Annotated in this window: 103 protein-coding genes and 3 pseudogenes (2 of these 106 cut by a window edge); 63 read left to right on the forward strand and 43 right to left on the reverse strand. The window is 37.2% G+C overall.

Translation table 11 applies throughout. The features are described 5' to 3' along the window. Positions 1-1,023: the 5' portion of an exosporium glycoprotein BclB-related protein gene (locus ABC361_RS20955; protein ID WP_413075884.1), read on the reverse strand. It extends 114 nt beyond the left edge of the window; the window shows 1,023 of its 1,137 coding nt (coding positions 1-1,023); the start codon lies at positions 1,021-1,023; its stop codon lies off the left edge, out of view. Positions 1,024-1,440: 417 nt separating this feature from the next. Next, the gene (locus ABC361_RS20960; protein WP_459565485.1) at positions 1,441-1,692 is read right to left on the reverse strand and encodes an MATE family efflux transporter; all 252 of its coding nucleotides are present in this window, start codon (positions 1,690-1,692) and stop codon (positions 1,441-1,443) included. 21 nt (positions 1,693-1,713) lie between these two features. Here ABC361_RS20960 and ABC361_RS20965 point away from each other — a divergent pair. Both ABC361_RS20965 and ABC361_RS20970 read left to right on the forward strand, forming a co-directional pair. Beyond that, positions 1,714-1,902 (forward strand): annotated as a pseudogene (locus tag ABC361_RS20965) (MATE family efflux transporter); the annotation flags it as partial. A 493-nt stretch (positions 1,903-2,395) separates the two neighbouring features. Beyond that, the gene (locus tag ABC361_RS20970) at positions 2,396-4,531 is read left to right on the forward strand and encodes a DUF4832 domain-containing protein (protein WP_413075886.1); all 2,136 of its coding nucleotides are present in this window, start codon (positions 2,396-2,398) and stop codon (positions 4,529-4,531) included. 130 nt (positions 4,532-4,661) lie between these two features. On the opposite strand, the gene ABC361_RS20975 is transcribed toward ABC361_RS20970, so the two are convergent. Further along, the gene (locus tag ABC361_RS20975) at positions 4,662-4,919 is read right to left on the reverse strand and encodes a hypothetical protein (protein WP_413075887.1); all 258 of its coding nucleotides are present in this window, start codon (positions 4,917-4,919) and stop codon (positions 4,662-4,664) included. Between the two features lie 308 nt (positions 4,920-5,227). Between ABC361_RS20975 and ABC361_RS20980 the strand changes: the two genes are divergently transcribed. The 6 genes from ABC361_RS20980 (at position 5,228) to ABC361_RS21005 (ending at position 10,001) form a co-directional block, all read left to right on the forward strand. Further along, positions 5,228-5,389 (forward strand): hypothetical protein, encoded by a 162-nt coding sequence (locus ABC361_RS20980; RefSeq protein ID WP_413075888.1) that lies wholly within the window; start codon positions 5,228-5,230, stop codon positions 5,387-5,389. Between the two features lie 426 nt (positions 5,390-5,815). Continuing rightward, complete coding sequence (locus tag ABC361_RS20985; RefSeq protein ID WP_413075889.1) at positions 5,816-6,676, forward strand: MurR/RpiR family transcriptional regulator; 861 nt, start codon at positions 5,816-5,818, stop codon at positions 6,674-6,676. 161 nt (positions 6,677-6,837) lie between these two features. Continuing rightward, positions 6,838-7,515, forward strand: coding sequence for an RraA family protein (locus tag ABC361_RS20990; RefSeq protein ID WP_413075890.1), 678 nt, complete (start codon positions 6,838-6,840; stop codon positions 7,513-7,515). A 12-nt stretch (positions 7,516-7,527) separates the two neighbouring features. Next, positions 7,528-8,397, forward strand: coding sequence for a DUF1932 domain-containing protein (locus ABC361_RS20995; RefSeq protein ID WP_413075891.1), 870 nt, complete (start codon positions 7,528-7,530; stop codon positions 8,395-8,397). An 18-nt stretch (positions 8,398-8,415) separates the two neighbouring features. Then, positions 8,416-9,765 carry a TRAP transporter large permease subunit gene (locus ABC361_RS21000; protein ID WP_413075892.1) on the forward strand — a complete coding sequence of 450 codons (1,350 nt, stop codon included), beginning with the start codon at positions 8,416-8,418 and terminating at the stop codon, positions 9,763-9,765. A 5-nt stretch (positions 9,766-9,770) separates the two neighbouring features. Next, on the forward strand, positions 9,771-10,001 hold the full coding sequence (locus ABC361_RS21005) for a hypothetical protein (protein WP_413075893.1): 231 nt from the start codon (positions 9,771-9,773) through the stop codon (positions 9,999-10,001). Between the two features lie 135 nt (positions 10,002-10,136). Here the strand turns inward: ABC361_RS21005 and ABC361_RS21010 are convergent. After that, positions 10,137-10,563, reverse strand: a pseudogene (locus ABC361_RS21010) (helix-turn-helix transcriptional regulator); the annotation flags it as partial. Here ABC361_RS21010 and ABC361_RS21015 point away from each other — a divergent pair. The 3 genes and pseudogenes from ABC361_RS21015 to ABC361_RS21025 form a co-directional block, all read left to right on the forward strand. Next, positions 10,555-10,668: pseudogene (locus ABC361_RS21015) on the forward strand (DUF4158 domain-containing protein); the annotation flags it as partial. The pseudogenes ABC361_RS21010 and ABC361_RS21015 overlap by 9 nt on opposite strands. A gap of 290 nt (positions 10,669-10,958) precedes the next feature. Beyond that, on the forward strand, positions 10,959-11,597 hold the full coding sequence (locus ABC361_RS21020; protein WP_413075894.1) for a sugar O-acetyltransferase: 639 nt from the start codon (positions 10,959-10,961) through the stop codon (positions 11,595-11,597). A 279-nt stretch (positions 11,598-11,876) separates the two neighbouring features. Continuing rightward, a complete protein-coding gene (locus ABC361_RS21025; protein ID WP_413075895.1) occupies positions 11,877-12,083 on the forward strand; it encodes a hypothetical protein in 207 nt (68 codons plus the stop codon). Between the two features lie 462 nt (positions 12,084-12,545). On the opposite strand, the gene ABC361_RS21030 is transcribed toward ABC361_RS21025, so the two are convergent. Then, positions 12,546-13,403 carry a hypothetical protein gene (locus tag ABC361_RS21030; RefSeq protein WP_413075896.1) on the reverse strand — a complete coding sequence of 286 codons (858 nt, stop codon included), beginning with the start codon at positions 13,401-13,403 and terminating at the stop codon, positions 12,546-12,548. Between the two features lie 446 nt (positions 13,404-13,849). Between ABC361_RS21030 and ABC361_RS21035 the strand changes: the two genes are divergently transcribed. Beyond that, positions 13,850-14,848: an alpha/beta fold hydrolase gene (locus tag ABC361_RS21035; RefSeq protein WP_413075897.1), complete on the forward strand. Its 999-nt coding sequence runs from the start codon at positions 13,850-13,852 to the stop codon at positions 14,846-14,848. A 900-nt stretch (positions 14,849-15,748) separates the two neighbouring features. On the opposite strand, the gene ABC361_RS21040 is transcribed toward ABC361_RS21035, so the two are convergent. Together ABC361_RS21040 and ABC361_RS21045 are read right to left on the reverse strand one after the other, a co-directional pair. After that, a complete protein-coding gene (locus tag ABC361_RS21040; RefSeq protein ID WP_413075898.1) occupies positions 15,749-15,982 on the reverse strand; it encodes a hypothetical protein in 234 nt (77 codons plus the stop codon). Further along, positions 15,979-17,061, reverse strand: a complete 1,083-nt coding sequence (locus ABC361_RS21045) for a response regulator aspartate phosphatase (protein WP_413075899.1) — start codon at positions 17,059-17,061, stop codon at positions 15,979-15,981. The genes ABC361_RS21040 and ABC361_RS21045 overlap by 4 nt, the downstream gene beginning before the upstream one ends. A 1,070-nt stretch (positions 17,062-18,131) precedes the next feature. On the opposite strand from ABC361_RS21045, the gene ABC361_RS21050 reads away from it, so the two are divergent. The 13 genes from ABC361_RS21050 to ABC361_RS21110 all read left to right on the forward strand — a co-directional run bounded on the left by ABC361_RS21050 (position 18,132) and on the right by ABC361_RS21110 (position 32,981). After that, entirely contained in the window at positions 18,132-18,857 is a 726-nt protein-coding gene (locus ABC361_RS21050; protein WP_413075900.1) for a 4'-phosphopantetheinyl transferase family protein, read from the forward strand. A gap of 202 nt (positions 18,858-19,059) precedes the next feature. After that, the gene (locus ABC361_RS21055; protein WP_413075901.1) at positions 19,060-22,059 is read left to right on the forward strand and encodes an amino acid adenylation domain-containing protein; all 3,000 of its coding nucleotides are present in this window, start codon (positions 19,060-19,062) and stop codon (positions 22,057-22,059) included. Between the two features lie 551 nt (positions 22,060-22,610). Then, positions 22,611-23,696 (forward strand): pyridoxal-phosphate dependent enzyme, encoded by a 1,086-nt coding sequence (locus ABC361_RS21060; RefSeq protein WP_413075902.1) that lies wholly within the window; start codon positions 22,611-22,613, stop codon positions 23,694-23,696. 39 nt (positions 23,697-23,735) lie between these two features. Further along, positions 23,736-24,788, forward strand: a complete 1,053-nt coding sequence (locus tag ABC361_RS21065) for a cysteine synthase family protein (RefSeq protein WP_413075903.1) — start codon at positions 23,736-23,738, stop codon at positions 24,786-24,788. After that, positions 24,775-25,671: a GHMP family kinase ATP-binding protein gene (locus tag ABC361_RS21070; RefSeq protein WP_413075904.1), complete on the forward strand. Its 897-nt coding sequence runs from the start codon at positions 24,775-24,777 to the stop codon at positions 25,669-25,671. Before ABC361_RS21065 ends, ABC361_RS21070 begins: the two co-directional genes overlap by 14 nt. 15 nt (positions 25,672-25,686) lie before the next feature. Further along, complete coding sequence (locus tag ABC361_RS21075) at positions 25,687-26,904, forward strand: ATP-grasp domain-containing protein (RefSeq protein ID WP_413075905.1); 1,218 nt, start codon at positions 25,687-25,689, stop codon at positions 26,902-26,904. Positions 26,905-26,921: 17 nt separating this feature from the next. Next, positions 26,922-27,749, forward strand: a complete 828-nt coding sequence (locus ABC361_RS21080) for a precorrin-3B C(17)-methyltransferase (protein ID WP_413075906.1) — start codon at positions 26,922-26,924, stop codon at positions 27,747-27,749. Positions 27,750-27,762: 13 nt separating this feature from the next. Then, on the forward strand, positions 27,763-28,962 hold the full coding sequence (locus ABC361_RS21085; RefSeq protein ID WP_413075907.1) for an ATP-grasp domain-containing protein: 1,200 nt from the start codon (positions 27,763-27,765) through the stop codon (positions 28,960-28,962). 17 nt (positions 28,963-28,979) lie between these two features. After that, on the forward strand, positions 28,980-30,188 hold the full coding sequence (locus ABC361_RS21090; RefSeq protein WP_413075908.1) for an MFS transporter: 1,209 nt from the start codon (positions 28,980-28,982) through the stop codon (positions 30,186-30,188). Positions 30,189-31,100: 912 nt separating this feature from the next. Beyond that, entirely contained in the window at positions 31,101-32,204 is a 1,104-nt protein-coding gene (locus ABC361_RS21095) for a Fic family protein (RefSeq protein ID WP_413075909.1), read from the forward strand. 165 nt (positions 32,205-32,369) lie between these two features. Continuing rightward, the gene (locus ABC361_RS21100; protein WP_413075910.1) at positions 32,370-32,537 is read left to right on the forward strand and encodes a hypothetical protein; all 168 of its coding nucleotides are present in this window, start codon (positions 32,370-32,372) and stop codon (positions 32,535-32,537) included. A gap of 56 nt (positions 32,538-32,593) precedes the next feature. Beyond that, positions 32,594-32,785: a hypothetical protein gene (locus ABC361_RS21105; protein ID WP_413075911.1), complete on the forward strand. Its 192-nt coding sequence runs from the start codon at positions 32,594-32,596 to the stop codon at positions 32,783-32,785. A gap of 1 nt (position 32,786) precedes the next feature. Further along, positions 32,787-32,981: a hypothetical protein gene (locus tag ABC361_RS21110; RefSeq protein ID WP_413075912.1), complete on the forward strand. Its 195-nt coding sequence runs from the start codon at positions 32,787-32,789 to the stop codon at positions 32,979-32,981. A gap of 549 nt (positions 32,982-33,530) precedes the next feature. Here the strand turns inward: ABC361_RS21110 and ABC361_RS21115 are convergent. Then, complete coding sequence (locus tag ABC361_RS21115; protein WP_413075913.1) at positions 33,531-34,076, reverse strand: RNA 2'-phosphotransferase; 546 nt, start codon at positions 34,074-34,076, stop codon at positions 33,531-33,533. A 663-nt stretch (positions 34,077-34,739) separates the two neighbouring features. Here ABC361_RS21115 and ABC361_RS21120 point away from each other — a divergent pair. Next, complete coding sequence (locus ABC361_RS21120) at positions 34,740-34,970, forward strand: hypothetical protein (RefSeq protein ID WP_413075914.1); 231 nt, start codon at positions 34,740-34,742, stop codon at positions 34,968-34,970. Positions 34,971-35,120: 150 nt separating this feature from the next. Here ABC361_RS21120 and ABC361_RS21125 read toward each other — a convergent pair whose 3' ends face one another. The 4 genes from ABC361_RS21125 to ABC361_RS21140 form a co-directional block, all read right to left on the reverse strand. Then, positions 35,121-36,428 carry a peptidoglycan-binding domain-containing protein gene (locus tag ABC361_RS21125; RefSeq protein WP_413075915.1) on the reverse strand — a complete coding sequence of 436 codons (1,308 nt, stop codon included), beginning with the start codon at positions 36,426-36,428 and terminating at the stop codon, positions 35,121-35,123. A gap of 159 nt (positions 36,429-36,587) precedes the next feature. After that, a complete protein-coding gene (locus ABC361_RS21130) occupies positions 36,588-36,833 on the reverse strand; it encodes a glutaredoxin family protein (RefSeq protein WP_413075916.1) in 246 nt (81 codons plus the stop codon). A 359-nt stretch (positions 36,834-37,192) separates the two neighbouring features. Next, positions 37,193-37,516, reverse strand: coding sequence for an N-acetylmuramoyl-L-alanine amidase (locus ABC361_RS21135; RefSeq protein WP_413075917.1), 324 nt, complete (start codon positions 37,514-37,516; stop codon positions 37,193-37,195). Further along, positions 37,488-37,649, reverse strand: coding sequence for a YvrJ family protein (locus tag ABC361_RS21140; RefSeq protein WP_413075918.1), 162 nt, complete (start codon positions 37,647-37,649; stop codon positions 37,488-37,490). The genes ABC361_RS21135 and ABC361_RS21140 overlap by 29 nt, the downstream gene beginning before the upstream one ends. A gap of 183 nt (positions 37,650-37,832) precedes the next feature. Here ABC361_RS21140 and ABC361_RS21145 point away from each other — a divergent pair, with 183 nt between their 5' ends. After that, entirely contained in the window at positions 37,833-38,372 is a 540-nt protein-coding gene (locus tag ABC361_RS21145; protein ID WP_413075919.1) for an RNA polymerase sigma factor, read from the forward strand. After that, a complete protein-coding gene (locus ABC361_RS21150; protein ID WP_413075920.1) occupies positions 38,359-38,574 on the forward strand; it encodes a hypothetical protein in 216 nt (71 codons plus the stop codon). The genes ABC361_RS21145 and ABC361_RS21150 overlap by 14 nt, the downstream gene beginning before the upstream one ends. Positions 38,575-39,236: 662 nt before the next feature. Here ABC361_RS21150 and ABC361_RS21155 read toward each other — a convergent pair. Genes ABC361_RS21155 through ABC361_RS21170 form a run of 4 tightly spaced genes read right to left on the reverse strand, consistent with a single transcriptional unit; the run spans position 39,237 to position 41,604 of the window. Beyond that, positions 39,237-39,551, reverse strand: coding sequence for a hypothetical protein (locus ABC361_RS21155; protein WP_413075921.1), 315 nt, complete (start codon positions 39,549-39,551; stop codon positions 39,237-39,239). A 41-nt stretch (positions 39,552-39,592) separates the two neighbouring features. Then, positions 39,593-40,243: a Fic/DOC family protein gene (locus ABC361_RS21160; protein WP_413075922.1), complete on the reverse strand. Its 651-nt coding sequence runs from the start codon at positions 40,241-40,243 to the stop codon at positions 39,593-39,595. A gap of 1 nt (position 40,244) precedes the next feature. After that, a complete protein-coding gene (locus tag ABC361_RS21165; protein ID WP_413075990.1) occupies positions 40,245-40,409 on the reverse strand; it encodes an antitoxin VbhA family protein in 165 nt (54 codons plus the stop codon). 34 nt (positions 40,410-40,443) lie between these two features. Then, positions 40,444-41,604 carry a tyrosine-type recombinase/integrase gene (locus tag ABC361_RS21170; protein ID WP_413075923.1) on the reverse strand — a complete coding sequence of 387 codons (1,161 nt, stop codon included), beginning with the start codon at positions 41,602-41,604 and terminating at the stop codon, positions 40,444-40,446. 325 nt (positions 41,605-41,929) lie between these two features. Between ABC361_RS21170 and ABC361_RS21175 the strand changes: the two genes are divergently transcribed. Beyond that, on the forward strand, positions 41,930-42,895 hold the full coding sequence (locus ABC361_RS21175; protein WP_413075924.1) for a MerR family transcriptional regulator: 966 nt from the start codon (positions 41,930-41,932) through the stop codon (positions 42,893-42,895). Between the two features lie 139 nt (positions 42,896-43,034). Here ABC361_RS21175 and ABC361_RS21180 read toward each other — a convergent pair whose 3' ends face one another. The 5 genes from ABC361_RS21180 to ABC361_RS21200 form a co-directional block, all read right to left on the reverse strand. Next, complete coding sequence (locus ABC361_RS21180; RefSeq protein ID WP_413075925.1) at positions 43,035-44,048, reverse strand: DUF3307 domain-containing protein; 1,014 nt, start codon at positions 44,046-44,048, stop codon at positions 43,035-43,037. Between the two features lie 2 nt (positions 44,049-44,050). Continuing rightward, the gene (locus ABC361_RS21185) at positions 44,051-44,509 is read right to left on the reverse strand and encodes an MPN domain-containing protein (RefSeq protein WP_413075926.1); all 459 of its coding nucleotides are present in this window, start codon (positions 44,507-44,509) and stop codon (positions 44,051-44,053) included. A 12-nt stretch (positions 44,510-44,521) separates the two neighbouring features. Beyond that, positions 44,522-46,174, reverse strand: coding sequence for a ubiquitin-activating E1 family protein (locus ABC361_RS21190; RefSeq protein ID WP_413075927.1), 1,653 nt, complete (start codon positions 46,172-46,174; stop codon positions 44,522-44,524). Beyond that, the gene (locus ABC361_RS21195; protein WP_413075928.1) at positions 46,167-47,234 is read right to left on the reverse strand and encodes a hypothetical protein; all 1,068 of its coding nucleotides are present in this window, start codon (positions 47,232-47,234) and stop codon (positions 46,167-46,169) included. Before ABC361_RS21195 ends, ABC361_RS21190 begins: the two co-directional genes overlap by 8 nt. 286 nt (positions 47,235-47,520) lie before the next feature. Then, positions 47,521-48,798, reverse strand: coding sequence for a hypothetical protein (locus ABC361_RS21200; RefSeq protein ID WP_413075929.1), 1,278 nt, complete (start codon positions 48,796-48,798; stop codon positions 47,521-47,523). A 2,786-nt stretch (positions 48,799-51,584) separates the two neighbouring features. On the opposite strand from ABC361_RS21200, the gene ABC361_RS21205 reads away from it, so the two are divergent. After that, positions 51,585-52,160, forward strand: a complete 576-nt coding sequence (locus ABC361_RS21205) for a hypothetical protein (protein ID WP_413075930.1) — start codon at positions 51,585-51,587, stop codon at positions 52,158-52,160. Positions 52,161-52,952: 792 nt separating this feature from the next. After that, the gene (locus ABC361_RS21210; protein ID WP_413075931.1) at positions 52,953-54,026 is read left to right on the forward strand and encodes a GAF domain-containing protein; all 1,074 of its coding nucleotides are present in this window, start codon (positions 52,953-52,955) and stop codon (positions 54,024-54,026) included. A 60-nt stretch (positions 54,027-54,086) separates the two neighbouring features. Here ABC361_RS21210 and ABC361_RS21215 read toward each other — a convergent pair whose 3' ends face one another. Then, positions 54,087-57,038, reverse strand: coding sequence for a Tn3 family transposase (locus tag ABC361_RS21215; protein ID WP_413075932.1), 2,952 nt, complete (start codon positions 57,036-57,038; stop codon positions 54,087-54,089). Position 57,039: 1 nt separating this feature from the next. Continuing rightward, a complete protein-coding gene (locus ABC361_RS21220; protein ID WP_413075991.1) occupies positions 57,040-57,609 on the reverse strand; it encodes a recombinase family protein in 570 nt (189 codons plus the stop codon). A 288-nt stretch (positions 57,610-57,897) separates the two neighbouring features. Between ABC361_RS21220 and ABC361_RS21225 the strand changes: the two genes are divergently transcribed. From ABC361_RS21225 to ABC361_RS21270, 10 genes are all read left to right on the forward strand, one after another. Beyond that, positions 57,898-58,272 (forward strand): ArsR/SmtB family transcription factor, encoded by a 375-nt coding sequence (locus ABC361_RS21225; protein ID WP_413075933.1) that lies wholly within the window; start codon positions 57,898-57,900, stop codon positions 58,270-58,272. A gap of 1 nt (position 58,273) precedes the next feature. After that, entirely contained in the window at positions 58,274-60,436 is a 2,163-nt protein-coding gene (locus tag ABC361_RS21230; protein ID WP_413075934.1) for a heavy metal translocating P-type ATPase, read from the forward strand. 69 nt (positions 60,437-60,505) lie between these two features. After that, complete coding sequence (locus tag ABC361_RS21235; protein ID WP_413075935.1) at positions 60,506-61,117, forward strand: CadD family cadmium resistance transporter; 612 nt, start codon at positions 60,506-60,508, stop codon at positions 61,115-61,117. 19 nt (positions 61,118-61,136) lie between these two features. Further along, on the forward strand, positions 61,137-62,156 hold the full coding sequence (locus ABC361_RS21240) for a flavin-containing monooxygenase (RefSeq protein WP_413075936.1): 1,020 nt from the start codon (positions 61,137-61,139) through the stop codon (positions 62,154-62,156). Positions 62,157-62,490: 334 nt separating this feature from the next. Continuing rightward, positions 62,491-62,886, forward strand: coding sequence for a PucR family transcriptional regulator (locus ABC361_RS21245; RefSeq protein ID WP_413075937.1), 396 nt, complete (start codon positions 62,491-62,493; stop codon positions 62,884-62,886). 135 nt (positions 62,887-63,021) lie between these two features. Then, positions 63,022-64,473 (forward strand): aldehyde dehydrogenase family protein, encoded by a 1,452-nt coding sequence (locus tag ABC361_RS21250; RefSeq protein ID WP_413075938.1) that lies wholly within the window; start codon positions 63,022-63,024, stop codon positions 64,471-64,473. 14 nt (positions 64,474-64,487) lie between these two features. Beyond that, complete coding sequence (locus ABC361_RS21255; RefSeq protein ID WP_413075939.1) at positions 64,488-65,366, forward strand: NAD(P)-dependent oxidoreductase; 879 nt, start codon at positions 64,488-64,490, stop codon at positions 65,364-65,366. 10 nt (positions 65,367-65,376) lie between these two features. Further along, on the forward strand, positions 65,377-66,183 hold the full coding sequence (locus ABC361_RS21260; RefSeq protein WP_413075940.1) for a DUF3100 domain-containing protein: 807 nt from the start codon (positions 65,377-65,379) through the stop codon (positions 66,181-66,183). Next, entirely contained in the window at positions 66,167-66,616 is a 450-nt protein-coding gene (locus ABC361_RS21265) for a hypothetical protein (RefSeq protein WP_413075941.1), read from the forward strand. The genes ABC361_RS21260 and ABC361_RS21265 overlap by 17 nt, the downstream gene beginning before the upstream one ends. 276 nt (positions 66,617-66,892) lie before the next feature. Beyond that, positions 66,893-67,180, forward strand: coding sequence for a hypothetical protein (locus ABC361_RS21270; RefSeq protein ID WP_413075942.1), 288 nt, complete (start codon positions 66,893-66,895; stop codon positions 67,178-67,180). Positions 67,181-67,523: 343 nt separating this feature from the next. Here ABC361_RS21270 and ABC361_RS21275 read toward each other — a convergent pair whose 3' ends face one another. After that, positions 67,524-68,663, reverse strand: a complete 1,140-nt coding sequence (locus ABC361_RS21275) for an ROK family transcriptional regulator (RefSeq protein WP_413075943.1) — start codon at positions 68,661-68,663, stop codon at positions 67,524-67,526. 290 nt (positions 68,664-68,953) lie between these two features. On the opposite strand from ABC361_RS21275, the gene ABC361_RS21280 reads away from it, so the two are divergent. From ABC361_RS21280 to ABC361_RS21330, 11 genes are all read left to right on the forward strand, one after another. Next, complete coding sequence (locus ABC361_RS21280) at positions 68,954-70,438, forward strand: MFS transporter (protein ID WP_413075944.1); 1,485 nt, start codon at positions 68,954-68,956, stop codon at positions 70,436-70,438. 19 nt (positions 70,439-70,457) lie between these two features. Beyond that, complete coding sequence (gene uxaC / locus ABC361_RS21285; RefSeq protein WP_413075992.1) at positions 70,458-71,852, forward strand: glucuronate isomerase; 1,395 nt, start codon at positions 70,458-70,460, stop codon at positions 71,850-71,852. A gap of 21 nt (positions 71,853-71,873) precedes the next feature. Continuing rightward, positions 71,874-72,917: a mannonate dehydratase gene (gene uxuA, locus ABC361_RS21290; RefSeq protein ID WP_413075945.1), complete on the forward strand. Its 1,044-nt coding sequence runs from the start codon at positions 71,874-71,876 to the stop codon at positions 72,915-72,917. Beyond that, on the forward strand, positions 72,914-73,759 hold the full coding sequence (locus tag ABC361_RS21295) for an SDR family oxidoreductase (RefSeq protein WP_413075946.1): 846 nt from the start codon (positions 72,914-72,916) through the stop codon (positions 73,757-73,759). The genes uxuA and ABC361_RS21295 overlap by 4 nt, the downstream gene beginning before the upstream one ends. A gap of 31 nt (positions 73,760-73,790) precedes the next feature. Beyond that, entirely contained in the window at positions 73,791-74,945 is a 1,155-nt protein-coding gene (locus ABC361_RS21300) for a Gfo/Idh/MocA family protein (RefSeq protein WP_413075947.1), read from the forward strand. Positions 74,946-74,984: 39 nt separating this feature from the next. Beyond that, positions 74,985-75,998, forward strand: coding sequence for a Gfo/Idh/MocA family protein (locus tag ABC361_RS21305; RefSeq protein WP_413075948.1), 1,014 nt, complete (start codon positions 74,985-74,987; stop codon positions 75,996-75,998). Continuing rightward, positions 75,995-76,852, forward strand: coding sequence for a sugar phosphate isomerase/epimerase family protein (locus ABC361_RS21310; protein WP_413075949.1), 858 nt, complete (start codon positions 75,995-75,997; stop codon positions 76,850-76,852). The genes ABC361_RS21305 and ABC361_RS21310 overlap by 4 nt, the downstream gene beginning before the upstream one ends. 36 nt (positions 76,853-76,888) lie before the next feature. After that, entirely contained in the window at positions 76,889-77,968 is a 1,080-nt protein-coding gene (locus ABC361_RS21315) for a Gfo/Idh/MocA family protein (protein WP_413075993.1), read from the forward strand. Further along, positions 77,958-78,605, forward strand: coding sequence for a bifunctional 2-keto-4-hydroxyglutarate aldolase/2-keto-3-deoxy-6-phosphogluconate aldolase (locus ABC361_RS21320; protein WP_413075950.1), 648 nt, complete (start codon positions 77,958-77,960; stop codon positions 78,603-78,605). Before ABC361_RS21315 ends, ABC361_RS21320 begins: the two co-directional genes overlap by 11 nt. Beyond that, positions 78,602-79,612 carry a sugar kinase gene (locus ABC361_RS21325; protein WP_413075951.1) on the forward strand — a complete coding sequence of 337 codons (1,011 nt, stop codon included), beginning with the start codon at positions 78,602-78,604 and terminating at the stop codon, positions 79,610-79,612. The genes ABC361_RS21320 and ABC361_RS21325 overlap by 4 nt, the downstream gene beginning before the upstream one ends. A 910-nt stretch (positions 79,613-80,522) precedes the next feature. After that, complete coding sequence (locus ABC361_RS21330; RefSeq protein WP_413075952.1) at positions 80,523-80,717, forward strand: hypothetical protein; 195 nt, start codon at positions 80,523-80,525, stop codon at positions 80,715-80,717. 93 nt (positions 80,718-80,810) lie between these two features. Here the strand turns inward: ABC361_RS21330 and ABC361_RS21335 are convergent, their stop codons facing one another. Genes ABC361_RS21335 through ABC361_RS21345 form a run of 3 tightly spaced genes read right to left on the reverse strand, consistent with a single transcriptional unit; the run spans position 80,811 to position 82,824 of the window. Beyond that, the gene (locus ABC361_RS21335; RefSeq protein ID WP_413075953.1) at positions 80,811-81,677 is read right to left on the reverse strand and encodes a hypothetical protein; all 867 of its coding nucleotides are present in this window, start codon (positions 81,675-81,677) and stop codon (positions 80,811-80,813) included. After that, positions 81,667-82,458: an ImmA/IrrE family metallo-endopeptidase gene (locus ABC361_RS21340; protein WP_413075954.1), complete on the reverse strand. Its 792-nt coding sequence runs from the start codon at positions 82,456-82,458 to the stop codon at positions 81,667-81,669. The genes ABC361_RS21335 and ABC361_RS21340 overlap by 11 nt, the downstream gene beginning before the upstream one ends. Before the next feature lie 15 nt (positions 82,459-82,473). Then, positions 82,474-82,824 carry a hypothetical protein gene (locus tag ABC361_RS21345; protein WP_413075955.1) on the reverse strand — a complete coding sequence of 117 codons (351 nt, stop codon included), beginning with the start codon at positions 82,822-82,824 and terminating at the stop codon, positions 82,474-82,476. Between the two features lie 599 nt (positions 82,825-83,423). Here ABC361_RS21345 and ABC361_RS21350 point away from each other — a divergent pair. The 6 genes from ABC361_RS21350 to ABC361_RS21375 all read left to right on the forward strand — a co-directional run bounded on the left by ABC361_RS21350 (position 83,424) and on the right by ABC361_RS21375 (position 88,216). Beyond that, positions 83,424-83,795, forward strand: a complete 372-nt coding sequence (locus ABC361_RS21350; RefSeq protein WP_413075956.1) for a MepB family protein — start codon at positions 83,424-83,426, stop codon at positions 83,793-83,795. Between the two features lie 230 nt (positions 83,796-84,025). Then, complete coding sequence (locus ABC361_RS21355) at positions 84,026-84,208, forward strand: hypothetical protein (protein ID WP_413075957.1); 183 nt, start codon at positions 84,026-84,028, stop codon at positions 84,206-84,208. 231 nt (positions 84,209-84,439) lie between these two features. After that, entirely contained in the window at positions 84,440-84,769 is a 330-nt protein-coding gene (locus ABC361_RS21360; protein WP_413075958.1) for a hypothetical protein, read from the forward strand. Between the two features lie 93 nt (positions 84,770-84,862). Continuing rightward, positions 84,863-85,198 (forward strand): hypothetical protein, encoded by a 336-nt coding sequence (locus ABC361_RS21365; protein WP_413075959.1) that lies wholly within the window; start codon positions 84,863-84,865, stop codon positions 85,196-85,198. A gap of 909 nt (positions 85,199-86,107) precedes the next feature. Further along, on the forward strand, positions 86,108-86,575 hold the full coding sequence (locus tag ABC361_RS21370) for a hypothetical protein (protein ID WP_413075960.1): 468 nt from the start codon (positions 86,108-86,110) through the stop codon (positions 86,573-86,575). 543 nt (positions 86,576-87,118) lie between these two features. Further along, entirely contained in the window at positions 87,119-88,216 is a 1,098-nt protein-coding gene (locus ABC361_RS21375) for a DUF4236 domain-containing protein (RefSeq protein WP_413075994.1), read from the forward strand. Positions 88,217-88,485: 269 nt separating this feature from the next. On the opposite strand, the gene ABC361_RS21380 is transcribed toward ABC361_RS21375, so the two are convergent. The 3 genes from ABC361_RS21380 to ABC361_RS21390 form a co-directional block, all read right to left on the reverse strand. Further along, positions 88,486-89,436 (reverse strand): aldo/keto reductase, encoded by a 951-nt coding sequence (locus ABC361_RS21380; protein ID WP_413075961.1) that lies wholly within the window; start codon positions 89,434-89,436, stop codon positions 88,486-88,488. Continuing rightward, positions 89,433-90,428: a Gfo/Idh/MocA family protein gene (locus ABC361_RS21385; protein WP_413075962.1), complete on the reverse strand. Its 996-nt coding sequence runs from the start codon at positions 90,426-90,428 to the stop codon at positions 89,433-89,435. Before ABC361_RS21385 ends, ABC361_RS21380 begins: the two co-directional genes overlap by 4 nt. Before the next feature lie 137 nt (positions 90,429-90,565). Next, positions 90,566-91,606, reverse strand: coding sequence for a LacI family DNA-binding transcriptional regulator (locus ABC361_RS21390; RefSeq protein WP_413075963.1), 1,041 nt, complete (start codon positions 91,604-91,606; stop codon positions 90,566-90,568). Positions 91,607-91,877: 271 nt separating this feature from the next. On the opposite strand from ABC361_RS21390, the gene ABC361_RS21395 reads away from it, so the two are divergent. From ABC361_RS21395 to ABC361_RS21410, 4 genes are all read left to right on the forward strand, one after another. Next, positions 91,878-93,146 carry an ABC transporter substrate-binding protein gene (locus tag ABC361_RS21395; protein WP_413075964.1) on the forward strand — a complete coding sequence of 423 codons (1,269 nt, stop codon included), beginning with the start codon at positions 91,878-91,880 and terminating at the stop codon, positions 93,144-93,146. Positions 93,147-93,221: 75 nt separating this feature from the next. Beyond that, positions 93,222-94,076, forward strand: coding sequence for a carbohydrate ABC transporter permease (locus tag ABC361_RS21400; RefSeq protein ID WP_413075965.1), 855 nt, complete (start codon positions 93,222-93,224; stop codon positions 94,074-94,076). Next, positions 94,073-94,909 carry a carbohydrate ABC transporter permease gene (locus ABC361_RS21405; protein ID WP_413075966.1) on the forward strand — a complete coding sequence of 279 codons (837 nt, stop codon included), beginning with the start codon at positions 94,073-94,075 and terminating at the stop codon, positions 94,907-94,909. Before ABC361_RS21400 ends, ABC361_RS21405 begins: the two co-directional genes overlap by 4 nt. 383 nt (positions 94,910-95,292) lie before the next feature. After that, positions 95,293-100,266 carry a beta strand repeat-containing protein gene (locus ABC361_RS21410; protein ID WP_413075967.1) on the forward strand — a complete coding sequence of 1,658 codons (4,974 nt, stop codon included), beginning with the start codon at positions 95,293-95,295 and terminating at the stop codon, positions 100,264-100,266. A 258-nt stretch (positions 100,267-100,524) separates the two neighbouring features. Here the strand turns inward: ABC361_RS21410 and ABC361_RS21415 are convergent, their stop codons facing one another. Beyond that, a complete protein-coding gene (locus ABC361_RS21415; protein WP_413075968.1) occupies positions 100,525-100,797 on the reverse strand; it encodes a hypothetical protein in 273 nt (90 codons plus the stop codon). A 28-nt stretch (positions 100,798-100,825) separates the two neighbouring features. Continuing rightward, positions 100,826-101,008, reverse strand: coding sequence for a hypothetical protein (locus tag ABC361_RS21420; protein WP_413075969.1), 183 nt, complete (start codon positions 101,006-101,008; stop codon positions 100,826-100,828). Positions 101,009-101,547: 539 nt separating this feature from the next. Here ABC361_RS21420 and ABC361_RS21425 point away from each other — a divergent pair. Next, positions 101,548-102,090 carry a YcxB family protein gene (locus ABC361_RS21425; RefSeq protein WP_413075970.1) on the forward strand — a complete coding sequence of 181 codons (543 nt, stop codon included), beginning with the start codon at positions 101,548-101,550 and terminating at the stop codon, positions 102,088-102,090. Between the two features lie 196 nt (positions 102,091-102,286). Here the strand turns inward: ABC361_RS21425 and ABC361_RS21430 are convergent, their stop codons facing one another. The 11 genes from ABC361_RS21430 to ABC361_RS21480 all read right to left on the reverse strand — a co-directional run. Beyond that, entirely contained in the window at positions 102,287-102,730 is a 444-nt protein-coding gene (locus ABC361_RS21430) for a JAB domain-containing protein (RefSeq protein WP_413075971.1), read from the reverse strand. A gap of 915 nt (positions 102,731-103,645) precedes the next feature. After that, positions 103,646-104,446, reverse strand: coding sequence for a hypothetical protein (locus ABC361_RS21435; RefSeq protein ID WP_413075972.1), 801 nt, complete (start codon positions 104,444-104,446; stop codon positions 103,646-103,648). Positions 104,447-104,456: 10 nt separating this feature from the next. Beyond that, complete coding sequence (locus tag ABC361_RS21440; protein WP_413075973.1) at positions 104,457-105,188, reverse strand: nitroreductase family protein; 732 nt, start codon at positions 105,186-105,188, stop codon at positions 104,457-104,459. Beyond that, positions 105,185-106,072 carry a thiopeptide-type bacteriocin biosynthesis protein gene (locus ABC361_RS21445; protein ID WP_413075974.1) on the reverse strand — a complete coding sequence of 296 codons (888 nt, stop codon included), beginning with the start codon at positions 106,070-106,072 and terminating at the stop codon, positions 105,185-105,187. The genes ABC361_RS21440 and ABC361_RS21445 overlap by 4 nt, the downstream gene beginning before the upstream one ends. A 9-nt stretch (positions 106,073-106,081) precedes the next feature. Beyond that, the gene (locus ABC361_RS21450) at positions 106,082-108,031 is read right to left on the reverse strand and encodes a YcaO-like family protein (RefSeq protein ID WP_413075975.1); all 1,950 of its coding nucleotides are present in this window, start codon (positions 108,029-108,031) and stop codon (positions 106,082-106,084) included. Beyond that, entirely contained in the window at positions 108,006-109,505 is a 1,500-nt protein-coding gene (locus ABC361_RS21455; protein ID WP_413075976.1) for a hypothetical protein, read from the reverse strand. Before ABC361_RS21455 ends, ABC361_RS21450 begins: the two co-directional genes overlap by 26 nt. After that, a complete protein-coding gene (locus ABC361_RS21460; protein ID WP_413075977.1) occupies positions 109,502-110,644 on the reverse strand; it encodes a hypothetical protein in 1,143 nt (380 codons plus the stop codon). Before ABC361_RS21460 ends, ABC361_RS21455 begins: the two co-directional genes overlap by 4 nt. Next, positions 110,645-113,266: a lantibiotic dehydratase gene (locus ABC361_RS21465; RefSeq protein ID WP_413075978.1), complete on the reverse strand. Its 2,622-nt coding sequence runs from the start codon at positions 113,264-113,266 to the stop codon at positions 110,645-110,647. After that, entirely contained in the window at positions 113,263-114,009 is a 747-nt protein-coding gene (locus ABC361_RS21470; RefSeq protein ID WP_413075979.1) for an SDR family NAD(P)-dependent oxidoreductase, read from the reverse strand. The genes ABC361_RS21465 and ABC361_RS21470 overlap by 4 nt, the downstream gene beginning before the upstream one ends. After that, positions 114,006-115,310, reverse strand: coding sequence for an aminotransferase family protein (locus ABC361_RS21475; protein ID WP_413075980.1), 1,305 nt, complete (start codon positions 115,308-115,310; stop codon positions 114,006-114,008). Before ABC361_RS21475 ends, ABC361_RS21470 begins: the two co-directional genes overlap by 4 nt. A gap of 4 nt (positions 115,311-115,314) precedes the next feature. Beyond that, positions 115,315-115,343, reverse strand: partial view of a hypothetical protein gene (locus ABC361_RS21480; RefSeq protein WP_413075981.1) — the end only. The gene runs 1,303 nt beyond the window's last position; 29 of the gene's 1,332 nt are visible here — the last part of the coding sequence; its start codon lies beyond the right edge, outside the window; its stop codon occupies positions 115,315-115,317.

Consider the following 115,343-nt stretch of genomic DNA (forward strand, 5'->3'; position numbering starts at 1 on the left):
ATTTAAGCCGGTCGCTAAACCACTAGAAATCGTTCCTATACTTAGAACTCCTGTCAAATCTGGTGATAAAGTTACGCTTGCACCAGGAATCGCTGTAAGCACATTTGTAGGCGCTGGACCCGGAGAACGAAAAATTTGTCCAGTAATCGAAACACTAGAGCCAACTAATGTGAGCGCAGCAGTTGTACTGAAGAAGCCGGATAAGGATGTAATAACGCCATCTCTAGGTACGACAAAAGCAAAATTAAGAAGTGTTCCAGCCGCTCCTGTAAGATCTATTGTACCCCCACCAAGTAAACTCACTCCTACAAGTGATGTGCCGAAACCCACTAAGCTCGTCGTACCAACTAATCCACCAGCTATTGTCGTCAATGCCGTTGGTAATCCAGATGCAAAAGGAATGATTGCTCCTGCTCCTGGTAGCCCCGTAACGCCTGTTACGCCCGGTAACCCGGTAGCTCCCGTAACGCCTGTTACGCCTGGTAACCCGGTAGCCCCCGTAACGCCTGTTACGCCTGGTAACCCGGTAGCCCCCGTAACGCCTGTCACGCCCGGTAACCCGGTAGCCCCCGTAACGCCTGTTACGCCTGGTAACCCGGTAGCCCCCGTAACGCCTGTTACGCCCGGTAACCCGATAGCTCCCGTAACGCCTGTTACGCCCGGTAACCCGGTAGCCCCCGTAACGCCTGTTACGCCCGGTAACCCGGTAGCCCCCGTAACGCCTGTTACGCCCGGTAACCCGGTAGCTCCGGTAGCTCCGGTAGCTCCCGTAACGCCTGTTACGCCTGGTAACCCGGTAGCTCCCGTAACGCCTGTTACGCCCGTTGGCCCTGGTATCGGAATAATTATACCGGTTATACCTGTAATGCCCGTTATACCTTCACCAGGTGGTCCCGTTGGCCCTGTTGGTCCTGGCGGCCCGGTGATACCAACAATTGGAGGGCAATTTGGGACACCCCCATTATTAGGGGTACGATTAAACCTTTGAATATTATTAAAACATTCATCCCCTTGACTATACATTTATAAATTACCTCCTCAACAAATTTTTAACGGCAATATTAGGTTATGAAATTTCTATTAAATGTGTGGACTACTTAGCCTATTAGTAATATATTTTCTTATCATTTTAATTATTTCAACACTAGAGAACATCCTTTACGTTCAACCGTCATTGTGATTGAAAAATTGATAAATCCTCAGTTCAGAATATATAATAATTGTGCTTTCAAGCGTTTCAGTGTATTTTGCAGTATTAACAACAATTGTTAGCAGTAATTCTTTTTTACTTATTCTAGTTAGGGTTTCTTTTTTGCATAATAGATAAAAATAGAGCTACCAGACTGACCTATAAAGAGCTTTTATAAATAACTGTTTGTATATTAATTAAAGGGTATTCAAAATAACCATGACTACGTAAAATCGCTGATATTGTCATAATTAGTGCTTGAAAAAAAGAAACCCTCCAACAATTCTTAAATAAAGAGAAGTCTCATCCATTAGTTCAAGTGGTGAGTCCATAAATTGTAGTAAACATGAACCAAAGAAATATATAAACATACTTATGATAGTTCCAGAAATTAAATTTAGACTTATTGCTGTAACAGCAATGGTTCGAGCCGATTTATAACGATTTGCACCTAGATGCTGGCTGATTAAAATAGCTTCTCCTGTTGCAACAAAACTGAACATTACAATAGAAAAAGAGACCAATATGTAGGAACCGCATCAATGTGGGGGATTAGTGTGACGTTTGCATGGTTTTTTGGACTCTACCTTGGTTTAGGCTTGATTGGGGTATGGATTGGTTTTATCGCTGACGAATGGTTAAGAGGAATTATCATGCTAAGAAGGTGGCGCTCTAAAATTTGGATGACTAAATCATTTATTAAGGAAGATTAAGAAGCAAATTAGGATAAAATAGTAATCTCATAAAAAGTTTTTATAGCAAAAGTTTTTAGATTAAAGAGGTTAAACTTGAACGCTCATTGAAACGTTTTATGCATGATAGAGGAGGGAACACATACGTCAAAGGAGTGTCACTTATGAAACAATCTAGAGCAAAGAAAAAGCCAAATTCATCTTGGAAGATCTTTCTTTTAAGTGCATTGGGAGCAGCTGTTGGTGTGACAATCTCGGCGCTCCTTCGTTAAAGGGTACCTGAAGGTACTCTTTTTTACTGCTATTTGTAGGTATTGTTGTATATGTTTAAAAGGAATGAAAGGTTTATAATTGAACGTTAAGTTTACTGCTTTGATCGCCAGCGGATGCGTTTGTTAATCCGTGTGTCTCTTCAACGGTTATTATAAACTGTACAGGGTTCATATGACTTGTCTTTGATATGATCGTCATACGAGCTTATATTTACAATTATATCTCTATCAAGGAGGGTAACATGAAACGGAAGGCTAAATTGGTACTGTATCTTTCAGTAATTTTACTTGTCATTTTTACGGTGAATCTTTCAAACCTAAAAGGGCATACAGCGTCTTTAGAAACAGATGCAACTATTGATGACTTCGAAGGCTATTCATCAACTGAGGAATTAAAACAAGCATATTACTTTTGGTCATCTAGTGAAAATGGAATGGAGTGGTCATTGAGCCAAGAACATTTTAATGATGGTACTCAATCTATGATGATTGTTGCAGCTGAACCCTTTGATTCTTCCTGGACTTCTTTAACCCATCGTTTTTCGATGAGTGATTGGTCAGACTCAAGTGGTATTTCGTTTTGGATACATAACGATGCAGATGAATCGTTATCATTTAATTTTGATGTGAAATCAGAGTCCAAAGCATTTGGGCAAGAAGGAACCTTTACAGTAGCTGTTAAAGAAGAAGGCAATTCTCTATGGGAAGAACATGCATTTGAAAGCATGTTGACGGTTCCAGAGCATTTTTCCGGACTTATACGTATTGCTTGGAATCAATTCACAGAGGAATATTGGCAATGTTCACATAATTGTGAAACCGATCTTAATCTTGCCTTAGTAAACGGAATTGAATTTGGTTATAATCCACAAGCACATAAGGATAATGACATTTATTTAGATTCTATCAGTCTATGGGGCACCGGTGATCAATCTTTAGCTCCTGAATGGGCAGCACCTTCTAACACTTTTCAACTGCATTATTCTCCAGCACCTATTGATAATCCGTTAAAAGGATTTTTACCCTTTAGTGAATCGGTATCTTGGCGAACAGAGCCGAATGAAATCCCGTATAGTATGGAATTTTTCTATATCGGCCTGAATGATATCATGCAGCACTTTGATGAATTTGATTGGAGCAAGTTGGAAACGAAGCTTAATGACGTAGCATCAAGAGGCAACCAGGCAATTTTCAGGGTATACCTCGACTACCCACATCGGCCATCTGGAATTCCACCATTTTTATTAGATCTAGGGCTGGAAACAAAAGATTACCATTATGAGAGCAACGGAGGACCAAATGGAACAAGTGTAGCCCCTAATTACGATGATGAGAATTTACAGCTTGCCTTAACGCAATTTATTGAAGCTCTTGGCAATCGCTACGATGGTGACCCAAGAATTGGGTTCATTCAAGCTGGATTAATTGGATTCTGGGGTGAATGGCATACTCATCCACAGGATGGCTGGACTCCTGCTAATAGTTGGGACGGTGAGTTAGTGGAGCAAAAAGACGGTCGTGCCACCGACTGGATGCCCAGTTTAGGTAATCAAGAAGCAATAGTCCAAGGCTTTGATCAATCGTTTGACCAAACAAAAATATTGGTGCGCTACCCTACAGAATTCAATCAAAATGTAAACGTAGGCTATCATGATGATTCGTTTGCATTTCAGACATTACCTCCTTGCTTGGGTGGCGAAGTCTGGCACTTTGTCGGCCGACTTCAAGAAAATCAAGAGATGGATAAGTGGAAAACTGAACCTATTGGAGGCGAAATACGTCCAGAAATTCAGCTTAAGATGTGGGATAACGATCCACCTCAATATATTGACGAACCCATTGGAGGAGCACAGGGAGAAGATTATTACAAAAGCCTTGAATTAACGCATGCATCATGGCTCAAAATCCAAGAAGTTTTTCAAACACCACTCTCAGGCGAAGCTATGAAACGAGCCCAGGAAGGTTCACGCGATCTAGGTTACGAATATTATGTCTCAACTGCCTATGTGAAAGAAACAGATGGGTTTTTAAAAGCAGCAATCAACATACAAAATACAGGAATAGCTCCCTTTTACTATGATTGGGACATTGAAATTGCAGCAAAAGGTACGAACGGTACAGTTCAATCGTGGTCAACCGATTGGGATATAACATCTATCTTACCAAAAGACAAAGACACAAGAGAACATAATGACGTTTTAATGGAGTGGTCGAGTACGTCGACACTAAGTGAAGGGGGCTACGATATTTTAGTGAGAGTCGTTAACCCTTTATTGGAGAGTACTTCCCAAGCTAAATCCTTTCATTTTGCTAACATAGAGCAAGAAGAAAATGGTTGGCTGAAAATTGGAGAGGTTGAGATTAGCAATTCCCGTTAGAAGATTTTCGCAATGAGTGTGTAAAAACAGGATGAAACGCTAAAAGAAGGTGAGGTACCTGAATCAAATGAGCGTACACCTTTAAGACATCTGGGACTCGTTTTGAGGATTCGTCCCAGATGATGCCCTGTTATTGGTGGTGGAGAATCGATGCAATGGCCGTCAGTTTTTTTCGATTAGAAGGTTCCATCTCTAAGTAGATGGCTATCAGTTTAAATAATTCATCTTGATCTTTAGCATTTAGCGTATTGTGTGCTGTATCGCTTTGTTTAAGCTGATCAAAAAAATCGAGCGACTGCGTATCTAATTTAGATTCATCCTTAGAATGGAGTTCGTTTGAGAACAATTGATGGATGCGTTTTGTGTTCAGTTGTCGTTTTGGTTTCATAAGAATCACGTCCTTTGTTCATTCTTAAGCTTAACGTAAACGATGTCTAAAACCAATTAATAAGAATGAGTCGCATATTGATGAAAAAATGTCTTACATAATAATTACGAATAAAATGGTGCCTGGACAATATTGAAACTTACTTAACCATCGTCCGTAAACAAATAGAGAAGAGCCCATACTAATTGCAAGTTTAACATTTATGCTTATTCTCAGGGCGAGTTTACTGCGCTAACCTCAATGAAACTAGTTTAGTTTTGAAGGGTAAGGGGATGAACAATTGTATTGAATAAAAGAGAGGTGTTTAAATGAAGATTCTATTCTTTGCGGTCGCCGCCTTTTTCTTAGTCTACGGCACAACCGAATGGATTTCAGGCTCAGAATCGTTAATGAAATATCTTTACTTAGTGATTGGAATAGCGTTTGTTATTGTTGGAATAACACATGAATCTAAGAAAAAAGAGGGTTAACAAAAGATACTGTCTTTAAGCATGTGAGTTTATGGTTCTCTTAAACCTAACCCTGTAGCCTAACCAAAAATGAATCACGAGAAGGCTCATTAAGGACCTATGAGGTGTTTTGGTCCATCTCAAGTATATGTAAGGATAAGAGATCTATCAGACTCAAAATTAGCTTTAATCGTAATAGTTTCTTTAATTGGTTGGATATTATTTATGTGCGTTTCTACAGAATAAGGGATTCTCAAATTAAACCCTATAAAGTAGGAACAGAAACACTATACTCTAAGGTTTTTTCACTTTTAGTATAGCCTAGATTTAGTCTATTCCAACTGTACTTCAAGATTTTCAGAACAGTGATGAAGGAAGTGGGGTTCGCTTTTATAGAGTCATTTAAAATTATATGGTATACTTTGATAAAATTATACGGAGATACAAATGAACCCATTAATTATTCTAAAAGATAATTTACAGGAACTAACCCCTGTTCAAAGAAAAGTAGCAGATTATATAATAAAAAACCCTTCAGATGTTGCCTTTATGACGGTGCATCAATTAGCTCAAGTAGTTGAAACGAGTACGACTACAATAATGAGATTAACAAACAGGTTGGAATATTCAGGCTATACGGAATTTCAAGAGGGATTGCAACAGCTTGTTAGAGAACAAACCGCACCTCATCATCGATTAGAGGTTAATTTAGAGCAAGTGGATAAAGATGATTTATGGAGTAACACGATTACCAGCTACCTTCAACGAATCCAGACGATGTCATCTCATATATCTAGCGATCAAGTGGGGGAAGTGGTACGGCAAATTGTTAATTCACGACATATATATTGTACAAGTGTACTAAGTGGTCTGCCTGTAGCTCAATATTTAAGGCAAGGGTTAAATCGCACATTAGGGAATTGTCAGCTGTTGACGGCCGATGCAACCAGTGAATGGGTCGATAATGTCATTAATATGCAGTCAGACGACTTGATAATAGTCGTAAGCTTTCCTCGGTATGCGCGAAGAATTATTCATTTGCTTGAGGCTGCTAAGAAGAGAGGGACAAAGGTCGTAGCTATTACAGACAAATATTCATCCCCGGTTGTTGAATATGCTGATGTGGTACTCCCATGTCAATCTACTAGTTTGGCCTTTCATAACTCTCCAATTGAAGCAATGATTGTTGCAGATTATTTAATCTCTGCAACCGCAATTCAGCAATCTGAGTCAACAAAACGTCGTTTAGATAACATTAATCATATATTGACAAAGACACGATATCATCAACAGCCTATGGATGAATAGGTGCTTAGGTATCGGAAAAAAACTCCTGTGGGTAATTTTACCTACAGGAGTTTTTTATAATTCTTGATGAAAAGGTTTACATTCTCTCGAGAGGTTGCTATAGTAATTTATGTTACTCAAAACTAAAAAAAATGTAATAAATATTACTAAAGGTGATGATTATGAGCATTCATAAAGACGATCTCATTCAAAAAATGCAAAAGATCGGTTCCTCCGTATTTGCTGATGTTATGGAGAATAAAAATGTGATGGACTATAAATTAAAGCCTGTCAATGATGCTGGACCGCTAGTAGGGCTAGCAAGAACAGTATCTGTACCTCCAGGGGATAATTTATTTTTACACTATGCAATGTATGAAGTGAGTGTAGGAGACATCATTGTAGTTGATGGCAAAGATTTTAAGGGATCAGCTTACCTCGGGGAGCTTATGGCTGGCGCTGCTCAGAAACTTGGTATCAAAGGAATTATTATAGATGGACTCGTTCGTGATCGAAGTGAGCTACGTCAATTAGATCTTTCTATTTACGCAAAAGGGTTTACGCCAATTGGGCCAAAAAAAGAAGGACCTGGGACTTTTGATCAGACCATCACTTGTGCAGGAGCTGTTGTATCCCCGGGAGATTTTATTGTTGGAGATGAAGACGGTGTTGTAGTTGTTCCTTATAAGGATGCCACTAATTTAATTGCTAAGGCAGAAAATAAGATTGCCTATGAATCGAGTCGTTTAGAAAAAATAGAAGCGTTTCAATTAAATGATAAACATGTTACTAAAGACGCCATTAAGCCAGGTTGGTTAGATGACGCAATGAAACCTTTTAAAGGTAATACAAGCCACTAAAGGAGTGACAAGATGAATATAGGTTTTTTAGGATTTGGCGAGGTAGGCTATGAGATGTCTAAAGGATTCTTAACATATGGACAGGCTCATCAAATATTTGCATATGATCCCCAGCACCAAAAAGAGTCCACGATACTTCAGGCAAATGAAGTAGAGGTACAGCTTTTAGATGATCCTATTAAGGTGGTAAAAGAACCATTAGATATTTTATTTGCAGCTGTTCCGGCACTTTATTCTTATGATGCATGGAGCGCAATTAAAGATTATTTGAACGAAGATACTATTTATGTTGATTTATCAACTGCTAGTGCAAGTATGAAACAAAAGATAAATGACGAGCTCTCTCTTCAAAATTCAATAATTGATGCTGCAATGATGGGTCCATTAAAGGGGAATCAACATAAGGTTCCAATGATGATTAGTGGAAGTGATGCTAGACGGTTTCAGAGATGGGGCCAAGATTTTGACATGAATGTTAAATACGTTAGTGAGAATCCTGGGGATGCTACCAATATCAAGTTTATTCGCAGTATCTTTACTAAAGGTCTTTCCACACTTATGCATGAGGTTCTGGAAATTGCTAATCGACTTGATTTAGGCGATCTCATACTAGATTCTATAACTCAGACAATGGAAAAGGACTCCTTTGAGGATATTGTTAATCGATTAATAACTAGTAATGTGCTCCATTCTAAACGTCGTGTTCAAGAGATGGAAAATGTGATGGATTTCTTAACCGAGTACCACGTTGAGCCTTATATGAGCAAAGCTACTCGCGATAAGCTCGCAGCTATAACGAATGAACATTTAAAAGACTTATTTGCAGATAACCCACCGCAGAGTTGGAAGGAAGTTATGCAAAAAAGTAATCAATCAAATTAGTCATAGGGAGGGATTGTCATGGGTATTCTTGCCCTAGTTATCTTTGTAAGCGTATTAGTTTTCTGGAGTTTAAAACTTAAGAGAAATTTAGGCGAAGCCGCACTAATTGGTTTCTTAACCATTGTTCCACTTGGAGGAACAGATGCATTCGCGTTATTTCTAAGAGGTATTACGTTTGCATCAACCTTCTCAGTCCTGTATGCCGCTATTGCCTTTGTGTTTATGGCGTACGTGATCGATAAATTTGGTATCGTTGGAAAACTGTTAGCCATCTTAAATTCTTTAGTTGGAAGACTTCCTGGTGCGCCAGCCATTATGGATGTACTTGGCTCCTCGGCATTAGGAACCTTATCAGGCGGTGATTCTGGAAACACGGCGGCAACGGGCTCTATTACAGGTCCTTGGATGCTTCGTAATAAGTGGAACAATGAAATTGCAGCATCCGTGATGGTAGGGAACGGCGGATTGGCTTCCGTACTCCCACCAACAACCTCAATGTTTATAGTATTAGGCTTTGCACCAGTAGCGGCGGCTATTACAACAGGAGAATTTTATATTGCTTTATTAGCTGCAGGTGCCTATCAAATGCTTCACAGACTATTTTTGATTGGGTATTTTGTCAAGAAGCAGAATATTAAAGCGTTCCCACCAGAAATGCTCGACCCATTTAGCGTCTCCTTTAAGAATGGGTGGACCTCTATTCTTATTTATCTAGGGGCCATTATCCCATTAGGACTCACTATTGGACCATTAGCGAATTATTTAACTAATTTACCTAGTATCGGTGAAGATGCGATTAAAAGTATAGATATTGTTATATGGATTCCAACACTTATGATTGCTATTTCATTTTTAATTGCAAAAAAATCAACTCCGAATTCAATAAATGAGTTATTTTCTTTTGTTAAAAAATCAATTCCGCGGTTTGTAATCATTGGAGCATTAATCTTTTTTGCGGTTGCTTCAAGTGAGATTCTAACAGAGTTAGGTTTATCTGATAACATAGCACAGATTATGGGCGCTGCTAATACACCTGCTTGGTTAACGGTAATCATTCTAGGAGTTGGAATTACAGCCATTGCTGGACCATTAACAACAACAGGTACATTGACTGCAGTAGGATTAGTATCTTACGAGATTTTAGTATCATCAGGGTTCTCACCAATGATTGCAGCTGTAGTTGTCATGACTTTTGCATCTACATCAGCACAAATGCCTCCAGCATCTGGATCAATATATATTGCTTCAGGAATTGTTGGAGCAAGACCAGAAAAAACATTTTCCATTTTAATTTTTTATTATGCAATTCCTGTAATTTTCATTGGATGGCTCATTGCAATGGGTATACTACCAATCGTGGGAGGATGACGATTATGCAAAACACATTAGAGAAACTGTTTACCATATCATTAATTTTGTCTATAGTATGTGCTCTTACAATGATTCTACTTCAATTAGTTGGTTTAATTATTGGCAATGGAGACCTTGTTATCGCTAGTAGCGAATGGTTGAAAGCACCAACCATTATTCTTTCAGCTGTTTTCTCTGGGATTGCTTTTGTATTAGGTTACTTTCCAGATTATAAAGAAGAAGAGAATTCTTAATATAAATAAAGTGCTTAGAGAATATACTATTCGTTTGTTACAGAAATATTTTTTATAATAATTGTCAGACATATGAAAAAACAGATATAGCCTATTATAAAATAACTACCCTGACAGCTAACGTCAGGGTAGTTATCATACTTGATGAAATTTTATTAATTCCGTCAGAACTTTAATAAATCTTTTCTTAAGACTTATTGCCTCAATAACTTTAATAGATTTATTGCACGGTAAAAGTAAATAAGGCACATCTGTATGGATTATATCTTTTTCAAGTAGTAAAACTACTTGATTGAAGCTCGTTCTTGTAAATAATGTCCTAAAACCAATGTTGGCAAATAGCAGCCAATACATTTCTATCCTCAGTAATAACCAAAGAAATAATTCCTTCTTTATCTTCTATAGTTGGAAGAAGATTTTTTATAAAAAAGTCACGTGCTGAAAAATTCTCTGGCCGGTTAAACTTATTTTCGGTTAGCATTAGACTTTCAATTCGATCTACTCTAAAACTACGGTTATCATTCCTAAGATGACAAAATCTAATCATATACCACTTATTAGAGCCTACTACACTTTTTCAAAGCAAGATTTAGAAATTATCAATAAGCGAAGGAGAGGAGAAAACCGTTTAGGGTTTGCCGTTCAATTAGCCTTTCTTCGGTATCCCAGTTGGCCATACACCCATAGGACTTGAATACATACGAGGAATGGAATTAGAAACGGTGCAAATTAATTTTATGCACCGCAATCGTCTATTACAGCTATCTCACCCCTTACATGCGGTTGAGAAACCTCCACGAGTTTAACGTCACTAAGCCCTCAATGCCTGAAATGTGTTCCCCCCTTCAAACACGCATTCCACTTACACTCTCGACTTGACAATAAGTAAGCGTTACCGCAAACTTTTAATTGATAGTCATATAGTTGGGAAAATTAGAAGATAGGAAGTGAAATTACATGACCGAAGAGGAACGAATTCTTAGTGGTGTACTATTTTCTCCTGGAGACTCGGAACTAAAAGCAATTAAACTTCGATCACATAAGCTTAGCCGTAGGTACAGTCAGTTACCCGAAGAAGAACAGGAAGAGCGCCAAAAATTGTTGCGGGAGCTAGTGGGAAGTATAGGTGAAAATAGTAATATTCAAGGACCCGTGTTTTTTCATTATGGTGTTCATACCAAAATTGGTCATGGGTTTTTTGGAAATTATAATTTGACCATACAGGATGATGCGCTAGTGACTATAGGAAACTATGTAAACTTTGGTCCTAATGTAACTATTGTGACTCCAATTCATCCATTAGTCGCTTCAGAGAGACGACAAATGCTACATGCCAATGGGAAGCCAGCAACTTTATGTTACGCAAGACCGGTTTCAATTGGAGATGATGTCTGGTTTGGTGCTAATGTGACCGTATGTGGAGGAGTGACAATTGGAGATGGCTGCGTTATTGGCGCAGGCAGTGTTGTGACCCGAGATATTCCGGCTAACTCGCTTGCTGCTGGTGTGCCCTGCAAAGTGATTCGACCTATAACGGAAGCTGATAGTATGAAGTATAAGCCAGAATTATTAGAGGGGTGCCAAGTACTGGATTAATGGTCTTTTAACCTTTCACTATCTAGATTACGATAACCATATAATTATTTGTGACTCAATACTGCACACAGCAAAAGAGGCTGTTTTTTACATAAGCGTCGAGCGGTAAAGCTTCATCTATCTGGTTGTGACCAAAAAAGAGAAGGATAAAATTACCATAGAAAAGTTCAAAAAGACAAGGATATCATAGGTTACTTCTTATGAACAACAAGCATTACTAGAAGCGATGAGACACGAGATTTATATTATTCACTAACTCTAAAAGAACTTAGGTATTTTATGGAATTCATGGTTCCGATAAGTCTAGCCATATTATTAATTGGTAGTGTTACCATTGTGACATGGATCCTATCAAAAAAAGATTTGAACCTACTAGTAAAGTTTATACCAGTCCTATTCTTAGAATTTGCTGCAATTGCGTTTATTGTTTATGACTTAGTTATAAATGTTGATGGCGGCCAAGCATATTTAATCCTATGGGATTAGTATAATTTTACTAGCAATCATCCCTTTGCAAATCATTTTACGGTCACATAGTAAGCAAATGAAAGATCAGGGTAAGCACATAAATTAATCTATTAGCGATTATTCATTGGTCTAACTTTCTAAGAAAGAGAACGGGTACACAAAGTAAGGAAACGGAACAAAACAGTTAGTTACCATTTAGGAAAATGAAAGAAAGCACATGAGTTCATTCATGTGCTTTCTTAATCTAGATAATTATATGTAGGAATCAAAAATGAAGGATTGGTTTTTTCTCTCTTAATCGTTTCTATCTGAAAGAGGGGTTTCTTTAATGTCCATTTAACTATCTAATTTGACTCATCCACACTATCATTCTCATGCGCTGTGTTTAACATGTTTACTGAAAGGGGAAGTGATGTCCCGTAATTAAAACTTGTTATGAGCAATTTGCATTAATAGATATACGAAATATAAAAACCCGATTTAAGCTAACGGAAACTTCTTGTGTGCGTTTGTTGCACGATCATGCATTTTTTGAACAGGCACTACTTTAGGATGAACCACTTTATTTCCGATTGCCAAAACATACTCGCACGTACTCCACTTTTCTAATTTTTCCTTATATCCCATATCCCATTTTGCTAATAAATCTTTTTCATTCTGATTACGGTAGGGATAACGAACGGGAATTCGGTCCATCCCAAAGCGCCAAGGCTTTGGAGTGAGCCTTGCACGAAAACTGTTCTGTACCTTACATAAGACACGATAGCTGGGATCACAACCTAGTAGTTCAAGGATTTGCTCTGCTTCCCTCCCGCTTGGTTCAAACGTCTGATGTGTGATCATATAACGAAGTCCGCCGTATGTGCGATAGACGGTAGCACCACGTTTGTCGTCCTCGTGTACCCATCGCTTCAGCTGATTGATTGCTTGTGTCTCTTGAGAGTCTTCACTTAAAGCTTTCTTTTTTCGAGAAAATAAGCCTTTTATCCCTTTAAATAAGCTTAAATGGGTCTTTTGTTCAAAATCAATATCTACGAACATGACATTCTGTGTGTTCAAAATAAACGACCCATATAAATTACGTGTAATAACGTAACTGAACTCATCGTGATTAGAAATAATTTCTTCGCGCACGGGATAATGGCCATATGAGTATTTTTCCTGGAGCGGTTCCCCTTGCTCGATCTTTACTTTCAGTTCCTTCGCTGCTTGATCAGACTTAGTCTGAGCTGCTTCCTCACTTTCATCAGACCAACGCCAAACAGAGGTAATTACTCGTTTTCCAACCGGATCAAATGCATCTACTTCAGATTCTGCCCAAAATTTAGGAATGTCCATATTTTTAAGTGCCTCCCTGAAAAACTATTAAGACAATGTAAGAATATAATTCTTATTATAAGTGATACCGTAATGGGATAACATCTTTAAGTACAGAATGTAAAAATGTCGTTAATCCATTAGTGAATTATGGTAATACCTAATACTGGGGATATGTCGCTCTTAAAGAGTATAAATATACGTTCACATAACCTGGAAACTAATCTTTGGTGTGTCGTACTAAAGAAATAAACAGAAGGAGCAAAATAAAGTAATGTGCAGTATGGTCAGATCGAAAAGTAAATAAAAATGAAATTTGTATCTTTTTGCTCAATAATTTAAAATTAGAATTAACTAAGTAAATAAATTATTAGGGCTACTAAAAACAACATAAGCACAACAATATAATTTACTCCTTCACTATTTCTATTGAATTTCTAAATAAACTTTACGGATTGGGTGAAAGCATGCTTTTAGCTTCCTATGAAAAACGTTTAAACAAAAATAATAAAGAAGGAACTGTTACAAAAGAATATATTGAAATTAATGGGGTTCGACAAGGAATCATTATTGAATCGTTGAATAAAGAAAAACCATTGTTATTATTTTTGCATGGTGGTCCTGGGTTTCCCATCTATCCTTTCAACAAAGCTCATGGTATTCATTTTGAAAACTTATTCAACGTTTGTTATTGGGACCAGAGAGGAACAGGGATGTCATATAATAAAAAGGAAACTGACAGCCCATTAAATCTAAATCAACTGATTGAAGATACTATTGAAGTAGTAAATTATTTACGAAAAAAGTACTCACGAGAAAAAATTTTTTTGATGGGTCACTCATGGGGATCTTATCTTGGTAGCATTGTTGCAAGTAAGAATCCTGAACTATTCTATGCTTATATTGGTGTCGGTCAAATAGGATTGCAAAAAGATTCTGAAGAAGAGACTTATAATTATATTCTGGAAACTGCAATTGCTCAAAATGACAAACGTGCGATTTCACAAATAACAAAAGTGAAGTTTGATGTAAATTACTATAAGAACCAATCATATTCTGCAATTAGAAAAAAATTTACAGACAAATATGGTGGTGGTTTCAAGCGCGATGGATACTCTTTCATTGAGACTCTAAAGCATATTCTCATGTGTCCAAACTATACTTTCAAAGAAAAAATGAACATACTAAATGGTAGTTATTACAGCTATCAATCTTTAGCTCGAGACATGGCTACAACTGATATAGTGAAATTAGTACCAAAAATTAAAATTCCAGTATTTATAATACAGGGGTTACATGATTATCAAACTACATACACTCAAGCAAAACGTTTTTACGACTCAGTAGAAGCTCCTTACAAAAAAATATTCATCTTTGAAGACTCAGCTCACACACCATTTTACGAGGAACGAGAGCGTTTTCGTGAAATTATGGAAGGTGAAGTATTGGGGTTAATCTCTCCTTGACGAACTTTCGCTAAAAAGTGCTTGTATTATGTACAACTTCCTGTGCTTTTTTTAGCATATTGCAAATTAATTGTCGCTTACTTTCAAGGGTACTAACCGAATAAGACAAAAAAACGGGAGTGAGTGGGGGGAAGATGTCCAATTTAATTAGGGAAGAAAAAATCTCGTTACATTACAATGTTAACTAAAGTAATTTCTATGCCAATCATTCCTGTACTTTTTTTAGAAATTATTCCACTTGAACCCACCCTCATTTTTAAAAACCACAGAGAATGGGGGGGTTAGAAAATTTTGCTTACAAGGAGATTGATACAGTACAACATGCTTATGGTAAAAATTAAGTCTTATGACATGTGCATTACATTATTCACACAGTTAACGGTCTTTCTTTTTTCGTAGGATTGATCGTCTTTTTACGGTTGTTTTATACACTATGTGAGGGCAAAAATGAACAATAGAAAAGCTATGAGTGTGATATCCAAAAATAGTGCTCCTTTGCTAAATTCTTGCTGACTATTAAGGTTGTACTACTTATTGTTAAAAGTATTTAATAAGAGTTATTTGGATTCACTCACTCAGATAATTTATTTGTCTTTGTGCTATTTTAAGTTGATAAAATAGATGTTTGAATTTAGCCTTAATACTGATTCATTTGAGAACATTTTTTTAGTTTAGTTAATTGTACTTTTTGTAGCTTAAGGAAAACCATTCAAAGCACAATTGATTATATGAATGGTGAAGATTAAATCAAATTTAAAATTCTATAAGATTCATAGTAAGGCCCCTTAATTTAAGTGAAATCCTTTATTATTAAAGAAAAAAGAGCCATTTTCACAACGGCTCCAAGATAAGGGAATGACAATACTTGTGCAACTATAATAACTAACTCTTTCGATATATTCAGACCATTTCTTTATTCGTTTGATTTAACGAGTTAGAACGATGAACGTCATGTTTACCAGCGAGAAGGTATGAATTATTATTGTCTCGATGAACGTCGTGTTTACCAGCAAATTTATGAACATCGTGTTTGCCAAAAGTCTCTACCTCACCATTTGATTTGAAATCTGCACCAACAATTGTAGCTGAAGAAAGGATTATTAACGTAGCTAAACTTAAAGTTACTTTTTTCATGATTGATCAACTCCTAAATTAGTTTGTTGTTTGGTCATGTCATTTGATAAGCGAGAGTATTTTAGTGCATTTTCCATGTCCCCTTTATTTTCAAAAAATAAAGATACTTCCTCACAAATTTCTGCGCAATCAAAATATTGATTATTTGCTTTTAAGAGATCTAGACCCAATTCAACTAGTTTAAAATTATTCTCTATATATAGCCCTCTACTTACATGACATTTTGCTGTGATCTCAACGAGATTATGAGATTGAGCAGCGCTTTCAATATCGTCTAATCCTGATATGTAGACCCCGGTTCTTAACTGAGCATTAAGCAAATTGTATTTAGTTTTAATGCTGGTTACCGATTGTCCAAGTTCAGGAATTAATAAAGCTTTCTCAAAAAAAGGTATTGCTTCTTCATATCTTTTCTGTGTCATCCGATTAAGTCCCATGTTGCTTAAAAGAAGAGCATTATAGAATGGAAAGGGCTTCGCTAAACTTATTAAATCGTTGTATATTAATTCCGCTGACTCATAGCGTCCCACTTCTGTATGAATTGCTGCTAAAATCATTTTACAACGAACAACGTTCGCAATATAGAGATCGTTTTTCTCAAAGAATTCCAAAGCTTGTTCTAAATAAGAGTAAGAAAATGTATATTGATCAATGCGATAGTAACTATATCCAAGCTCCTGATAGAAATCTGCTCGTTCAGCAGAATCATTAACTTTTTCTATCAATCTTTCCGCAATCTTGTACGTACGTATTGCTGACTTGTATCTCTCATTTAAAAACTCATGTTGTCCAGATACAAAATAATACATATAGTTTAGATAATCATCACGTTCAATCTCCACCGAACTGACGACTGGCGCCTCTAGTGTTCCCCCTTCGGTATAATTTACAATTAAATCGTGTTTGAAACTAATTAGCTGATAATATGCCAACATCTTGTCGTGGGGTTCCATTTTCTGAACTATTTCATCTGTCTGTTGTTTTAATATTTTGGCTTGCTTAATATCTTTAGCTATTAAGCAACTATGCCATTCAACAATCTTTTTTCCAACTTCTTCAGCTTTTAATACAGTATCCAAAAAAACGCCTCTCTTCATTCCCAAATTTCTGTTAATTATATTATATATGTTTCAATAGTATTATGAAAGTGATAGTACATATTTCCCAACTTCTTAAATTAAAACGAGATCTTACTGATTACATGTGTGTTTAAAAAACGACAAATACATCTTGAACTAGGGACTTAGGCAAGCGCTGCTCTGTTTTTCGTTGGACTTCTGTGCTGTTACTTCCCCAATTATGAGTATCTTTCTAGCGAAAAGGGTTTTGAAAAACGTTCGTTTAACACGGTAACAAATAATTTCACTTACCGAATTGAAAAAGATTAAATAAAATAGCCCCACCCCCATTCTTTTTAAACCTAGGAGAATGGGGGTGGGGCAAAACAGTTCACTTACAGACCTAAATATTCTTGCATGAGAATGAAGGAGAGGGGTACAGAACGACTAGATGCGTTAGGAAAAAAATGAAAGCTTATGAGTTGTGCTTTACACTATTCACACGGGTAATGGTCTTTCTTTTTTTTTTCGTAGAACGGTTCGTCTTTTTACAGTTGCTTTATATATTATATAGGGTGTAAAAATCGTCATAAACAATAAAAAAGCTATGATCGTGATATCCAAAAATAGTGCTCCTTTGCTAAAATCTTGCTGATTGAGATTGCTTTATGTATTTTGGATAATAACTAAAAGGGGAATGTGCGTTTGTGTTTTAATTATATTATGGTAGTGAGGAAGGTACTAGATTGTTATGATCGAAGTCATGAAGATGCCTATTTCTTAGTAATGTCATGCTACCTAGACGTTATAATCGTGATGACCTACTTTGTAGAAATAAGATATCTGTGCACTTTCAACATGAAGAATTAAAAGCAAAATGCTAACATTTAATATGAGATTTATACTTCACAAATCTTGATGATAAATCTTTAGAATTCCAAATAGAGGATTTTTACGGATTCTAAAAGAACTATTAAACGCACTTTATCAAAAAGAAAACGGTGATCAAGTAATCATACACAATTGATAGATAAATCAAGGTACTTGATGTTTACTAAGCACACTATGAAAGAATAAGGAAGGACTGGGAAATGCCTAACAAAACGTTCAACAATTTTAAAAATAGTAACCATTTAGATAAAGGAGAAAAAATGACAATATCTATAGCTTATGGAAAGACAGAAAATGTAATTAATTATTTAGATGGATTCGATATAAGACTGAATCAAGATGAAAGGGATAACTACAATAAATTAAAGTTTCCTACTAATCAAAGAGATTATCTAGCTGCCCATTTACTCACCCGTTATTGCATAAACCATCTTACGGGTGTGGCTTTTCATGAAATAAATTTGACCCAACATTGTGCAACTTGTGGTGGGAAGCACGGAAAACCAGAAGTAAGCTATCCTGCAAATACGTTTGTTTCTTGGTCACATACGAGTGGAAATGTGGCAAGTATTTCAGCTCATAAACCAGTAGGCATTGATATTGAAAAAATGGGGGTAGCATTGGATGCAGTATTTGGAGAATTATTCTTATCACCATTGGAAAGAGAAGAGATTTCTTTTTCAGATAGGGATGAATTAAGTTCGACATTGTACAAGATGTGGGTTAAGAAAGAATGTCTAATTAAGTTAGGCTTATATCAAATCGATCAAATGAAAGATATCTGTTTGACTTCTACTAACCCTTTTTATTCTCATAATAGAAAAAGATATTCGTTTATCGATATTGACTCAGATTCCATGATGGGAGCTGCTGTATACGAAATAGAAGACGGTATCATCGAAAAGGCCTCACTCACTCATTTATAACTAGTCACCTTACTCGACTCCTGTTCCTTTATTTAATTCGCTTTTTAAATCAGAGCTTCTGCTTGTCTTAATCGTCAAATGACACATTTCCCAATATCGGTCTAGTCTATTCAAAGGTATACTTGTTAAAAGGTACAAATAGAAGCAGCTAGATGCCGTATCTTTGGGAACGTGTATGTTAAAAACGAAAAGGAGCTATTATATGATGCAGGGCAGTCTAAAGGAAATGTTCTCAATTCAGGTAGACGAAAGACCAGAGCATATCGCGTTAACGTTTGGTCATACGCAAGTGACGTATGGAGAGCTAGATCAAGCTAGTAATCGCCTTGCCAACTATCTTCTGGAACACGGCGTAAAAAAGGGGCAATTAATTGGACTTTCTCTCAATCGATCGCCTCAACTAATTGTAGCAATGTTAGCTACGGTGAAAATTGGTTGTGTTTATGTCCCCATTGATTCAAAATACCCTCAAGAACGTATCGAATACATGATTCGTGATTCGTGCGTCACTTCTCTTATCACGACATCTACTACTCTCGCTCACATACCTTACCTCAACATGTCTACAATTTTACTTGATCAAGAAGCAAGTGAAATTAATAGGATGACAGCAACACCTCCAGCTATTCACGTTGAACCACTTGATTTGGCTTATATTATGTATACTTCTGGATCGACCGGAATGCCTAAGGGTGTAGCGATCCCACATGAACCCATTATACGACTAGTGAAAGAAACGAATTATTTTCAAATCGATCACCATCAAACCGTTGGTCACTTTGCGACAACTTCTTTTGATGCATCCACCTTTGAAATATGGGGAGCTTTACTAAATGGTGCGAAGTTAGCGATTAGTAACCCGGAACCAATTACTCCGGAAAGTGTTGCTGAGGTTGTACGTGACCACAATGTAACCATTATGTTTTTAACCACAGGTTTGTTTAACCTCATGGTCGATGAAAGGGTAGACGATTTGATAGATCTCAAATACTTAATCAGTGGTGGCGAAGTGATGTCGCCTACCATTGCCAAAAAAGCTGTGGAACGTTTGCCGAATACTCAGGTTTTTAATGTTTATGGTCCAACGGAAAACTGTGTCTTTAGTACGGCATTCGAGTTGACGGCTCAAACAAATTTTGATATGAGCATTCCGATTGGTAAGGTTCTTAATGGAACTTCGATGATGATTGTAAATGAGCAGTTGGAGATTGTTGATGATGGTCAAATCGGTGAGCTTCTTCTAGGCGGAAACGGTCTTGCGAGTGGCTATTGGAATCGTGAGAAGCTAACGAAAGAAACGTTTATTTCTCTGAATCGTCAGCGGTTTTATCGAACAGGAGACCTTGTTCGTATGCTTTCAGATGGAACTATTGAGTATTTAGGTAGGATGGATCAACAAGTAAAAATTCGTGGTTTTCGAATAGAACTGGCTGAGATTGAAAATCATATGATGCTAAATGATGACATTAAGCATTGCTCCGTTTCAATTCAAGAAAGTATGCCAGGAGATAAACGGCTCGTGTCCTATCTTGTCCCTTATAATCAAACAACCTTTAATCTTAAAAAAGTAACTTCTTATCTAAAACAAAAATTACCTGAATACATGATCCCCTCTAACTATGTCCTATTAGATAGCTTGCCCTTAACGAATAACGGGAAAGTAGATCGAGAGGCATTGTCGACTATACCGTTCACTCGTCCTAACTTTGGCGTGCCCTATAAAGCGCCACATACAGAAATGGAGCAACAGCTGGTACACATCTGGCAAGACTTATTACAAGTCGATCAGGTCGGAGTGGACGATGATTTTTTTGAAATTGGTGGAAATTCTCTTCTCGCAGCTCGAGCGACAATTCGTATGAAAGAAATACTTCACACGTCATTACCATCAAGCGCGTTATATAGACATTCTACCATTTTTAAACTAGCCAGCTTCATAAAAGATCAATCTACAGAAACCGATTTAACTACAGTGAATTTGGCCAATGAAATCCAATTGGAAGAACGAATTACACCACCAGTTGAATTTAACCCTTCTTTCTACAAACAAAAAGCGATCTTCTTGACAGGAGCAACTGGATTTTTAGGAGCGTTTTTAATCAAAGAATTTCTGGAGCATGATGAGGAAGCGAATATTTACTGTCTAGTTCGTGCATCTAGTGTTACAGAAGGTCTACGACGCATTAAAACGAATATGGAAAAGTATCATATTTGGTCTGATGCGTATGAGTCGAAGATTATGCCGATTGCTGGTCACTTAGATCGACCAATGTTCGGGTTAACCCGAGAGCAATTCGATCAATTAGCGAAAACGATTGACGTCATTTATCATAATGGGGCGAAAGTAAACTATGTTCAAACTTACGATATGCACAAAAGTGCAAACGTAACTGGTACACAAACGATCCTTGAACTTGCGTGCACATCCACTCTTAAACCGGTTCATTATTTATCAACCATTTCTGTATTTGGTCCGATTGGTTATTTTACGGGCATTAAAGAATTAAAAGAGGATAGAGATTTGAAGATAAGTGAACCTTATATGGATAAAGACATGGGTTATGCGCAGAGCAAGTGGGTTGCTGAAAGCGTAATGTGGGAGGCACACAAACGAGGAATTCCCATGACCGTGTTTCGTCCAGGCTTTATCATGGGTGATCAACGTACAGGTGTTAATAACACCGAAGATTACGTGGCTCGAATGATCAAAGGCTGCATCCAATTAGGAACTTACCCTCATTTACCTAGACAAAGAAAAGAATTTATACCTGTAGATTTTGTGGCCAAGGCGATCAGAGAAATTTGCCTCAATCCTAATAACTTTGGGAAGGCATATCATCTAACGCCACCAGCCCATAGTATCGATCTTGCTGATTTCTTTGCAGAAATGTATACCACACTTGGTTATTCGCTTAAGGAAGTTCCTTATAAAGAGTGGGTTCAACAACTTATCCACGATACTAAAAATTCTAGCGATAATGCCCTGACTCCATTTCTTACGCTTCTTTCTGAAGAGCTTTATAGAGGAAAAACGGCCTTTGAGCTTTATGAAAATATGCCCTCGTACAACTCGAACAACGTGAAAGACGCTCTTAGCGAGAGTGGGCTACCTTTTCCCGTAATGGACAAGAAGTGGATACTTACTTGCTTAAATTATATGAAGAAAACTGGGTTTATTTTAGCACCACTATTACGATTATAAAGAAAATAAGATAGTACGGAGTTAAAATAGATTGTACGAACATAAATAAATTAGAGTCTGTGAAAAGGAAACATTGGTGATTGTCAGATTTAAATAGTAGAGATTTACTTAAAACTAACGTTTACGCATACAGGTTACTTTAAAAAAAGCAAGAGCCAAGTAAATGTATGAAAAAACATATTATCAGCTTACTGTAAAATTATATAAACTTCAAACGCATTAGCTATATAACCTATCTCTTAAACAATGGCGCTGTTATAGCCTTTTTGTAACCCTTGCAATCGTAGTAAAAAGGGCTTGTCCACTGGTGGGGATGTCATGGGTTTATAATCATTTCCTTATATATATCGGCTTTCGGAAAATAAATTCAATAAACTCCGCCTCCTCTATCAAGATAAGCCTTTTGTAAATATTAATTTGTTTGATTAACTATACTTGTATTAAATCGTAATAAAATATATAATTTACCATAAATGAATTTTCTTAATAATTTAATTGGAATTATAATTAAGATTAATTATGATACTGTATAAGATTCTTGGAGGAAAGTTATGTTGATGGCGAACACAATGTCAGGTTATATATGTATTAAGTGTGGAAAGAGGTACCCAATTTCTAATTATTATAAAGGATGTATTGAATGTTTAAATAACGGTTATCCCTCTAGTTTAAGTATTGAATACAAAGATGGATTTGAACTTTACAATTGGTTACCTTTTATTTCACCTATTACTCTTGGGGAAGGAAATACACCATTAATAAAAAATTTAGTCGATGGTTTTGACAACATTATAGTTAAAAATGAGAGTACAAACCCCACTGGTTCCCATAAAGATAGGATAAGTTCTTATACAATTTCAAGTGCAATAAGCCAAGGTTATAAAGGTGTAGTAGTTGCTTCAAGTGGTAACGCAGCCCTTTCTATTTCTTCTTATGCTGCTTATGCAGGTATAAAATGTGTTGTTATATCAACAAAAGCTTTAGATAGATACTTGCAAAAAGTTTTAAAGAAGATGAGTGCAGAGGTTATTCTGGTAGAACAATCTTTGCAGAGGTGGGAGCTGATGAAAAAATATGTGAACGAAGGTTATTATCCAGCCACTAACTATATTAATCCACCCGTAGGGAGTCAACCAATAGGCGTTCAATCTTTTAAAAATATTTCTAGAGAGATATTCTTACAACTTAATCATTCAGTGCCTAATAAAATAGTTGTTCCAACATCAAGAGGAGATTTATTTTGGGGAATCTATGAAGGTTTTAATGAGTTATACAATCATGGATTTGTTAAATTCATTCCACAAATGGTAGCGGTTGAACCATTTCCTAGAGCAAAAAAAGTTTTAAATGGAGCGAGTTATACAGATCATTTTAATGGGAGCACTAACTTATATTCCATAAACGGACAAACAGTAACTTATCAGCTAATTAAAGCTATAGAAGAAAGTAGAGGGGAAGCTTTTATAGTAGATGAAGAGGATGCTAAGAGAGAACAACATGCTTTATTGAAAAAAGGGTTAAATATTGAATTGTCGTCAGCTACTGTGATGAGTGTAGCCAAGAAGATTTCTAAAAATAACGGTTTAACCTTGGCAATTTTAACTTCGTCAGCAACTACACCCGTACTCTACTCATAATTAAAATGGAACAAATTAAAAGGGAGGCTTTACAATGTTATGAATAATATCTCTTCTATTTATGGAGATTATCAATTTCCTAGGTTAAGTTTATTAAAAAATAACCTTACAGGTGCAAGCTTTCATTTAATGAAATTAGCGCCTGCAATACATATAATTGAAAAAGCGGAAAAAAAGGGTTATTTAAAAAAAGGAGACACAATTATAGAGACAACTTCGGGTACGTTTGGTTTGGCGCTGGCCATGTGTGCGATCATAAAAAACTATAAGCTAATATTAGTGAGTGATCCTGCAATTGATACCAACCTTTATAAAAGATTAAGAGAATTAAATGTTGATATAAGGATTGTTGAGAAAGAAAGTAATAACTTAGGGTTTCAAGAACTTAGATTGGAAATTCTCAAAAATATTTTAACTGAAAACCCCAATTATTATTGGCCAAATCAATACGATAACTATTGGAATACTGAAGCTTACTTCAAAATAAGCGATTACATATCGGAAAATACCGAAAAGATAGATTGTATTATTGGCCCTGTCGGTTCAGGAGGCTCAATGTCGGGCATAGTTGGTCGGTATAGGGAAAAATATAATCCTAGTGTCAAATCATTTGGCGTCGATACTAATAATAGCGTTTTGTTTGGACAACAAAATGGTAAAAGAGTATTAAGAGGATTGGGTAATAGTCTAATGCCTAAAAATCTTAATCATAGTTTATTTGACTATGTATCATGGATAGATGCCAAAAGTTCATTTGAATACACAAGGGAATTACACAACAAATATGGTTTATTTTTAGGGCCAACAAGTGGCGCCGCTTACGGAGTCGCAAATTGGTATTCAGAGAAAAATCCGAAAGAAAAAATTTTGGTTATTTTTCCTGATGAAGGTAATCGCTATATCGAGTCCGTATATAACGATAGTTGGATTACTGAAAATTTCGGATTAAATAACTTTAATACCAATGAATTGAATTCTCCGGTAAGAATCAAATCTTTGAAAGAGGCGGCTCATTATTATTGGTCTTACATAGAATGGAATAGAAGAATATTAGACGACGTTAAGGTGGATTCTAAACATGAGCAAAGTTGAGCAGCTATATATAGGCAATGCAATTGGACACCATGGCGAATTAATTCAGGGAAGATTAATTAGTCATGCATCAGAAGATACTAAAAAAATGTCTATTACCTTGCCCTGGAGTGAGATAGGTTCTACTGCTACATTATCAGTTAATAATTCTTACGGTGGAATTATATGTAGCTCTTTATCAAAAGAAAAGGCACTCAAAGCAGCTAAATTGACCTCCATGTATTTGTTAGGTGAGGAGTTAAATGGTGAACTGACAATTTATAATAGTTTAGCAGTTGGCAAAGGCTTAGGCACGTCAACTATGGATGTTTTAGCAGCCATTAGAGCTGTTTCAAAGAGTTGTTTTAAGAAATTAGAAAAATGGGAGGAGGCAGAGCTTGCAACTAAAGCAGAATTAGCATGCGATGCTGTAATGTTTGATGATACAACAGTGTTGTTTTCTTCTGAAGATGCAACAGTTTTAAAAGATTTTAACAGAAAGCTCCCTTCTATGTTAATAATAGGTTTTGATTCAGAACCTAAGACAATAATTAATACCTTAGATTTAAGAACCCCAAATTACAGCAATGAAGAGTTAAAGATATTCAATCAGCTAGTAGATACTGTAGAAAAAGGAATAATCTCTAATAAATTAGAATTAATAGGGGAAGTAGCAACTATAAGTGCAGATATAAACCAAACATATTTACCGAAAAAAAACTATCATAAAATAAAAAAAATAGCCGAAAATTTTAAAGCTATTGTTGGTATTCAAATTGCTCACACAGGTACTGTTATGGGATTAATCTGTGATCCAGACTCTTTTAAAAATAGTTTATTTGAAGATATAAAATTAGAATTAAATAATATTGATGTAGAACCATATTTAATAACAATAACATAAAGGAGGAATCTGAAATTGAATATAATTATAATTGAAGCTACTTCTACAGGAGCGGGATTAAGAATTATAGAAACGGCTGTTAAAGAATTACACGAAGTATTCTTCATAACAACAGACATCAATAAGTATAAAAATGATATTAAATTTAAGAGTGTTACTAACAAAATTAATATCATTTCAGTTAAAAAGTTGGGTTTTGAGGATGTAGATCAAGTTGTTGCAAAAATTAATGAAAATATTATTCTTGATGGAATTGTCAGTATAACAGACAGTGGAATTGAAGTAGCAGCAGAAATTGCGCAAAAATATAATCTAATCTCCCCAAGTTATTCGTCTATTAAATTATTAAGGAGTAAATATGCAACTAAACATCTAGCATTAAAAAATAATGTAAAGACTGCTCAATTCCTGAAAATAGACAATTTAGAGCAATTAAATTCGTTTGCAGATGAATATGGGTTCCCGTTAATACTTAAGTCCAGTATAGGTACTGGAAGTTCTCAAGTTAGACTTTGTCTGAACATAGAAGATTTATATGACATCTATAAGATTATTAAAGAAGCAGCAGATAAACAGAATGGCGTTGTATTAGCAGAGCAATACATTTTAGGCCCGCTATACAGTGTTGAATGTTTTATTAAAGACGGATTAATAAATTTTTTGGGGATCACTGATAGAGACTTAGGTAAACCGCCCTTCTTTGTCGAGGAAGCTTATACTTTCCCAATAAGTCTAGAAAAAAATATTGAGAATGAATTGTATCTGATAACCGAAAAAATACTAAAAGCTGCTAATTTTGATAATGGTTTTGCACATGCAGAGTTTATCCTCTCAAAAGATGGAGCGTACTTGATAGAGGTTAATCCACGATTAGCTGGAGGGTTGTTAGGTCCTATGATCTCACTAAGTTATGACTTTGACCTTTATAAAGAGCTTATAAATTTGTATACAGGGAAACCTGTTTCAATTCCTCCAGAGCCCGTTATGGGAGCATCGACTGTTGTAATTTATCCGAATAGTACAGGAGAGATATCGCAAATTGATAAATCTAAGGCAGTTATTTGTCCAGGGGTTATGGAGGTGAAAATAAATGCTGTAACAAATCAAGTAATGAAGCCTGCTATAGATTTTAGAGGGGATGTTGGTTATGTTCTTGCTTGCGGTGACAATGCTAGTCATGCAAGATCTAATAGCAAGACTGCGGCAAATAATGTCCAATATAAAATTAGATAATTAAGGAGAGATAACTCATGAGTACAAGTAAGAAAGGTGTAATTAATGTTGTAGGAATTTCTTTTAATAATAAGCACCTGACAGAGGAAGTAAAAGAAACTATCATTAATTCTGATGTTATTGTAGGACATAAAAATTTTACAGATAGTGTATCAACACTTATAAGAGAAAATACTTTTGTCTATAATGATATGCACTTAAAAGACGGGAAGGAATATTCATTTAGGGAAAAAAGAATTAATTGTGCAATAGAACATGCTGTTGCAGATAAAGTAGTTACAATTATTTCAAGTGGAGATCCAGGAATTTATGGAATGAGCGCATATGTATTTCCCGAATTGGAAAAGCGAGGTTTACGAGATATCATAGAGGTTAATATAAAACCAGGAATAACGGCAGCTCAAGTAGCTGCAAGTAAAATAGGAGCACCGTTAATGAACGGTTTTTCTTTATTATCTTTATGTGACGATATTACACCTAAGGTGACGATAAGGAAAAGGATAGCGTCGTTGGTTAAAGGAGATATTGTAATCGTTTTATATAAATTAAGATATAATTCTGAGTATTCCCCAGAAGATTATCCTCTAGAAAAATATCCAGAATTTCATCCTCCAGTGGAGAGAGCTAAGGAAGAGTACAATTATTTAGTAGATTTACTAATGGAAAATAAAGACACTGACACACCGATCACTTTAATTAAAAATCTTGGTGATGTGAATGAAGAAATAATATATGGTAATGTAGGTGAATTTGAAAGTTTTTTTAAATATACTAATATAACAAGTATTCTTATTATAGGCAATAGCGAAACAAAAAAATTCGGTGAATATCTAGCGACGCGATAACCAAGGGGGATATATGAGATATTTATTATTGGTTGGGGGATGGGATGAGCTTGTTTCTAAAGTTAGCAAGATGAAAATACCATTCGTTTTAATCCAGAAAAAAGAATTAGTCACTCAATACCAGATAGATAATGCTTATGCAATTGAAATAGTGGACAATTTTGAAGATCATTCTTTAATAGTAGATGTAGCGAAGCAACTCCATCAAACATATAATTTTATCGGCGCTTTATCATTTACTGAATTCGCGTTAGAATCTACTGCTTATATAGTAAAAGAATTAGACATCAAAGGGAATAGATTAACGCCTACAATATTAACCAGAGACAAGCAGAAAATGAGGGATAAATTAAATGCTTGTAAATTTGAGAATAATAAATATGCAATAGTCAATTCTCTTGAGGAAGCTTATAAGTCAAGTGAAAACGTAGGATTCCCGCTAATTATGAAACCAATCAAAGCAGGGGGTAGTGCAGGTGTAATAAAGATAGATGATACAAAGTCTCTAAAGAATGCATGGGGTAAATTAAAAGAATTAAATTATGATAGTTACATACTAGAAGAATATTTTTCAGGAATTGAGTTTAGCATAGAGACAATTTCTTTTAATAAAAAACATTATCTAGTTGCTATAACAGAAAAAATAACAACAGGTGCTCCAAATTTTATAGAATTAGGTCATAATCTTCCAGCAGATATATCTTTCACCTTAAAAGAGCGGATAAGAGAGTTTGTTTTTAATTTTTTAGATGTAATTGAACAAGATTTAGGTCCAGCACATACTGAGATTAAAGTTTTTAATGGAGAATTTAAGATAATCGAATCTCAAACAAGAGTAGGGGGAGACAGAATATGGAAGATGATTGAATTATCTACAGGGATTGACATGTTCCGAGAAACAATAAACTCCATTTATAATGACAAATTAGATTTAATTTTCACCAAAGAAAGTTATTCATTTATTCGTTTTTTTTCACTGGAGAATGTAATTTTGGAAAATGTAACTGGTATTGATAGAGCTAATTCTTTAAAAAATATAATTGATATTAAAATTACAAAGGAGAAAGGAGAAAGAATAGGAGGCCTTAATTCTTCAAATTCACGAAGTGGTTATATAATTGCAACTTCAACAGATTATCAGGAGGGATTGTCTAGTGTTAAGGAAGGGTTTAATCAAATTTATTTCGAAACTAAGCCGATTCAAATTCAATAAACCAAAAGAGTCTTATCATGGAATATAAGTATAGTAACAGAAAAATAAGAATTATAATTTTAATCATGTTCTTTATGAACATCGGTTTTTATATGTTAATTCCTTATTTATCTGTTTACTTAACAGATTCTTTTGGTTTAGCAGGAATAATTGTGGGATTTATTATGGCTATTCGTTTATTCTCCCAGCAAGGTTTAACATTTGTTGGAGGAGCAATAGCAGATAAAATAGGTATTCGTAAAACGATTATTATAGGTACAGTAATAAGGAGTATAGGATTTTTACTATTTGGCGTTTCTAATGGAATGTATTTACTAATTTTGGCCGCTGTCTTTACAGGTTTTGGCGGGGCGTTATTCACGCCGGCAACAAGAACAGCACTTACGTTGTATTCGTCTGATGATAAAATAAAGAAAAAAACTTTTTCCACACTGAATATTGCAGACAATTCAGCCTTGGCCTTAGGTCCTTTAATTGGATTAGTTTTAATACAGTATAACTGGGCAATAATATCTATTGTATCTTCAATGATATATTTAATCGCTGGAATAGTTGCTTATTTGATAATTAATAAATCTTTGGAAAATATAAATTCCAGCTCAAGTACTTCTATTTTATCAAACATGGCTCATGTGCTTAAACAGAGAACATTTATATTAACCATTGCTGTGACTATTCCTTATTTTTATACAGCACAACAAGTTTATCTATTATTTCCCGTTGTAAGTGAAAGAATAAATGAAACTTGGCTTGTTAGTTTAGGTTTTTTAATCATTGCACTAACGGTAGTTGTAGGACAAAAGCCACTGGATAAAATTATGCATAAATTTATCACGAATGATTATAAAAGGATTATTGTCGGTTACTTAGTACTATGTGTATTTATCTTTCCAAATGTGTTCATTGTTAATAAATACACCCTAATTTTATTTATAATGGGAGTGGCGTTTAGCATAATTATTATAGGTCCTACTATTAATGTATTAGTAACTAAGTTCTCAACTCCAAAAACATTATCAAGCTTTTTTGGATTTTCAACATTGTCTGCTGCTATTGGAGGCGCGTTCGGAAATTTATTTGCAGGCGCACTTATAGATTTAATAACAATAAGTAGCTTAAACTTTGTTCCTTGGCTCATAATTCTAATTACAAACATTTTTTCGGTACTCTTTATTTATTCTTACTTCATCCGAAAGCAACGAACATCTAGATTGATAGGTCTTTAAGCGGTTTGTTAGTGCAGTTGAATTAATGAATTAAATAATAAGGACGGTCAAATACCATATATTTCATTTGTGTTTTTAAAAAATGACCAAATAACCCATAACCTGAAAAACTCAGGTAAGGGTTATTTTTAATGCTAAGCTAATAATCAAATGCAACCGCCCTTTTTTTGATCAATCTGTTTTTCACTTGATTGCATGCTATAACATGTGTTCAGGTCTTTTTAGATTGTGCTCTTAGCTCCTATCTTACAAGCAATTTTCTAAAGGATTAATATAAAGCTGTTTATTAAAACATAAGTAGGTAAGCGGTTCTTTTCACACAACCAAAATTTAATTTACCTTAATATGGTAACCAACCAGAATCAAAAAACAATCAAGAAAGGAAAATTATATCAAAACCAAAGGTCATATTCGTTCGATCTTCCGTATTATTTATTTTTGCACTGGTTTTTGATAGTAAAATATCGTGTGTTATATTTAAGCCCATAAATTTAAGTATGATAAGATGTTGAACGGGATTCACGGCTTTGGACTACGGAAATCTGATTGGAGTGGATGAGTTAACTGCTTTCTAAAGGTGTTATGGTAGAGCTCATGAAAATGGCTATGTTCTAGTAATGCCATGCACCCTAAACTTTATAATGGTGATAAAATACTTTTGAGCAGTAAGATTCCTCGTAGTTTCAACGTGAAGAGTAAAAAGAGATACGTTAACATTAACAAAGGTTTCCTCAAACAATATTAGCTATTTAAACTGTCCAATTCTATATGTAGATCAAAGATTATTGTGGTTTACTCACCCGATTGGTTTATTTGTCTTTATGATATTTTAAGTCGATAAAATAGCGTATGGTTGAATTTAACCTCACTTAGGTTATAATAGATTAAAAAAGAATCATAGTAGGTGAGGAAATGAAAAAACCGTATACACTTCCATTCTTGCCCATTCATTTCACAACAGAAGAGGAATTAGATTTTTATAAAAAAGTGGTTCAAGCAACGGCTGAACTTGAAAAATTAAAGCAAAAATTACGCTATTCGTTTGTGAACCAATCGTTTATTCAATTAATGACCCTTCAGGAGTCGGTACAGTCGACCCGCATTGAAGGGACACAAGTCACGTTTAGTGAGATGTTAGAAGACCACTTGGACCAGAAAGAGGATTTTGACCGAATTGAAGTGCGAAATTACCAAGCCGCTTTAGCGTATGGTGTGGATCTTGTGCGATCTGGCTATCCCATTACAGAGCGGTTAATCCGAGATCTGCATAAAATCTTAATGGAAGGCGCAAGAGGATCGACAAGCGCAGCAGGCGAGTACCGCAAAATCCAAAACTATATTGGGCCGACCGCAAATATTAAAGATGCATCTTATATCCCTCCAGAGCCACAGCTGATGGCGGACTATATGCGGAATCTTGAGCATTACATTAACGGCAATCCCTATCAAAAGGAAGAAGGGGATGACTTACATCCTTTAATGAAAGCCGCTGTGGTTCATGCACAATTTGAATCCATCCACCCATTCCTAGATGGCAATGGACGGTTGGGAAGAATTTTAATTGTCCTGTATTTGTTAGAGGCCGATTTAATTGACTCGCCCCTGTTTTTTTTAAGTGAAGAATTGGAGCGAGAAAAGTTTAAGTATTATGCGATGTTGAACGGTGTTCGTGCCATCGGGCTACCGAAGGCTGATTGGAGTGGCTGGATTACCTTCTTTTTGGAGGCGACCCAACGAATGGCTAGACAGCAATACGAAAAGTTGGACAGAGCGGAGATCTTATATCAAGAAGGGTTGGACAAACTGGACCAACCATCACACAAAGCCATTTGGCGTAGCTTGTTTACGTATCCCGTGGCGACCGTTCAGCAGATTGAGCAGGAAACCAATTTGGCGGCATCGACCATTCGAAAAGCGCTCAATCAACTCGTCTCTTTACGAATGATTTATCAAGACGACCGTAAGCGAAACAGACGGTATTACCATTACGATCTCATTCGTGCGCTAAATGGGTAGGTTCAATTGATATAAACGTGGTTACTAGAGCAGGGCGCATATGCGTTCTGTTTTTTTAAGATGTGTTGCAGGCTTTTCAAGTGGTCTTATTTCCTTTTACTCACACGTTTTGTTTACCATCTCCAGGGTATTAATTCGTATATGATTACTCTGGAGGTTTTTTACATGTTTGTTAAAAACCCATACCTCGATATTCTGATTTGTTTCGTAGGAACGTTTTTCACGACGTATGTTCTTCACCTTTTACTAGCATTTGCCGACCATAGCTTTCATGAAAATTGGTCATTACACCTAGCTCAAGCGATTGGATTAACAACAGGCTTGGCCCTTTAGTACATTGGGCAATAAGCAAAAACCAAATCACAATAAGTGAAATTCGGAGTGGTAGCATGAAAGGAAACCGTTGGATCATTTTTATAGGTGCATTTGTTCTTGCTATGCTGATGGGTTCTTTAATTAATTTCATCATGTATGGTGTTCGCTTTAGCGATCGCTGGCCCTCGCATGTCTTGATCTCAATATCATTTGCAATTGTCCTTGCCTTTGTGAGTCCAGCCATAAAGGCGAGAAGGGAGTCTTAACATGTATGGTTTTAATAGATGGACGTATACGCTCACAATAGCCCTTATTTGCGGTAGCGTCTATTTAACGTTAAGTTATTTTAATGATGATCAATTAAAATGGCTAAATGCTTTGATTCTAACCATCGCTTTATTTATAACATGGTTGTTCATTTATCCGAGATTCTTTAAGAATCGTGAAGATAATCAGCCGTAGTCTATTCACACACAATGAACGGAGGGAATGAGGCTGTACACCTTAAGAGATCAAAGCTACTCTGAAAGTAAAGTTGAACTAATTTACCATGTAACTGACCGAAAACAATACGTTGAGGATGAAATGATTGTTATATATGGGGTGATTGAATTTCAATATGGCAACAACTGAGTATACAAACAAGACATTTCATTAACAGTGGATGACCTCAACAGCCTTAAATACCAATTGGACAATCTTGATTTTAGCAGTCCCTTAAACGTACTTACCTTAAATGAGCCAGACCTCACTTTCTTCATTTTAGGAGTAATTGAAAAAGATGGTCCGTTGGATTTAATAATTAGCTTGGATAGCGGGCAAGCAGTATCGAACATGGGAACAGACTCAGGAGTCGCTCTAAGAATGAGAGTTACAGTTAATAAATTTAGCGAGTGGATCTTACACATAAAAAATCATAAATAAGTAATACAAGAAGCGACGAGTAGTATTTTTGTAGATAATGAATTTAAACAATTGGGGTTATATTCGCCTTTTTTAATCTCAGTTTGGTCAGACTGTCTGGTTAATCACTCTACAATATTTACTTGGTACTTTTTCTGTTTGCCAAACATTGTTATCAGATAAATAAAATATAAATTCATCCAGATACATTTGCTCTGTAGCGACCTCTATAATTATTGCATCGCCACGTCTTTCACCAACAGCTATTGCTGTGAGTGAATCATCAGTGAGGTGAACAAATTGCCTTTTCATTTTCGATATTCCTGTTTCTAATATTTTCTTTACAGAACTAACAGAGGTACCATGAAATAAATATGTTGGTGGTCTACATTCTTTCATAAGTATTTTTAGCGAGATAGAGTGACCTTGATTAGCTCTAACCATAGTCTTTGTCTCATTAAAGCTGTATCGGTTCTTTTCATCAGTGGTGACAAGCTCTTCTAACGTGACGAGATCAATACTTTTCCCATACTTAGTCATTTTTTCAATAAGAAGATCTACGTTTGCATAACCATTTTGATCTAACGTAATTCCAATTTCTTCAGGTCTGTGCCTTAAAATTAAACTGAGGAATTTACCTAAATCATTTGTCATAAGCCCTGCCTCTCTTCTCTTTATTTTTGAAAATCCCTTGGTCATACTATTATTTTACTCTTGTAACATGTTATGAGGTGACACCTTTTATAAATTTCCTAAATTTACTGCTCAGTTTATGGATACTATGAGATCCATTTTACTGGTGTTAAAATGCTATTATTGTCATAGCTTTGAATTTACAGGTGTAATATAGAATGGTGAGAAATTTAGAAAGTAGGTAGAGTGGCCGTTCCTCATGAGACATAATTATGTACATATCCACTGAACAAAAGAGAAAGGTTATTGCAGAGTTAAAGAGCGATCTGAAAGAATTGAATGAAGAGTTACAGATTGACCAGAAAGAGGATTTTGACCTGTGAGGAATTACGAAACCGCTTTAGCTTACAGTCTGGATCTCGTACGATCTGGCTATCCAATTACAGAGTGATTAATACGAGAATTACATAAAGTCTTGATGAAAAGCAAGAGAGGATCAACAAACGCAGCAGGTGAATACGGCAAGATTCAAAATCGGGACGATCGCTTTAATAAATTTTTCTTCTTTTACATACAACTTAAATCAATGGCTTTATTGAGTATTTGTGCTCAGTTTCACATTATGTAAAAAAAGGTATGGATATTTAATTATGAATTTTTTATTTATATTGGAGTGATTAAGTAATGGAATCACGTTTTTTTCAAGGATTGGCAATTATAGCCTTAATATTATTCTTTATTTCACTATATACTCAGGTGGTGGTTCTTTTAATCACAGCTGTAATCTTAATGATTGTCCCTGTTGGCCGTCATTTTATAGCTAGACTTAGAAACGGTGAGATCATGAAAGCTTTATTAATTTTGTTTGTAATTGGTTTTGTCACTTACGTTGTTTTTGAAGTCTTTAATTTTTAAAAATGGGAGGATTGGTTGATATGACTCATGAGAATAAAAGTAATAAAAAAGGGATCATCACTGTATCGATTGGTGTTTTAATAGGCGGAATTTTAATGGCTATATTTGGATAAAAGAAGCCTTTTTCAAAGAAAAGGCTTCTTCATTTAATTACCCACATTCATCTTCTAAGACGATATCTGCAATCTCATCCATTGCTAGATTACACGAAATCCCTATAACAAGGCCTGCAATTCCCGTCGGAAGCGTAATTCCTAGTGCCCAAGGCAATCCTGTACACACAACTTCACTTATAATCTGTTTACGTACAAAACAAGAGACATCATTCCAGCTTAAATCATAGACAGTCACTTCTGAAACTTGACTAATTAATTCAGTAATCTCTTTTTGTACATTAAGTGAATCATTGGTAAACTCAAGAAGTGTTTGTGTTTGATCCTGGATGATGTCTCCCTCTACATCGTAGGCTGTTAAAGTAGCTTCATCCTCGTAAAGGTCTCCCTCAATATTAAGAACTGTAATGACATCCAATTCTTTTTCCGAGTTAAACACAGCATAAACATGGATAGTTGTTTCTCCTTCAATTCCAAAATCAGCCGTATAAAAAACTTCTCCTGATACATCGTAATTTAAAATAGTGGCATCCTCAATATTTGGTGATGAAGTTGGTAACAAGTCACTAACAATCGGGTGGCTCTCAACTTCTGAAATGAAATGCTGAATGTCATCTTCATTAGTCACCTCTTCTCCATCTGCAGAGAAGCCAAATTGATCCATATATTCTAAGATTTCTCCACTTTGAAGTGGATGATACGCTTCTAAATCTAGGAGGTTCATCGTAACGGGACCCGCAATTCCATCAACGTTCTGATCATAAGCTTCTTGAAACTCTCTTACTGCAGACTCAGTTGCTGGTCCGAAACTACCGTCAACATCTATTGAGATATCAACTTCATCTTGATCGTTTAACTGGTTTTGAATACGTCGAACTAGACTACCTGTATCCCCTCTTCTTACAGCCAGTGTCGTTAGAAGTTCATCCATGGCTTTGAGGGTGCTTGGACCCGCTGTTCCATCTACAACAAGATTATTTAAAAACTGGAAATCTCGAACCCCTTGAGTAGTACCAGGACCATAGTTGCCGTCTACGGCACTCTGTTGAATGTAAAAAAACAATAAATCTTCTTGTAGGATTTCTATTCCTCGACCAGAAGTGTTCGGTCGTTGAACAATATCATCGCGAAAACGTGACAATGTTGCTGGACCTGCTACACCATCAACCTGAATTCCTTTTCTCTCTTGGAAACGTTGAACCCAATCAGTCGTTTCGGGTCCATAGCTTCCATCTACACCATAGTTTGGTAACGCACTTGGATTCTCACGAATTAGTTGCCTTTGTACCATTTCAATCCAACGTGTCTTCGCTTCTGAATTTACAACTTGATTATCAATTGCCATTTTGCATTTCCCCTTTATCTGAATGATTTTTTGTTGCCTATTCTATAAAGGGGCTTTCGCCTAATTTAAACAACCGATTGATTAAATTTCTTCTAATAAATTATTTCCACACCCATTAAATAAAAAAGACAGCCATTTCAGTTTGGCTGCCGCACTAAATTATTGTAGATAATGCTCTCGAAGATATTTTTTCAATTTCATTGTATTTCCTAAAAATACTTTCTCACCTTTTTCTTCTTTAATGACAATAAGAGGATAACCTGAACCTTTACGTTCGATAAATTCGTTCATATTTTTCTTGGTTTCGAGAGGTTTTTCGTTGTACCTAATTCCATTTTTATTTAACCACACCTTTAGAAATTTACATGGGGGGCAGTTATATTTAGTAAATACGTCAATGTTCATAAAAATAATTCCTCCTTTATTATAAAAGAGGAATAACTTCATAAAAGACAACCAGTTACATTAATTAAGTAAGATTTATTCATGAACATAATTTTATTAAAAAGGAGATTGGTCGCACCCAATCTCCTTTAATGTATGTCCGTAGCTGTTTAGCGCAGTTACAACAACTCTACATAACTCCTATACTCGTGTTATGAATAAGCCACTTTTTAATTCATAAATAAGTGAACCCGTTCACATGCAGTTCTTTTGTAACCGTAAATATTTCTCATTTTGAAACTGTTGTGAGTCGTGCATTCCGATGAGGTTGATTATAAACCTAAAGGGAGTTAACGACTACACGTAACAGGCGACCCCCATTAGGATAGGGGATTCACGCAGATCTCAATTCCAATCGATTCTTGATTTCCGAAGCTTGCACGCCAGCCGACTCCATCAAAGGGTAGGTGCTGAGTGGCCTGGGTATCATCGACGTGATATGCCACGAGATCTGCCTGTCTAGTGCACCTTCTCCTTTTACATAGCGAGCCTGCCATCTCTACATGTGCGCCAATAGTCGTATTGGCGGTTGCATGAACATAATATAAGATGGAAAAGGCGCCGTATACGGTCAACTCGTATTTGTTACTAGGAGGACGATTTGCTTTAATTCCATTATTGATGCCCCCGATCCCGGTGCACACTTCGTTCTAACTCTCGTATGGCATCCGTTAAGTTGTCAATTCGCTTTTCAAAACGAATAAGCAAATAAACGGCCACAAGTGTGGGAAAGCCAAAGTTTCCGAGTAATATTGCCCAATCAGGTAAGTTTTCCATGTGATTCCCCCCTTTAATAAGAAAGAGGTTCACGACCTAAAAAAACAACGCACTCATTAAGAAATATGTTTAGCTTGGATTAATAAAAATACTTTTAAAAGAACGTGCGTTTGGTTGTTTTTTCTTAATTTATTTCTCTTTATTAAGTGAATCGTCTTAGAGAAGAAAAGGGGTGTACGGATTATGAAAGGCCAACGTACGTTATCTGAAGATCGGTTACTTATGTCTTTTTACGCGGATCCAGCAAATATAGACCTGTACAACAGAAAACATTTTGATAAACGAGCATCTTGCGCATTGGACAGGCGGTTTAAGCATTTTTATTTAAAAGCAAGAATGGTGAGCTACACAGACAAATTGGCCCGATACTATAGTAAAGAATTTGATAAGCAAAAGAGATTCCAACGAAACCAACTTCAGTTAGACACTCCTCATGACCAAAATGAAGACCAAACAGCCATTAACTTTGTCTCTTCTAACGCTAGTGAACCTGACGATGCTGTTACGCTAACGATACCGGACATTCTTCCAACCGCAAAATTACAAAAAGCATATGAGGAACTTAGTGATGAAAAGAAAAACATTTTGTCCTATCACGTTCTAGATCAATTAAATAATAAAGAAATAGCGAAACGAATGAACTGTAGTCCGCAAAATGTCTCAAAATTAAAAATAAAAACTCTAAAGGAACTAAGGAGTGTGGAGGCGCATGGACGAAATTAAAAAACAAGTGCTAGAGGAAATTCTTATAGAAATGGATCCACGTATCGTATATAGCTTAAACGAAACACCGATGCAAGAAAGAGAAGATTTGAAACAAGAGATTTATAGACGATTGCTTGAAGCCATTGATAAGATGGAGGTTGTAGACTTAGACACTTTTGTCGAGCGTAAATCTTATGAAAGAGAATCGAACGAGGATTAACTTATAACGATTGAAACAAAACCCCAACCTTCAAGGGTTGGGGTTTTGTATGAGTAGATGTAAGAATTTAAGCCTGACGGTGGTGGAAGTATACGTTTCACGGTATAGTGAATAGAGTAGTAGGCTTGTGATCCTTTCTCCTATTTTAATAGGAGGGAGGTGTTTAATTATTCCTTTACCCAAACGGAAACAGCGAATGGAACGACAGAAAGAAAAAAGAAAAAGCCGCAGGAAACTAGCCATTTCCGCAGCTTTAAGTGGACTTCTTTATTTAGCTTTAGAAGAGTCAATAAAGAAGTTTATTGAATATCTATTTAGTTCCCTAACAGGTTCTAAATAGGTTGCGATCGGTCAGAGTGATATCGGAGTCTCAGCCGACTGTCCGATATTGGATCGCTTTACCTACTACCACTCTGACCGATTTAACATGCTATCTATTACTAGTATATCTAATTGGTTCCAAATTTATGCACACATAAAAAAGACAAACAAAAAGCGCCCTATCTCAGCAGTAGGACGCTTTTTTAACGACGAAGCCATCGTCGTTCGGTGTTTAATTATTCCTATATCACTAGAATATCATAGGTTGCTTCTTATATCAAACCGTAAAGCTATTTCAAATGAACACCGAGTTTCTTCTATTATAATAGTCTCTTGATAGATTAGTCTTCTTCATAGTGTTTTTCTTGAATTTCTGTAAATAAATCAAGTTGAACTTCTTTAGCGCAGGTATAGCCACGTTTAATATAACGTAATTTTCTTCGATTAAATTCATTAAGATTAAAGTAAGTGAGCCGTTGACGACGACTTTCATATAAGACGAAATCGACTAGAGTATTGACAACCGAAATGGGCAAAACCTTTGTCGCGTTTTCAATCGCGCGACGTTCTTTGTAAGAGGGATAAAATGAGCGATTCTCAAGAAGTGTAAACGGATTCGTCGTTTCATATAACAGCAAATCATCATTTATCATCATTTTTCTTTCCTCTCCGCGATAAAAGCATTGGTTATGACATGTTACAACCCATACCCTTTGTTTTTAATTCCCTGTTTCATGCGATTGGTGTGCTTTGTTTTGATTTGAAGATTAGGTTCTTCTGCCGTAATGACTCTTTGAAAGATCGGCTCCATGGCCGTTTCATCATGTATCGACTTAATGGACGCGTTCATATATGTGTCACGATCAATCTTGGTCCAATCTAGTTCATAGCCGAAGTTCAGGCCGATTTGCCTGGTGAACTCACGATTGGTGCGACCATTCCCTTCTCGAAAGGGATGAATGTGATTGAGATACGCAAAGAAATCCGCCATCTCTTTGCTAAAAATGTCCCGATTGGTGGCGTTCATCTGCTTCATGGCTTTTGTGAGTTCTTTAACATTATCTGCAATGAAATAGGCATTAGCAAAACGCGTGTTGCCTTTTGCAATATCGACAGTCCGATACGTTCCAGCAAACCCATAAAGATCTTCAAACAAATAGCGGTGGATCTTTTTTAAGTGTTTGTCGTCGAATAACCCTCTTACGGGGTAAAGTTGCAGTTTTAATAGCTTTGGCGCCACAATTTCTTTCTCCATAAAGTCAAGGTCGTCCGCTTGGGTAATCCCTAGTTTATTCACTAACACACCGGTGTCGGGGTAGACATCCTTGGCACCTGTATACTTGGCCATCTTAACCTTGTCGCCTTTTAGCAAGATTTCTTTTCGCTTGCTCGACTAATTCCTCTTTTGTGAGCTCTCCTTGAGCAAAAGCAATCGCTTGTTGTTTTTGCTTCTCGCTCAATTCCAGTCCTTCAAATCGAAAAGAGGCTTCTACGTTGGCCAAATTCTTTTTCATATCCACCTACATTCACTCCTTTAAGACAAGTATTTTATTGAAATAAGCGTTCATCCCAATGCAAGGAGGCATCGTTTTTCTTCAACATGTATTGGCTGACGTAGCCCTCAGTCGTTTGACTTGATGCATGACCTACCGTACGCTGCACTTGTTGGATGGGTAATTGTAATTCCACAACGGAATAATTGACAAAAAAGTGCCGAAACCAGTGAGGGCTGATATTGCCTTCTTTTTGTGTGACCCATTTAAATCCAGTCTTTTTAATTAAGTGGATCACCACATTACTGAGATACTTATAGGAATAAAACCTGCCTGTATTTGAACAAAGTAATGGTTCTGTGTTTAGCGGGTCCAATTCGCATGTCAGGTTACGCCGCTTGCGAAAACGTCGTATGCTGTCCATCACCGGGTCCATTAGTCTCGCGTGACGCACAACGTTTCCTTTTCCGATGACCTTTAAATAATAGGCGTTTTGGCGAACGCTCGAGTCTTGGTAGACATCGCCCCACGTAGCGGATGCGATTTCGTCAATACGCAACCCCGTTGTGATTAGTAAAATCAGAATCGCATGATTAATCGGATGATCTTTATAATACTGTAGCAAAGACTGCACTTCTCCCACACTTAAATACCGATCTGGTTTTTCGTCGCGTCGGGTTGTGCTTTTTCGAAAGGCTACGTGGAGCGGTTGTTCCGTAACATCCTCGTCGTATAACCAGTTTAAGAACCCTTTTACAACGGCATTTTTACGTGTCCGAGTAGAGGCTGGGTAGCCCATTTTTCCATCAATACGGACGACTTCTTTTAACCATTGCTGATACTGACGAATGTGCACTTTCTTTAGCGATCTGATGAGAGAGGAAGAATCCCGTTGTTCAGCCTGAGCGCTGTATTGAAAGAACGACAAAAATTGAAGGAGGTCCCGCAAGTATTCTTTTTTCGTTTGGGCTTTGCGATTTTTTGCGTTATCGTCATATGTTGGTTTATGGACATAGTAATAAATCAGTTCAAGATCAGAGAATTGTTCAAATCCATGTAACGTGGATTGCTCTTGTTCAAAAACCATTCGTTCCAATTGATCAAACTGTTCTCCATTTAACAACATTCGGACTAAAGGCCCTTTGTTTGCTTCTGTAATCATGAGGTTCAATTGATCACCAAGTCGAGGTAAAAGGCTATGTGATTTAATGTCCATTGATCAGCAACCCCTTCCAATTAAAGTCATTTAGCCATTTGGTTTATATCCTTTTATTTTACCATAATATAGTGTTGTAATATAGGAGAGTTGCAGGTATAGAGAATAATAGATAATTTTTCTATTATCCATATATCTTCATTTCGAATGAAATAAATGCGTTTCTTTTCTTTTTATCATTAACAAAAGATTATAAGTTTATATATGCACCCAAATTAGTGTGAATTATTACGTAAACTGTTTGGTTATTGTATAATACGAATAAGGATAAAAAAGTAGTGATTACATGTAAATCAAAGAAAGATATAGATGAAGGAGTCTAAGTATGAATGCAAGAGAAGCGGCAGCTATTTTACACGTCAGCATGACCACCATATCGACATACATAAAAGAGGGCCTACTCGTTCCAGAAAATCTAGACAGTTGGCACATAGAGGGACAGTACGTCATTCCAGAAGAGCAAGTCTATGAATTAAGAGCGCGTTTGTACCCTGGTGGCCTGTCCACAAAAGAAGCGGCGCTAGAAGTAGGGAAGGGCTGTAAACCGTACCACATCTTAACGGCGATTAATAAAAATCAGGTAAATGTGAACACCAGCAACGTATTAAACAAAACGGCTTATTATGTCATTGAAGACACGTCGTTTGACCAGTTCAAAGAGAACTTTCATCGTGCAAGACAGACTCAAACAAAGCATTTTGATTCGCAACGACAATTGTTTAGGTATCAATCTCATCGTCACAAAAAGACCGGCGAAGTGGTAAGAATTATGGCCATTGATAAAGAGGAAGGTTATGCCGTTGATAGTTTGGGAACTAAGGTGTCGCTTTTAACGCTACCAATTGAGTATGACCCATTAACGCTGTATCACATTGGCAAGTTAAATAACCGCACCGGCCAAGTGGAATTCCAGTTTGCAAAGCCTACTCATATCCGCTCAATGACATACACTCTGATTGAACAAATTGCAGCTCAAAGTGGGGTGCGGAATTACTCGATTACGGAAGAAGAAAACAAGATTGTGATTACATGTAAGCCTTTCTTGTTAAGGTTCGAAGAAGGGGATAATCATTATGAATTGATTGAACACGCAAAGCGAGGGTTAGTAAAAGGGGAGTTACAGGAGCGAAAGGAGGATTATTTCTTTGCGAGTACCGATCGGAAAGTGACCGTTACTTTGGGTGAAGAAGAATATAAAAAGTTAAGTGAATTAACCTTGAATCACAATTGTACTATAGAAGATTTGGTTAGAAAAAATCTAATGAAGGATTTATTTTTTAAAAAAGAATAATTTAAGCCTAGTGTCAATTGATGTTAAAAAAAGAGTATACGTTTACGCTTTGATGAAAATTGTTAATTAGATAAAAGATATATAAAAGATAACTTTGACAAAAAAAGGAGCAACCCTTGTGAAAATAAGGTTGCTTTAGTTAAATAAAGCATATAAAGAATATTACAAGATAATGAAAAGCTTGGTCAAGCTCCACAAGAGCCATATTAGAAGATTTTTTACTTGGAGAATCCATTCCTTTAACTCTTTTACCCCAGGTTATAAGAAAATCTCTTTGATCTAAAACTAAATGACTTACAAAAATAATTATTAGTGCTAGCCAACTAAAAAAACCAGTTACAATAAATGCTAATCCTAAAACACAAAGTGTATAGATTAATGAATGCCTTACTAATGCGCCAATTAATTTTGATTTATTTAAAGCTTGATACTCAGTTTGGAAAATGTAGTCACCCATCTTGTGGCCAATGTACATGACAATAAATAAAGAAGTATCGAAAGTTAAGTTGAACAAGCTGAATCCTCCAGAATATGTAAGTAATCTATCTCCAGCAATGTAAACAAGAATCACTAAAAGAACAATTAGAAACACTATTATGTTTGTAATTGCAAGATTAACTCGATCTATCTTCAGATTTCTTATAAATGATGTTTTTTGTTGTTCAAATATTAATTCAGCGAGTACTTGCTCATTAGTCAATCTATTAAGAGATTCTAAATGCTCCTTTGTACTACCAGCAAGCTTTAAATCCAATTTGTTCTGATATAGGTACCTATCTTTTAATGGAAGTGAGTAGTTGTAACCAAAAAGATAGAATAAACCATATGTATTGATACCTTCTTTTTCAATATGTTCTCCAGGATTGCTTTTTGGTACTAAAGTCAAATATGCTAGCCACACACTTCTTATAAAAAGGTAGATCATAAACAAAGCTAAGAAAAGTAAGAAAATTGCTGTAGTCCAATGATTTATGTTTGTTGCTACTTTTAGGATTCTCACTTCCAAACCTATAAAAATTGTTACCATTAATGTCCAGAAGCCAATCACTGCAGCAGCTTTCGTATCAGTAAATCTGATTGTATTTTGAGCATCTTCAATAGACTTATATATAAATTCTACATTTCGTTTATTAAACTCTTCTTGTTCTTCCACTTTCACTCCTCCCATACTATATACTTGTCGTTTACCAAATTAATATTATCTGATTTGTATTCATAGATCCTATAATTAAAAGAACCATTACTTATGTTGGTGATAATAAATAATGGTTTAAAACAGTCAGGATATTGTCCACCGAATGAACAAATGGTCTTCACATCCAAATTAGATAAATTTAATGATGAATTTTCTGGATGAGTATGCCATGTTCCAAAAAGATAAAATCCTTCTAGAAGCATTTTATTTGTAAACTCTTTAATAAATACATTATCAAACTCTATTGAAAACTTTTTCCTTATTGATTTGGGTCCTGCGTCAGATAGTTTAAACAACTTAATAGTGTCCTCATTAAAGCGTCCATAGATTAGTCCGCCATCTTCTAGATATTCAGAATTAAAAGTTGCTTTTATAAGGTCGAATTTGAAACTACTGTCGATACGTATTTTTCTTCTCATAATCATACCCTCCTAGCATGTACACTTTTTATCCCTATTTAGGTGGCCCATGGTTGGAGAAGCAATAATATCATCAGGTCCCCAAAAGTAAGTATAGTAATTGAAGTTGAAATTATAACTCTTGCTATAAAATCTAATAATCGATGTTATCTGAGTTGACAAAAAGACTGTTTTCTCCCATTCAGAAATAGTATGAGGGTTTCCACACATGTCATGATTATATTTTGGCAAGTTAGCAAGTTTATCTTGTAACATATTATTATACTCTTTTAGTGTAGATTCCCTGTGGGAAAGTAAGAAATAACAATTCAGACAACCAGTTTCTGGGGTAGTAATTACAATTTCTTGTAAGATATTATATGGAGAAACCCAGGCCCAAATTATAGGTTTATCCCAGTCTTTTAACTCATTAAATGCTAAATTGTGAAATTCATTTGTATTCCCTACAGTGACTATTAGTATATCGGATCTATTGCAAAGTTCATCAATAGTAGGAACCCAGCTAATACTAGTATCTACACTCCTTAAAAATAATTCTTGTGTTAACCCAATCATTTTGAAATCTCCAATATAATAACCATTCAGTTCATGGTGGCCTAAGTTTTCAGCAGACAATTTCTCAGTATCATGAAGTATGAGTTCTTTAGTTTGCTTATCGGTCAAAAGCCTAGCCAGGTTGCTGCCTAAAGAACCTGTTCCTAAGAGCCCAACTTTTAATGGTATTCCAACTGGCCTAGAAGGAGCAGTTTCAATTTTTAGAGGGTGGGCCCTGAAATTTTCATCTCCTTTTAAATAAGCTTTATTAGTTATAAAAGAAACAGTTTCTAAATTCCCCGTAACTCCTCTATAAGTTATTAAAAACGGAAATATTTTTTGTCTGTTGGAAAGCTCTTTTAGGTAGCTGTGGAAATTTTCACGAACACTCATTAAAAGTTGATAGAATGTAGTAAAAGAAAATGAACTAGGTAGCTTTATAGTTATGAAATTAGAAGTCATTATTTTGTTATTTCCAAATAGAATGGCTTTTAGTTTGATTAGCATTTTATCATTAACTAATGGTATATAAGTATAGGTCTTCTCAAAATCAATATCTTCTAAAGAAAAATCAGTCCCAACTTCTTTTCTCGATTTTTTTCCATTCTTATGTATATAAGAAGAGTGTACAACTTTAATTGTAAAAACTTTTTTAGTTGTTAAACCTGAGAAAATATCCTTAGTGAGAATTATATTTGATTGGCTCATTTGTGGAGTTAAACGCCAACCCAATAAGTCATCTTCTACAGGCCAAGTATTATTAACATTATTCTTGAGCCAGCTGAAAATACGCTGGTAAATAAATTTTGCATCATGCTCAGGTTTTGCTATCCAATTATGTAAACAGCAAATAATAAAAGAACTCTCCTTAGGGTTATCCGTTTTACCCCATTCATCTATATGTTTCCAATGCTTAGGTATGTCTCTAAATAATTTGTTACTTTCTATAAAGGAAATTAACTCTATATTTGGCGCTTTAAAAGGAAGATGAGTTGTATTTATACTAACATTAATGTAATTACCGTTTATATCGCCTTCTTTGGGGACTCTTCCTTGAAATTTATTATCTCTTACTTTCTTGAAGCCAATCTGAGTGAAATCGGCTTCAAGAGTTGAAAAATAATTATCCATGTTTTATGCTATCCTGTCTATCGTTAACTGTATCTATACTAGCTTTTTTCATTTCATCAGATTCGATATAAATATCACATAGACTAGCTACATCTTCTAGAGTCAGGCAAGTACTTTTATAGTCGTTACAATCAAGGAAGTAGAATCCTCTAGAAATAGTTACCCCAAACATTGTCCTAGAGTAGTCGTCAACTTTTGGAATATCTATCTCTTCTTTAAATTGCATGAGATTTTGGTACTTTTCTCCTAACATTAATATACGTCCATATTTAGGTGACGCATCGAGCTTACCTTTGGCTTGTTGATATCTACTCAATAGCTTAGCGGAGAAATCAATCTCAAAGGAAGTTGCTTTAACCTCCCCAATAGCTTTCCCATTGACTATTAATCCTTGAACATTTATTAATGTATTCGGAGAATATTCTATTCCAACTTTAATATCTAATAGGTTATCGTGGTGTGTAGTATCAATTTTTTTGGATAACAGAAGTTTTTTTAAGTTTTCGTTTAGAATGTCAGTGCTCTCTAAAATTCTTTGAGCTAAAAGAAAAGCTCTTGCACCTATCGACCATTCGTCTTCATCATATGCTTGAGTACCACCAAATAATATCATTAAACCATCTCCTGTAATGGAGTGTATATGTCCCTGGTAGTATCGTGCTAGTTTCATCCAAGTTGATATTGCATCCTGTTTAAGGTTTGCAATTTCTTCGATAGATTCTCCTTTTTCCTCATTAATAAATAATGCTCGTTTTGTGAAGTTTCTTAAATCAATAAAGAGGGAAGCAATCTTTGTATCTTTGATTCTATTTTGGTCCTTATAAAAGTCTTCCTCTGTATTAATATTTTCTAATAAATATTCATAATCAGAGTGACCTCCAATTAAAAAATCTTCCTCCAATTCTTCAGAAATAATCTTTTCTATTTCTTTTTCTTGTACAGTACTTTCATGACTTTTAAAAACTTGCTCTGTCTCTAATAAAACTTTAAGTGGATTGTAAGATAGTTGGTATTGTGCATTTTCTCGTACAATTTTTTTATAATTGGTTTTTCTTAGCATGTAGTTAACCTCCAATTTAAATCTCTTAAAGATATTATACTTTAATTATATCACTCCTTTACCAATTCATGGATTAATTTACATAAGAAATTTAAATCGAATTATACTATTGAGATAATTTATTAGGGAACCGTCAAGAATTTCTGATAATGATTTAAAGTAATCATTATCAGAAATTCTCTTTTATACCAACAATCTTTAAAATTTCAGGACATAGATCATTTTCTTTAAACATAAAAACCTCCAAATTAGAAGTTTAATTGATAATGCTGAAAAAAGTTTTAATTCAAGTATTATTCCTGTTTTGCTTTTCTTTCTTTGCAAGGTTTAGTAAAAGAATTAATTCTTTCCTTATACTTTTATAATTACTATCACTTAACAGGGAACAAAAAATAATTATTGTTATTCCAAGTAATAGAAGTAATAACGATAACCTTATATCTAAACTATAAATCTCTGATGAACCTTCTGGTAATAAGGATACAATTATTGCAAGAATTATTGCAATGAAACTTAAGTAATTACCGAGAAAGGATTTATAGTGTTCCAAATAACTAGGTATTAATTCTAACATTGCACTGATGGTATCCGAGTGAATCTCTTCTAAAATGATTATTATTCTTTTCCTTCCTAGGCTTTTTGCCGCTTTTGTTAAGTGCTTTATTTCTTTGTAACTCAGATTCAACTCTTTTCGTTCTAAAACAAGTAGAGAATACTTAAACGAATCTTCATAATCTGTACTTTCTCGTATATTCTCGCGCCTTTGTATTTTATTGTTATCTGTCTCGCACTTCCCATTTATATTGATGATATCCTCCATGTGATAGTTGTTCACTAAGTGATGACGGAGAACTAGTTGTAGCGTTTTATAGGTTCTTTCTGCGTATGGTGATGCATAGATAGACACGAATAAATACGCAATTGTAAAAAATGCGAAGAAACTAATGAGTATTATTGAAAATATTTGATTTAAAAAACTACTAATTTCACTCGTTTCTGTATCTATATTAAAGGCAACCAACAACACAACATTTGTTAATAGAACTGGTAGAGCAATTACGGATCCCGTAGAAGCCAAATAAATTAAAGCTTTTATAGAATACCTCTCTTTATTTACAATTTTCTCTTCCATATAAGGCAACAGAATAAATTCTATCTGTTCTGGGCTTACTTTATTTTTCTTCAACCATTGATTGATGCTTGAAAAAGCAATGTAATCTCTAATTTCTTGAAGGTTATTGTTATATTTTTCGGAATATAACTTTCTGATTTCCATTCTGATTAACTTGAAGAATCCTATAATTGCAAAAGGAATAGCTACACAGCTTATAAGAATGAGTGTAGAAAGATGATCCCAATTAGCTTTGGGTAATAACAAACCTATAGTTAGTAAACCAATCATTATACAAAATCCAATTATAAAATACTTACTTAATACGAGATTTTTTTTATTTTGTTCATTTTGGTTAAATAATTCATAATCACCTTTTATAATTAAATTAAACCAACTCAGTCGGCGCTGTAACCTTGACGTGAATATGTCTAAATCTCTTATTAAATGCAATACAATCCCACCTAAAAAATTTATTCGAAATTATTATAGATAAAAACACCATAAAACCAGATATTTTCTCGTAATTTTTCATCTTACTTTAATGTTACTGTTTATATTATCCAAGATTCTCTTATTTCGCCAATGCTTTCTAACAAAGAAGATTCATGGTTAATTGAGAGAGTGTTAACACTTGCAACATCCACTTGTTCAATTTGCTTTTTCTCTCATTGTTCTTTCAAACGTTCTCCTAGCATGGAACGTTTCATTACCAGTTCACCTAACGCTTACGTCTATTCTAAATTAATATTTAGAGTATGTTGAACCTTTATAACTTTGAATAGCAATATCTATTTGTTCTTCAATCTGGACTAATAACGGAAATATGTGGAATTACAAAGTAAAATATATTAATAGAAAAATTAACTTTGACTACTGAATCATTGAGTGGGATAGAACTTGAACGTTTTTAATTCAGCTTACACAAGCCGAAAAAATCAAGAGATACAGCGTGTACGACCTTAATAACCCTTGCGGTTTTTTATACGATAACATTTAAAAATGGGGTTGAAGTATTTAGCTTTTAGCACGAAGGATATGGTCGTTGTTTGGATTTATAGGTTTAATCGTAGTGATGACTTGTGTTTTCACAGAATCAATTTTGTTGGATATCGCCTTTAATTTTTCTGTTGTCTTAACGTTTACCTTTTTAGCCGCTAACATGTTTTACGAGAGCAAGAGAGCAGAAGATGGCGAATTGCCATCATTGGGCTTTGCGTTCTGATATTTTTTTATTGAAGGTATCATGAATTTATTATCCGCCTTCTGAAGACCTGCATATGAGTGGGTCTTTTTTATATACAAGTCTTCAGTTTAATGCATGAAACCAATGACGCCAAGGAAGAAAGGTTTGGTTCTCTTATTACGAGATAAACAAATTATTTGTGAGAAGACTTAAACACAAACACAATGAATTTCATAAGTTGTCCAATCAGAAAAGACCAGATGAATGAGGCCGTAACAAGTATCATTAAATCGATTGTAGTTATTTAATGTGCAGATAGAAAAGTAATAATAAGATAAAAAAGTTCTAATTAAGTAAACGCTAGACATTAATAATAAAAACTGGCGCTTGTTAGATAGATGAGTTAATCAACAAACTATAGCAGGCAAGATTTTTCTACAGTCATCAACTTGTACCTGTGGATTTTACGATTCTTATTTTCTAAAGAAACTTTAGGTAAATGAAATTAGTTTTCTAGGTTCAAAAGAATTTTCTCATTATTTTGCTAAGGAAGAAGGTTAGTTAAATAATTATATTTTTTCAAAAAATATACAGGGACATACATTGAGGTTTGTGGAGTAAATATTTCGCCAAATTGCTTTAGGAATTTCATAGAATATGCTCGTGCTGTTCTAGTAATTGAACGGCACGAGGGTGCGCTTGTTTCCATTTTTCCACAAAGGCATTAATGTAATAAGTTTTTATTGAAAAAGCTCACTCATTTTCACACCTGAATTCTGTGATAACGATTGGAATTAAAGAAAATGCTTACGGAAATTAATGGGGTTAAGAACAAATAAAAGCCCGCCATTACATAAAAAATGTGTTGTAAGAAAAAGAAAACGATATAGGGAATAACAATTAACACGGATAGTGCAATTAATAGAAGTAGATTTACTTTCTCGCTCTTTTCTGTTTTTACTAAACGCTTTAATAAATCCAATTGATTAAACAAATCCTTTCTCTCTACTACTCAGCTTTAATTCGATCGATGTTACTCAGGGGAAGCCAAGGTTTCATTTACTTTCCTCAATTTATTTTCATTGTACCAAAGGTCAAAGTTAGGTGATAGGTGTGTGTGATAAATCCAAATGTCTCTCACAGCGCAAGACAGTGTGTCCATTACCGATTAAAAGAAAGATAGTTGTAAGAATAATTAGCTAAAATTAGAGTGGGTGCTTTCCATAATGATAAACTCAATTCCCACACAAGGGTCAAAAGGGGTAAACTAAGAAATAGAAATGTGCTGAAAATATAACAGGTGAATTCTCTTATAAGTTAAAGAATGAAAAGGGGAGTTATAGAAATGAGGAAAAAAATGTGTTAGGTGTGACTACGAAATGTCGCGTTTACGTGCAATGAGGAGACTTATAAATAGGGTTTCATGTCCATCTTGCGGACATAGCAACAAAGTCTCGACGGCAATCACAACTACATTCTGGCTGTTAGTGGTTATTACGATCTTCACCCAGTACATGTTAGAAATTGAGCAATTGACCATCACAACCACTCTTCTAATTTCTACGTTCATCTTAATTGTGTTGGATGTGTTGACTTTTAATGTTAAACAAGAACAATGATATTTTTAATGAAAACGGATAAATCAATTATTGATTCCTACCTCGGGAAAATTTACAATATTTGTAGTTCTTTTATTGAAATAGGGTAGGTGATTTGAGAATGAATAATACTTCGTACAATACATGTGGGTGTGAACGCTCGCGTTTTACCACAATGAAAAGGGTGTTTTTCTTAGGTAGGTGTTCATCCTGTGGGGAACGCCATCAAAAGACTTCTCTTACAAGCAGAATAAGGGTTTTATTGTTAATGGTACTGACAATTGTAACCATGCATTTCTTTAGTATTGAGCAGATGTATATTACAGTGGTAGCACTAGGATTTTTATTTGCAATTATAGCTATAGGTAATAAGGAATAAGTGGATAGAATTGAGAGATTTCGCAGTAGAAAACTGTTAAATGATAAAGACTTTACATAAAGGAATGGACACTACGATGATAAGAAACATACCTGGTTTAGCCCTAATTATCCTAATTTTATCCGCCTGTACCGGTGAGGGGGTAAATAAAAGCCCCGTAATCGGAGACACGTTTGAAGTTTTTGAAAAGAAGTATGGGGATGCGCGCATTCAAGAGAATGACTACCGAAGTTTTACTGCATACTTTGACAGTAACAGCCTTACTGTAATGTTTAATCTAGGTATGGAAGAAGAAGGAGTCTCCTCAGCATATTGGATTAGTGGCCACCTTCATAATACTAAATCAATTAGTGAGGTTCTTGATGAGATAGACCGACTTTATATACCCTCGAACTACAGTTATGGAGGGCCGTCATGCAATCAACAACTTCAGAATGAGGGTACGGAATTTTTTAACGAGAGATTAGGTTTTTATTTTGTTAATGAAACGGATGAATATAATTACGGCATTCGAGTCGATTTAATTGCTAATGCTGATGATGGCAGTATATCTCAAAGCGTAGCAGTTCAAGATGAGATAGGAACCATTAATGAGAATACGTATGATTGTGAACTAGAAGTGAATGAAAGAATAAATGTAGGGGACCTTTAAAGATTGAATTCCAAGGCAACGATTCTGGTCACGCCATCTGCTGAGCCCGTCACCACTGCTCTTATTTTCACAACGCATCCATCGCTCCAAACTATATCGGTATAGGAAGAAAACATAAGGTCCTTATTGTATATATGGTAATATGAGTTGCATGGGAAAACATGTTAATTCTTATCTACACGTTGCTAAATAACGAACATACAAAGGTGGAGTAGACTTGAATTTCTTAATTGACTTAGAACGCTCTATCGAGACCGATAGAACCCATTACTGGAAGCCGAATCGGTTAGGCTACGTTGCCGCTTATAGAACAATAGAGAAAGTTAAATTTAGATGAACGGGGCTAACTCTAGATTTCGATGGGTTTTTTTATTACCTGGTTAAATGATGTTTGTGTTAGTAACAGTACTATGGATTTTTTTCCTATTCAATTTCAAAATGTTTACACAGGCTTATTAGGATTCTTTTATGTAATCATTATGATGAGCTTCATTCTACTTGGGATTCCTAAAAGGAAAAATTGATCATCCCCAAAATAATATCTAACAATTAGAATTAATTGCAGTTAGAATACAAAAGGCCAGCGTATTGCTGGTCTTTTGTTATGTAAATTTAAGTACTATGGTTATGCTCTAGCTGCATCGAGTCTATTCATAAGTGTATATTCATTTGATATTAAACTCTGAATTCATCTCTAAAAAAATGAATTCAATATATAAACTCAACTAGCTCCAACCCTCGTTTTCCTTCATAATAACTAAAACACTACAAAACGATAAGGGGAGATGGATGTTGAACCACGAAACCTTACTTTTAGATGCCAGCCGAGCCTTTTTGAAAGCCCAGGGCATGAACGAGATTCTTTCGGTTTTGACTCGATCCGTTGCGGCTTTAGTGAAGGATGCCGATATGGTCTTAGTGTACACCTATGATCATGACAAACAGGTCTTACAATTAACTCGTGGGGAGGGCGACATTTCACACCAACTTTACCAAGTGGCCTTTTGCCCAGGCGAGTCCATTACGGGGTTTGTCTATATGAACCAAACGACTATGCTCCTTCGCCAACCAAGTGACGTGGAGCAAGCGATGGCCAATATGTCTGCGTCAAACAGGCTCTCTTACCTAGCTGGTGTGTCTCATCAGACCGTTCATAGTTCATTTAGCATTCCCATCATTATTAATGATTCGTGTATTGCTACGCTTACAGCAAATCGATTGACGCATCCAACCCCCTTTACAGAGAAGGATTTGGAACTGGTCATGGAATTGCTAGACTATGCAAAATTCGCTCTTGAGAAAGAGATTCAAATGCAGCATGCCACTTTCGTCATAAACGACTATCAAATAAAAGTGGAAGCAAAGCGATACTTTCAACAAGCGCTGTCAGAAAGTGGGGATGCTGACCACGTTGTTCGATTATTGCGTCGGCGCTTACCGAACGGGTCCGTTTATCTAAGTGAACATCCGATTCATCAGCATCATTCCACACCCATTCGCTTTCATCAACAGCACACAGAATGGCTCGTCTACACGAATCAACCTCATCAAACGGAAGCCATTTACCTTGAAGAAGCGGCATCTGCCATTGGCCTTTTACGAACGTTTGAATATCAAAAGATCGAAGAGGACTTGCTCAAGGATGAAAAGGAATTTGCAGATAGCTTAGAAAACCATCATTATGACCTGGCTTTTTGGGACATGCCATCCAACACCCCTGTCGTCTGCCTGGTAATGTGCGGATCAAAAGGAAACCAGCTAAAAGAATATCAAACACTCCAAAAGCTATTCGTTGACCTGCAGCATCGCTGGAAGCTCATCTTCTATAAGGGGTCCTACCAACAAAACGCGGAAAACATACGCTAAGCAAATTTCGACATGAAGAAAGCCGATTTTTCCTTCGCTAGGAATCATCGGCTTTTAGTATTATTGGATAAGAGGGCGTAGTGAATGTAGACTTGCTACTTTACTTGCATCAAAGTTGTATTCACCAAGAAAATTAATGTGTTCCCATCCTAACGGAGAAACATGTTTAAGTAAATCTTCTCTCAAATTCCCCTTTTCCTTCAATAATTTTGTTGCTTCTGTAAGATAAACAGTATTCCATACGCTAATAGCGTTTATTAGAATGTTTAAAGCACTTGCACGTTGTAGTTGGTCTTGTATTCCTCGTTCTCGTAACTCACCTCGTTTTCCAAAGAATAAGGCTCTTGCTAACCCATTCATGGCTTCCCCCTTATTTAGTCCTCGCTGAATTCGACGGCGCAGTGTTTCGTTAGATATGTAATCCAAAATAAAAATGGTCTTTTCGATTCTCCCCATTTCTCGCAAAGTAATTGCAAGTTTATTTTGTCTCGCATATGACCCTAATTTCCCCATAATAAGTGAACCAGACACTTTTCCTTCTCGAATAGAATGAGCTACACGCAATACGTCATCAAAATTCTCTTGAATAATTTTAGTATTAATACGACCACGGAGTATATTTTCTAGTTTTGGGAAATCATTCGGCATTTGAATGGTGAAAAGCTTAGAGTCAGCTAAATCACGTAGCCTTGGTGCAAAACGAAATCCTAATAAATGACTCAATCCAAATACTGAGTCGGCGTAGCCAGCTGTATCTGTAAAATGCTCTTCAATATTTAAATCTGTCTCATGATGAAGTAATCCATCGATAACGTGTACAGCATCACGAGCATTGGTATTAATGACTTTCGTATAAAAACTTGAAAATTGATCACTGGTAAATCGATAAATGGTTGCCCCTTTTCCAGACCCGTAGTGTGGATTAGCATCGGCATGTAACGATGAAACACCAATCTGTACACGCATTCCATCAGAGGAAGAAGTACTTCCATCTCCCCAATAGGAAGCTAGTTTAAGCTTATGTTGAAAATTTACTAATGTCGCTTGTGCACGACTTATAGTATCATCGAATAAACGCCATTGCGCTGCATTAGCCATTTGATGATAGGTGACTCCTGGTGTCGCTTCTGCCATTTTAGTAAGTCCTATGTTAGTTCCCATCGCCATGAGAGCAGCCATGAGAACTACTTTTCCCTCTCCCTTTGGTGGGCGATTGGTCGAGGCATGTATCAACATTTCATCAAATCCTGTCCAGTGTGCTACCTCCATTAAAAGATCAGTGAGCTTTATTCTTGGCAACATATTATATAAAGACAGGCTAAAAGCTCTCGCTTCTTCGGGTGTATTCTTCTCCAAACGGTCCACTCGGATCTTAGCCTTTTCGATATTTACTCCTTCTAGAGAATCAAGATTATTTGAAACCCATGTAAGGCGTTGAGCTAGTGACTTTCTTCTTTCCTCAAGATATTCATCTGCCGATGAACGAACGGCTAGTTTAGTGTCCGTAAGACGAGTTGTTGTCCAATCTTCTTTAGGAACAAGATACTCTTCAAAATCTTTATGAAGTCTACTACCGACTACGGATATGTCGCCTGAACGAATATGATTTTTCAACTCTGTTAGTGCAGCCATCTCATAATAGTGCCGGTTAATTATTCCATCATCACCATAAACATGCTTCTTCCAACGTTTGGGAATAAAATCTACCGGGGCATCATTTGGAATTTTTCTTTTACCAGATTCATTTATTTCATTTAGCGTTTTTAGGGCTTGTAATAATGGTTCAGTACCTTGTGTAGAACGAAATTCAAGAGATTTAAGAAAAGTAGGAGTATATTTTCTTAGATAAGAAAATCGATTTTCTAACAAATCTAGATAATCGTAATCCATCGGTCGGGCTAATTTTTGGGCTTCTTCAACGGAAGAAACAATTTTATCCCACGGCATAATCATTTCAATAGCATTAAATGGATCGATCCCTTCATTTCGTGCTTGAATAAGTGCAGCACCAATATCTGCAAAATGCACGACTTTTTCATTCACTGCTTTTCCATTTTCTTTTTGCATTTCCTCTTGTGTTTTACGACCCTTTGATTGTAAAATCATCATTTGTCGATCGTGAATTTCAATTGCTTGGTCAATTAGATTTTGGCTTAGTGTTACTAGATAGGCAACAAGAATTGCATATTTCTTCATTTCTTTAAATCTTCGAAATGAGTGTGGCTCATACCGTGCTCCAATACGAGATAATTGAAGTAACCGATTGGGATGGATTTGTTCTGTATTTATTTCTAATTTAAACTCTCGAATATATTCTAAGCGCTTTATTACTTTTAAAAAGGCTTCAGGTGAAGATTGGCCGGGAATCTCCCTCAGCCATGCTAAAGGGGTTTTTCTATTGTCTACAAATGGATCTATAAGTTTATCTAACTTTTGTTTTTGCCATTTGGAAAGAGTACAAGTTAATGATTTAAAAATCTTTTCCTCTGCTCGTTGACGAGTTTCCCAAACAAGCCTTTCTATAGTAGTCATGCCAGGGAGAATAATTTTCTGATTACGTAGTTCTTCTTGTGCTGTACGAAGAAGATACATTGAATTTCCATTTTGAAGGGCATGATTCAAAAGAAACTGAGCTACCTTGCGATAGTTCCCTAAGGAAAAGTTTTGATAACCATAAACTTGACGGATTTCTTCCATATGCTCATGTTTAGTTGGCTCTCGTTGAGCATATAAAGAAAGTGAATTAGGTTTAACATTTATTTGTCTAGCTATGTATTTGATAATGTAATCTGGAATAGGTCCGACATCTGAAAGGGACCATCCGGGATAGCGTAGAACACATAATTGAGCAGCAAAGCCTAATCGATTATGATCTCTTCTGTGTCGTTTTATAATTTCAAGGTCATATTGTGAAAAAGTATAATAAGTTTCTAGTTCACTTTCACTCATATCAGCTGGAATTCGTATAAATTCCGTTCTTTGATCTTCTGTTAGTAATTCTTTCCCTCTCATGCTACAACTCCTTGCTAGATATCTTTTTCTTTTCTAGATAACGATATAAGGTTGTCGCTCCAATCCCTGTTGCCGTCTTAATTTGAGATAAAGAGTAATCTTTGCTTTCATACATTTTTATAGCAAGTTCTCTTTTCTTTAAATCAACCTTCGGTCTGCCTCCGTTTCTTCCTCTAGATCTAGCAGCCGTCAATCCATCTTTCGTTCGTTCACTAATAATATCTCGTTCTAATTCTGCTATGCTGGCTAACATTCTGAAAAAGAACCGTCCCATAGCAGTTGTGGTATCGATCTTGTCTTGTATGGAAACAAAATGAATTTCCTTTGATTCGAAATATTCCATAAGCTCAATTAAATGTTTGGTACTACGACTAATACGATCTAATTTATAAACAATGACTGTGTCATCTTTACGTAAAACTTTAAGTAGTTCATCTAATTGAGGTCGATTTTTCATCTTTCCTGATTCTTTTTCTTCAAAAATCTGATCCACTCCGTAGTGAGCTAATGCATCGAGTTGTAATGATAATGATTGAACTTGTGTACTTACGCGTGCATATCCAAATTTCAACACGAATCTCCCCTTTTCTATTATGTTAACTATACCAAAAAGGGCTTTTAAATAGATATATTGGTCTTTTGATTTTGGTTATATTTTTGGTTATGTATTTAAGTTGTTTTTAAGGTTTTTAGAGAAGTTCTCTATTCATAACCAAAAACGGTCGTTATTGGTGGCAAAGTTCATATTTATGTATAACGTTATTATATTCATTTGAATATCTTATTGACAAGATTTTATAAGAGAACTATGATTTAAATATACTTATAATCAAATGATCATTTGAATATGGAGGGTATTATGAAAACGAATAATTCAAACGGTAATCATGACCAATGTGAAATGTTTTATTATGACGAGGAGAAAGTGAACAGACTATCCTTGAGGATCGAATCAAAAGAATTTACTGCAACGGCAGATATTTTTAAAGCTCTTTCTGATGAGACAAGACTTAAGATTGCTTATACATTGACGGAGGATAATGAGTTATGTGTATGTGATATTGCAAGTATTATCGGGATAACAAATGCGACAGCTTCCCATCACTTACGTCATTTGCGAAACTTACGTATTGCTAAAAGTAGAAAGCAAGGAAAGATGGTTTTTTATTCCATAGACGACCCCCATGTTACAAGTCTTATTGTAAATACCATGGTTCATAGTCAGGAGGACTAGTATGCCAAAAAAAGCGCCAGAAAATAAAAAAAATGTATATCGTGTTCAAGGATTTACGTGTGCAAACTGTGCCAGTAAATTTGAAAAGAATGTTAAGGATTTACCGGGTGTAGCAGATGCAAAAGTGAATTTTGGAGCATCAAAAATAGCGGTATACGGTGAAACAACATCACAGGAACTAGAAAGAGCAGGAGCTTTTGAGAACCTAAAAGTGTCTGCTGAAAATTCAAGAGGGCACGATCCGAAAGGTGAAGAGCCTGATAAAGAAGAAATACCTTTTTATAAAAAGCATAGTACCTTACTCTATTCATCTTTATTTTTGGCTCTCGGTTTCATTTCCATGCTTGTAAACGGAAATGAAAACATGGTCACTGCTTTATTATTTATAACTTCGATGATAGTGGGAGGGCTTTCGCTTTTTAGAACTGGATTACAAAATTTAATACGTTTTGAGTTCGATATGAGAACCTTAATGACGATTGCTGTTATTGGCGGAGTTATTATTGGAGAATGGGCGGAAGTTGCTATTGTTGTAATCCTCTTTGCGATCAGTGAAGCTTTAGAACGTTTCTCTATGGATAGAGCACGAAAGTCCATTAGTTCATTAATGGATATCGCACCAAAAGAAGCGTTGGTCAAACGGAACGGTGAAGAAATGACGATCCATGTTAATGATATTTCAATCGGGGATGTCATGATTGTTAAACCAGGTCAAAAGATCGCGATGGATGGAGTCATTGTCAATGGATACTCTGCAATTAACCAAGCTGCAATTACCGGTGAATCCGTTCCAGTTGAAAAAACTGTAGATGATGAGGTATTTGCAGGGACTCTTAATGATGAAGGTTTGCTTGAGGTTGAAATTACAAAACTGGTTGAAGATACAACGATATCAAAAATTGTTCACTTGGTTGAAGAAGCACAAGCAGAGCGTGCTCCATCTCAGGCTTTTGTTGATAAATTTGCGAAATACTATACACCGATCATTATGATTATTGCAGCTTTAGTAGCCACAGTTCCGCCGTTGATCTTTGATGGCAGTTGGGAAACATGGATTTATCAAGGTTTAGCTGTCCTTGTCGTTGGTTGTCCTTGTGCGTTGGTTATTTCCACACCAATTTCAATTGTTTCGGCGATTGGAAATGCAGCGAAAAAGGGTGTTCTTATTAAAGGTGGAGTTTACCTGGAAGAAATCGGGAGATTAAAAGCCATTGCGTTTGATAAAACGGGTACTCTAACTAAAGGTGTTCCTGTAGTAACAGATTATCAAGCATTGAATAATCAAACAGAGGAACAAAAACTGTTTTCGATCATAACAGCTTTAGAATATCGATCTCAACATCCTTTGGCATCAGCCATTATAAAAAAGGCTGAACATGAAAATATATCTTACGCTGGCATAGAAGTAGATGATTTTTCTTCAATTACAGGGAAAGGGATAAAAGGCACGATCAATGGGATTAGGTATTATATAGGTAATCCAAAATTGTTTAAAGAACTACCTAATTCCAATTTTGATAAGGAAGTCGAACAACAAGTAGTAGTTCTTCAAAAGCAAGGAAAAACCGTGATGGTCGTTGGAACAGAGAAAGAAATACTAGCCGTTATAGCTGTTGCTGATGAAGTTCGAGAAGTCAGCAAGGACGTTATTCAAAAGCTTCATCAAGCTGGGATCAAACAGACCGTTATGCTTACAGGTGATAACCATAGTACAGCGAATGCGATTGGTAGTCACGTAGGAGTGACAGATGTTCAATCAGAATTATTACCTCAGGACAAATTAGACGTCATTAAACAATTGAGATCAAAGTACGATAACGTAGCTATGGTTGGGGATGGTGTTAACGATGCTCCAGCATTAGCAGCTGCTACCGTTGGAATAGCAATGGGTGGCGCTGGGACCGATACTGCACTTGAAACGGCAGATGTTGCGTTAATGGGTGATGATTTAAGAAAACTTCCATTTACAGTAAAACTCAGTCGTAAAACGCTTAATATCATTAAGGCAAATATTGCTTTTGCCATTGCGATTAAGTTACTTGCCTTAGTATTGGTGATTCCTGGATGGCTAACCCTTTGGATTGCGATTCTTTCCGATATGGGAGCAACCCTTCTTGTTGCCTTAAACGGTTTACGACTTATGCAGGTCGAAGAAGACGAATAAAATAACAAGGACTTTCCAAACAGGAAGGTCCTTATTTAAAGAAAATGTTGGATCAGGAGTTGGGGAAATATGGGGACAATTTTAACGGCAATGGCTGTTTACGTAGCAACGGGGATTGATTATCTTATTCTTCTTATTGTCTTATTTTCACAAATAAAAAAAGGACAATTAAAACATATTTTTATTGGTCAATATTTGGGAACGGCAGTCATTATTTCGGTGAGTTTTTTGGCTGCTTATGGTGTTGCTAACTTCGTTCCTCAACAATGGATTGTGGGACTCCTTGGACTTTTACCCATTTATTTAGGCATAAAAGTATGGATAAAAGGCGAAGGAGATGAGGATAGCAATGTCTTATCCATTTTATCTTCAAATCGTTTTAATCAACTATTTTTAACGGTAACATTTATCGTATTAGCTTCAAGTGCAGATGATTTTTCTGTTTATGTCCCTTACTTCACTACGATCAATACAAGTGAAATTCCCATTGTTATTATTGTCTTCTTCATTATGGTGGGTGTCTTATGCTATATTAGTTATCGTTTAGCGTCTGTACATTATATCTCGGAAAAAATAGAAAAATATGAACGATGGATTGTACCTATCGTATTCGTCGGTTTAGGGGTTTATATTATGTTTGAAAATGGCACGTTTAACGCTCTTGTAAAACTCTTTCAATAAGTTTAAAGGAGAAGATACAATGGAATATGATGTGATTGTGATTGGTGGTGGGCAAGCTGGTTTGGCGGTGGCTTATGCATTGAAAGAAAAAAAGAAAACGTTGATCCTTGATGAGAATGAACAGACAGGTGACTCATGGAAAAAACGATATGATTCTTTGCAATTATTCACACCAAGAAATTATAGCGAGTTATTTGATTTTAAATTCAGGGGAGACCCTAAAGGGTTTCCTCATAAAGACGAAGTTGTTTCGTACTTACAAGAGTTTGAAATAAAAAATCAATTGTCGGTCCTACACAACCAACAAGTTATAAAACTATCAAGAGGAAATGACCAAACGTTTCGTGTCATCACTCAAAATCAAACTTATATGGTAAAAAACGTAGTGATTGCAACTGGAGCTTTCCACAATCCATTTATTCCAGACATTCATGATCACTCGATTCCCTATATGATTCATGCTTCTGCATATAAAAATCCAACACAGATCCCTCAAGGGGATGTTTTAATTATTGGGGCTGGAAATACAGGAATTCAAATTGCCGCAGAGTTATCGAAGTCCCATACCGTCATGCTTGCGAAGAGTAAACCCATAAAAAGTATTCCTCATAGTTTGGCGGGGAAAAGCTTATTTTGGTGGTTAGAGACTTTCCGAATCACTAAAGCAAGCCCGTCCTCAATTGTAGGGAAAATGCTCCGAAAGAGAGATCCCATAATTGGTGATGATTATAAGATCGTTAAAGATCAGGTAGAGATACTTGGTCGTGTTCGTCAAATCATTGACGGTCAGGTGCATATACAAGATACGCTCCCCAAAAAAGTAACATCAATCATCTGGGCAACCGGATATCGAAATAATTACTCTTGGATTGATATTGATGGAGTTATAGATGATCACGGTAAACCCATTCATCGCTTTGGAATTACAGAGATAAAGGGGCTTTATTTCATAGGCCAAAGTTGGCAAAGTAAGAGAAGTTCGGCACTCATTTATGGTGTAAGTGGTGACGCCAAAATGATTGCAAAAGAAATCTTATAATGAATAAAAATGGGGGTGCTGAACTTGAAAAAACTCTTTAGTATACTCGCTTCCAGGGTCTTTAAGTTCACTCTAAGGAAACTGACCTATAGCATTATCACTTCTTCAACGAACGCGATTGAAAAAAAAACTAATTAAAAAAGCCGAGGATTCCTTAGCGTAGGAAAAATCGACTTTCTTTATGTCGAAATTTGCTTAGCGTATGTTTTCCGCGTTTTGTTGGTAGGACCCCTATAAACAAAAATGGGTTCTTTATTTAGAAGATCAAGAGCATGCGCGCGTCACGACCCAATTACTTTCAACACTTTTACTGACTAGCGAAAGCAAAATCGGCTTGAGTCAGACGGATGATCTATCGCATTTCCACCTTTTATTTCAAGACGCGTCGAACACATGGCATGTCGCCAAGGAAGGGCAGATTCAATCCTATTCGAAACTAGGTTTCGAGCGACTTTTACCGAGTATCAATTCGTCGCACAGAGACGCATTTATCAAAGACCATTTACAAACATTACCCGATTATCCGTATCTCATGAACACTTTAATCGCTTTTATCGCACACAGTCGAAACCGTAAAGAAACGGCTCGTGCATTGTACATTCACCCTAATACGTTATACCAACGGCTTAAAAAAGTGGAAGACGAGACAAGTAAATGCATCGACCAGGAAGAAGATTGGCTAAACCTCATGATCGCGGTTTCGTTTTATAAACTTGATATTCCTAACTAACACACACTCACCTAAGTCGTGAACGCAATGTGGGCGTCCACATAAAAGACACCTGAATATTGTCTTTGTCCCTATTCACCTCATATCGTTCGAATATTACGATAAGTATACTTTAAACAGAAAGGTGTAGAGCGGATGACAAAGACGTATCAAAATTATATAGGCGGACAATGGACACCCTCAGAAAGCAGTCAAACGTTTACAAGCATTAACCCTGGCAATACGGATGACATCCTTGGCCATTTCCCTGAATCAACCGTCGCGGATACACGAAAAGCTATTCAAATCGCCGAAGAGGCTTACCCAGCATGGCGGGACGTAACGGCGATTCAACGTGCTGATGTTCTCTATAACCTGATTCGATTGATGGAAGACGAGAAATCGGTTCTCGCACAGCTAATTTCAAGAGAAGTCGGAAAGACACTATCTGCAGGTGAAAAAGAAGTCGATGCAACGATTCAGGCGTTAAAACATTTTAGTGGCGCAGCAAATCGCTTAGCAGGCGAAACGCTCCCGTCGATTAACCCATCGTATTTGGCCTATACCGTAAAAGAACCTTTAGGTGCGGTAGGCGTCATCACACCTTTTAACTTCCCTTTAGGCATCGGCGTGTATAAGATTGCCCCCGCTATGCTTGCAGGCAATACTGTCGTTTATAAGCCACCAAATGATACCGCTTGTATTGCGGCGAATTTGGTTGACCTATTTGAACGTGCAGGCATGCCGCCAGGTGTGCTCAACCTTGTCTTTGGTGATGGCAGCGTTGTGGGCAAAGAGATGGGAGAGAACCCTACCTTAAAAGCAATATCGTTTACAGGGTCGACTGAAGTAGGTCTAAAGCTAGGACAAGCCGTTTCCAACCGCGGTGGCAAGATGCAAGCTGAACTGGGTGGAAAAAACGCAACCATCTTGTTAGAAGATGCCGACCTTGAAGCTGCGATACAAGGGATTATGGTTAGCGGCATGTACAACAACGGACAAAGTTGTACAGGAACCAGTCGAGTGATTGTGTTAAAAGAACAAGCTGACCTCGTGCTCGAAAAACTCATTGAAGCAGCTCAAGCCATTCGAGTAGGGTATGGCCAAGAAGAAGATATTGATAACGGGGCCATCGCGAATGAAAAACAACTTCAAACGTATCTTCATTACATTCAAAGCGCGAAAGATGCAGGCGCTCGGATTGAATGCGGGGGCAAACAGTTAAGTGAAAATGGACTCGCGAAAGGGTACTTTGTTGCACCGACAATTGTCAGTCACGTCACAAGGGACATGGCCATTGCACAAGAAGAGATCTTCGCTCCGGTTGTAGCGGTTATGATCGTTGACTCTTATGAAGAGGCGATTGAGCTAGCCAATGATTCAACGCTAGGCTTATCCTCATCCATTTACACTAACGATTTAGCCAAAGCGCAAGATTTTATCAAACGAATTCAAGTCGGCGTCGTTCACGTGAATATTCCTTCAAATTATTACGAAAATCAACTGCCATTTGGCGGGAAGAAAAACTCAAGCATTGGTTTACGTGAACAAGGAAGTACGGCACTTGATTTTTGGTTAGATACAAAAGCAGTCTACCTAAAACCGTAACAAGGAGGCCTCTCATGAAGACAATTGGATTGATCGGGTGCGGGGTAATGGGTGCCGGGATAGCACGGAATCTTCTAAGTAATAGCTATCGCGTTTTCATTCGTGACCCAGAATGTCGCAATCAAAAAGCGTTAGAAGCACTAGGTGCACAGTTTGTGCCTGATTTTGGCGAATGCACGGAGAACATGGAAGCTATCTTTCTATCGCTCCCAACACCGAGCATCCTGGGCAACGTTTTAAGTGGCGAAAATGGCTTATTTGCGTCATTAAACCCAGGTACACTGGTGTTTGATGTGGGCACGACGGATACGGAAACGACTAAGCGTTTACAAAAAGAAGCACAGACTTACGGGGTTCATTTCCTTGATTGTCCCGTTAGCGGCGGTCCAGCTGGTGCCGATGCCGGGACACTTACCATCATGGTCGGCGGTGAAAAAGAAGCATACCTTGCTGCTTTGCCTTACCTCGAAGTGGTGGGCAGCACCATTCGGTACATCGGTTCCTCCGGTGCGGGGCAAACCGTCAAGCTTTGTAACAACATGATTGTTGCGGGCGTCATTAGCTTGCTAAGTGAAACGATGGTTATAGCGGAAGAACAAGGCGTCGATGCGGATACGTTGTTTTCTATTTTGGAAGCAAGCTCTGGGCATACACGGGCCATGGAAGTGTTTGGTGCGAACTTAAAAGCACAATCCTTTGATAATATCTTGTTTTCCTTAGCACATATGGCCAAGGACCTGGAACTGTTCATGAAATTATCTAATCAATCACACACACCTCAACCGGTGTCATCAATTGTGACACAACTTTATCGGATGGCCCTTCAGCAAAAAAAAGCGAAGATGGATTCTACAGCGGTCTACGCAATGATTGAAAACCATGTAGAGAGGTAGGGGCGATAATATGATGCATTTAATTAAAGATTGGCGGTTACATGTTTTTGTGTTAGCCATCGTCATTATCACAGAAGCCATTGGCACCGTACAAATCCCGATTGGACCAGGGGTCATCATGCTACTCCCGATGTTATTTGCAATTATTTTTGGGTTACTCGTGTATTTTAGCCCGCTTGTGACCGAGAAACAGTCGAAACATGCTGAACCGATTATCACGCTTAGCGTCACGCTTCTAATCGCAAAGATCGGTGTCACCATCGGTCCTGGACTAGCAGACTTAATTGCTGCTGGTCCCGCTTTGCTATTACAAGAAATCGGTAACTTCGGAACCATCTTTATTGCGCTACCGATTGCGGTGCTGCTACTTAACATGAAGCGCGAAGCCATTGGGATGACCCATTCCGTTGGACGTGAACCGAATTTAGGCTTGATCTATGACAAATACGGGTTTGAGTCGCCAGAAGGCAAAGGCGTTACCACGGTTTACATCTTTGGGACGGTTTTTGGTGCCATGTTTTATGGCTTAATGGCCGGGTTCCTTGCTTCTTTTACACCCATTCATCCCCTTAGTTTAGCTATGGCCGCAGGTGTGGGGAGTGGCAGTATGATGGCGGCCGCGGTCGGGTCCCTTGTGGCCTTATATCCGGAGTTGGAACCTCAAATTGTTGCCTTTGCAGGAGCCAGTAACCTGTTAACGTATTCTACTGGTCTTTTCGTTAGCATCTTTATTGCGCTACCAATGACGGAAAAGCTCTATGTGCTCTTTCGAAAGTGGAAAGGAGGGGAGGAAAAGAAGAATGAAAAATCTGCATGAGTACTTTCTCTTAATCTTCGTCGTGGGAATCGTTGCGTACATAGGGAATTGGGTCGGGGATAGACAGCTATCGTGGACCTCTTTAGCCGGTATGGTCATTTTGATTCTCATCGCAGGACTTGGCCAAATGTTAAGCAAGCTTATTCCCATCAATATTCCAAGTGTTGTCTATGTCATTGCGATTGGCATTGTGGCCTCTCTTCCTCAAACGCCTTGGGGTCCGAGTGTGATTGCATTTACGAATGAAATTAATTTACTAGCCATTGCGACTCCTATTTTAGCATATGCGGGAATTGCGATCGGAAGGTCATGGACCGATTTTGTCTCAATGGGCTGGCGGGCGATGGTGGTATCAACATGTGTCTTATTTGGAACGTTACTTGGTTCGGCTTTGATTGCTCAGATCGTCTTAACCCTTCAAGGAATTATCTAGTGGGTTTTCTCGAAATTTAAGCTTGTTTACACAGATACCGTGTAAACGAGCTTTTTTTGTTCCACTTAGCCCATTTCTAATGCACTGATTTTAATTTGTTGTTTAAGCCATTTTCTCAAAAAAAGCTAATGTGTAAGCATTTTTATTGGTAAGGTTAAAAATGTGTCATTGGGTGCTCTTGGGATGGCTTTTTTAAAAATAATTACGGTCAGTGAAATTATTGATTTGTTGTTTCAATTGTCTCTAAGTTATAGAGAACATTTTTAATAGAAGGGGATGTTTTTACATGATTTTTTTGTTTGTTCAGTGATATTAAAACTCATTAAAGATTGTTTCTCCATGTTGCCTGCTGTTAATATAATATCTTCACATGTAATTGAAGAAAAAGTAGACCCTACAGATGGTCAACATAAGGAATTTCAGTTAATTGAAATCAAGAGCACAAAAGAACAAGTTGAGAAGCTTAATTTTGATATGTTAGAGCCAGTTGCAGCTATTGAGGGGTTTGAGCCAAAATGGAAATTTCTAAAAACAAAAGGCTTTCAACCGCTTGGGGTTAATTAGGAGGTAAACAATGAAAAAAATGGATGGCAATATCCCTCTTGAATTGAAATTAATGAAATGAACGCTCAATAACTATATACCTTAACCAAATTCTTCATTCACAGCTGCATCCACACACAGGGAGTTTAATCAATCGTTTAATTAGAATCTTCACAAGTTCATCCATTAGATTCAAATGTATTAAACACCGATCCACGGTTAAACATTGTACAACAATAGATCCATACGAATACATATCACGAAGAAAAGTAGGTGCAATCCCTACTCGCACTTCAGTGGTACTTTAAAATTACTTAATAAAAAAACACGAGCAAATCAATAACTCGTGTTTTTCACGTTTCCTCTATGCGTCTTGATGAAAGGACAAGCCTAAAAAGCGTCGACTTGCTAGTGCACAAGCGCCATACACGGATGCTTTTATGCCAAGAGAAGAGATGACTAGCGATTTATAATCAATCATAGTTGACGTCAATTTGTCTGAAATACGGTCCACTGCATCAGGGATATTAGACAGTAGATCGCTATTAATCACAACAATTTCTGGATTGTAAAAATTAATAACATTGTTTAGACCTGCAGCTATATCAGTTAGAAAATCCTCAACTTCCTGCGAAATGCCTGATGAATGTAACCGTTGGACAAAGGTTTCTATTGGCATCTTTTGACCATTACCGAGCTTTTCTAAAAAATGCCGTTCTGATGCATAAAGCTCAAAACAACCTTTATTGCCACATTTACATGGCTCACCATTTGGATAAAGGATCATATGACCAATTTCACCAGCATACCCGTGGTGCCCTTTAATTAGATTCCCTTCCATCATCATTCCTAGACCAATTCCTGATTGCATGGTAATCGTAAGTAGATGATTTGTGTAAGGATGACTATGCAAATGTTCCGCAATTGCACACAAATTAGCATTGTTTTCAATCGTAATGTCAACAGCTACGAGCTGCGTTAAGTCTTGTTTTAATGGCTTATGAGACCACTCGAATTGGGGCACAAACGTCACGACTTCATCAGTACGTACACTTCCGTGTATAGCAATGACAACACTGGTCAACCCATACGGTTGATCCGTGCACTTTAAATCGTAGGCATTGATCAGAGTAGCAAGTTCTTTGACAACATCCACGTAATTAGTTGTTGATAAAGGTTTAATGGAAGTCTCTAGCGGTTCCCCAAGCGCATCTGCGAGAGTCGTAATCATGGAATCCTGGTCCACATCAATACCTAGTACGTAGCCAGCTTTACGATTGATGGACACCATGATAGGCTTCCGCCCGACTTTAAAATGATCTTGACTTGATTCCACTACCAATTTTTTTTCAAGCAGTTCCGCAACTTGTGACGAAACGGTCGCTTTGTTTAATTTTGTTAGCTTACTAATTTCAGCTCTAGAGATTTTTTCGTTTGTCAAGATTGTATGCAGAATTCTATCTCGGTTCACTTTTTTTAAGTATGTTGCATCACCTGTAACCAAAATAAACCTCCTATTCTCTTACGGTCATAGAAATATCATATAGTAAAAATTTTGTTTTGTAAGTAGATTCCTTCTGATTTGATTATTGACAAACAAATCAAACTCTTTTATAGTAAGGCTAATTAGTTTGTTTAGTAAACCAACTAATTAGATGTCCATGTAAGCTCTCATGTAGATTTTGATCTAATAAGTGGCGTAAGAAGAGGATGTGACTAAGGAGATCGTGCACAATCTTCGAAGTCCTAATACCTTAAACATTTATGAAAGCGCATACTTTAAGGGGTGAGTTTATGACAAAAGCGATAGGGGATCAGCCATCCTATTACCATGAATCCAAGCTTTGGCGGATTGGCTTGTTTGCTCTAAATAATTCAGCAACAAATATTTATTTATTTATCTTAGGCTTTGTTGCGTATTATGCGGCTGGCATTGCTGGACTGACGGTTGTTGTCACGAGTACAGTTATTACTGGATCACGAATTTTTGACGGATTCACTGATCCAATTGCCGGTTTTATACTAGATAAATTGGAAACGAGATTTGGAAAGTTTCGACCGTTTATGGTTATTGGAAATGTTACGCTCGCAACAAGTATTCTATTGATGTATAGTTTGACGCATATCGTCCCGTCTTCCTATACACTGATTGTGTTTATTGGCTGTTACATTCTTTACATCTTAGGGTACACGTTACAAACATCCGTTACGAAAGCGGGCCAAACCGTTTTGACTAATAACCCAAAACAACGACCATTGTTTGCTATGTTCGATGGGATTGTCACCGCATTATTGTTTGGTCTTGGTCAATTGTATGTAGCAAGTTATTTAATGCAAAAGCATGGGGATTTTACCATTGGCTTATTTACCGAGTTAAACACGATTGCAGTTATTGTATCAGCCATCTTCACCATTCTTGCTGTAATTGGCATCACACCAAAAGATAAGAAGGAGTATTACGGCTTAGCGGATAATACCGTAGAGACACGATTTAAAGATTATTGGCCGATTTTAAAATCAAATAAAGGCTTTCTAATGCTAATTATTTCAGTCGCAACCGATAAGTTAGCATTTTCAATTCTTCGTTACCAAGTGGTTGTTGTTATGCTCTTTGGCATTGTCATGGGTGACTTTGCAATCAGCGGTGTTGTAAGCGCTATCGTGACAATTCCAAATGTCGTCATTACGATTATTACAGTCGCTTTTGCTACAAAATGGGGATTAAAGAAGGCACTGGTTATGAGTACATGGGCAGGGCTAAGTGCAGCCATCTCGCTTGTTGGCCTCTTTCTACTTATTGAGGACCCGACAATGCTATCTTTTGAGAATATTGGCATACCCATGATTTTATTTATCGTCTTTTATACCATTTTACTGGGGTTTGGAGGAAACTCATCTGCTTTAGTAAACCCTATGATTGCTGACGTATCAGATTATGAAACCTTTAGAACCGGGCGATACATACCTGGCATGATGGGAACCATCTTTTCCTTTATCGACAAGCTCATTACGTCTTTACCCGCTCTTATTGTTGGGATAACGGTTTCCCTTATAGGATTTAGTGATGAATTTCCAACGGTCAACGACACGTTAACGGACGCGCTTTTTTATACAACGGTTGTACTAGCTTTTGTCATCCCTATGCTTGGATTTATCGTCACACTAATTGCCATGAAATTTTACCCATTGGATAAAAAGAAGATGGAGGAGGTTCAGGCTGGTATTTTAGCAATGAAGCAAACCAATCATTCACCTGATAAAGAGAAGAACGTGTTTTAAGTAAATATAGGAGGGGACCATCTTGACATTTATAACCGAAAATTTTCTACTTTCCAACAAAACGGCACAGACGCTATTCTTTAATTATTCAGAAGAACTTCCGATTATTGATTACCATAACCATTTAAATCCTGAAGATATTTTAACGGATAAAAAAGCTTCCCTTGCAGACCTTTGGCTTTCCGGCGATCACTATAAATGGCGAGCGATGAGAGCAAACGGCATCAATGAATCACGAATCACAGGCGATGCCGCTGACTATGACAAATTTCTTGCTTGGGCTCAAACGGTTCCGAACCTAATTGGCAACCCTCTCTATCACTGGACACACATGGAATTACGACGCTATTTCGATATTAACGACTTATTAAACGAAAAGAGCGCCGCAGCGATTTGGGAACAAGCCAATCAAAAAATTAAGAAGGGTGAATTGTCCGTTCGCACCATTTTAACGAAAGAGAACGTGGAATTTGTCGGTACAACAGATGATCCCACCGACTCATTAACAGCACATGAAAAACTGGCTCAGGAAAATCTGACGTTCAATGTCGCACCGTCCTTTCGCCCAGATAAAGGGGTCCACATTGAATTGGAAAGCTTTATTCCATGGCTAAAGACATTGAGTCAAGTATGTGAAAGAACCATTGAATCGTATGATGATTTTTTAGAAAATTTACACACACGTGTAAACTATTTCCACCAACGTGGTTGCCGTAGTTCCGATCATAGTTTATCCGTAATCACTTATGAGGAAGCGACAAAGGCAGAACTTCAAGCCATCTTTAACAAACGTTTAGATGGCAAAAGTTTAACACCTAAAGAAATTGCCCAATTTAAAACATCTACACTTAAGTTTCTTGGGGCGATGTATGCGGACAAAGGATGGGCCATGCAACTTCATCTTGGTCCATTACGAAACAATAACACCCGGATGTTTGAACTTATTGGCCCTGATACTGGATTTGATTCAATGGGGGATAAAGAAATTGCCCGACCACTATCTAAATTTCTAGATAGTTTGGAAAAAACGAACGAGCTACCAAAAACCATTTTGTATTCAGTCAACCCAAAAGACTACTATGTGTTGGCCACAATGGCTGGTAATTTTTCTTCTCATGAAACACGAGGGAAAGTTCAGTTTGGCACAGCATGGTGGTTTAACGATCAAATCGATGGGATGGAATATCAAATGAAAGTGCTTGCTAACGTTGGTCTCATTAGTACATTTATCGGCATGTTAACAGACTCTCGTAGTTTCCTCTCCTTCCCGCGTCATGATTATTTCCGTCGTATTTTATGCAATGTTATTGGCACGTGGGTGGAAGAAGGAAAAGCCCCAAAAGACTTTGATTTACTTGGGACGTATGTGAAAAACATTAGCTATTACAATGCAAAAAACTATTTTAATCTATAGAGCGAGTAGGAGAGAATACGTATGCAAATGAGTTTTCGTTGGTATGGAGATCGTGACCCTGTCACGTTAGAACAAATCCGCCAAATTCCTGGCATGGAAGGGATCGTAACAGCTATATACGATATTCCAGTTGGGGACGTTTGGCCATTTGAAAAGATCATGGCACTAAAAGAAAAAGTAGAAGCTCACGGGTTTATTATTTCCGTAATTGAAAGCGTCCCTGTCCATGAAGATATAAAACTTGGATTAGATACCCGTGATCATTATATTGCTAATTACAAACAGACGATCCGAAACTTAGCTAAAGCGTCCATCCAGACAATCTGTTATAACTTTATGCCTGTTTTTGACTGGACACGCACACGCCTTGATGCACCCCTACCAGATGGGTCACATTCTTTGTCGTATGAAGAAGACACGATTAAAGAGATGGATCCGTTGAGCGGTGAGCTTACATTACCTGGGTGGGACCTATCGTTTCAAACAGTCGAGCTGAAAAGGATCATGGATCGATATCAACAAATGAGCGAAGATACGCTCATGCAGCATTTAGTCTACTTTTTAGAACAAGTCGTCCCCGTCGCAGAGGAAGAAAATGTCTTCTTAGCCATTCACCCGGATGATCCACCGTGGTCAATCTTTGGATTGCCACGAATTATAACGGGCCCACATGCAGTAAAGCAAGTGTTGGCTGCGGTTGATAGTCTTCATAATGGCATTACTTTTTGCAGTGGCTCATATGGCGCAAACCCGGAAAACGATTTGCAAGACATTTTACACATAGCGAAAGAACGCATTCATTTTGTCCATGCACGAAATGTAAGGTGGACAGGAGAAAAATCTTTTCAAGAAACGTCTCACCTTGCACGAGACGGATCCCTTGATATGACTGGAATTATGAAAACCTTAATCCACCACGGATATAAAGGGCCTATTCGACCAGATCACGGTCGAATGATTTGGGGAGAAGAAGGTCGACCAGGGTATGGTCTTTTTGATAGAGCATTAGGTGCAGCGTATTTAAACGGGATTATAGATGCCGTTCATAAAGGAGGAAGCCAATGAAACTACCATTTATAGTAGATTTAACAGGTAAAGTGGCCGTTGTCACAGGTGGGAGCGGTGTCCTCGGTGGCGTCATGTCTCACACTCTTGCAAAAGCTGGTGCGACGGTGGTGGTACTGGCGAGAAATGAAGGGAAAATCTCTGACATTGTTACAGCAATCAAGGAAGAAGGAGGAAAAGCTGTCGGCTATAGCGTGGACGTTTTAGATAAACAAGCGCTCGAAAAGGTATACGATACAATACGAAACACCATTGGCACATGTGATATTTTACTGAACTGTGCAGGTGGAAATCATCCCAATGCCACAACGTCTCATGAAAAACTCAGTGTTCACCCTGAGCCCGACGAGAAATCCTTTTTCTCTTTAGAAGGAGACTCGGTTAAGCATTTGTTTAATTTAAACTTCATGGGTGTGTTCCTACCTACTCAAGTGTTCGCACAAGATATGGTGGGAAAATCCGATGCAACAATCATTAACATTTCATCCATGAATGCCGATCGGCCACTAACCAAAATACCTGCTTATAGTGGAGCGAAGGCAGCGGTAAGTAACTTTACAGAATGGTTAGCTGTATATTTTGCTGATGTTGGAATTCGGGTAAATGCGATTTCTCCGGGATTTTTTCTCACATCACAAAATGAATCACTGATGCTTACAGAAAAAGGAGACTATACCGAACGAGCAAATAACATCTTACGAAACACACCAGTTGGACGCTTTGGAAAACCTGAAGAATTGGTTGGCACACTTCTCTGGCTTGTAAGCCACGAGGCATCAGGATTTATAAATGGGGTTGTCATACCAGTAGACGGAGGCTTTTCCGCTTATTCCGGTGTTTAATCACCTACCAAACAATGAAGGAGAATGGATTATGACAAACGTAAGACTTGGCATTATCGGATTTGGCGCCCAGGGAGGCGCATACGCACGTTTTATTGCGGAGGGCAAAGTGAAAAATATGACACTGGGTGCGATTTGTGACATCGATCCAGAAAAGCAAAAAGCAGCACATGATGCCTATCCCGATGTAGCTTTTTTCGATCATTATCAGACGATGTTAGATAGCAACATGGTTGATGCCATTGTCACATGTGTACCACATTACTTGCATCCTGAAATGGGAATTGAAGCCCTAAATCACAACATTCATTGCTTAATTGAAAAACCAGCAGGCGTGTATTCCAGACAAGTAAGAGAATTAAATGATGTGGCAGCAACGAAAAAAGACGTAACGTTTGCGATTATGTTCAATCAACGAACAAATCCGCTCTATCAAAAAGTGAAGCAGGTGATTGAAAACGAAGAGATTGGCGCCATTCGCCGAACAAATTGGATGATAACAACGTGGTGGCGCCCACAGGGGTACTATGATCAAAGCGCTTGGCGCGCAACGTGGGGAGGCGAAGGTGGAGGTGTTCTCGTCAATCAAGCTCCACATCAGCTCGATTTACTACAATGGATTGCAGGTATGCCCAAATCAGTGTATTCCAACGTGAAATACGGCTACCAACGAGACATTGCGGTAGAAGATGAAGTAACAGCTGTGCTCGATTATGGTAATGGCGCAACCGGGGTGTTCATAACCGCTACACATGATGTACTCGGGACCGACCGTTTTGAAATTCATGGGGATAAGGGCAAAATCATTGTTGATGACAGCAAAACACTCCGTATCAAAAGATTAAAACAGCCCGAATCCGAGATGAGTGCTTCAATGGATATGAGTGATGTGATGAAAATTTTTTCAGGCGGGCAGCAAGGTAAGATTTATGATGAAGAAGTCATTGAATTTGAGAGCGTGTGGGGAGCCCAACACATCGCTGTACTTGAGAATTTTGCAGGTAACATTGTTGACGGGGAACCACTTCTTGCGCCAGGAAGTGACGGTATCTTTGGTGTTGAACTCGCCAATGCCATTCATTTATCCAGTTGGCTTGGTAAAGAAGTGACATTGCCCCTTGATGCTGATGAATTCTATGAAGAACTGCAAAAACAAGTAAAAAACGAACAGAAGGTAAGTCGTTAAAATGGCCGATCTCTGATAAAAGAGTTGGAGGACAACACTATGATTAATGTCGCAATCATTGGTATGGGCGATATTTCTGCCATCCATTTGCACGCCATTGAAGAACATCAAGACGCCAACCTTGTCGCACTATGTGATCAAGATGAGCGTCTAAGCAACGCTTATCCACGTTACTCATTTTATACAAATTTTACCGAGATGCTTGATAATGAGGCGATTGATGTGGTGCATGTATGCTTGCCTCACCATGAACACGAACCTGTGACCACTGCTTGTATGGCAAGAGGGGTGCACGTACTACAAGAAAAACCACTCGCGCGAAATCATCATGAGGGTCATCTCCTCATGGCGGCTGCAGACACGTACCCAGACGTAAAGCTTGCCATTTGTTTTCAGAATCGATTCAATCGTACCTTTACGAGGCTACAAGAACTCCTTAGAAATGCACAATATGGTGCCCTCTTAGGTATTAAAGGAATCGTTGCCTGGCATCGACCAAGGTCTTATTACGAGACCAAGCCGTGGAGAAGTACGCTTGCACAAGCAGGAGGTGGGGTGATGATTAATCAAGCCATACATACCCTCGATCTCATGCAACTCATAGGTGGGCCGATCTCAAGTTTAACTGGGACCGCCAACCGCTTGCTTGGATATGGCTATGACATCGAAGATACAGCCAATGCGCACATCAAATTTAAAAATGGTGCAACGGGATTGTTTTTTGCAACGAACGCAAATGCTTCGAATTCATCAGTTGAACTAGAGGTGAACTTAGAACGTGCCACGTTTACCATTAAAGATGGTACATTGTCGAGAGTTATTGAGCACGGGGACCGAGAATTTCTCACCAAAGATGAATTAGCATCAGGGTCAAAGTTTTATTACGGTACCGGTCACCGTAACCTTATCCATGACTTCTATGCGTGCATAGTAACGAACCGCAGTGATTATGTTCATGCACGTGATGCACAGATTTCATTAAAGATGATCGATGCCATTTGGCGATCATCGAAAGAAAAGAAAGCCATACTCTGGGAGGAGTTAGACAGATGAATGCAACTGTAGGTGTTCAAATGATGATGTTAAAAGAGAAAGTAAGCGAAATTGGGGTCTTTGAAACAATGAAACGATTACATGACCTTGGCTTTTCATCGGTCGAAGTCTCACAAATTCCAATGGCAAAAGAAAACGTAATGGAACTTCGACGCGCAAGCAAGGAGTTTTCCATCGATATTTCTGCTCTTTCCGCACCACTTGAGCCAATGTTTCCAGGGGCAGACGCAGAAACACTTCGGGACAATTTCAATAAAATCGTGCAAGATTGTAAAACCTTAGAAGCTTCTTACATTCGTATTGGTATGCTTCCATTCTCCATTATGGGGAGTAAAGATGAGATTTTAGGCTTTATTGACCGTGCTGAAGCAATGGCAAATCGACTGAAGGAACACAATATAAAACTGTACTATCATACCCATCATATTGAATTTCAAAAATATGACGGTGAGTATCTGCTGGATTTAATGAAGAACAACACTCAGACACTAGGTTTTGAACTCGATGTACATTGGATTCAACGTGCAGGTCTGAACCCAGTAAACGTCATTGAGCAGTATAAAGGACGCATTGACCTTTTACACCTTAAAGATTATCGCATTGCACCACTCCAAGTAACGAAAGATGATCTTCAAGACATGTCCCAATTTTTCAGCAAATTCACGAATCTCATTGAATTTGCTGAAATAGGAGCAGGCAATCTAAACATTGGATCTATGATAGATGCTGGGCTGAACTACGGCACGGTTCGTTTCTTTATTGAACAGGATGACACGTATGGTGCTGATCCTTTCGATTGCTTAGAAAGATCAATGCGGGCCATCAAAACACTTGGCTACTCACACTTACTTTAATCTAGAAACGAGGGGATACGATTGAGTTCAGACGGAATGAATTATGCGCCAAAAGGAAAACCCAATCCTGTTGTTAATGAAAACGAATTTATCTTTGCCGCTACGGCACTTGACCACGGTCATATTAATGGCATGTGTAACGGTTTAGTAGAGGCTGGCGCAACACTGCGATGGGTATATGATCCCGATAAAGAAAAAATTGAAGCGTTTCTTGAAAATTTTCCAGAAACAAACGTTGCCTCATCTTTAGAAGAGATTTTAAAAGACTCTGACGTTCAGCTCGTAGCTGCTGCTGCCATTCCTTCTTACAGGAGCGCACTCGGTCACACCGTTATGCGTGCGGGAAAGGATTACTTTACTGATAAGACGCCCTTTACGACGCTTGATCAATTAGTGGAGACGAAGCGTGTTGTTCTTGAAACGAACCAAAAATACATGGTGTATTTTAGCGAACGCCTTCATGTCGAAAGCGCCGTGTTCGCTGGTGATTTGATTAAGAAAGGTGTCATCGGTGATGTAATCCAAGTAACGGGCTTTGGGCCACATCGATTAAATGCATCTAGCCGTCCCGATTGGTTTTTTAAAAAAGCAACATATGGGGGCATTTTGTGCGATATTGGCAGCCATCAAATTGAACAATTCCTAACATTCGCTTCTTGCTACGATGCCACTATTGTTCATAGTAAAGTCGGCAATTTCAATAACCCAAACACACCTGAGTTAGAAGATTATGGGGATGCGACATTAATTGGCAATAACGGCGCGTCCCATTTCTTCAAAGTCGACTGGTTTACACCAGATGGGCTTAGTACGTGGGGTGATGGTCGAACGTTTATTACTGGCACAGAAGGCACAATTGAACTTCGAAAATATGTTGATGTTGCAAGAGACACGTCTGGGGATCATTTGTACCTCGTCACAAAAGATAAAGAGATACACTACGAACTATCTGGTCAAGTCGGTTATCCTTTTTTTGGCGAACTTATTAAAGACTGCCTAAACCGCACCGAAAATGCTATGACGCAAGAGCATGTGTTTAAAGCAGCAGAACTTTGCCTCATCGCACAAGATCAAGCCATTACTATTCATCGTGAAGGAGACAATTATGGGCAATAGCGAACTTGCAAGTATAGAGCACTGCGGAATTGTTGCAGTCGTTCGCGCGGACGAAAAAACCAAAGCTATACAAATAGCTAAATCTTGTATCAAAGGCGGCATTCATGCCATAGAAGTGACCTTTACGATAAAAGGGGCAACACAAGTGATTGAGGCGCTTGCTGAAACGTATCAGCATCAAGCGGACATACACATTGGTGCGGGCTCTGTATTAGATGCTATTACAGCACGTATTGCAATCTTAGCCGGAGCAACGTTTATTGTGAGCCCTCAATTTAACGAAGAGGTTGCGAAACTATGTAATTTATACACCATACCATACATACCGGGTTGTATGACAATAAAGGAAATGACAACCGCGTTAGAGTGTGGAGTAGAAGCAATTAAATTATTTCCTAGTGACTTGTACCAACCAAGTATGATTAAGGCTGTTAAAGCTCCGCTGCCTCAAGTGAAAATTATCCCAACAGGTGGGATCCATCTCGATAACATTGGCGATTGGCTAAAAAACGGCGCAAGTGCAGTTGGCGTTGGCGGCAAGCTCATTGCACCGGCCGAAGAAGGCAACTATGAAGAAATTACTCGTTTAGCTATCCAATATACTACTAAAGTAAAACAAGTGAGGGGAGAAGGATGACAAAAAAAATACTTACTTTTGGGGAAATCATGTTACGAATGACAACCGAGAAAGGGGTACGACTCTCCGATGCGAGTCATGTACATATGCACTACGGTGGTGCAGAAGCCAACGTGGCCATTTCGTTAGCTCATTTAGGGCATGTGTCTTATTTTGTTAGTAAAGTCCCCAAACACCCGTTAGGTCAAGGTGTGATAAAACATTTAAAAGCCAATCATGTCCAATGTGATCGTCTTTTACACGGAGGGAATCGATTAGGCATGTATTTTTTAGAAAGTGGAACAGCCCAAAGAGATCCTCGTGTTCTTTATGATCGGAAGGGTTCAAGCTTTTCAGAATTGATGTCTGACGAAGTCGATTTTAAAGAGTTATTAAGAGGCATCGATTTGTTTCATGTATCTGGTATTACTCTCGCGCTGTCCCAGAGTTTACGAGACATGACTTATGAGGCAGTTATTCAAGCAAGGAAGTTAGGTATTAAAGTTAGTTTTGATTTTAACTATCGACCCGCACTCTGGTCTCATCAAGATGCAGCTCGTGCTATCCGGCCCATTCTTCCCTATGTCAACATCGCCTTTTTAGGTGAGCTCGATGCCTTGCACATTCTTTCAATGAGCCCACAGACTTCAGAAAACAAAGCAGATCGTCTCTCTTTTTACTATGACGAACTCCAAGAGACCTTTCCGAATATCAGTTATATGGCTTCAACATTCCGTGATGTTCAAACATCATCATGTCACTTCTTACAAGGAAACCTTTTTCATAACGGAACGCTTACGCAATCAGAAATTCATCCCATTACTGAAATTATTGATCGAATTGGCTCTGGCGACGCGTTCTCATCTGGAATTATGCATGGTTTGTTAAAGGGGTTTTCTAATAAAGAAACCGTATCGTTTGCGACGATGAATGCTGTTTTAAAACATACCATTTCAGGTGATTGTAATGTATTCACCGAAGAGGAGATTCGTGCTTTTAGTCATTCCAAGGTGGGGGTTCAACGCTAAGATTTACAAAAAAGTTTGATTACACCATACAATCACCACTAAGAATTTTCATGTATGTCCCTCACATGAGAATTCTTTTTTTCTATAACCTTTCTTAGGCATTCAATTATTGGTCAAAAAGGTTGATACAAAAAGAGAACAAGCGCAGGGTCGTGCGTATCCGATATCACAATCTTGACTTTATGAAATTAAATCTTTAAGTAAATTGTAAAAGAGGTTGCTATGTGTAATTCAAATAAACAAGACGAAAATTTTATATTAGAATTAAATGCTTTAGAACGTATGACAGCTAAGATGCGCCCAATGTCTAAAGACTCTGAGAAGCTTTATATGGTATTTTACTCCAACAAAAAAGTCGACGGGAAAACGGGGGAAAAACGATGTACCGCCTCTATAACTAATCATAAGGGGGAACAATTTGTATTAACGATACGAAACAACGGAACACTTCAAATTGAATGCAAGAATGGGAGCAGGGGGATTTTTTAAAAAAAGCTTGGTTTTGGGAAGATCGATTCGGAAACTATTTCCAAATGAACCAATTAGAAACGGAAATTCTTTGGGTTGCATTCGAAAACATCCCACCAAAGATGCTCTAATCCACCTTCTTAACATGAATGAAACTGCAAATGAGGATTATAGTATCAGTTCAATTGCTTTTAAAGAGCAACAGTGCTAGGTTATGTGCTTCAACAGGTAAGGAAAATCGAGAAGTATTAATTGAAAATATGGGATTGAATCACAAAAGAGAAAAAATGCTGTCCTCTATCGTAATTCGTATGTATATTATGGTTCAGAACTGTTGTAAAGAAATTGCGGGTAAAAAAATAAAGTTGCTTTCAAATAGATAATTTTACCAATTTAGGCACTAGGGTATGGTATGGGGAATTTCTTACTAGAGGGTGGTTGTATGAAACAATGGGTCTATGTCTTGATATCAGGAATAGCAGTAGCAGCAGGTTTCGTTGCGCTCGATTTAATTTTCTTAGAGAACCCACAAATCACCGTACAAAGAGTGATTTCCTCATTTCTTGGTGGTGCTGTGTTCATGCTTATTTATTACAATTTTGTGCTTAAACGAAAAGAAAAGCGAAGTGGCCTGTAATGACAACTGAGGCTACATGAATCAGCCACAGCTTCCTCAAAGGAAAATAAAGAGCAACAGCGAAGACGTTACTCTTTATTAAAGGAAAAGTTTTTAATAGATAACCTGAATATCTTTTTTTCGAACTTTGTTTAAAAACTCATCATTTGAAAAGGAATCAGACTTAATCCCTTCCGTTAGTATGCTCCGCTCGTACACTTTATACATCACTTTACGTTCAGGTTGTCTAAAATGTTGAAATAACGTTGAATAGTTCGTATCGTCAATACGCTTCTCCAAAATGTCTGAAGAGAGCAACGTATCGGTGCTAAAGATGGAAACGTCTCGCTTTACGTTTTCCGCAATTTGTTCTCTTATCGCACTCTGCCGTAAATAGCAATTATCAACAATATCATAGACGTCTTTATCTATACTGATGAAACGATGTTTTTTATTTGGATAGGCCAGTAAGAGCAAGTTTGACAAAAATAGCAAGGAGAACTCTCCTTTATTCTTCTCACGGCTGCCTATAAAATACTGATTATAGCTACGGTGTAAATCTGTATAATCTTTGCATTGTTCGATTCTCTGTTTGAGAGAGGGAAGTAATTGAAAAGCCTTCTTTGCAGCATGAACCATTAAACTGAATGCCTTGTGCTGATTTGTAATAACCGAAGAGAAGAAAGAGAAAAAATCTTCTTCAGCGATCACCGCAATAGAATCGAATTTATCTAAATAAATTTGGTACCTTAAATTGAACTTATCATCCATATTCAATTCGTTATAAATGGTCTCTGTCATGAAAACGACTGACGTCAGATTGTACGTATCTAAAATGAAATGGTCTGTGGCATGATAGCCATTCTCGTGTCTCGCAATTGCTCCTGTATCGTATAAAAGGATGTGCTCGTTTTCCGCTCTTAATAGGGCATGAATCGCGTCAAGGTCTGTAACGATATTGCTGTCAGAACTAATTTGCATGATTTCCTCCCGCTAGGGTAGCAAAATATGCATACACATCATTGAATACGGACTGGTTATCTTCATGAGCGATGTCTGGGAGCATGTCTTTGTTAGACGCCATTAATTTTTCAACCTGAGTAAAATCTACCGTTAGGCTTTTTTCGACCGGCATGCTATCAAATCCTAATAGAGAGAACGCCTTTATATAGTTATGCTTTGTATCAAAATTGTTAAACAAGTCATCCATTGAGATTAAGGTTAGTTCATATAAGCGTATTAAGACCGCTTTGTAAGGGGATGAGAAATTTTTCATCGTATGAAAGACTTTCGTCAGCAATTCATCTTCATTTAAGCTGTTAAAGAAGTTGATCGTAGCAGTTTCTTCCATCAGCATGAGTGACGCGAAATAATCGGCACTACGTTCTACAAGATCCCTATCTAAATCTGCTTCAATTAAGTGTGTGGTGCTTTCCTGGTTAAGCTGATTGGTTGAGAGGATATGATATAACTCATGAAATAAAGTGAAGTTCTGATAAACCCGAGGTTGCCGAGTATTAATAAAACAGATGTGCGTATTGTTTATCTGGAAACGAATAAACCCACCTAACGATTCATCGTTGATGGGTGCTTGTAGCAAATAATGATTATCTTTCATCCACTTTTTAGCCCCTTCAATCGATGACCATCCTCTAGGCTGTAGTTGCTGGCGGTATTCCAAAACATGTTGTTGGACCTCGTCATGAATTTCCTTGTTTTTCTCCAAAATGAGGTGCAGCTCGTCTGAAGTTAATCCAGGCATCATAAAACCTCCTTATTACCGGCTATAGTTTTTAATGATCTCACAAACTACGTTTAATTTACCTAAAGCTTCTTTGCCTTCTTCGCTTAACTCTTTACCAGAAGAGAAGGCGATCACTTCTTTATCTCGCTCAACGGTAGGCATGTACTGAAAATCTTCTTCTATAAAGAAAGTCCGCTTTCGTCCCATGACCTCTGCAAAATCAATGGCAAATTGTGATACGCTCTTAGATTGAGAATCCTTGAGGCGGTTATAGATCGTTGTGCTCTTTTTATTCATTAAGTTAGCGATATGCTCCACTTTAAAGCCTTCTTTATCAATAAACGTATTAATACGGTCGAGTATGGTCTCGTTATTTAATGTCATGTAAACCCCTCCTTTACGTTCATTATACAATAAGTGTAACCATTTTATATTAAAATTATAAATAATAGTCAAATTTTCGATATACCTTCTATAATTAACGTCTAACCCAATATTTTTTATAGAAAAAATGTAATTTTGTGATGAACGGAAAGGTTTTCTGTGCTTGTAATTAAGAATATTGATTTATCAATTAACAAGAGGCACATAGTATGGTCATAATGTGCGGTAAAGAACTTATGTTATGATTAATAAAAATTAATCTGCAAGGTTGTGTTTGTATGACCATAAAAAATTCGAGACTCTTGTTACAAGTTATAATTCTTTTTGTATCTTATTTCCTCTTATTTTTTCTAGGCACGGTATTTAACACCGATCATTTAGTAGCTTTTTCTTTCAATAGTGGAACTTTCACCATAAATTTCTTAGGTGCTGTGCTATTGTTAGCTACTTCTAATCTTATTTACTATTTCATATTAAAAACTAAACAGAGGTTTAATCAATAAAGTTGTGCTTAGTCATACGCTTTTTTATTTACCGCTCAGTTTATGGATATAGTTAGTTCTGTATGAAAAATCACTGTTATTTATAAGGAGGTTGTTATGCACAGTTTTATTGAAGTGTTTTCACACCTTAATAAAACCATCTATAATTCGATGGGAATAGTGACTCATCAGTCGCATGAAGAGGAACAAAACGCAAGTTATGGCGCCGGTTTATTCTCGATCTCATCGACTATAATACGTTTTAGGATAGCCAAAAAAACACCAAAGAAACAGAGGCAATTTGTAGCGATATGGGAAAAAGCTAAATGGGAAAACAATAAACCATATTCATACGGAGGTGCCCCTCATTTCTTGATTGTTACTGTATTTAATACCTCCAACGAGGTTGGTCAATTTATCTTCCCGAAAGATGTCTTACTTGAGAAGCGTATTCTAGAAAGTGAAAACACTAAGTTAAAATGGGGATAAGGGTTTAACCAACGTGGGAGAAAGCTCTTTACCCTATAGCTAAAAGAAATTAGAACTGGCAAAGTGCCTACTTTGTAACTCTCGGGCCGAAGCAAGGAGTACGTTCATGGAAACAGACAGCAGGATGTATGATTGTCATATTTTTAACTAAGAGATGATATAATTGGTTATGTTTACCAATCCCATACCCAGGGAATGGAAATAAGGAATTTATCAGAAGGGGTGTTAAGATGAGACAATTTAAATACGTCATGATTTCAGGAATTATCGTGTGTATTGGGTTTATAACTTTAGACTTACTTTTTACTTCCGACCCACAAATTGCATTACCCAGAGTGTTAGGTTCATTTATTACCGGAGCCGTTTTTATGCTCATTTACTATAACTTTGTTATTAAAAAGAGAGAAGCTTAAAAAAACCGTTAAACTAACAGAACTCTAGCGATATGCTAAAGTTCTTTTTTATTTTAGGAATTTTTTAAATAAACCTAATCATTTATAAAAACCTAATTAAATAGGACATTGGGCGCATTATATGTGTGAAAAAATGAATTAATTTAAATAAAGTTGAAATTTATATGTTTATATTTAGGTTTACTGGGAACATAAGGGGTGTAAGACAATATTAGGAAAGAAGGAGATAACATGGAAGTAAAGAACAAGTCTTTAAGAGTAATCTTCACAATGTTTATGGCTGCTATTTTTGCAATCGGAGCTGTATTCGGGACGGGAACAGTGGCTTCAGCATCAGAACCAACTGAAGAGGAAGTACAAGAGTATGCTCAGGAATTCGAAGTTGAAATTCAACCATATGGTCCAATTTCAACGGCTGTAGGCTTCTTAACAGGTCTTGGATTAGGTTGGTTAGCTGAAAACTTACTTGACCAAGGTACAGATGTATTCTGTGACAATTATTACGACTCAAATGCAGCGGCAGCTTGGGCTTGTGACTGGATACTAGGGTATGATGGTTAATACTTACTCTTCTGGTCTCAAGCTTTCATAACAGTACTTATTTCGTTTAATCAAATGAAGTGGACGAGCTATAAAATTCTAGGAGGTTTTCTAATGGGAGAAAATGCAAAAAAACATTCATTTAAGGCACTTTTTACTTTATTAATGGTAGCAGTATTTACAATTGGGTCGGTGTTTGGTACAAGCGCATTTGCGTCAGCATCAGAACCAACTGAAGAGGAAGTACAAGAATATGCTCAGGAATTCGAAGGTGAAATTCAACCATATGGTCCAATTTCAACAGCTGTAGGCTTCTTAACAGGTCTTGGATTAGGTTGGTTAGCTGAAAACTTACTTGACCAAGGTACAGATGTATTCTGTGACAATTATTACGACTCAAATGCAGCGGCAGCTTGGGCTTGTGACTGGATACTAGGGTATGATGGTTAATACTTGATAGTAGATGGAGTAACCGCAAAGGTTACTCTTTTTATCTTATTCATTTCGAGTTGATAGGGGACCAGGATAACTTACCTATCATTATGTATTGATGGAATGGAGATTTCCTTTCGTTACATGTGATATGTCAGCAAGCTCAATGCAACTTAGAATATGAGAGAAAAGTGGGATATGAGAGAGCTAATTTATATACTCTTTCATGTACATAGATAAAATGGTAAACGAATAGAAAAGAATATTAGCGATGCCGGTGGGTGAATGACACGAAATGAAGGGGTCTATAATCTAGTAAAATAGAAGAGGGAAGGGATATGTAATAGGGAACATAAGGAGTGATTAATTTAAAATCTAATATTTTTTAAACTGTTTTCTATGAAATAAAACTGTATTCGGATATTCATTATACCTACTGAACATTAAGGACGTACATAGCGACTATTATAAGTACAGTCATTTCTAAAATAATTTTTAAAAAATTAGCCGTTCATTTTTCATGTTCTCTCATCTCAAAAGTCTTCTCTCCTCTTTTTAGTACTTAGACTAATTAAAAGAAAGGCACTTAGAGATTTCGCAGTAGAAAAATGTTAAAAGATAAAGATCTTGCATAAAGGATTGGACATTACAATGATAAGAAACATACCCGCTTTCACTAATTATTTTGATCTTATCCGTCTGGTGAGGGTGCGAATAAAAGCCCCGTCATCGGAGACACGTTTAAGGTTTTTGAAAAGGAGTATGAGGATTCGCGAATTCAAGAGGATGACTACCGAAGTTTCACTGCATATTTTGACAGTAACAACCTCGCTGTAAGGATTGACGCAGGTATGGTAGAAGGGGTCTCGTCAACTTATTGGATTAGTGGCAAACTTAATAACACTGAATTAATCAGTGAGGCTCTTGATGAGGTTGATCGACTTTATATCCCATCAAATTACAGTTTTTGGGGACAGTCATGCAACCAACAAATTCAAAAATGAGCTTACGGAATTTTTTAACGAGAGATTAGGTTTTTATTTTGTAAATGAAACGGATGAGTATAGCTACGGCATTCGAGTCGATTTGATTGCTAATGCAGATGATGGCAGTCTTTCTCAAAATGTTACAGTTCAAGATGAGATAGGAACCATTAACGAGAATACGTATGATAGTGAGTTGAAAGTGAATGAAGAAATAAATGTCGGGGACCTTTATAGATTGAATTCCAGGGCAAGATTCTGGTTGCGCAATCTGCTGAGCCCGTCTCCACTGCTCCAAGCTATATCGCCTTGTTTATTAGCAGCTACATCTATTATTCTTAATTTATCGTTAACAGAAAAATCATTTACTTTCATTATGTTTTTATCCTCTCTTAGAAAGAAAAACATATAACTGCAAGTAAGGTGCTAATTGTTAAATTTTATCTTGGAGTTATTTTTTCCTGTTAGGTATCCCGAGTAGAATGAAGCTCATCACAATAATTATATAAAAAATTACTTATAACACTCCTTCACAAAGCCCATTTCCAATAGATTTCTTTAACTTATTGTTTGACCCATTTTCTTAATAAAATCGAATGCGTAAGCATTTTTATATGACGAGGTTAAAAATTCTTCATTTAGTGTTTGGTAAGTAATTGTTACTTTTTTAACAAAAAATATGGTAAGTGAAATTATTTATTTGTTGTTTCGAATGTTATTAAGTTATGGCGAACATTTTTAGTATATAGAGAGAAAAACGAGCAACAAAAGAGAAACGCTAAATAGCGTTACAGATAAAAAGAAGAGGGGGATGTTCTTACAGGTATTTTGTTTATTCTTGGCTATCCAATTAACACTCTTAACAGCACACAAATAAGTAAAAATACTCAAAAACTGTTAAACTTACGTTAATGTTCAAACGTATTCAAATAAAGTAAGAAAGGGTTGAAGAATGATGGGGTTTCGATTTAGGAAAAGTGTAAAGATAGCACCGGGTGTCCGGTTAAATGTAGGGAAGAAGTCAGTAGGCGTAAGTATGGGTGGAAAAGGATTTAGACATTCGATAAATAGTAGCGGAAGAAGAACCACAACTGTTGGGGTACCTGGTACCGGCCTATCTTATTCACACGCCCATTCATCGGGTAAAAAATCAAGGAATAAAACTCCTTCCACAAGTACAGGGATTACTAGTGGGGTAGGGAATCAGCTATCACAGTCAGACTATGACTACACGAATAGCCCTTCCTATATAGTTGATCAATACGAAAAACAAATAACGGCCCTATCTCAGTGGCATCGAATTCTTATTACACCAATAGATTGGGAAGCTAAATCAAAGCAAGATCCTCCTTTTCAAATCGGTGAAATGGGTCAGAATGAAGCAGCTGCAAGTCAAACATTAAATGCGTACAAGCCTTCTTTTTTTGAGAAATTATTCAAGAAGGATTTGCATAGAGTAAAACATTTACAAGAGCAGGTTAATAAGGGAATGATGAAGGATAAACAAGAGTATGATCGATGGGCAGAAAATGTACAGCAAGCACAAACATATGTGAATCCAAGTCCTCACTTATACATAGAACTCCTAAGACAATCGGGATTTTTTAAAATAGAAAATGAGTTGGGGATTCAGATTAGACCTCAAATAAAAGAAGATGAAATAACGATAGAATTGGTCATGAATGATGCCCTTATACCTAATGAAGTAGTTAGTTTAACAAAGACTGGGCGCTTGTCGACGAAAGCACAAACAAAAACAAATTATTATGGTTTGTATCAACAATTTATTTGTTCAATGATATTAAAACTCATTAAAGATTGTTTCTCCATTTTGCCTGCTGTTAATAAAATCTCTTCACATGTAATTGAAGAAAAAATAGACCCAATAGATGGTCATCAAAAAATATTTCAATTAATAGAAATCAAGAGCACAAAAGAACAAGTTGAGAAGCTTAATTTTGAGATGTTAGAGCCAGTTGCAGCTATTGAGGGGTTTGAGCCAAAATGGAAATTTCTAAAAACAAAAGGTTTTCAACCGCTTGGGGTTAATTAGGTAGAGTACAAATATTTTAAAATAGGCGTCGAGATTGAATGCAATTAATTATATATCTTTAAAAGAAAACCTACATCCCAACAAATAGGGTTTAATCAATCGTTTAATTAGAAACTTCACAAGTTCATGCCTTAGTTTCTTATACATCTATAACAGTCTGCTGTTAATCATCATACAATAAAAAAATTACTTATGATTTAAGACAAAGTAGTCACTAATTGGAAAAGGCAACCATTCCTCTCTATAAAGAAATTGGTTGCCTTTTTTGTTTATAGCAGATGTTTAGCACTGTCTAGATTTAACCAATTCACTTCATCTGGTGTTAACGACACACTAGCCCCTTTTGCACACGAAAGCATCTCTTCATTGTTCTGAGGCCCAATAATTGCTGCTGTTGGAAATGCTTGATTAAGAACATACGCAAGGGCAATCTCTATTGTGGTTACATTCTTCTGGCGGGCTAATGCCGTCGCGCGATCAAATCGTTCCCAATTTTGATCATTATAAAAAACGCGGACCAAGTCTTCATTTGAACGATCCTGACGATCAAAACGTCCTGTAAAGAAACCTCTTGCTTGAGAAGACCAAGAGAGGACCGGAATCTCTGTGCGTTGATGCCAGTTAATGGCATCAACATCCAAGCTGATACAACCGGGCCAGTACGCTTCCTTCGCCTTAGCTAGGCTTAAGTTAGGACTCGAAAACGAGAACCCACGGAGTCCATGTTTTGCTGCGTATTCGTTTGCTTCTTCAAGACGAGAGGTTCCCCAGTTTGACCCACCAAACGTTGATATGTAACCGTCTTCCACAAATTGATTTAACCACTCTAAAATTCTTCCAACAGGAACAGTAGGGTCATCCCGATGGAGAGCATATAATTCCACATGTTCTGTTTTAAGCCGGTCAAGGCTTGTGTTCAACTGTTCCTGTAAATCCGATTTATTGATCGTATGACCGCTTTCATTGGGATGCCCCCCTTTCGTCCAGATGTTCACACGCTCCCGATTACCAGCATCTAACCAATTCCCAATGGCTTCTTCACTTAAACCGCCGCTATAAATGAAGGCAGTATCAATGGTATTTCCGCCGATCTTCAAGTAATTCTCAATCATTTCGGTTGCCACTTCTTGATGGACAGGCGTAAAGTAATCTGAGCCCATCACAAGTGAAGAGACCGGTTTGGCCAACCCTTCTATTTGTATGGATTTTAATGTAGTCATAAAAGCACCATCCTTTTTCTATTTTCATGAGACGCCAGCGCACGATCGAGTAAGCGCATATTGGCGAGAGAATCTTTCACCCCAGCTGAAAGGGACTTCTCTCCCCATAACACTTCTGCAAAATAATCGGCCTGTTTCGCATAATGATTCCAATCCTCGACATCCACCTGTTGTTCGTCTCCATTTTGAAAAAGTCGATAGCCTTCACTACCACCTGTAAAGGGATTCGGTATCGTAATCCGACCTGTAGAACCAAGTATTTCCGCATCATTGCGGTAAGCAGCCCACATGCCACAATCAAAAATCAGAAACTTCCCGTTCTGAAATTCAACAAGACCTGCAGCTGTCATGTCAACCTCATCGTGAGAGGCTGGAGAATAGGAATGTACCGTAATGGCTTCTGGCTCTTCATCAAAGATCATACGAGCTAGGCTTAATGGATATACACCAATGTCATATAAACTCCCACCACCATACGCTTTTTTCATACGGAAATTTTCTAAAGCCTCTGAATTATTGAATGAAAACGAGCTACGAATACCGCGTAGTTCACCAATGGCTCCGTTTTCAATCGCTTCTTTAATATGGGCATAACGTGTCTGATGGCGATACATAAAAGCTTCAAGTAAGAATACACCTTGCTCGTCACAAACTCGTTTCATTTCTTCCAATTCACTTTGATTCAACGCGATTGGCTTTTCACATAAGACATGTTTCTTCGCTCTCGCTGCCCGAATAACCCACTCTTTATGAAGGTGGTTTGGCAATGGGATGTACACCGCTTCAATTGAAGGGTCAGCAAGCAGTTCATCATAGGATCCATATGCTCTTGGAATGGAAAATTCTTTTGCAAATGCCTCAGCTTTCTCTAAGTTCCGACTCGCGACCGCTTGGATAGACCCTGTTTTTGATTCAATGATTCCTGGAACCATTGATTGCCTCGCGATGGTAGCGGTTCCAAGAATGCCCCACGTTAATTGTTTAGCCATCATCCATCATCTCCTTAACATAAGCTATTCATTCATTATGTAATCAAATTAGAAACCGGTTTCAATTAAACGTATACGGAGATTCCTTTTTTGTCAATGCTTATTTCCCTTCCAGAGAGAAGAATAGCGGAACATGCGTATTAATCATGCTGCCATTCTTCACAGGAGTGACGTACCGTCACATAGGTAGGGATGACCGATTCTTTGACTTGATCTTCTGAATGAATTAAGCCTACAAGCGTTTCAATTGTTTTCTTCGCTAATTTCCTGTAGTTGTGATTGACAGAGGTGACACCAGGAGGGAAGTGCTCCGCTAAATACGTATCATCAAAACCTGTGACGGAAATATCCCCGGGAACTTTTAACCCAAATTTCTTAAACATTTTCATTGCCCCAATCGCAACAAAATCATTGATACATAAGACCGCTGTTGGTCGTTCATCAAGATGGATCAGGTGCATAGCATCTCGTTCACCAGCTTCAATACTGTAACCACTGCTATGAATCCACCTCTCCTTGAACGTTAAGCCCTTTTGCTCCATTGTCTCTCGAAAGACACTTACTTTTTCATCCGTTGACGAGACACCCACCTCGCCACCCAACAAACCGATTGTTTGATGACCATGGTTATAGAGTAAATCAATTAAACGCCGAACCCCATTTGCCTCGTCTGTTCGTACTGTATGAGCTTCGACACCTTCCATCTTTCCATTAACCAAAACCATCGGTACGTGCTGCAACGCTTCATTCATCCCATTAACCAACTCTTCTGTAGGGTGCGTCTGGTTGATACGGCCACCTAGGAAGACAATGCCATCCACTTGTCTTGAGATTAAATTTTCCAGGTAGTTTTGCTCAATTGAAAAGCTCTGCATGGAATTACATAATAAACAGGTATATCCTTTTTCCAGGGCCTGGCGCTCTAATTCTTTTACGATCATGGAGTAAAAAGGATGATCAATATCAGGTAAGATGATGCCAAGCATTTTTGATTGTTTTAAATATAAGCTTCGAGCCATGACATTAGGCTTAAAATTATATTTATTAATTAACGCCTGCACCCTTGATTTTGCCGGTTCTCGAACGTTTGTTTTTCCCGTTAGTACTCTAGATACGGTGGCAGGGGAGACATTTGCCTCTTTTGCAATCTGATAAATGGTTACACCGTCTTTCTTCATCATCCCAAATCTCTTCCTTCTCTACATAAGCTAACGTCAATTTCTACCAAAAGTATAGATTTGTTTGCCAATCTAGTCAAAATCATTTTACTTCACGCTTCAAAAAACTGAATAATCGATAGAGTCGAAAATGAATGTTGACAAATGTGTGTTTCTTTTTTAAAGTTAACTGAAACCGGTTTCCGATATAAATTAACACGTTGCATAAAGTACGTATATTCTTTAGAAAGACATTTGTAAGCGATAACAAAGAGTTGACTGAGGGGGCATAACGATGAAAAAAGTATCTTTAAGTGCGTCAGCATTAGTGGCCATGATAACGTTGTCGGCATGTGGAGGTTCGGGGACTAGCGGTAGCGGTGATGAAAATACCTTAACGGCATGGGCTTGGAATATTAACATCCCTGTACTTGAAGAAGCGGCCTCGCAATTTGCGGAAGAGCACCCGGATTTTGAGTTGGAAATTATTGAAGTTGGCACACCTGATGTGTATCAACGAATTACAACCGGGCTCCAGGCAAATGGAGAAGGATTGCCAGATATCATGCTAGTGGAAGACGATCGCGTCCAAGGCTATTTATCTAATTTTTCTGATGCATTCTTGGACATCTCTGAATACGGGTTTGATACTGATCATCACGATAAATTTCCAAGCTTTAAAACAGAGTTACTGACAGTTGATGGTGGCGTCTATGGATTCCCTTTTGATGCCGGTCCTGCTGGAGTGTTTTATCGAACAGATCTGTTTGAAGATGCCGGAATCGATGTTGAACAAATCCATACATGGGACGATTTTATTGAAGCGGGTCATACATTAAGAGACGAACTAGACGTGGCTTTAACCGGTATTGATATTAGTAATGATGATGGCGTCTATCGAATGATGCTCAATCAACAAGGAACGTTTTATTTTGATGAGAACGAAGAAATTAATTTGGCTTCAGACGAATCAATTAGGGCAATGGAGGTCGTTCAACGACTTCACCAAGAGGGGTTAAATGAAAATCTAGTAGGCTGGGATGCCTGGTTAACAGGGTTAGCAAATGGAAACGTCGCAACGGCACCCACAGGGGCATGGTTAACAGGGTCCTTGACGGAGCAGGCTCCTGACTTAGAAGGACAGTGGGGTGTTATGCCACTACCCGCAATGGAAGAAGGCGGAAACCAAGCATCGAACTTAGGTGGCAGTAATTATATGATTTCCGCTGGCACAAATAATCCTGAACTTGCCTACGATTTCATGGAATTCTTTTCAACTACCGATGATGTTCAACTAACCGCAATGGAGAATGGGTTATTTCCATCTTTAAACACGATCTACGAGGATGATGTCTTTACGTCACCGGTTGCTTACTTTGGTGATCAAGCGATTTGGGAATTGTTTGCTGGGATGATGGATGATATTCCTGCCGTCAATTACACCGGGAACTATTCGATCGCTCGTGATGAAACAGAAACAGCGCAATCAGACGCAGCAAATGGCGCCGATGTATCAGATGTAATGACCCGCGCGGAACAACAATTACAGAACCGTATTAATTAAGAATTTATTAAAACTGATGTGTTGAAGCAATTAAACGTAATTGCTTCAACACCTTGACGAAAGAGGGCTGTGACAATGAACCGATCAAAAGCAACCCCCTATATCTTTTTAGCACCAGCTGTTATTCTCTTTTTACTTTTTACTGCCTATCCCATACTCGCTTCGATTGTGCTCAGTTTTCAACGATTTGAGGGGGGCAGTTATGTCTTCACAGGTTTTGATAACTACATACGATTGATTCATGATTCAATCTTTCAAACGGCCTTACTCAATACCTTTATCATCTTTATTCTACAAGTACCCTTTATGCTTTTGCTTTCGATGATTTTGGCGAATGTATTAAATAGCCAACTGCTGCGTTTGAAGGGCTTTTTCCGAGTATCCTTCTTTTTGCCGGCTGTCACATCTTTGGTTGCGTATTCTCTACTTTTTTCTGTCCTCTTACAAGACAATGGGCTCATCAATGAAGTAATAACAACATTCGGCATGTCCGCTATTCCGTGGCTGACGGATGGGACATGGGCAAAGATTTCCATCGTCCTTGCAATGACGTGGCGTTGGACTGGCTACAATATGATCATCTATCTTGCTGCCTTGCAAAACATCCCTCATGAAATGTACGAAGCAGCAAAAATGGATGGGGCAGGACGAATACGCCAGTTTTTCTCTATCACGGTCCCTAGTTTAAAACCAGTGATCCTTTTTACAGGAATCTTATCAACCATTGGAACGCTACAGTTATTTGACGAACCGTTTAACCTTACAAGTGGGGGACCAGCGAACTCCACGATGACGTTAGGTTTGTATATCTATGAGAATGGATTCGAATATTTTGATTTTAATTATGCCAGTGCCGTTGCTTATGTGGTTGTGATGCTTGTTGCGGTCCTTTCCATTCTACAATTTAAATTAACAGGTGATAAATCATGAAGACATTGAATGGACGCAAACACGTAATAGGGAAGATCAGCATGTATGCATTACTTCTTCTTTTTTTGATCATCTCCGTCTTTCCGTTTTATTGGATGTTTATTGGGGCAACGAATCCTTCAGCATCGATGTTTTCCAGTCCTCCTAGCTTTATCCCAGGTACTCATTTTATGGAAAATTTGCGGAACTTGGATGCGAATGTTGGGATATGGCGCGTGTTATTTAACTCGCTTTTTGTGGCAGGCATTTATGTAGTATTGGCATTGGCTATTAGCACAACGGCCGCGTACGCCTTTGCTAAATTCACGTTTCGAGGACGAAATTTTATTTTTACCGTCTTTTTGCTTTCCATGATGATCCCTTATCAAGCGACACTAATCCCTTTGTTTCAGATGATGGCCAATTTTGACTTGCTTAATACGTATTTCGCATTGATTGCGCCTCAACTTTGCTACCCGTTTGCGATCTTCTTAATGAGACAAAACTTTCTCTCCTTTCCAACAGAATTATTGGAATCAGCAAGATTAGATGGGGCAGGGGAATGGCGCATATTTCTTCAAATCGTATTACCATCTATGAAGCCTGCACTAGCAGCAACATCAATCTTCTTGTTTATGTTCCAGTGGAACAACTTTATGTGGCCACTCATTGCCATCCGAACACCGGACATGTATACATTCCCAGTAGCCTTGTCAACGCTTAGTGGAGTTTCCTATACAGACTATGGTCAAGTCATGATGGGCATCACCATTGCTACTGTACCCATTCTTATTTTCTTCCTAGCGATGCAAAAACATTTCATCTCAGGAATGTTAGGAAGTGCATTAAAGTAACTTTCATCAGCCATTGCTAAAAAAGAGTAACGATAAAAAAATCGTTATTCTCTTTTTTTTGCCTATTCCTATCTTCTTTTCTACCTATTTTTAACGAATTTTTTGATCCATCAGTTAATAACACCTATTGTTTTTTTCACAAATGCTAGATGACAGATAATCTAAAAATCATCTTAAATTAAAGATATTTAACAAGTTTTATAGAGATGAATTACCACTCCCATGACAACCTCATCTAATACTAAATATTTCATATTTATTAATATCACCTACATTTTTACCAAATATATCTAGACACAGATAACTACACTATGAATATCATATTCATTACCTCGCAACACTCGCTTTCCTACATAACCATAAAATCTGAAAGGCTGTTATGTATGAAAAGAATAAACTGCAAGAATAATGCTATCTCACAATTTAAGCGAACCGATACTAATGGAGGTGCGTTCTATAACACTTATTGTAAAATGGGGGTTCCATCTTTAACAGGCCCTACTGGACCTACTGGAGTAACAGGAATCGGTTTTGAAAACGGTATTCTAAAATTCAACCGAGCTTTTTCACATCTTTATCCATACGGACAGATGATTATCTATGATGGTAGCACATATTTTGTAAATAACGCCCCTCCTAGTGGTAAGCCTAATGTATCACCTGATTATACTTTGGTAGCGGCAAGGGGGGCTACGGGCAGTACTGGACCTACTGGCTCTACTGGGAGTACTGGGGTTACTGGGAGTACCGGATCATCTGGTCCTACCGGTAGCTCTGGCTCTACTGGAGTCACTGGACCTACTGGTTTATCAGGAATCACTGGCGCAACAGGGCTGACCGGGGTTACTGGTACTACCGGTGTTACTGGAGCCACTGGTGCAACAGGCTCTACTGGTCTAACAGGGGTTACTGGACCTACAGGGGCTACTGGTTTAAATGGAATTACTGGCTTAACAGGACCGACTGGTCCTACAGGGGTCAATGGGATTCCTGGTTCGACAGGCCCCGCTGGAAGTACTGGTCCTACTGGTATCACCGGGATTACTGGGCCGATTGGAATCACGGGGGCAACAGGCGTAATTGGTTTAACAGGTCCTACGGGTACCACCGGAATTACCGGAAACACTGGCTCTACTGGAAGTACTGGAGCGACTGGACCGACTGGTAGCGCTGGCGTTACGGGAGTGACCGGAGCATCTGGTCCTACCGGAAGTACTGGCTCAACGGGTTTCATAGGACCCACTGGTGTTACAGGGACTACCGGAGTTACTGGCAGCACTGGCATTACAGGCAGTATTGGAAACACAGGCGTTACTGGATCCACTGGTCTTATTGGAGCGACTGGACTGACCGGAGTTACAGGCCCTACTGGAGTAACCGGTATTACTGGTTCGACAGGATCTACTGGTCTAACAGGGGTTACTGGACCTACAGGGGCTACTGGTTTAAATGGAATTACTGGCTTAACAGGTCCGACTGGCCCTACAGGGGTCAATGGGATTTCTGGTTCGACAGGCCCCACTGGAAGTACTGGTCCTACTGGTATCACCGGGATTACTGGGCCGATTGGAATCACGGGGGCAACAGGCGTAATTGGTTTAACAGGTCCTACGGGTACCACCGGAATTACTGGAAACACTGGCTCTACTGGAAGTACTGGAGCGACTGGACCGACTGGGGGTACCGGGCCCGCTGGCATTTCTGGAGCCACTGGGAACACGGGCGTTACTGGACCTATCGGAATAACGGGGGCAACAGGGGTTACTGGGCCATTAGGACCTTCAGGACTCACCGGGGTCACAGGGTTTACTGGCAGTACTGGTCCTACTGGTTTAACAGGAGTTACTGGAGCGACTGGTTCCATCGGAAACACTGGTCCTATCGGGGCGACTGGTAGAGCTGGCATTACAGGAAGTACTGGAGCCACCGGAGTTACTGGAAACACCGGCGCGACAGGGAGCACAGGAATTACTGGTTCGACAGGTCTCGCTGGAATTACCGGTTCCACTGGTTCTATCGGTTTAACAGGAACTACTGGGGTTACGGGCGCTACTGGGATCTCCGGTTCCACTGGTCCTACTGGGATTACTGGCTTAACAGGTCCGACTGGCGTTACCGGAGCGGCTGGGATCACCGGTTTCACTGGACCTACCGGAAACACTGGCTCAACGGGTTCTACTGGAGCCACTGGAAGCACGGGAGCGACTGGTTTGACAGGAACTACTGGACCTTCCGGTATTACTGGAACTATTGGTGTTACGGGTTCGACGGGGGCTACCGGCATTACTGGTCCTATCGGTATCACGGGTGCAACAGGGATTACTGGGCCACTAGGACCTTCAGGACTCACCGGGATCACGGGCATTACTGGTCCTACAGGGGCTGCAGGTTTAAATGGAAGTACTGGTGTAACCGGGATTTCTGGCGTTACTGGAGTTACAGGTTCCACTGGAATCACTGGCGTTACGGGAGTGACCGGAGCATCTGGTCCTACCGGAAGTACTGGCTCAACGGGTTTTATAGGAGCCACTGGTGTTACAGGGACTACCGGAGTTACTGGCAGCACGGGCATTACAGGCAGTATTGGAGACACAGGCGTTACTGGATCCACTGGTCCTATTGGTGCGACTGGACTGAACGGAGTTACAGGTCCTACCGGGGCTACAGGAGTTAATGGAAGTACTGGTCCTATTGGAGCGACTGGTTCCACAGGGGCAACCGGGGTTACTGGCATGACTGGCCCTACAGGAGCGTCAGGTTTAAACGGAACTACTGGCTTAACTGGAACTACAGGACCTGCCGGGGTTACGGGTACCACCGGGCTTACCGGAAACACTGGCTCTACTGGAATTACCGGCGCGACAGGGGGCACAGGTTCTACTGGTTCAACGGGTTCTACTGGAGCCACTGGAATTACTGGTCCTACTGGAAACACTGGGACTACTGGTTTAACAGGAATCACGGGAGTTACAGGTCCTACCGGAGTGACTGGAAACACCGGTCCTATTGGAGCTACCGGTTCGACAGGACTGACCGGGGTTACAGGTTCTACTGGGATCTCCGGAGCTACTGGGGTCACAGGTATTACTGGTTCGACAGGTCCCGCTGGCATTACCGGGAGCACTGGTGTTACCGGCGCGACCGGATCCACTGGTCCTATCGGTTTAACAGGAACTACTGGGGTTACTGGAGTGACTGGAGTAACAGGACCTACAGGGGCGACTGGTATTACAGGAAGTACTGGACCAACCGGGGTTACAGGTCCTACCGGGCTTACCGGAAGTACTGGGATTACTGGAGCTACTGGGATTACTGGTCCTACAGGTTTAAATGGAATTACTGGCTTAACAGGACCAATTGGCGTTACCGGAGTCACGGGAGTGACTGGGGCTACAGGCCCTACTGGAATTACTGGGCCGACTGGAGTCACTGGCGTTACTGGACCCATTGGAAACACTGGTCCTATCGGGAATACTGGAACTACTGGCTTAACAGGAACTACTGGAACTGCCGGGGTTACGGGTACCACCGGGCTTACCGGAAACACTGGCTCTACTGGAATTACCGGCGCGACCGGATCCACTGGGCCTACTGGTTTAACAGGAACTACTGGGGTTACTGGAGCTACAGGTTCAAATGGAATTACTGGTTCAACAGGGCTGACCGGGCTGACCGGCATCACTGGCTCTACTGGAAGTACTGGCGTTACCGGAGTCACGGGGGTGACTGGTTCCACCGGAAACACTGGGACTATGGGGAGCACTGGCGTTACTGGAGTTACTGGAGTATCAGGACCTACAGGGGCTACTGGTCTAACAGGGTCTACTGGTAGCGCTGGTATTACTGGTCCTACCGGAAGCACTGGCATTACTGGAGTTACTGGCTCAACGGGGCTGACTGGTTTTACTGGCTCTACAGGGGCTACTGGTAGCGGTGGTATTGCAGGAAGTACTGGGGCCACCGGGGTTACTGGAAATACCGGTCCTATTGGAGTTACTGGTTCGACAGGGGGCACAGGTATTACTGGTTCGACAGGTCCCGCTGGAGCTACTGGAGTTACTGGTGCAACGGGCGTTACTGGTTTAACAGGGCCTACGGGGGCGACTGGTTCTATCGGAAACACTGGTTCTACCGGAAGTACTGGCATTACTGGAGTTACCGGTTCCACTGGTCCTATCGGTTTAACAGGAACTACTGGGGTTACTGGGGTTACTGGGGTTACTGGGGTTACTGGACTAACCGGCATTACTGGGAGCACTAATGTTACAGGTTCGACAGGGTCAACTGGTTTAACAGGAGGAACTGGTTTTACTGGACCTACTGGGATTACTGGGCCGACTGGAGTCACTGGCGTTACTGGACCCATTGGAAACACTGGTCCTATCGGGAATACTGGAACTACTGGCTTAACAGGAACTACTGGACCTGCCGGGGTTACGGGTACCACCGGCCTTACCGGAAACACCGGTCCTATTGGAGTTAATGGTTCGACAGGTCCCGCTGGAGCTACTGGAGTTACTGGTGCAACGGGCGTGACTGGAGTGACCGGTTCGACAGGGTCTACAGGGTCTACTGGTCCTGCCGGAGCCACTGGGATCTCCGGAGCCACTGGCTCTACTGGAATTACCGGCGCGACAGGGGTCACAGGTATTACTGGTTCAACAGGTTCTGCTGGAGCCACTGGAATTTCAGGTCCTACTGGAAACACTGGTCCTACTGGTTTAACAGGAATCACGGGAGTTACAGGTCCTAACGGAGTGACTGGAAACACTGGTCCTACTGGTATCACCGGAGCTACCGGCATTACTGGCCTTACTGGAAACACTGGATCTACAGGGGCTACAGGAAGCACTGGGGCTACGGGCCCTAACGTATTATCATTCGGTTTTTCCGCAATAAAAACTTCAGCTACCGTTAGTGCAGCAGGTCAGTTAAACGCTTGGAGTACAACTAGTCCATTTTTTACAGGCACTGGTTTTAACGCTGCCGCAGGCACTTACACAGTGCCTGTAACCGGGAGATACTCTATAAAATCAATTATTAATTACCGGACAACAGCAGCATTAACCGCTCAAATCGGAGCAGGCGTCAATCCGTCCTTTACAATTCAAAGGATTTCACCAAACCCTACTATAATTGCAACTGGTTTAATATCAATTCTTGATGTAAGCATCCTACTGTTATTAACACTTCGCGTTATTCTTGGCAGTGGGGAGGTGACGCTAGTAGCCGATGTTGAATTGAATGCAGGGGATGTTTTAGGCGTTTTCTATGTTTCGAATGGATTAACTATTAACTTAAATATCGGGGATTTTGTTCCTGGGGGGACAATCTGGTCTATTCACCGATTAACATAAATTTTCAACAAAAATTAATATGAAAGTCATCCAAAATAACACAAAGCCAACACAATGCATGCTTAGAATTGTGTTGGCTTTGTGTAGAAATTAGAAATTAGAAATTAGAAATTACACATATAATTGAGTTTAGGAATTTCTTTTCTGTCTCAAAACTAAAGAATACTTAATATATTGAGATAAAACTTGGATTTCTATAAGAGTTCCTGTAATCTATCTTATGTAAACTTATAAAAATATAAAGAAAAGGATGATTATTCACCCTCTTCTACTCTCCTTTTTCGCATCAACCACTTCATTACGCTTTATAAACTTAATAACCAGTGGCAATATAATTATGATTGATACATACGTCATCACGTCATTTGGTATCAACTGTACGAAAGTGGTGTTTACAATGCTCAACGCTATAGCTAAGAGGAAAAAGGCTAGATGTACCATGTCTAACGCTTTCGTCTTAAAGATAGGTATTCCTGTTTTCTTTATAGCAATCGTAATAAACACGCCAATCAAGAGGATGTAAATTGCCATACAGCGACACTCCTTTGTTTATACTTTATTACTGAGGAAACACACCAGTTGGAACGACCGCATATCCTAAGCCTGTAACTCTTAGCCTAACACCGTTACCTTCGTGCTCGGCTTCAATCATGTTGCCTAATCCAATTAACCCCCCACCGATAGTTCTCGAAATAACACTTACAAGCTGTCTAGGTGGAACCGGAATATGTCTAGAGATCAATTCGAGTGATACTGCCGGGCCACCAGGTGTTTTAATCCTTCATAAAGGGTTCTAGTTTCGTTGGCGTTAAAAATACATTGGATCCCCACCAGTATACATCAACACCACTTCTATTTGACATCATGCCAATTGTATCGCTAGATGATAATAAGCAGCCAAAAGGCTGCTTTTCTTGTCAATGATTGATTCGTTCATTTGTTCTGTACTTAATTGCCCGTTTTCGTCAGCTCGTTAAAAAACAAACCGGAACGTACACCATGTTAATGTGTCGCTATCTATGCATTTTTTCATAAATGGGCACAAATCTACTGTTGTAGTTAGTGGTTGTTTTAGAGTGGAGCGAGCTGCAAGAGTTTCTAAGAACGTCCCGTTTGCTTTCTTAAAAATTTCTAGCAGACCTTTTGGCAGCCTCGTTTGTTAGTCTTTTGGTTTAATCAAATACAACATGTTCATGAGTACGACTTAACCAGGAAAACTGCCAATACTAAGCAAGAAAAGTTGAGTTATATGGTAAAATGGAATTGTTAAGGAGGATATAGATGATACCGAATGACAATCAAGAAGTTACAATGGCAGGAACTATTTCCTACAAAGATTACAAAAAATATGCGTCCATGCAACAAAAGAAAGTTGTTCTAGGTTGTTTTGCAATTGCTATGTTACTCTTCATTCTATTGATCTTAACCTTAATTGAAGGTACTCCTAATTTGATTGAATTTATGGTCATTTTAATGTTTGCATCTATTATGTCTTTTTTTTACACTACCATTCTAATCATATTGTTACGTTGGCGTAATCGACGTGAATATAAAAGTGACCAAATGATTAAGAAGGAAGTTAGTGTTACCTTTACTGCTGCTGGTGTAGAGCAAAAAAGTAAGAGGTCAATTGCTCATTTTGAATGGGGAGACTTCATCTTAGTACAAGAAGGTAAGGGGTTACTATTACTCTTTGTATCAAAAAACAAGGCAGTCATTGTTCCAAAAAGACACTTCTCTAGCGAACTTGAAGTTATGGTCTTGAAAAAGTTAATAGTTGAGAATGTGGGACCAAGTAAAACAAAAATTAAGTACCCTAGTTAATAATGATTTGAAGATACAATTGCATTTTCGCCTGTTCAGGTTGATGATCTCCTTTTAGTGAACTTAATAATAGATCAAGTATTTTGTATGCATCAGTTCTACTTGACTACCTGGATTAATTAGAAAGAATTTATTCACTACAAACATAAGAACGCCATGCGTTCTCCCCATATCGACAAAAGAGGGATTTCCCCTCTTAGCGCATATCCCCCCGTTCTCTTAAGCTCGTGTAGCTTGCACCTTGGCTGACAATCAAGTGATCCAGCACTTGAATGCCGAGGCAGGTTCCTGCCTTTTGAAGTCGTTTCGTAATTTGAATGTCTTCTTCGGACGGTTCGGTATCGCCTGAAGGATGGTTATGACTGACGATAATCGACGCCCCATTATTGAGAATGGCCGCTTTGAACACTTCTCGTGGATGCACAATGCTGCTGTTTAAGCTTCCGGTGTGCGCCTGATGAATCGCCACCACACGGTTTTTGGTGTTCAAGACCAAGACAAGTAATACTTCTCGGTCTACATCGCCAATGATCCCTTGCACCATCTCGACCGCATCGGTTGGTGACGCAATCGGACTCCACGTCTCTTCTACCTCGCGAACCACTTGCTTAATGTGTTGGACTTCATAGATTTTTTTCATCGCCTTCAGCTCCTTTGATTTGGTTGCCGCGACCCAAATTCTTGTAAAAAGGAACGTGATGGAGCGCCTCTGGCGCTGCGAGGCATCAAACAGCGGCTAGCGCGCGTTTGGAAACCCAATGATGTAGCCCGGCGTTTCAAACGTTTGCGTTGATTACGGCGGCTTCACAACTTGGATTCCTTACGCGGACTTGTGGTGTGCTGATCCTTCACGGACTCATGCGCAAGGATTACACTAAGGAGACCAAAGAAGAAGGATGCTACGATAAAAAGCAGCCACGTGGCTGCTTACCTTAATGTGTTGTTGACCAATTCTTAATAAGTTTTGTACTTGATTGCCGTTGTCGTTCGCTCGTTACGAAACCCATCTAAGCAGTCTTTCATAGATGGCCACAAATCTACAGGTAGCAGTTATCGGTTGTTTTAGAGTGGAGCGATCTGCAAGAGTTTCTAAGAACGTCCCGTTTGCTTTCTTAGAAACTGCTAGCAGACCTTAAGGCAATCCCGCTTGTAAACGGTCTTCTTTGTTTTTGTCATTTACTTGCACCAACCCCAACCGTCGTACATGTGAATAAATGAGTCCATAATCGTAATTCAACCGACGGCTCATATCTACACTCAATCAAAATGATGATTTAGTCAATAATCGAACAACGGCTATTTCTGTCCTTTTGCAAACATAATTTACATTTAAGAATTTCAATGTGTTGGTTTGTAAACTTCTCAGGTCTATCCCCAAACATCCCTTTTGGTGATCCCCCTTTCATCTGACGCTAATTGTTCTAAGTTCAAATTTACGTACAAACCCCGTAACCTCTACAAGCAAATGAAAAATGAATTCCAAGATTAATAAAGTATTAAATGATTAAACAGTAAGAATTCTTATCGTTTGATCATTTAACCGTAGTTATAATTACTAATAATTCGGTATTAACTCTAACTCGTCAGTATTTAAAGTAAGGGTTGACCTACTCAACCTTAAAATATATCTATTGGGTAGGTAAGGAACGTTTGTGATTTTATCATATAAAGAAAACAAGACAATATATGAAATTCTCTCTAAAAATAAACTAACTAAATTTAATTCAGATTCAAAAAGCGGCGTTTCGTAACTATCACTTAATTCAGGTATTCTAAAATCGTCTACTTTTATTAATGGACCAATGTTTACCTCACTATCACTTTTACTTATGAAGAGCACATTTTCGCATAATTGATCAATTTGTTGACAATTTACATTAGTATCAACAATTAGAAGGTCTAACTTATTTGTACTCAAAGCGGTGTTAACTTCTAGAAATGGTAGATTATTAAGCTTAGAAATTAATGGATTAAAGCTCTCACATGCCAAAAAACCGATTTTAAATTTTTTAGTGAAGTTTTTAACACTCTCAGCATAAAAAGAGAATGTATCTTGTCTAAATTGGTATTTATGCATCTCATAATACTTTCTTGCATAAAAATAAAAATCACTGTCTTCAACATCTTTTTTCAAAAACATACTGCTATTTTTCTCTATTAAAACATTCAATAATTTAAATTCGTTATCGTTTTCTTCATTGTCAATCGAAATCCCGTAATAGACTAACTTAGCAAATTTATCAAAATTTATGTTTCGAACTTTACATGCAAATACAATTTCATTTTTCCCAATATCTAATATAACTAATGTTTCTTCGTACTTTTCCATAGTATAATTTAAATCTAATATATACATAAGAACATCCCTATCCTAATAAGTAAGTTGATAAGACAACTTGACCTTTTCTATCAAGAAGTTTATTTAACTCAAGATCAATATAACTCTGTAAAGGAATACTTCCTAATCCCAAATAATTAGCAACTAATAAAATATTTTGCCCCATATGACCTACTTCTTGTTGAACAAGTTTATAACCAATATCATTGTATTTTAAGGAGATTTTATTTAAATCAGTACTTAAAGCAATAATAAATTTCACATTTTCTGGTATGTCTCCTAAAAAACCAGATTGCACGCTCTCCCAACTAGTATTCTTTGCGAATACTAGTTTAAGATCTTGAATGAATGAAATTGTAGGGGACTTATAAAATGCGCTAGGATGGGTAAATTCCTTAAAAATAAAATTGATTTCCACATTATATAGCGCTCCTCCCGATGGATAGTTTCTTTTGTTTAATTTATTTCCGAAAAAAGCTAATTGGCAAAAACGAGATATCAATTGTTCATTAATTTCGCCATTGTAATTAAGTGAACTAACTTGACTATTGCGTTTAGAAAGAGTATTTTCAAAGATATTTTTTTCCGCGATTTGGTAGTTAAGATCGAAATTAAGTTGATCTGGATAACTCTTTGTCGTTTTCGGATTATTAATTTCTTGATATGTTTGGTTTGGCGCAAATTCTTTTGCTTTAATTGATGAAAAATGATAGTTAATAAATTTATCTTTAATATCTAGTTTATAGTCCCACAAATTCATTGCTTAGAGCCCCGTTCACTATATTCTTTTAAATGACGTTTAACCCATATCAAGATGGCTCTTTCATATGGAGGTGAAGCACCTAATCTATTATTTGTCATATGGACATGAGAAAATATAATTGTTTTAATTGAGTCATCAGTTAAACCCTTAGATGTTATAAAATTCATCTGTTCCTTTATTTTATGTAAAAGTTTCCCAGTTTCTTCGTCGATTAAAATTTGATTTGTTAGTTTTTCTATTGCGGAGTTATTTTTTTCGAAAAAATCCAACAGTTCATCTTCGTTGCTACTTTTAAACGTCTCCCAAAAATTTATATTAAAATCTAAATCGTTACTTAGATTTTTCTGATCAGAACAGGAGTATAACTCTTTTAAAAGAATGTTTGAAATTATTGCGGAATAAATCAAATTATGTGAAAAGCTCTTTCTTTTAACCAGCAACAACCTAACCAGTTCACTAGATAACATAAAAATTGATTCAGAGAACTTCATGACATGTTCTCCCCCGTACCTTTCGTACTCTGGGTTATACTCGTATGTTCTGACTTCTCCGTTTTCATGCCATTCTAAAGTATCCTTATCAAGTGCTTCACCATCAAATAAATGATCTTTAAAATATTGCTCTTTAGTTAGAGTAACATCCGTCGAATTACTACTAACGAACGACTGAATTATATTTTGAAAGTTCATTTTTGTTTCAATCGTGGGGTTTAGTACCCGAAATCTAATATGTGGTCCGCCCTCCCAATATCTTAAAAAGAACCACTTGTCTATACTTCCTTCTGCCAGATTTTTTTTTGCTTGGTCCGAAAGTAGAATTATTAAGTCATTGTGCTGTTTAAAGTCATGGTTAAATATGTGGTAAGCTACCCAGTTGTTCATATATTCCTCCTAAGGAAAAGGATGTGGCATTTTATTTATTTTATCAATTTCAATTTCTTTTACTTGTCTTCCTGATAGAACTGGACCCTTTTTTATTCTTTCACGCAATAGTCTTCTGTATTGATGTCCAAAAGAAATCGGATGCATTCCTGGCACACAGACCTTAACACATTTAAGGTTCTGATCATATAAACCCTCTCCGCTTAAATTAGTCAGATATACATCATCGTAATGGTCAAAGACTTTGCCCAATAATGCTTTTATATCTTCATTTAAATATTCTGCTTGATAAGCTTTTCCGCTGTACCACGTTGGATAAAGATCTTTTAATGCCCTCTTTTCTCTGTTCTCACTCAACACGAAATTGAAATTATCAATTGATTTTTCATGTGAGTAATAGAGAACGTGATCACTAAATTCAGTTAGTTTGTCTATATTTGAAAATATATCCTTTTTCCTTTGTGAAAATTCTTTGGAATTAAATAAGTCTTCGTAAACAGGTACAGACGTCGCTGTTTCAATTAATGCACTCATAAGAGCACTTTCTGGGTTAAAATGTGCGCCTGCAGCACTATAAGTCTTAACTATAGCGTTATCATTATGATTAATCATCAATGCCCATATAGAGGGAATTTCTAATTCCATTGACATATCAAAGAAGTGAATTGAATATCCCTTAGATTCAATGTATTCAACTACTGGAATGACTTCAATTAAGTTAGATTTATAAATATCTACCTCAACTAAAGGCAGTTTATTATAAAAAGCTACAAAGAAGTTATCTCTTTCTATATTCTCAAATAGACCATACAGCAAAGCCTCTTCTAACGAACTTCCTAATGCTGCACCATTTGAAGATTCGTATACATAGCGCTTGGCTTCTTTTTCTTTAGTATCATCAAAATAATGAACCATCTGTTCAGGGATAAATACATATGTAGAATTCTTAAGAGACCATGCTCGAACCCAATTCATCTTCAAGTCATCATTATATTTGATATACGTAAAACTTGGATGATCCAATTGTTCATCATCGTGAAGACCAAATGACCTAGGGTTAACTGCCTCTTCTTTTAATTCATTATACGAACCATAAACAGAAATCCTACCTTGATGATTATAAGAATTATAATGCCTTTCTAAGTTTTCTAATATAGCTGATTTTTTAGCGGTAGCATATGAAAAGCCTCTACCAAAAGAATCGTTGCTAAAATTGGCCTTTAAGAAGCTCTCAGCTCCTACCATTGGTATAAATGTCGATTGAATAGAAATATGATTATGTTTCATAATTCCAAGAAATGCATCCTTAATATCCGCTTCCATTTTATCAATATTAAAATTTTGTATACCTCTATAATTGAATGGACTAATTTTCTTAAAGTTAGTTTCAAAAATTTTGTCTTCGCCAAAAGTCGATTGCAATTTACCATGATTGTAACTATCTTTTGAAACACGATGTTCACTAATATTTGCAGGGGAATTACTCACAATCCAAATTCTATCTGTCACATCATCAATCTCATTATTTAAAAATAAATTGATAAGCTCTTTCATTTTTAATGAACACAAACTTAAAAAAAGTTCATTATATTCTATATCACCTTTACTTGTTGTAGAGTCACTGTTAAGTATAAATCTATGGCCAATATCATTAATGGTCATTTTTTCAACTACATGAGTGATATTAAGTGACTTACCAATCGTTAGTGGACCTAGATAACAACTGTTTCCTAGTAGATTACCCCTTAATAAATTCAGGCCATTTGCTTCGCACAAATCAACCAATCCTCGCTCATATTCATGATTAAAATAATCACTAACATAAACTAATAAGGCATTCTCTGGTATTTCTTTAATATGTTCAATTGTAATAATGCCTTCTATACTTTCGGCAAGCTCTAACTTTAAACGGTCAAAAAAGAAGCAAGGCTTTTCATTGTGTTTTAACAAAAACATCATGTTCTATCACCTCAATTAAATAAATTTTAAAGCCGGAATTTGTGATTAAATTATTATATGCCCACTCTTTGATTTCTAATTTATTTACATGGTCTACTAGATTACACTTATCTCCATTAGGGTAAACTGTATTATTGTTTAAGATTTTTTTACTTAAGTCCTGTTTACTTTGAAGCAACACATTTCCCTTGTTTTGAATGAACATGCCATAAACAAAATTCAAAGTTGAATCAGAAATTTCTTGTAATGAAGATCCCAGAGTATTCCAAGTCATACTTTCACTTTTTTTAATTGCCAATTCATAATAATTATCTTTTATACTGGTACGTAAAATATAGGTATACTCGTTTTTTTGTCTTTGTAACTGTTCACGAATATATTCTCGTGAGTAAAAATTTGATTTAGATTTATCTATCAAATAATCTAAATCTACTTCTTCTTCTTTTTTTTCTTTCACTAGATCCAACAATATACTAATTTTATTTTGCTTCAATTCAGCATCATTACTTGCCGCCACCCAGTGGTATCTAATATTATCGGTCGTCGAGTTCAACAGTTCTGGAATTGCTCTCTTAAAGGTATTTATATAGCTAGTGATAAAGTCTGACTCAACTCCAAATATTTTTTTCTTTTCACCTTGAGGTATAGTGAATTCCACATAGGATACGTTAAGGGGTACTTGATTTAAATCATTATAAATTGGTGAATAAAGAACATTTGGAAGTGATTTACTAAACGTTCTTAGTGTAGCAAATCCTTTTTGCTTATCGCTAGTAGGTAAATTGACAGTATTTATAGAAGCCTCTTTCGTCTCTTGCCAAAAAGGTATAAAGAAAAACTCTTCAATGCCTTTCTTTGAATCAACTGTGTAGTAATAAGAGTTATATTCTTTAGTAGAATTAAGTATTTCAACGCTTTTATTTAGCGCTAAGACTAAGCTTAATTCTAAGTTTGACTTCGTAGACTCATGATTAATCTCTAAAATTAGTTTATCGATCTGATTTAATTGGATACCTTTTGATACTAAAAATTGGTCTTCATACATAACGACGAAAATATCAGTATTGATGATTGATTCATAATTTTCCTTTACATATGTATAATTATTATAATCAAATAAAAATATATTAGCTTCTTCTACTCTCAAACTAATTTTTGTCATAAAATTTCTAAGTAAGTAAGAAAACTTACTCGTTTCATTACACATACCTAAAACAGCTGGTTCCTTTTTTTCCATTCCTTTTTCAGTAATTTTTTCAAGTTCCCCTTTAACCCTTGTAATAAGTTTTTGAAGAGAATCATTAGTTGAAATTGATTCTTCATTAATCCACATGTCTTCAATCAATGGATTTACAAGAGCTAAATGAGATGCAATTCTTTCGTTTTCAATTTTAAATTCTTTGTTTGCATTTTTTATAAAGAGCACATTATTAAGTACTTTAAATTGATATTGATATTCACTTATCGTTTTCATGTTCGAATACCTCCATCCAAAGTTTCAGAGAAATCTTTTATTAACTCAAGGTAATTCTTATTTTCAACTCTTTCAACACCTCGACAAACTAAATTACACAATTTATTTTTAGTGAGTACTGATGCTGAAAATAGAGGTAGTAGTGTATAAAACCAATTAACTAATAATCGACCCAATAAAACTTCTTCCGTGTTGTAAAAATCCAAATTTACATGTTCATTAATACTTTTATGAAATTCACTTAAGTCAGTGTTATCTTCATAGAATTGAGAGATTGATTGACCTTGATTAAATGTGATTTGATTATTTTTTAATCCAACATAATACAATGCATCTAATTCTTTTACAGCGTTTAAATAATAAATCAAATAGCCTTTATCTATTTCTTCATAATTTTTAAAATCATTACGGTAATGATTGAGGAATTCACCAAAATTTTCATTTATAAACTCTTCTTCTACTTGATTCTTAACCTCCAAATTATTAAGGATTTTCTTTCTTGTTTCAAAAGGATAATGTTTTATCTGTTGCTTAAATCCCTCTAAATGTGACTTATAAGATAAATAAGATTCGTTTATAGGTTGAATAGTCGATTTACTTGATAAAGATTTATAATCCCCCAGAATGGTAAAAAGCTTCAAAAGAAAGATTAGTCTTTGTTCACTCGTCAAATGATAGTAATAACTCCCCACTTCTAAAAATAATTCAGTTAAAATTTCCTCTTCTTTAATGCCAATCTTCGCATCTTTCATCCCAGATTGATGATTATATTCATTAGAAGATATTGAAAATTGAGCAGCTAGCGGGAGATACTCGCCCTTATAATTTTCCAAGATCGCTAAATTGTTAACTACGTTCTCAAATTTATCGTAGTCTATCTCTTCCACATTATTCTTCATTAATTCGTCTCTTAAATTTTCCAGATATGAGTGTACGATAAATTCCATTCGCTCCAAATTATTGATGTTGTCACTGCTCACAATTATTTTTATATGTAAACCATTGACCCATCCTTTCTTGATGATCAATCCATTATCTTTGAATATATTCGTCTTCCAATTTACATGACATAAATAGTTAATTGCTTTTTCCATTACAGATTTATCATATATAAAGAAACAAATCTCTTTAAAGATCACTTATTTTCTCCCCTTTTTTGTAACCTCTACTATTCTTTCTTCAACTAATTCTTGATCTAAGTCTGGCATTATTTCCTCTATAACAAGAGTTTTATTATCATTTAACAATCGTTTAAATAACTTTATAAGAGTCGGACTGGTTACATCAATAAATTGTGGCTTCTCACGGCTCATTATTGAACCATCATTTATGTGATTATAGACGAAGAATTGTATTGGCAATTCCATTTCTCTCATTCGATCTAGAATTTCAATTATATCCAGGTTTTTTTCAAAATAAGCAAGAAAAGCACTACTCTTTATTAACCATTTTTTCCTCGATATAATTAAATCCTCTTTAAATGTAATTCGTGGTATCTGAGATATTATTTGATCTTCCTGCATAGCTTTCAACTTGATATCAATGAAGATTGAACTAATTGTTGAATAAAGTGCCAGGTCCCTAGATAATAAAGACATTACGGATGCTACCCCAGGTAGTAACATTGGCACCAAGCTACCTAAAAAATAGATGTTTAACTTCTCGTTTCCAACATAGACATCTAGCTCTCCTGTTTTGTTATTAAATTGATAGGACGTATCCATCCAGTTGTATTCAATTAAATTGTCCTGATGTTGACTAAACTCCGGAGTATTAAGAATCTGTATTTTCTTTCCTGTTACATTAAATCTAGAATTTGCATTAAATCCATAAGTCGAGTTTATATCTACAAGGTTTGCTTCTTTTATAGAGTTAGTTATATATTCTTTCATTTTATCAGAGCTTCCTACTTCATTTTGCAATTTCAGAAATCTAGAAAAATAGATTAAATTGCCTTCATAAATGTGATTTACGACTAATAAATCCTTCTTAGATTTTTGAACAAAAAAAGAATTAGATTGTCTTTTTTCAAGAAGTTCCTTAGGGAATTCATTGACAACTTCGTTAATAAATTCTTCATCTAGATTAAAAGTATTTTCTTTAGACATACTTCCATTAATCAACTCTTCCATCTTACTAAGAAACCTATTTTTTACTGCTAACATATTATTAACTGTCTGATTTTCATACTTCAACTCACTAACACTCACTTGATTTGTTAAGATATCTATGTTTTGCAAATACCCATCAAAAAGGATTTGAAGAATATCTTCCCAGTGATCTTTTGTGTTTATTTTATTAGCCCCATATTTCTCTTTAAATTTGTCGGCCATTAATAATTGTAATAAGTAAGAACTATTAAAAACATTTAGAAATTTCATTAAATTTCTTAATGAATCCTTATGTACAGCTAAAAACTCATTATTCCCCACATCTATTGACAAGTCTATTGCGTCTTGATAAAGTATTTTCGCTTTATCAAATTTCTCAATTGAAAGATAATTACTAATTTCTTCAAAACAATTCGTTATATACATAAAAGTCTTATGTTGAGCATAATAATCTTCTTCATCAAACGATTCTAAGCTCGTTAAAACATTTAATAGTTGACCATGAACAAATTTGCTCTCATTCGTATTAAATGTCGCCAGCTTATTAATGCAATTTTCAAGTAAATTTTCAGCATTTTGAGGAAGAGGGTTTACAATCACGAAAAAACTCTGCCTGTAAAGCTTCAAAAAGATTTCTTCAGCCTTTAATCGGTCTAAATTATGTTGACTCTCTACCATAAAATCTATTATTTCTTTATAATCAAATTCACTACTCTCATAGAATTCTTGATAAATACTATTAACTAGTTCAGAAAGCTTTATTGAAACTAATCTATCTTTTGTTTTATAAATCTTTCCACTTTCTTCATTATCATTTATAAGTGCAGTCCAAAAAATCTTATCTCCCTCAATGTTCAAAGTAGGAATTAACCTGTATTTCATTTCAGGAAATAATAAAGGGTTAGATACAACTTGGTCAAAGATCATATATAAATTTGTTTCATTTACACGAGTAACTGTCTTTTTTTCACCTTTTATGAGAGGATTATTACTACTAGTTTCAACAAATTGATTGTATGTTAATGTACTAAATGGGCTTGTTTTTGTTGCTGCTCTAGAAAAAATTTTTGCTAAAGTTATGTCCATTTTTTTCAGTTTAGCATTGTGCTCTAAGTATGGTGTTTCTATATATTTATCATACTTCGTAAATATATTTGGCTGTATAAATTTTAGAGCTTTTGAGATTGAGTATTTATCATTTTTAAATACTTCATACATTAAACCTCTTTCTTTTTCTTCTACTTGGTTGAATAAATCTTTTAACATTAGCTCAATATTATTAAGGTTATATAAAAGTTTATTGTACTTTATGTAGTCTTCCTCTAGACTTCCCTCAAGAATACCTAACACTGAATCATTTTTTGATTCTCTATTATTAAAAACATCTCTTTTTAGTTTAATAACTTTTTTTCTTAAAGTATCATCTCTAATTTCTTTAATTGCGAATTCTAATTTATTTATTAGTTCCTTCTTTACCGCTTCTAAATGTTTTATTGTTTTAATTCTGTGACTAATCTTTTGATCAATATCTTTGATTCCAAAAGACTTTATATAACTAGTTGGTAAAATGGTTTGCCTTCTTAAACTCATTGGCGAAAATACATAGTTCTTTAGATCTGCCTCAGGTTCTTTAATTTCAATTTTGTTCATTGTATTGTCCAGCCTCCATCTATTACAAGATTATGCCCGGTTATCATGTTCGATTTTTCATCAATAAGGAATAAAGCAGCTTCTCTGATATCAAGAGCAGTCCCATATTTCTTTAGCGGTATCCGATCTAAAGCGTCTCTCAAGAAATATGGTGAATTCAACAAATCTTTGTTTGTTTCTGTCTTTATAAAAGTTGGCGATATACAATTAACGCGAATGTTAAATGAAGCTAATTCGAGAGCAAGCGATTTCGTCATTTGAATTAGTAATGATTTAGATATTGAGTATGGAACTCTTTGATAATTAGCTACCATGCCATGCTGTGATCCAATAAACAGAATGTTACCTTCTTTTTTATTTGTAATCATATTCTTTGCAACAATTTGAGTAAATAACAATGTGCTAGTTGCATTAATCGTAATAATTCTATTTAATTCATCTTTAGAAAAATCCATAAAATCTTTAAGGATGTTAATTCCTGCGACATTAATTAAGACGTCAACTTCTCTTGTCAATAAAAAACTTTTTGTCGCTTCTTCAAAATTTTCATTAAGATAATCAATTGCTATACTTTCAATTTTGTTTATGATCTTTTCATCTCTAATTTTTTCGATCTTTTCTCTTAATTTTTTTTCCTGTTCTATATTATCTGTTGCAATGATACTCCAACCGTTGCTATAAAGATATTCTATAAGCGTAAAGGCAATCTCGCTATTCCCTCCAGTAATTAGCGCTGTCTTCATAATGTTATACTTTCACTTTTGATATTGATCTCAACTAGAGTATTATAAATGATATCTTCTAGTAACAATACTTCTTCATCATTAATAATATAGGGAGGAAGCAGTGCAATACCGGAAGTTTTATATGTTGCGAAAGGATACACTAACAAACCATTCTTTTTCATTAATTCCACATAAGCCCATACTTCATTAAATGATAGCACTTTGTTCTTATTTCTAAGTTCAACTGCAAACATCATACCTTCTGCCCTAATCTCATAAACAGTCGGTAATTTATCAACCCTGTTTTTTAGTGCTTGATAAATTTTATTGCTACTTCTCTTAATCTCAGAATTGACATTAGGTCCCTCGTCTAATATATTTAGCACTTCAATAGCAGCCGCAGCACAAACTGGGTTACCATTTTGTGTGGAAAAATGAGGAATAGGCTCATTCATGTCTAAAAGATCCGATACTTTATCATTGATTAATACTGCTGCCATTGGTAAATATCCATTTGTCATTGCTTTAGAAATACAGACTATATCTGGCTTAATGCCTAGCGATTGGTAGGCAAAAAAAGAGCCCGTTCTAAAGTAAGCAGTAGTAACTTCATCCGATATTAACAGAATTGAATATCTCTTACAGTTCATTTGAATGCAAGATAAGATTTCAGAGTCCAGTTTAATTACACCACTAGAAGCCATAATAGGTTCTAATAGAAACGCAGCGATGTTCTCATGGTTCTTTTCGAAATAAGCATTAAGATATTTAATATAATTAGAATGATCGTTTTTGTTAAAATCTGGAGTGGCAATTAAAGCGATTCCTGGTAATTTAGGCGATATCGTGTTCATCTCGTATTGTTCAATTCCAGTAACAGACATTGCTCCATAGGTTGTTCCATGATAAGAAATATCTAATCCTACCACATATTTCTTTTTATTATCATTTTGATTATAGCTAACCTTCCTTGCCAATTTTATCGCTAGTTCTATGGCCTCGGAACCAGTGGTGCTGTACATCAATTTACTAAAATCGTTACCAGATTTACCCAAAATTCTCAATGCTAATTCTTCAGTCTTTTCATTTGTATTGGACCATAAATTCACAAAAGGTATTTTATTCAACTGACTAGAAATCGCATTATTTATCCTTTTGTTTTTATATCCCAATATTATATTCATTAGACCGCCCAGACCATCTAAATACTTATGACCTTCCGAATCAAAAACAAAAACTCCTTCTGCATAATTCACTTCTTTCAAGATTCTTTTTTTATTTTCTTCCATGTATGGATAGATAACATGATTTTTTTTCATTGTTTCACTCCTCGATCTCCAAGTTAATGTTGA

The sequence above is a fragment of the Shouchella phoenicis genome (assembly GCF_047238345.1).
Lineage (GTDB): Bacteria > Bacillota > Bacilli > Bacillales > Bacillaceae_D > Shouchella.

What these genes read in the sequence shown, in the direction of transcription:
- ABC361_RS21035 (WP_413075897.1), top strand. Translation starts at nt 13,850, where the DNA reads ATGCTTTTAGCTTCCTATGAAAAACGTTTAAACAAAAATAATAAAGAA.
- ABC361_RS21325 (WP_413075951.1), top strand. Translation starts at nt 78,602, where the DNA reads ATGACAAAAAAAATACTTACTTTTGGGGAAATCATGTTACGAATGACA.
- ABC361_RS21155 (WP_413075921.1), bottom strand. Translation starts at nt 39,551, where the DNA reads ATGATGATAAATGATGATTTGCTGTTATATGAAACGACGAATCCGTTT.
- ABC361_RS21050 (WP_413075900.1), top strand. Translation starts at nt 18,132, where the DNA reads ATGCCTAACAAAACGTTCAACAATTTTAAAAATAGTAACCATTTAGAT.
- ABC361_RS21115 (WP_413075913.1), bottom strand. Translation starts at nt 34,076, where the DNA reads ATGACAAATGATTTAGGTAAATTCCTCAGTTTAATTTTAAGGCACAGA.
- ABC361_RS21340 (WP_413075954.1), bottom strand. Translation starts at nt 82,458, where the DNA reads ATGCCTGGATTAACTTCAGACGAGCTGCACCTCATTTTGGAGAAAAAC.
- ABC361_RS21430 (WP_413075971.1), bottom strand. Translation starts at nt 102,730, where the DNA reads ATGAAAAAAATCTATGAAGTCCAACACATTAAGCAAGTGGTTCGCGAG.
- ABC361_RS21470 (WP_413075979.1), bottom strand. Translation starts at nt 114,009, where the DNA reads ATGAAGACAGCGCTAATTACTGGAGGGAATAGCGAGATTGCCTTTACG.
- ABC361_RS21440 (WP_413075973.1), bottom strand. Translation starts at nt 105,188, where the DNA reads ATGAATTTGTGGGACTATAAACTAGATATTAAAGATAAATTTATTAAC.
- ABC361_RS20975 (WP_413075887.1), bottom strand. Translation starts at nt 4,919, where the DNA reads ATGAAACCAAAACGACAACTGAACACAAAACGCATCCATCAATTGTTC.
- ABC361_RS21410 (WP_413075967.1), top strand. Translation starts at nt 95,293, where the DNA reads ATGAAAAGAATAAACTGCAAGAATAATGCTATCTCACAATTTAAGCGA.
- ABC361_RS20985 (WP_413075889.1), top strand. Translation starts at nt 5,816, where the DNA reads ATGAACCCATTAATTATTCTAAAAGATAATTTACAGGAACTAACCCCT.
- ABC361_RS21360 (WP_413075958.1), top strand. Translation starts at nt 84,440, where the DNA reads ATGGAAGTAAAGAACAAGTCTTTAAGAGTAATCTTCACAATGTTTATG.
- ABC361_RS20980 (WP_413075888.1), top strand. Translation starts at nt 5,228, where the DNA reads ATGAAGATTCTATTCTTTGCGGTCGCCGCCTTTTTCTTAGTCTACGGC.
- ABC361_RS21230 (WP_413075934.1), top strand. Translation starts at nt 58,274, where the DNA reads ATGCCAAAAAAAGCGCCAGAAAATAAAAAAAATGTATATCGTGTTCAA.
- ABC361_RS20960 (WP_459565485.1), bottom strand. Translation starts at nt 1,692, where the DNA reads ATGTTCAGTTTTGTTGCAACAGGAGAAGCTATTTTAATCAGCCAGCAT.
- ABC361_RS21350 (WP_413075956.1), top strand. Translation starts at nt 83,424, where the DNA reads ATGCACAGTTTTATTGAAGTGTTTTCACACCTTAATAAAACCATCTAT.
- ABC361_RS21395 (WP_413075964.1), top strand. Translation starts at nt 91,878, where the DNA reads ATGAAAAAAGTATCTTTAAGTGCGTCAGCATTAGTGGCCATGATAACG.
- ABC361_RS21390 (WP_413075963.1), bottom strand. Translation starts at nt 91,606, where the DNA reads ATGATGAAGAAAGACGGTGTAACCATTTATCAGATTGCAAAAGAGGCA.
- ABC361_RS21040 (WP_413075898.1), bottom strand. Translation starts at nt 15,982, where the DNA reads ATGAAAAAAGTAACTTTAAGTTTAGCTACGTTAATAATCCTTTCTTCA.
- ABC361_RS21345 (WP_413075955.1), bottom strand. Translation starts at nt 82,824, where the DNA reads ATGACATTAAATAACGAGACCATACTCGACCGTATTAATACGTTTATT.
- ABC361_RS21160 (WP_413075922.1), bottom strand. Translation starts at nt 40,243, where the DNA reads ATGGCCAAGTATACAGGTGCCAAGGATGTCTACCCCGACACCGGTGTG.
- ABC361_RS21450 (WP_413075975.1), bottom strand. Translation starts at nt 108,031, where the DNA reads ATGATGTTTTTGTTAAAACACAATGAAAAGCCTTGCTTCTTTTTTGAC.
- ABC361_RS21190 (WP_413075927.1), bottom strand. Translation starts at nt 46,174, where the DNA reads ATGGATAATTATTTTTCAACTCTTGAAGCCGATTTCACTCAGATTGGC.
- ABC361_RS21000 (WP_413075892.1), top strand. Translation starts at nt 8,416, where the DNA reads ATGGGTATTCTTGCCCTAGTTATCTTTGTAAGCGTATTAGTTTTCTGG.
- ABC361_RS21175 (WP_413075924.1), top strand. Translation starts at nt 41,930, where the DNA reads ATGAATGCAAGAGAAGCGGCAGCTATTTTACACGTCAGCATGACCACC.
- ABC361_RS21020 (WP_413075894.1), top strand. Translation starts at nt 10,959, where the DNA reads ATGACCGAAGAGGAACGAATTCTTAGTGGTGTACTATTTTCTCCTGGA.
- ABC361_RS21405 (WP_413075966.1), top strand. Translation starts at nt 94,073, where the DNA reads ATGAAGACATTGAATGGACGCAAACACGTAATAGGGAAGATCAGCATG.
- ABC361_RS21120 (WP_413075914.1), top strand. Translation starts at nt 34,740, where the DNA reads ATGGAATCACGTTTTTTTCAAGGATTGGCAATTATAGCCTTAATATTA.
- ABC361_RS21305 (WP_413075948.1), top strand. Translation starts at nt 74,985, where the DNA reads ATGATTAATGTCGCAATCATTGGTATGGGCGATATTTCTGCCATCCAT.
- ABC361_RS21455 (WP_413075976.1), bottom strand. Translation starts at nt 109,505, where the DNA reads ATGAAAACGATAAGTGAATATCAATATCAATTTAAAGTACTTAATAAT.
- ABC361_RS20970 (WP_413075886.1), top strand. Translation starts at nt 2,396, where the DNA reads ATGAAACGGAAGGCTAAATTGGTACTGTATCTTTCAGTAATTTTACTT.
- ABC361_RS21080 (WP_413075906.1), top strand. Translation starts at nt 26,922, where the DNA reads ATGAGTACAAGTAAGAAAGGTGTAATTAATGTTGTAGGAATTTCTTTT.
- ABC361_RS21435 (WP_413075972.1), bottom strand. Translation starts at nt 104,446, where the DNA reads ATGTATATATTAGATTTAAATTATACTATGGAAAAGTACGAAGAAACA.
- ABC361_RS21320 (WP_413075950.1), top strand. Translation starts at nt 77,958, where the DNA reads ATGGGCAATAGCGAACTTGCAAGTATAGAGCACTGCGGAATTGTTGCA.
- ABC361_RS21415 (WP_413075968.1), bottom strand. Translation starts at nt 100,797, where the DNA reads ATGGCAATTTACATCCTCTTGATTGGCGTGTTTATTACGATTGCTATA.
- ABC361_RS21295 (WP_413075946.1), top strand. Translation starts at nt 72,914, where the DNA reads ATGAAACTACCATTTATAGTAGATTTAACAGGTAAAGTGGCCGTTGTC.
- ABC361_RS21260 (WP_413075940.1), top strand. Translation starts at nt 65,377, where the DNA reads ATGATGCATTTAATTAAAGATTGGCGGTTACATGTTTTTGTGTTAGCC.
- ABC361_RS21130 (WP_413075916.1), bottom strand. Translation starts at nt 36,833, where the DNA reads ATGAACATTGACGTATTTACTAAATATAACTGCCCCCCATGTAAATTT.
- ABC361_RS21400 (WP_413075965.1), top strand. Translation starts at nt 93,222, where the DNA reads ATGAACCGATCAAAAGCAACCCCCTATATCTTTTTAGCACCAGCTGTT.
- ABC361_RS21125 (WP_413075915.1), bottom strand. Translation starts at nt 36,428, where the DNA reads ATGGCAATTGATAATCAAGTTGTAAATTCAGAAGCGAAGACACGTTGG.
- ABC361_RS21100 (WP_413075910.1), top strand. Translation starts at nt 32,370, where the DNA reads ATGTTTGTTAAAAACCCATACCTCGATATTCTGATTTGTTTCGTAGGA.
- ABC361_RS21150 (WP_413075920.1), top strand. Translation starts at nt 38,359, where the DNA reads ATGGACGAAATTAAAAAACAAGTGCTAGAGGAAATTCTTATAGAAATG.
- ABC361_RS21225 (WP_413075933.1), top strand. Translation starts at nt 57,898, where the DNA reads ATGAAAACGAATAATTCAAACGGTAATCATGACCAATGTGAAATGTTT.
- ABC361_RS21255 (WP_413075939.1), top strand. Translation starts at nt 64,488, where the DNA reads ATGAAGACAATTGGATTGATCGGGTGCGGGGTAATGGGTGCCGGGATA.
- ABC361_RS21445 (WP_413075974.1), bottom strand. Translation starts at nt 106,072, where the DNA reads ATGAACAACTGGGTAGCTTACCACATATTTAACCATGACTTTAAACAG.
- ABC361_RS21310 (WP_413075949.1), top strand. Translation starts at nt 75,995, where the DNA reads ATGAATGCAACTGTAGGTGTTCAAATGATGATGTTAAAAGAGAAAGTA.
- ABC361_RS21085 (WP_413075907.1), top strand. Translation starts at nt 27,763, where the DNA reads ATGAGATATTTATTATTGGTTGGGGGATGGGATGAGCTTGTTTCTAAA.
- ABC361_RS21055 (WP_413075901.1), top strand. Translation starts at nt 19,060, where the DNA reads ATGATGCAGGGCAGTCTAAAGGAAATGTTCTCAATTCAGGTAGACGAA.
- ABC361_RS21380 (WP_413075961.1), bottom strand. Translation starts at nt 89,436, where the DNA reads ATGACTACATTAAAATCCATACAAATAGAAGGGTTGGCCAAACCGGTC.
- ABC361_RS21030 (WP_413075896.1), bottom strand. Translation starts at nt 13,403, where the DNA reads ATGGACATTCCTAAATTTTGGGCAGAATCTGAAGTAGATGCATTTGAT.
- ABC361_RS20995 (WP_413075891.1), top strand. Translation starts at nt 7,528, where the DNA reads ATGAATATAGGTTTTTTAGGATTTGGCGAGGTAGGCTATGAGATGTCT.
- ABC361_RS21215 (WP_413075932.1), bottom strand. Translation starts at nt 57,038, where the DNA reads ATGAGAGGGAAAGAATTACTAACAGAAGATCAAAGAACGGAATTTATA.
- ABC361_RS21250 (WP_413075938.1), top strand. Translation starts at nt 63,022, where the DNA reads ATGACAAAGACGTATCAAAATTATATAGGCGGACAATGGACACCCTCA.
- ABC361_RS21425 (WP_413075970.1), top strand. Translation starts at nt 101,548, where the DNA reads ATGATACCGAATGACAATCAAGAAGTTACAATGGCAGGAACTATTTCC.
- ABC361_RS21145 (WP_413075919.1), top strand. Translation starts at nt 37,833, where the DNA reads ATGAAAGGCCAACGTACGTTATCTGAAGATCGGTTACTTATGTCTTTT.
- ABC361_RS21070 (WP_413075904.1), top strand. Translation starts at nt 24,775, where the DNA reads ATGAGCAAAGTTGAGCAGCTATATATAGGCAATGCAATTGGACACCAT.
- ABC361_RS21270 (WP_413075942.1), top strand. Translation starts at nt 66,893, where the DNA reads ATGTTTTTACATGATTTTTTTGTTTGTTCAGTGATATTAAAACTCATT.
- ABC361_RS21205 (WP_413075930.1), top strand. Translation starts at nt 51,585, where the DNA reads ATGATAAGAAACATACCTGGTTTAGCCCTAATTATCCTAATTTTATCC.
- ABC361_RS21090 (WP_413075908.1), top strand. Translation starts at nt 28,980, where the DNA reads ATGGAATATAAGTATAGTAACAGAAAAATAAGAATTATAATTTTAATC.
- ABC361_RS21475 (WP_413075980.1), bottom strand. Translation starts at nt 115,310, where the DNA reads ATGAAAAAAAATCATGTTATCTATCCATACATGGAAGAAAATAAAAAA.
- ABC361_RS21110 (WP_413075912.1), top strand. Translation starts at nt 32,787, where the DNA reads ATGTATGGTTTTAATAGATGGACGTATACGCTCACAATAGCCCTTATT.
- ABC361_RS21005 (WP_413075893.1), top strand. Translation starts at nt 9,771, where the DNA reads ATGCAAAACACATTAGAGAAACTGTTTACCATATCATTAATTTTGTCT.
- ABC361_RS21365 (WP_413075959.1), top strand. Translation starts at nt 84,863, where the DNA reads ATGGGAGAAAATGCAAAAAAACATTCATTTAAGGCACTTTTTACTTTA.
- ABC361_RS21465 (WP_413075978.1), bottom strand. Translation starts at nt 113,266, where the DNA reads ATGAACAAAATTGAAATTAAAGAACCTGAGGCAGATCTAAAGAACTAT.
- ABC361_RS21195 (WP_413075928.1), bottom strand. Translation starts at nt 47,234, where the DNA reads ATGCTAAGAAAAACCAATTATAAAAAAATTGTACGAGAAAATGCACAA.
- ABC361_RS21280 (WP_413075944.1), top strand. Translation starts at nt 68,954, where the DNA reads ATGACAAAAGCGATAGGGGATCAGCCATCCTATTACCATGAATCCAAG.
- ABC361_RS21330 (WP_413075952.1), top strand. Translation starts at nt 80,523, where the DNA reads ATGAAACAATGGGTCTATGTCTTGATATCAGGAATAGCAGTAGCAGCA.
- ABC361_RS21185 (WP_413075926.1), bottom strand. Translation starts at nt 44,509, where the DNA reads ATGAGAAGAAAAATACGTATCGACAGTAGTTTCAAATTCGACCTTATA.
- ABC361_RS21170 (WP_413075923.1), bottom strand. Translation starts at nt 41,604, where the DNA reads ATGGACATTAAATCACATAGCCTTTTACCTCGACTTGGTGATCAATTG.
- ABC361_RS21335 (WP_413075953.1), bottom strand. Translation starts at nt 81,677, where the DNA reads ATGCAAATTAGTTCTGACAGCAATATCGTTACAGACCTTGACGCGATT.
- ABC361_RS21375 (WP_413075994.1), top strand. Translation starts at nt 87,119, where the DNA reads ATGGGGTTTCGATTTAGGAAAAGTGTAAAGATAGCACCGGGTGTCCGG.
- ABC361_RS21385 (WP_413075962.1), bottom strand. Translation starts at nt 90,428, where the DNA reads ATGATGGCTAAACAATTAACGTGGGGCATTCTTGGAACCGCTACCATC.
- ABC361_RS21105 (WP_413075911.1), top strand. Translation starts at nt 32,594, where the DNA reads ATGAAAGGAAACCGTTGGATCATTTTTATAGGTGCATTTGTTCTTGCT.
- ABC361_RS20990 (WP_413075890.1), top strand. Translation starts at nt 6,838, where the DNA reads ATGAGCATTCATAAAGACGATCTCATTCAAAAAATGCAAAAGATCGGT.
- ABC361_RS21235 (WP_413075935.1), top strand. Translation starts at nt 60,506, where the DNA reads ATGGGGACAATTTTAACGGCAATGGCTGTTTACGTAGCAACGGGGATT.
- ABC361_RS21265 (WP_413075941.1), top strand. Translation starts at nt 66,167, where the DNA reads ATGAAAAATCTGCATGAGTACTTTCTCTTAATCTTCGTCGTGGGAATC.
- ABC361_RS21240 (WP_413075936.1), top strand. Translation starts at nt 61,137, where the DNA reads ATGGAATATGATGTGATTGTGATTGGTGGTGGGCAAGCTGGTTTGGCG.
- ABC361_RS21300 (WP_413075947.1), top strand. Translation starts at nt 73,791, where the DNA reads ATGACAAACGTAAGACTTGGCATTATCGGATTTGGCGCCCAGGGAGGC.
- ABC361_RS21165 (WP_413075990.1), bottom strand. Translation starts at nt 40,409, where the DNA reads ATGAAAAAGAATTTGGCCAACGTAGAAGCCTCTTTTCGATTTGAAGGA.
- ABC361_RS21370 (WP_413075960.1), top strand. Translation starts at nt 86,108, where the DNA reads ATGAGGTTGATCGACTTTATATCCCATCAAATTACAGTTTTTGGGGAC.
- ABC361_RS21025 (WP_413075895.1), top strand. Translation starts at nt 11,877, where the DNA reads ATGGAATTCATGGTTCCGATAAGTCTAGCCATATTATTAATTGGTAGT.
- ABC361_RS21060 (WP_413075902.1), top strand. Translation starts at nt 22,611, where the DNA reads ATGTTGATGGCGAACACAATGTCAGGTTATATATGTATTAAGTGTGGA.
- ABC361_RS21095 (WP_413075909.1), top strand. Translation starts at nt 31,101, where the DNA reads ATGAAAAAACCGTATACACTTCCATTCTTGCCCATTCATTTCACAACA.
- ABC361_RS21065 (WP_413075903.1), top strand. Translation starts at nt 23,736, where the DNA reads ATGAATAATATCTCTTCTATTTATGGAGATTATCAATTTCCTAGGTTA.
- ABC361_RS21355 (WP_413075957.1), top strand. Translation starts at nt 84,026, where the DNA reads ATGAGACAATTTAAATACGTCATGATTTCAGGAATTATCGTGTGTATT.
- uxuA (WP_413075945.1), top strand. Translation starts at nt 71,874, where the DNA reads ATGCAAATGAGTTTTCGTTGGTATGGAGATCGTGACCCTGTCACGTTA.
- ABC361_RS21140 (WP_413075918.1), bottom strand. Translation starts at nt 37,649, where the DNA reads ATGGAAAACTTACCTGATTGGGCAATATTACTCGGAAACTTTGGCTTT.
- ABC361_RS21315 (WP_413075993.1), top strand. Translation starts at nt 76,889, where the DNA reads ATGAATTATGCGCCAAAAGGAAAACCCAATCCTGTTGTTAATGAAAAC.